The 115,343-nt window shown below is 52.9% G+C and carries 100 protein-coding genes and 1 riboswitch (2 of these 101 cut by a window edge); of the genes, 91 read left to right on the top strand and 9 right to left on the bottom strand.

Annotated features, from left to right (window positions below):
* Together abc-f and V4U88_RS05485 are read right to left on the bottom strand one after the other, a co-directional pair.
* Positions 1-921, bottom strand: the 5' portion of a protein-coding gene (gene abc-f, locus V4U88_RS05490) for a ribosomal protection-like ABC-F family protein (protein ID WP_334072259.1). It extends 1,062 nt beyond the left edge of the window; 921 of the gene's 1,983 nt are visible here — the first part of the coding sequence; its start codon is at positions 919-921; the stop codon falls past the left edge of the window.
* Positions 922-1,027: 106 nt separating this feature from the next.
* Positions 1,028-1,129: an RAxF-45 family protein gene (locus V4U88_RS05485; protein WP_334072725.1), complete on the bottom strand. Its 102-nt coding sequence runs from the start codon at positions 1,127-1,129 to the stop codon at positions 1,028-1,030.
* Between the two features lie 297 nt (positions 1,130-1,426).
* Between V4U88_RS05485 and V4U88_RS05480 the strand changes: the two genes are divergently transcribed.
* A complete protein-coding gene (locus V4U88_RS05480; RefSeq protein WP_334072258.1) occupies positions 1,427-1,891 on the top strand; it encodes a hypothetical protein in 465 nt (154 codons plus the stop codon).
* Between the two features lie 116 nt (positions 1,892-2,007).
* Positions 2,008-2,214 carry a hypothetical protein gene (locus V4U88_RS05475; protein ID WP_334072257.1) on the top strand — a complete coding sequence of 69 codons (207 nt, stop codon included), beginning with the start codon at positions 2,008-2,010 and terminating at the stop codon, positions 2,212-2,214.
* A gap of 460 nt (positions 2,215-2,674) precedes the next feature.
* On the opposite strand, the gene V4U88_RS05470 is transcribed toward V4U88_RS05475, so the two are convergent.
* From V4U88_RS05470 to V4U88_RS05455, 4 genes are all read right to left on the bottom strand, one after another.
* Positions 2,675-3,625 (bottom strand): DUF4097 family beta strand repeat-containing protein, encoded by a 951-nt coding sequence (locus tag V4U88_RS05470; protein ID WP_334072256.1) that lies wholly within the window; start codon positions 3,623-3,625, stop codon positions 2,675-2,677.
* Complete coding sequence (locus tag V4U88_RS05465; protein ID WP_334072255.1) at positions 3,622-4,230, bottom strand: DUF1700 domain-containing protein; 609 nt, start codon at positions 4,228-4,230, stop codon at positions 3,622-3,624. Before V4U88_RS05465 ends, V4U88_RS05470 begins: the two co-directional genes overlap by 4 nt.
* Positions 4,227-4,559 carry a PadR family transcriptional regulator gene (locus tag V4U88_RS05460; RefSeq protein WP_442951870.1) on the bottom strand — a complete coding sequence of 111 codons (333 nt, stop codon included), beginning with the start codon at positions 4,557-4,559 and terminating at the stop codon, positions 4,227-4,229. Before V4U88_RS05460 ends, V4U88_RS05465 begins: the two co-directional genes overlap by 4 nt.
* Positions 4,560-4,760: 201 nt before the next feature.
* A complete protein-coding gene (locus V4U88_RS05455) occupies positions 4,761-6,302 on the bottom strand; it encodes an FAD-dependent oxidoreductase (RefSeq protein ID WP_334072254.1) in 1,542 nt (513 codons plus the stop codon).
* Positions 6,303-6,574: 272 nt separating this feature from the next.
* On the opposite strand from V4U88_RS05455, the gene V4U88_RS05450 reads away from it, so the two are divergent.
* Positions 6,575-6,916, top strand: a complete 342-nt coding sequence (locus tag V4U88_RS05450; protein WP_334072723.1) for a GerAB/ArcD/ProY family transporter — start codon at positions 6,575-6,577, stop codon at positions 6,914-6,916.
* Here the strand turns inward: V4U88_RS05450 and V4U88_RS05445 are convergent.
* Positions 6,905-7,150 carry a hypothetical protein gene (locus V4U88_RS05445; RefSeq protein WP_334072253.1) on the bottom strand — a complete coding sequence of 82 codons (246 nt, stop codon included), beginning with the start codon at positions 7,148-7,150 and terminating at the stop codon, positions 6,905-6,907. The genes V4U88_RS05450 and V4U88_RS05445 overlap by 12 nt on opposite strands.
* Positions 7,151-7,292: 142 nt before the next feature.
* Here V4U88_RS05445 and V4U88_RS05440 point away from each other — a divergent pair, with 142 nt between their 5' ends.
* The 19 genes from V4U88_RS05440 (at position 7,293) to V4U88_RS05350 (ending at position 30,795) form a co-directional block, all read left to right on the top strand.
* The gene (locus tag V4U88_RS05440; protein ID WP_334072722.1) at positions 7,293-7,682 is read left to right on the top strand and encodes a Fur family transcriptional regulator; all 390 of its coding nucleotides are present in this window, start codon (positions 7,293-7,295) and stop codon (positions 7,680-7,682) included.
* Positions 7,664-8,482: a winged helix-turn-helix transcriptional regulator gene (locus V4U88_RS05435; protein WP_334072252.1), complete on the top strand. Its 819-nt coding sequence runs from the start codon at positions 7,664-7,666 to the stop codon at positions 8,480-8,482. Before V4U88_RS05440 ends, V4U88_RS05435 begins: the two co-directional genes overlap by 19 nt.
* Positions 8,483-9,289: 807 nt before the next feature.
* The gene (locus V4U88_RS05430) at positions 9,290-10,129 is read left to right on the top strand and encodes a uroporphyrinogen-III synthase (protein ID WP_334072251.1); all 840 of its coding nucleotides are present in this window, start codon (positions 9,290-9,292) and stop codon (positions 10,127-10,129) included.
* Between the two features lie 112 nt (positions 10,130-10,241).
* Positions 10,242-10,550 (top strand): phasin family protein, encoded by a 309-nt coding sequence (locus V4U88_RS05425; protein ID WP_334072250.1) that lies wholly within the window; start codon positions 10,242-10,244, stop codon positions 10,548-10,550.
* A 2-nt stretch (positions 10,551-10,552) separates the two neighbouring features.
* Positions 10,553-12,223, top strand: coding sequence for an ABC1 kinase family protein (locus V4U88_RS05420; protein WP_334072249.1), 1,671 nt, complete (start codon positions 10,553-10,555; stop codon positions 12,221-12,223).
* Positions 12,224-12,402: 179 nt separating this feature from the next.
* A complete protein-coding gene (locus V4U88_RS05415; RefSeq protein ID WP_334072248.1) occupies positions 12,403-13,779 on the top strand; it encodes a DEAD/DEAH box helicase in 1,377 nt (458 codons plus the stop codon).
* A 107-nt stretch (positions 13,780-13,886) separates the two neighbouring features.
* Positions 13,887-14,789: a M15 family metallopeptidase gene (locus V4U88_RS05410; RefSeq protein ID WP_334072247.1), complete on the top strand. Its 903-nt coding sequence runs from the start codon at positions 13,887-13,889 to the stop codon at positions 14,787-14,789.
* Between the two features lie 100 nt (positions 14,790-14,889).
* Positions 14,890-15,234: a DUF3243 domain-containing protein gene (locus V4U88_RS05405; protein ID WP_334072246.1), complete on the top strand. Its 345-nt coding sequence runs from the start codon at positions 14,890-14,892 to the stop codon at positions 15,232-15,234.
* A 250-nt stretch (positions 15,235-15,484) separates the two neighbouring features.
* The gene (locus V4U88_RS05400; RefSeq protein WP_334072721.1) at positions 15,485-16,339 is read left to right on the top strand and encodes an ABC transporter ATP-binding protein; all 855 of its coding nucleotides are present in this window, start codon (positions 15,485-15,487) and stop codon (positions 16,337-16,339) included.
* A gap of 34 nt (positions 16,340-16,373) precedes the next feature.
* Positions 16,374-17,174 (top strand): (2Fe-2S)-binding protein, encoded by an 801-nt coding sequence (locus tag V4U88_RS05395; protein ID WP_334072245.1) that lies wholly within the window; start codon positions 16,374-16,376, stop codon positions 17,172-17,174.
* A 44-nt stretch (positions 17,175-17,218) separates the two neighbouring features.
* Positions 17,219-18,289 (top strand): ABC transporter substrate-binding protein, encoded by a 1,071-nt coding sequence (locus V4U88_RS05390; protein WP_334072244.1) that lies wholly within the window; start codon positions 17,219-17,221, stop codon positions 18,287-18,289.
* Positions 18,286-20,373, top strand: a complete 2,088-nt coding sequence (locus V4U88_RS05385) for an iron ABC transporter permease (RefSeq protein ID WP_334072243.1) — start codon at positions 18,286-18,288, stop codon at positions 20,371-20,373. Before V4U88_RS05390 ends, V4U88_RS05385 begins: the two co-directional genes overlap by 4 nt.
* A 362-nt stretch (positions 20,374-20,735) precedes the next feature.
* A complete protein-coding gene (locus V4U88_RS05380; protein ID WP_334072242.1) occupies positions 20,736-22,097 on the top strand; it encodes an FAD-dependent oxidoreductase in 1,362 nt (453 codons plus the stop codon).
* A gap of 276 nt (positions 22,098-22,373) precedes the next feature.
* Complete coding sequence (locus tag V4U88_RS05375) at positions 22,374-23,201, top strand: formate/nitrite transporter family protein (RefSeq protein WP_334072241.1); 828 nt, start codon at positions 22,374-22,376, stop codon at positions 23,199-23,201.
* Between the two features lie 558 nt (positions 23,202-23,759).
* Positions 23,760-25,826, top strand: a complete 2,067-nt coding sequence (locus tag V4U88_RS05370) for a molybdopterin-containing oxidoreductase family protein (RefSeq protein ID WP_334072240.1) — start codon at positions 23,760-23,762, stop codon at positions 25,824-25,826.
* A 173-nt stretch (positions 25,827-25,999) separates the two neighbouring features.
* A complete protein-coding gene (locus tag V4U88_RS05365) occupies positions 26,000-27,220 on the top strand; it encodes an MFS transporter (protein ID WP_334072239.1) in 1,221 nt (406 codons plus the stop codon).
* Between the two features lie 40 nt (positions 27,221-27,260).
* The gene (locus V4U88_RS05360; protein ID WP_334072238.1) at positions 27,261-27,755 is read left to right on the top strand and encodes a GNAT family N-acetyltransferase; all 495 of its coding nucleotides are present in this window, start codon (positions 27,261-27,263) and stop codon (positions 27,753-27,755) included.
* 69 nt (positions 27,756-27,824) lie between these two features.
* Entirely contained in the window at positions 27,825-29,516 is a 1,692-nt protein-coding gene (locus tag V4U88_RS05355) for a glutamine--tRNA ligase/YqeY domain fusion protein (protein ID WP_334072237.1), read from the top strand.
* Between the two features lie 130 nt (positions 29,517-29,646).
* A complete protein-coding gene (locus tag V4U88_RS05350) occupies positions 29,647-30,795 on the top strand; it encodes a cation:proton antiporter (protein ID WP_334072236.1) in 1,149 nt (382 codons plus the stop codon).
* Positions 30,796-30,832: 37 nt separating this feature from the next.
* On the opposite strand, the gene V4U88_RS05345 is transcribed toward V4U88_RS05350, so the two are convergent.
* Together V4U88_RS05345 and V4U88_RS05340 are read right to left on the bottom strand one after the other, a co-directional pair.
* The gene (locus V4U88_RS05345; RefSeq protein ID WP_334072235.1) at positions 30,833-31,810 is read right to left on the bottom strand and encodes a LacI family DNA-binding transcriptional regulator; all 978 of its coding nucleotides are present in this window, start codon (positions 31,808-31,810) and stop codon (positions 30,833-30,835) included.
* 170 nt (positions 31,811-31,980) lie between these two features.
* A complete protein-coding gene (locus V4U88_RS05340) occupies positions 31,981-33,204 on the bottom strand; it encodes an MFS transporter (RefSeq protein WP_334072234.1) in 1,224 nt (407 codons plus the stop codon).
* Positions 33,205-33,334: 130 nt separating this feature from the next.
* On the opposite strand from V4U88_RS05340, the gene mobA reads away from it, so the two are divergent.
* From mobA to V4U88_RS04995, 69 genes are all read left to right on the top strand, one after another.
* A complete protein-coding gene (gene mobA / locus V4U88_RS05335) occupies positions 33,335-33,961 on the top strand; it encodes a molybdenum cofactor guanylyltransferase (protein ID WP_334072233.1) in 627 nt (208 codons plus the stop codon).
* Positions 33,962-34,160: 199 nt separating this feature from the next.
* Positions 34,161-34,850, top strand: a complete 690-nt coding sequence (locus V4U88_RS05330) for a TorD/DmsD family molecular chaperone (protein ID WP_334072232.1) — start codon at positions 34,161-34,163, stop codon at positions 34,848-34,850.
* A 130-nt stretch (positions 34,851-34,980) separates the two neighbouring features.
* A complete protein-coding gene (gene cls / locus V4U88_RS05325; RefSeq protein WP_334072231.1) occupies positions 34,981-36,489 on the top strand; it encodes a cardiolipin synthase in 1,509 nt (502 codons plus the stop codon).
* A 64-nt stretch (positions 36,490-36,553) separates the two neighbouring features.
* Positions 36,554-37,582, top strand: coding sequence for a type 2 isopentenyl-diphosphate Delta-isomerase (gene fni, locus V4U88_RS05320; RefSeq protein ID WP_334072230.1), 1,029 nt, complete (start codon positions 36,554-36,556; stop codon positions 37,580-37,582).
* 12 nt (positions 37,583-37,594) lie between these two features.
* Positions 37,595-38,140, top strand: coding sequence for an ECF-type riboflavin transporter substrate-binding protein (locus V4U88_RS05315; protein ID WP_334072229.1), 546 nt, complete (start codon positions 37,595-37,597; stop codon positions 38,138-38,140).
* Positions 38,141-38,886: 746 nt separating this feature from the next.
* A complete protein-coding gene (ychF, locus tag V4U88_RS05310) occupies positions 38,887-39,987 on the top strand; it encodes a redox-regulated ATPase YchF (RefSeq protein WP_334072228.1) in 1,101 nt (366 codons plus the stop codon).
* Positions 39,988-40,199: 212 nt separating this feature from the next.
* Positions 40,200-41,267, top strand: a complete 1,068-nt coding sequence (prfA, locus tag V4U88_RS05305) for a peptide chain release factor 1 (protein ID WP_334072227.1) — start codon at positions 40,200-40,202, stop codon at positions 41,265-41,267.
* Between the two features lie 2 nt (positions 41,268-41,269).
* The gene (gene prmC / locus V4U88_RS05300; protein WP_334072226.1) at positions 41,270-42,151 is read left to right on the top strand and encodes a peptide chain release factor N(5)-glutamine methyltransferase; all 882 of its coding nucleotides are present in this window, start codon (positions 41,270-41,272) and stop codon (positions 42,149-42,151) included.
* A gap of 163 nt (positions 42,152-42,314) precedes the next feature.
* Entirely contained in the window at positions 42,315-43,505 is a 1,191-nt protein-coding gene (locus tag V4U88_RS05295) for an FtsW/RodA/SpoVE family cell cycle protein (protein WP_334072225.1), read from the top strand.
* Positions 43,506-43,651: 146 nt separating this feature from the next.
* On the top strand, positions 43,652-44,308 hold the full coding sequence (gene spoIIR, locus V4U88_RS05290; protein WP_334072224.1) for a stage II sporulation protein R: 657 nt from the start codon (positions 43,652-43,654) through the stop codon (positions 44,306-44,308).
* Between the two features lie 122 nt (positions 44,309-44,430).
* Positions 44,431-45,570, top strand: a complete 1,140-nt coding sequence (locus V4U88_RS05285) for an L-threonylcarbamoyladenylate synthase (RefSeq protein ID WP_416367212.1) — start codon at positions 44,431-44,433, stop codon at positions 45,568-45,570.
* 34 nt (positions 45,571-45,604) lie between these two features.
* Complete coding sequence (locus V4U88_RS05280; protein WP_334072222.1) at positions 45,605-46,465, top strand: DUF72 domain-containing protein; 861 nt, start codon at positions 45,605-45,607, stop codon at positions 46,463-46,465.
* A 70-nt stretch (positions 46,466-46,535) separates the two neighbouring features.
* Positions 46,536-47,096 (top strand): manganese efflux pump MntP, encoded by a 561-nt coding sequence (locus tag V4U88_RS05275; protein WP_334072221.1) that lies wholly within the window; start codon positions 46,536-46,538, stop codon positions 47,094-47,096.
* Positions 47,097-47,156: 60 nt separating this feature from the next.
* Positions 47,157-47,762: a low molecular weight protein arginine phosphatase gene (locus tag V4U88_RS05270; RefSeq protein WP_334072220.1), complete on the top strand. Its 606-nt coding sequence runs from the start codon at positions 47,157-47,159 to the stop codon at positions 47,760-47,762.
* Between the two features lie 50 nt (positions 47,763-47,812).
* A riboswitch (ZMP/ZTP riboswitch) is annotated at positions 47,813-47,895 on the top strand.
* A gap of 131 nt (positions 47,896-48,026) precedes the next feature.
* Complete coding sequence (locus V4U88_RS05265) at positions 48,027-48,611, top strand: TIGR01440 family protein (protein WP_334072219.1); 585 nt, start codon at positions 48,027-48,029, stop codon at positions 48,609-48,611.
* Positions 48,612-48,647: 36 nt separating this feature from the next.
* Entirely contained in the window at positions 48,648-49,898 is a 1,251-nt protein-coding gene (gene glyA / locus V4U88_RS05260) for a serine hydroxymethyltransferase (protein ID WP_334072218.1), read from the top strand.
* 163 nt (positions 49,899-50,061) lie between these two features.
* Positions 50,062-52,146, top strand: a complete 2,085-nt coding sequence (locus tag V4U88_RS05255; RefSeq protein ID WP_334072217.1) for a BglG family transcription antiterminator — start codon at positions 50,062-50,064, stop codon at positions 52,144-52,146.
* Positions 52,143-52,433, top strand: coding sequence for a PTS sugar transporter subunit IIB (locus V4U88_RS05250; RefSeq protein WP_334072216.1), 291 nt, complete (start codon positions 52,143-52,145; stop codon positions 52,431-52,433). Before V4U88_RS05255 ends, V4U88_RS05250 begins: the two co-directional genes overlap by 4 nt.
* A 44-nt stretch (positions 52,434-52,477) precedes the next feature.
* The gene (locus tag V4U88_RS05245) at positions 52,478-53,746 is read left to right on the top strand and encodes a PTS ascorbate transporter subunit IIC (RefSeq protein ID WP_334072215.1); all 1,269 of its coding nucleotides are present in this window, start codon (positions 52,478-52,480) and stop codon (positions 53,744-53,746) included.
* Between the two features lie 789 nt (positions 53,747-54,535).
* On the top strand, positions 54,536-55,612 hold the full coding sequence (locus V4U88_RS05240; protein WP_334072214.1) for an ABC transporter substrate-binding protein: 1,077 nt from the start codon (positions 54,536-54,538) through the stop codon (positions 55,610-55,612).
* A gap of 50 nt (positions 55,613-55,662) precedes the next feature.
* Positions 55,663-57,318 (top strand): ABC transporter permease, encoded by a 1,656-nt coding sequence (locus tag V4U88_RS05235; protein WP_334072213.1) that lies wholly within the window; start codon positions 55,663-55,665, stop codon positions 57,316-57,318.
* 31 nt (positions 57,319-57,349) lie between these two features.
* Positions 57,350-58,411, top strand: coding sequence for an ABC transporter ATP-binding protein (locus tag V4U88_RS05230; protein ID WP_334072212.1), 1,062 nt, complete (start codon positions 57,350-57,352; stop codon positions 58,409-58,411).
* Positions 58,412-58,460: 49 nt separating this feature from the next.
* Positions 58,461-59,480: an ABC transporter substrate-binding protein gene (locus V4U88_RS05225; protein WP_334072211.1), complete on the top strand. Its 1,020-nt coding sequence runs from the start codon at positions 58,461-58,463 to the stop codon at positions 59,478-59,480.
* Between the two features lie 172 nt (positions 59,481-59,652).
* The gene (locus tag V4U88_RS05220) at positions 59,653-60,288 is read left to right on the top strand and encodes an SGNH/GDSL hydrolase family protein (RefSeq protein WP_334072210.1); all 636 of its coding nucleotides are present in this window, start codon (positions 59,653-59,655) and stop codon (positions 60,286-60,288) included.
* 381 nt (positions 60,289-60,669) lie between these two features.
* Positions 60,670-61,182, top strand: coding sequence for a MauE/DoxX family redox-associated membrane protein (locus V4U88_RS05215; RefSeq protein WP_334072209.1), 513 nt, complete (start codon positions 60,670-60,672; stop codon positions 61,180-61,182).
* A 30-nt stretch (positions 61,183-61,212) separates the two neighbouring features.
* Positions 61,213-61,752 (top strand): hypothetical protein, encoded by a 540-nt coding sequence (locus V4U88_RS05210; RefSeq protein WP_334072208.1) that lies wholly within the window; start codon positions 61,213-61,215, stop codon positions 61,750-61,752.
* 332 nt (positions 61,753-62,084) lie between these two features.
* Complete coding sequence (locus tag V4U88_RS05205; protein ID WP_334072207.1) at positions 62,085-63,368, top strand: ABC transporter substrate-binding protein; 1,284 nt, start codon at positions 62,085-62,087, stop codon at positions 63,366-63,368.
* A 90-nt stretch (positions 63,369-63,458) separates the two neighbouring features.
* On the top strand, positions 63,459-65,252 hold the full coding sequence (locus tag V4U88_RS05200; protein WP_334072206.1) for an ABC transporter ATP-binding protein: 1,794 nt from the start codon (positions 63,459-63,461) through the stop codon (positions 65,250-65,252).
* Positions 65,249-66,172, top strand: coding sequence for a TlpA family protein disulfide reductase (locus tag V4U88_RS05195; protein WP_334072205.1), 924 nt, complete (start codon positions 65,249-65,251; stop codon positions 66,170-66,172). Before V4U88_RS05200 ends, V4U88_RS05195 begins: the two co-directional genes overlap by 4 nt.
* Positions 66,165-66,620 (top strand): peroxiredoxin family protein, encoded by a 456-nt coding sequence (locus V4U88_RS05190; RefSeq protein WP_334072204.1) that lies wholly within the window; start codon positions 66,165-66,167, stop codon positions 66,618-66,620. The genes V4U88_RS05195 and V4U88_RS05190 overlap by 8 nt, the downstream gene beginning before the upstream one ends.
* A 4-nt stretch (positions 66,621-66,624) precedes the next feature.
* Positions 66,625-67,818, top strand: coding sequence for a cysteine desulfurase family protein (locus V4U88_RS05185; protein ID WP_334072203.1), 1,194 nt, complete (start codon positions 66,625-66,627; stop codon positions 67,816-67,818).
* Between the two features lie 137 nt (positions 67,819-67,955).
* Positions 67,956-68,837 (top strand): ROK family protein, encoded by an 882-nt coding sequence (locus V4U88_RS05180; protein WP_334072202.1) that lies wholly within the window; start codon positions 67,956-67,958, stop codon positions 68,835-68,837.
* A 281-nt stretch (positions 68,838-69,118) separates the two neighbouring features.
* The gene (gene upp, locus V4U88_RS05175) at positions 69,119-69,748 is read left to right on the top strand and encodes a uracil phosphoribosyltransferase (protein ID WP_334072201.1); all 630 of its coding nucleotides are present in this window, start codon (positions 69,119-69,121) and stop codon (positions 69,746-69,748) included.
* Positions 69,749-69,775: 27 nt separating this feature from the next.
* Positions 69,776-70,930 carry a non-hydrolyzing UDP-N-acetylglucosamine 2-epimerase gene (gene wecB / locus V4U88_RS05170; protein WP_334072200.1) on the top strand — a complete coding sequence of 385 codons (1,155 nt, stop codon included), beginning with the start codon at positions 69,776-69,778 and terminating at the stop codon, positions 70,928-70,930.
* A 180-nt stretch (positions 70,931-71,110) separates the two neighbouring features.
* Complete coding sequence (locus tag V4U88_RS05165; RefSeq protein WP_334072199.1) at positions 71,111-71,353, top strand: AtpZ/AtpI family protein; 243 nt, start codon at positions 71,111-71,113, stop codon at positions 71,351-71,353.
* A complete protein-coding gene (locus V4U88_RS05160; protein ID WP_334072198.1) occupies positions 71,346-71,723 on the top strand; it encodes an ATP synthase subunit I in 378 nt (125 codons plus the stop codon). Before V4U88_RS05165 ends, V4U88_RS05160 begins: the two co-directional genes overlap by 8 nt.
* Before the next feature lie 32 nt (positions 71,724-71,755).
* Positions 71,756-72,574, top strand: coding sequence for a F0F1 ATP synthase subunit A (gene atpB, locus V4U88_RS05155; RefSeq protein WP_334072197.1), 819 nt, complete (start codon positions 71,756-71,758; stop codon positions 72,572-72,574).
* A 78-nt stretch (positions 72,575-72,652) separates the two neighbouring features.
* Positions 72,653-72,877, top strand: a complete 225-nt coding sequence (gene atpE, locus V4U88_RS05150) for a F0F1 ATP synthase subunit C (protein WP_148452992.1) — start codon at positions 72,653-72,655, stop codon at positions 72,875-72,877.
* Between the two features lie 109 nt (positions 72,878-72,986).
* On the top strand, positions 72,987-73,475 hold the full coding sequence (gene atpF, locus V4U88_RS05145; RefSeq protein WP_334072196.1) for a F0F1 ATP synthase subunit B: 489 nt from the start codon (positions 72,987-72,989) through the stop codon (positions 73,473-73,475).
* Positions 73,472-74,020 (top strand): F0F1 ATP synthase subunit delta, encoded by a 549-nt coding sequence (locus V4U88_RS05140; RefSeq protein ID WP_334072195.1) that lies wholly within the window; start codon positions 73,472-73,474, stop codon positions 74,018-74,020. Before atpF ends, V4U88_RS05140 begins: the two co-directional genes overlap by 4 nt.
* A 15-nt stretch (positions 74,021-74,035) precedes the next feature.
* Complete coding sequence (gene atpA, locus V4U88_RS05135) at positions 74,036-75,550, top strand: F0F1 ATP synthase subunit alpha (RefSeq protein WP_334072194.1); 1,515 nt, start codon at positions 74,036-74,038, stop codon at positions 75,548-75,550.
* A 172-nt stretch (positions 75,551-75,722) separates the two neighbouring features.
* Positions 75,723-76,586: an ATP synthase F1 subunit gamma gene (gene atpG, locus V4U88_RS05130; RefSeq protein ID WP_334072193.1), complete on the top strand. Its 864-nt coding sequence runs from the start codon at positions 75,723-75,725 to the stop codon at positions 76,584-76,586.
* A gap of 210 nt (positions 76,587-76,796) precedes the next feature.
* Entirely contained in the window at positions 76,797-78,197 is a 1,401-nt protein-coding gene (gene atpD / locus V4U88_RS05125; RefSeq protein ID WP_334072192.1) for a F0F1 ATP synthase subunit beta, read from the top strand.
* 60 nt (positions 78,198-78,257) lie between these two features.
* Complete coding sequence (locus V4U88_RS05120) at positions 78,258-78,668, top strand: F0F1 ATP synthase subunit epsilon (protein ID WP_334072191.1); 411 nt, start codon at positions 78,258-78,260, stop codon at positions 78,666-78,668.
* A gap of 423 nt (positions 78,669-79,091) precedes the next feature.
* Complete coding sequence (locus tag V4U88_RS05115) at positions 79,092-79,343, top strand: DUF1146 family protein (protein WP_334072190.1); 252 nt, start codon at positions 79,092-79,094, stop codon at positions 79,341-79,343.
* 252 nt (positions 79,344-79,595) lie between these two features.
* Entirely contained in the window at positions 79,596-80,936 is a 1,341-nt protein-coding gene (gene murA, locus V4U88_RS05110) for a UDP-N-acetylglucosamine 1-carboxyvinyltransferase (RefSeq protein ID WP_334072189.1), read from the top strand.
* Positions 80,937-81,453: 517 nt separating this feature from the next.
* The gene (gene spoIID, locus V4U88_RS05105; RefSeq protein WP_334072188.1) at positions 81,454-82,869 is read left to right on the top strand and encodes a stage II sporulation protein D; all 1,416 of its coding nucleotides are present in this window, start codon (positions 81,454-81,456) and stop codon (positions 82,867-82,869) included.
* 98 nt (positions 82,870-82,967) lie between these two features.
* Complete coding sequence (locus tag V4U88_RS05100; RefSeq protein ID WP_334072187.1) at positions 82,968-83,738, top strand: M23 family metallopeptidase; 771 nt, start codon at positions 82,968-82,970, stop codon at positions 83,736-83,738.
* Positions 83,739-83,947: 209 nt separating this feature from the next.
* Positions 83,948-84,232 carry a sporulation transcriptional regulator SpoIIID gene (spoIIID, locus tag V4U88_RS05095; protein WP_114497259.1) on the top strand — a complete coding sequence of 95 codons (285 nt, stop codon included), beginning with the start codon at positions 83,948-83,950 and terminating at the stop codon, positions 84,230-84,232.
* 219 nt (positions 84,233-84,451) lie between these two features.
* Positions 84,452-85,450: a rod shape-determining protein gene (locus V4U88_RS05090; RefSeq protein WP_334072720.1), complete on the top strand. Its 999-nt coding sequence runs from the start codon at positions 84,452-84,454 to the stop codon at positions 85,448-85,450.
* 111 nt (positions 85,451-85,561) lie between these two features.
* Entirely contained in the window at positions 85,562-86,464 is a 903-nt protein-coding gene (locus V4U88_RS05085) for a flagellar hook-basal body protein (protein ID WP_334072186.1), read from the top strand.
* Positions 86,465-86,491: 27 nt separating this feature from the next.
* Positions 86,492-87,310: a flagellar hook-basal body protein gene (locus tag V4U88_RS05080; RefSeq protein ID WP_334072185.1), complete on the top strand. Its 819-nt coding sequence runs from the start codon at positions 86,492-86,494 to the stop codon at positions 87,308-87,310.
* A 10-nt stretch (positions 87,311-87,320) separates the two neighbouring features.
* A complete protein-coding gene (locus V4U88_RS05075) occupies positions 87,321-87,524 on the top strand; it encodes a DNA-directed RNA polymerase subunit beta (protein ID WP_334072184.1) in 204 nt (67 codons plus the stop codon).
* 357 nt (positions 87,525-87,881) lie between these two features.
* Positions 87,882-88,304 carry a 3-hydroxyacyl-ACP dehydratase FabZ gene (fabZ, locus tag V4U88_RS05070; RefSeq protein WP_334072183.1) on the top strand — a complete coding sequence of 141 codons (423 nt, stop codon included), beginning with the start codon at positions 87,882-87,884 and terminating at the stop codon, positions 88,302-88,304.
* A gap of 52 nt (positions 88,305-88,356) precedes the next feature.
* Positions 88,357-90,075 carry a phospho-sugar mutase gene (locus V4U88_RS05065; RefSeq protein WP_334072182.1) on the top strand — a complete coding sequence of 573 codons (1,719 nt, stop codon included), beginning with the start codon at positions 88,357-88,359 and terminating at the stop codon, positions 90,073-90,075.
* A 197-nt stretch (positions 90,076-90,272) separates the two neighbouring features.
* Positions 90,273-92,198 carry a DUF5693 family protein gene (locus V4U88_RS05060; RefSeq protein ID WP_416367211.1) on the top strand — a complete coding sequence of 642 codons (1,926 nt, stop codon included), beginning with the start codon at positions 90,273-90,275 and terminating at the stop codon, positions 92,196-92,198.
* Positions 92,171-93,301 (top strand): polysaccharide pyruvyl transferase CsaB, encoded by a 1,131-nt coding sequence (csaB, locus tag V4U88_RS05055; protein ID WP_334072180.1) that lies wholly within the window; start codon positions 92,171-92,173, stop codon positions 93,299-93,301. The genes V4U88_RS05060 and csaB overlap by 28 nt, the downstream gene beginning before the upstream one ends.
* 6 nt (positions 93,302-93,307) lie before the next feature.
* Positions 93,308-94,078: a WecB/TagA/CpsF family glycosyltransferase gene (locus V4U88_RS05050; protein WP_334072179.1), complete on the top strand. Its 771-nt coding sequence runs from the start codon at positions 93,308-93,310 to the stop codon at positions 94,076-94,078.
* A 112-nt stretch (positions 94,079-94,190) separates the two neighbouring features.
* Entirely contained in the window at positions 94,191-95,312 is a 1,122-nt protein-coding gene (locus V4U88_RS05045; RefSeq protein ID WP_334072178.1) for a glycosyltransferase family 4 protein, read from the top strand.
* Between the two features lie 199 nt (positions 95,313-95,511).
* Complete coding sequence (locus tag V4U88_RS05040; protein WP_334072177.1) at positions 95,512-95,889, top strand: hypothetical protein; 378 nt, start codon at positions 95,512-95,514, stop codon at positions 95,887-95,889.
* 203 nt (positions 95,890-96,092) lie between these two features.
* On the top strand, positions 96,093-100,040 hold the full coding sequence (locus V4U88_RS05035) for an S-layer homology domain-containing protein (RefSeq protein ID WP_334072176.1): 3,948 nt from the start codon (positions 96,093-96,095) through the stop codon (positions 100,038-100,040).
* Positions 100,041-100,182: 142 nt separating this feature from the next.
* Entirely contained in the window at positions 100,183-100,524 is a 342-nt protein-coding gene (locus V4U88_RS05030) for a hypothetical protein (RefSeq protein ID WP_334072175.1), read from the top strand.
* 510 nt (positions 100,525-101,034) lie between these two features.
* Complete coding sequence (locus tag V4U88_RS05025) at positions 101,035-104,019, top strand: S-layer homology domain-containing protein (RefSeq protein ID WP_334072174.1); 2,985 nt, start codon at positions 101,035-101,037, stop codon at positions 104,017-104,019.
* Positions 104,020-104,546: 527 nt separating this feature from the next.
* Positions 104,547-107,075 carry a hypothetical protein gene (locus V4U88_RS05020; protein WP_334072173.1) on the top strand — a complete coding sequence of 843 codons (2,529 nt, stop codon included), beginning with the start codon at positions 104,547-104,549 and terminating at the stop codon, positions 107,073-107,075.
* Positions 107,076-107,189: 114 nt separating this feature from the next.
* Complete coding sequence (locus tag V4U88_RS05015) at positions 107,190-107,729, top strand: hypothetical protein (protein ID WP_334072172.1); 540 nt, start codon at positions 107,190-107,192, stop codon at positions 107,727-107,729.
* A gap of 118 nt (positions 107,730-107,847) precedes the next feature.
* Entirely contained in the window at positions 107,848-108,120 is a 273-nt protein-coding gene (locus tag V4U88_RS05010; protein ID WP_334072171.1) for an alpha/beta-type small acid-soluble spore protein, read from the top strand.
* A gap of 221 nt (positions 108,121-108,341) precedes the next feature.
* Positions 108,342-109,544 carry a methionine adenosyltransferase gene (gene metK / locus V4U88_RS05005; RefSeq protein WP_334072170.1) on the top strand — a complete coding sequence of 401 codons (1,203 nt, stop codon included), beginning with the start codon at positions 108,342-108,344 and terminating at the stop codon, positions 109,542-109,544.
* A gap of 191 nt (positions 109,545-109,735) precedes the next feature.
* Positions 109,736-113,047, top strand: a complete 3,312-nt coding sequence (locus tag V4U88_RS05000) for a SwmB domain-containing protein (RefSeq protein WP_334072169.1) — start codon at positions 109,736-109,738, stop codon at positions 113,045-113,047.
* A 253-nt stretch (positions 113,048-113,300) separates the two neighbouring features.
* Positions 113,301-115,343: the 5' portion of a stalk domain-containing protein gene (locus tag V4U88_RS04995; RefSeq protein WP_334072168.1), read on the top strand. Its footprint extends 648 nt past the window's final position; the window shows 2,043 of its 2,691 coding nt (coding positions 1-2,043); it begins with the start codon at positions 113,301-113,303; the stop codon falls past the right edge of the window.

The raw sequence follows: 115,343 nt of genomic DNA, 5'->3' as shown, positions 1-115,343 counted from the left end.
CAGCGCTTTTTGCATGGAAGCGGCGCGCCGATGAAATCCCGGATTCGGCGGATTCGAGCGATTTCCCCACTCGATCAGCTGTTTTATGGTTTCCTGCATCTTTTTAATTTTCTTCTGCTGTTCCTGGAAATCCGCAAACTGCTGAAGCAGCCGTGCTTCCTTTTCTTCTTTGTACTTGCTGTAATTGCAGTGGTAGGTGAAAGCTTCGCCATCTTCGATCTCAATGATTTTCTCCGCCACGGCGTCCAGAAAATAACGGTCATGGGAGATCACCACGACGGTTCCGCTAAAGGAGCGGATGAAACCTTCCAGCCATTCGATGGCGGCCATATCGAGATGGTTGGTTGGCTCGTCGAGCAGCAGGAGGTCCGGGTTTTGCAGCAGAATGACGGCCAGGCCGACCTTGGTCTTCTCTCCGCCCGATAGGGACGCGAACGGCCGCGCGTACTGCTGCTTCGGAATGCCGATGCCCGCCGCGATGCGCTCGATGTTCGCCTGCATCTCGTATCCGCCGCCGCGCTCGAAACTTTCCTGTAGGCGGCCGTACTGCTTCAGCAGCGCCTCCATATCGGATTCCCGCCCGTTGGTGGCCGCGGCGGACATTTCCTCTTCGAGCCTGGTCATTTCGGCTTGGGCTGCCAGCAGAGGCTGGAAGGCCGACCGCAACACGTCGTAGACGGTTTCCTCGTTGCCGTAGTCGGGGATCTGGGCGAGAGAGGCAATCACCGCCCCCCTGCGGATGCTCAGTTGGCCTTGATCGGGGGCCTCGCTGCCCGTGAGGAGCCGCATGAGCGTAGTCTTGCCCGTTCCGTTTCTGCCGATCAGGCCAACGGTTTCGCCTTCTTTGATCTCGAACGATACATCGCTGAGTACCAGCTCGGCGCCGTAATATTTCTGGATATGGTTGCATTGAATCATCATTATTATTTTTCTCTCCTTCGGATATCGCCGCCCCGAAGAATAACAAAAAAGGCTGCAGGAAATCCTGCAGCCTTCCGGACACACGCATTTTTCTTAATCCGTGAGGTCAGGGTAGGAGCGGCATTTCGCAATCGTTTTTGGATATCGAGTTCTTAAAAATGGACAGACCTATCCCGTTGATAGATACAGCATAGATAATGCCAAACATTGCCAATGGCAGTTGGCCCACTCGACTCCACGCAAACTTGCGATCCACTCTACCCACCTCCATTTCTGAAACAAGATGTAAAAAATTATATGGGATTATGTTGGAAAAATCAAGCACAATAGTGAGCCATTTAGCTTCACAGAATTTTAATGTTTCAGGGAGCTTTTTATCGGGTAATAGTTGGTTTGTTGTTTATTTCCTCCTTTTTTTCCTTTATAATCTTCGTTAGACAAAAAAGCGGCCCTTTGTTTTGCGGCCGCCATTACGTCAATTTAGAAGAGAATAAGGGGAGCCTAATTGGAAAGAACAACAGCGAAGCAAATTTTTGATGAATTGCTGGAAGTGTCAGGCAGCAGGGTCTCCGTTTTGATAAAATCCAGATTCCCTGGCGGGCGCAACGTCGGCGGGAAATACAGCATCGGGGATCATTCGGTGACGATGTACCTCGGCGAGATCAAGAAGCAGTGCATGACGCTGTTCGGCTCGCTTGACGGGTACGAGGCGATGCTGCGCATCGTATTCGCCCACGAACTCGGGCATGCCGAAGATCCCTTGCTTAGCGATTTAAGCGAAGAAATGGATACGTGCGAAACCATGCTGGAACGGAAGCGGATCGCCCTGCGGATTGAGGAGAACGCTTGGGATTACGCGCGCAATCTGGTGCCTGTCCAAGACCGGCAGATGATGGAGACGGTGATATTCTACTCCTTGGAGGCTTACCGCGAAGCGATTGTGCTGGAAACGGCCCAGGAAATTGCCTAAGTCGGATAAAATTGCAGGTAATATGATCGGAGAAATTTATAGGCCGGCTTCCCTTGGAAAGCCGGGCAGGTGAATAAGGGCATTTTGCGGCGCTAGCATTGCATTAACCCTGACAGATGATTACAACGGAGCTTGATGCCTTAATCGCTTTTAAAGAACTTCGCAAAAAAGTACAGGCCTCTAAACAAGGTTCTGCAGTTAGGAAGTCTAACGGCCGTGAGAGCCGTTATGTTGCGATTGAATCACGTATTGGGATTTTAACGGTCGTGTGGACCGTTATTTACCTTCATTTCGACCAAAACAGCCATACTTATATGAAATAGGGGCCGTGGCGGCCGTTAGAATTTGGAGTCAGCGCAAACAGGGCAAATAGCGGCTGTGGCGACCGTTAGCATGGTTTAGAGGGGGAGACGACGATCTAAGTTCGACATGCTGCTTGCCAAAGCGGCGGATTGACCCCAAATGGGCAGCATCAAGGAAGGTTTGATGCAACGTCATTGCATTTTGCGGCGCTATTTTGTCGGATTCGGCTGGGCGGTGCGGAATAGCAGCTTTATAGGGCTTTATTTTGGGGAAAAGCGGAACAAGGAACCGCCTATTGTGAACACATCGGAATTACTTAATAATCCACATGGAAAATAATTACACAACATCTCCGTAAGCCATCATGTAAGCTTTGGTGCAATGCCAGTGCCCAAAAGGCCGCTATCAATCCAATATGGGACATTGCTCCAAAAAACAAGGGTTAAACCCCCGGAAGGCCGGCGGTTCAACCCTTGTTTTTTATTTAATCGAGATATCTCCCGAAGTAGTTCTTACCTTGATGACATCTTTCGTGACCATAGGGGAGTCGGGGGCTTTTACGTCCCCGGAGGTCGCTTTTAAATCGTATATGCCCTGGAAGCCGGGGTCATTGGATAATTTGACATCGCCCGAAGTGACGGAAATGTCCAGGGAGTCGGAGCGTTGGCCGGTCAGCGTGATGCTGCCGGATTGATTCTTGATGGTCCCGTCTCCGGTAAAATCCTTAATATCGATATCGCCGGAGGTCAAGTCGGCTTCAAGCGATCCGTTCACGCCATTGAACGAAAGATTACCTGAGGTGCCGTGGGCCTTCAGGGTACCTTCCAAATTCTCGACCTCCATATTGCCGGATCCGTTTTTGAGTTCGGCTTCTCCCTGTACATCGGCGGCTTCGAGATTTCCTGACGTGGCCTTAAGCAGCAAATGCTCGGTCATTACGTCGGAGGCGGTCAGATTCCCCGAAGTGGTCGTCAGTTGAATGTCTTTGGCGCGAAGCCCTGTAAACCGGCCGCTGTTGGACTGCAGGTCGAACTTGATCTGATCCAGCATGCCGGGGTCGGCCAGGGCGACGGTCATATGCTGCCTCAAACTTTGAAAGTTAATGGTCAGGAAGGTCAGTTTGAAATCTTCCTTTAAGCTCATCGTTACGTCGGGTCCTGTGAAGGAAGTGTTCTTTAATTTGTCGATCAACTCCTGCTCCATGTTGCCGCTGAGTTCGATATAGTTGGTTCCGTCCGGGCTTTCGATAAACTCAACGTCCATATCGTAGCTACTTTCCACTTTCAAGGATTGGAGATCGGAAACAACCCATTTTTGTTCATAATGGGGCTTTTCATTCCCAAATTTGAAGCCTTGGTAAGCCATGCCGGCAAAACCGGCAATGATCAAAGCGACGGCCACGATAGACCATTTTTTCGTATTCCTTTTCATGCTTTTTCCCCTCCATTGGCTGTCCGGACATTCCAGGCCCAATAAGTTTTACTGATATGGATCAACCATTTATAAAAAGGCTTCGAAGCGAGCGCCAGAAGGATGCCTAATCCCATAAAAACGAGAACGGCATAGTTCTTGGCCGGTAAAACGCTGTTACCGACGAGATAATCGAGGCCGAGCAACACCGGACTGAGCAGCATGCCCGCCACGGCCATAGCCAGGCTGACTCCGAGCATCCATAGCGAGATCAGCAGCGGCACGGTAACCATATTCAAAAAGAACAGCCCGGTATATACCATCGCCGTGGCGAATCCGCCGCGGCCCGGTTTGGCTGCGTGAGCGATCGGGGGACCCGCCGGTTCGGGTACGGCGTTCGGATTGAACCAGTATACGGGTTCTTTGGCGGAAAAGCGCCCGTCGATGGCTTCTTTGGCCAGCTCGGCCGGATTGCCGAGTTCCATGGCGATTTCTTCTTCCGTCTTGCCGTTTTGCAGGGCAAAGGTGAAGTGAGCTTCGTAGTCTTCCATCAGTTCATTGCGTTCTTCCGGCGGCAAAACCGACAAATGATCATGAAGTTGGGCTAAAAATTCGCTCTTATTCATAAGCGGCTTCCTCTCTCGATTAGATTTGATACACTTTTGACGAATTGCTTCCACTCCACGACGAGCTTCCGCATATAATGTTCACCTTCGGGCGTCAGCTTGTAATATTTGCGCGGCGGTCCTTCCGAAGATTCCTGCAGATAGGTCGTGCAATACCCTTCACCCACCAGCCTGCGGAGCAGGGGATACAGGGCGCCTTCCGCGACCTCGATATGCCGGGAGACGGATTGGGCCAGTTCATAACCGTACCGGTCATGTTCGTGGATCAGCACCAGAACGCATAATTCCAAGGCGCCTTTCTTGAATTGGACGCTTATATCCAACGACATCGCCTCATTTTCGCTGTTTATTGTATACCAGTACTGAATATTGATTAGTATCACTGGGAACATACTATCATACAGTACTGAATAATGCAACATAGTGAACACAGATTAGGCCGAAAGGTTAAAAAAGAGGCGACCCGGATGAATCGAGTTCTCCGGTCGCCTCGTTCTGCTGAAGATGATCTTGCGCGTGATTATTGGGGACTAAAGCGGCTTAAGGTTTTCCGTTGCCGGACCCTCGATGACGGCTCCGGTGTGATCGAACCGGGAGCCGTGGCACGGGCAATCCCAGGTGCGTTCGGCTTGATTCCAATTACATTCGCACCCCATATGCGTGCAGGTTGTATCGACAAGGTGAAGCTGGCCGTCGGGGTCTCTATATGCGCCCGCTCTTTTGCCAAGATGCCGGACGGTACCCCCCTCGTCAAGTCCGAGTTCCTCCGGCTTGCGGTGGATAATCTCTACCTTACCGGCAATCAATTGTTTGGCGACGTCGGCGTTTTGAACCGTGATGTTCTTGATGCCCGGGTTGGCTTTGAATCGGGAAGGGGTGAACAAATCCGCATAGCGGTTCTCTTTCCCTTGAATCAAGTCGGACAGAAGCAGGGCGGACAAGGTGCTGCTGGTCATGCCCCATTTGGCGAAACCGGTGGCCACATAAATATGGGGATGGCCCGAAGTAACCGGCCCGATATACGGGACTTGGTCAATGGTGACTAGATCCTGCGCGGACCAACGGTAAGGGATCGACTTGATGCCGAAGGTCAAACCGCCGAACTTTTCCAGTTCCTCATAATGCTTGATCGTGCAGTCGCTTTGTCCGGTTTTATGCGATTCGCCGCCGACCAGAATCAGTTGCTTGCCATCGAACTCGGCGGCGCGAAGCGAACGTTTCGGATTTCCGCAGTTGATGTACATGCCGCCTTCAAACGGCGTTTCCGGTTCGATGGCCACCGCGTAGGAACGGTCGGCATGCAGCCGGGTAAAGTAAAGGCCGCCGCCGTCGAAGAAAGGATAATGCGAGGCGGAAATCGCGTGGCGGCAGGTAATGACGACGCCGGACTCCGTCTTGAGCAGCAGTTTTCCGTCCCCCATTTCTTCCGCGGAATCGGCCATGGTCGTGTTCTCGTAAAATTTCCCGCCGTGTTGGGTCACGAAATCCACTAATGTACGCAAATATTGAAGCGGGTGAAACCGGGCCTGGTCCGGCATCCGGATCGCTCCGAGGGCCTCTACCGGCAAAGGGAGAGAGTCCTCCCACTTGCCCGGAAGATTCAGCTTTTCGTAAGCCGCCCATTCATTTTTGAGCTGCCTTAACTGATCTTCGGAGTCGGCGTACAAGTAGGCGTCCTCCCGCTTGAATTGACAATCGATCCGGTGCTCGCGGACAGTTTCATCCACGAAGCGCAGCGCTTCCTCATTGGCCTCAAAATACAATCTGGCCGCCTCTTCGCCAAAATGGGAGATCAGGCTGTCGTAAATCATGCCGTGCTGGGAGGTGATTTTTGCGGTGGTGTAACCCGTGGTTCCGTCCAGAATGTTCCCCGCGTCGATCACGGCAACGCTCAGACCGGCTTTGACAAGAAGGTAGGCCGCCGTGATTCCGGTAATTCCCGCCCCGGCGATCAAAACATCGGTTTGGATATCTTCCCGGAGAGCGGGGAAGGAAGGAAACGAGGTCGTGTCCTTCCATAGCGATTTCGGGTATTGAGGCAGCCCCGTTGCATCTTGCGGCGTGCTGTTCATTAAGTTGCTCCTCCTTACGGTTTTTTCTCATTATTACCACCTTGAGACCTTTAGAAACGAGCGAGGAAGGAGGCTGGGAATTTCGCATGAAAACGGAATGAAAAGCAGATACTGGACAAAGGAAAGCGATACTGGGGGAATTTCTTTCAACCGGGAAATCGTCGATCCAAACAGACTGGAAAGAGATGATTCTATCGCTGCTGTCGGGGGATACGGTTCTGCTGCTGGACGGGTGTATGGACCGCACTTGTCGTTAACGGTCCGTTTTTCCGCTGCTCAGCATGGTCGGCAAAGCTTCGGTCGCGGATTTTATTCAACGGACCGATATTCTCGTGGTTATGGTGTTGGTGATCGGCGTATTTTTCAAAATCAGCATTTTCTATTACGCCTCGGCGGTGAGCATTTCCGAGATGTTTCGGCTTCCTTACCGCCAGGCGGTTTACCCGGTCGCGATCATCATCCTGCTGCAGTCCGCGATGCTGGCTCGCTCGTTCAGCGAGCACCTGAGCAAAGGAGGGCAGGTGCTTTATCTGATCGATCCGGTATTTTTCGTCATCCTGCCCGTCATTCTCATGGTGGCCGGATCCATATACAAACGCAGATCAAGAGCCTGAATCGGCCTTGGCGTTCGGCTTTTTATTGGGGCGCTTCAGCAGGCGGACGAGATCCGGGACCACCAGCGTTATAAACAAGGCGGCAATCGTTATTTTTTGCGTGGGGCTGATCATGGCATAGTTCAGATTTTGCCCAAAATTGCTCCAGGGCTGTCCGACCAAAACGTCAATGAACACGATATAGGCGATACTCAACGTCAGAAAGAGCAGGAACATCAAGTATTTTTTCAGCAAACTCGGTTCAACTCCTTTTAGGCTAATATGAAGAGATCCGACCGAGGTCATGCGCGGGTCACAGGGAGCCGAAATTGACGAATGATGAAATAAGACTTATACTAATTCTAAAATAATGATATTCAAAGGAATGATCATAGATATGAAATCCCTAAATCTGACGACCCAGCGCCAGGCCGTATACGATGTCGTTCGGAATGCGCACGATCATCCCACCGCGGCTGAAGTCATGAACCGCCTTGTTGAGCAGGGCTATAACTTTGCGTACGGGACTGTATATAATTCCCTTCGGTATTTGACGGAAAAGGAATTGATCCGCGAATTGAAGCTTGGGGAAGCCGCGAGCCGCTATGATGCGAAAATGGACGATCACCAGCACATTTTATGCGAAGTATGCGGGCGCGTCGACGAAGTGATGACCCAAGTGCCGGAGGATTGGAGCGAAGCCGTCGCCAAGGAAACCGGGTATGATGTTCATCATGCCCATGTCGTATTCGGAGGAGTGTGCCCGTCATGCCGGCAGAAGAAGTGAAGGAGCGTGATCGTATGACCGCAGGAAATAAGGCGCCGTTCAGGCGGCCGGAGGAATTCGGAATGACGTTGACCGACGAGAGCTATGAAGGTCCCCAAATGTGCCCGGTCACGCAGCGAGTTATTCTGGTCAGCCCTTTTCCCGGCGGCATTCACGAGCTTGTCCGCGATTTGTCGGAGGGCTGCTTCGATGTACTGGTGTTCCACCACTGGGAGCAGGGGATCCGCAATGCGCAGGCTGCGGACCTGCTGATTTTCGATCTAACGCCGTACCGCGATGCCGAGGAGATTCTGCCCATCAAATCGATCGCTCAGGAAGCCGGAAACGTGCCGTCCTTGCTGCTGGTGAATGATCGGCTTCTCCCTGGACTGGATCAGACGCTCATGAACCAGGAGCTGTTGGTTTGGCCGGCTCGCCCCGGCGAAATCGTCTACCATGCCCAGCGGATCATCCGCAACGGCGGCAAGCGCGCACAGGCCTCCCGGCTGCTGACGGGAACCTCTCCGGCTATCTTCAAGGACCTGTGGATCGATCGCAAGAAGATGGCGGTTTACCGCAACGGTTCCAAAATCGCCCTGACCAAAACGGAATACGAGCTGCTGGTTAAGCTGCTCGAACAGGAGGGGCGCGTCCTCTCGCGGGAGGAGCTGTTAGCCGAGGTCTGGGGTACTTCCTTCCTGGGCGGGAGCAACATCGTGGATGTGCACATCAAGAGTCTCCGCAAGAAACTCGGCGATCGCGCCGTGAACTCCACTTACATCTCCACGGTAAGAGGCGTGGGCTATCGGTTGGCGGATTAAAGGCATAGCGTATGGGGGAGACCCCTCCGCAAGAGGCTTGGCACTAGTGCGGGCTCAAAAATCAGGGATTGGCCCGCTTTTCCCAACAATAGCACCCGAAAAAGCCGTTATTCCACATCGCCCAGCTGAATTCAACAAAATAGCGCTGCATCAGGCCCTTATTATTTCTTAACGAAAGAAAATCCCGTTAATTTCGGAGACGTCCGATTTACGCAACAAGGAAGTGAAAAGGGTGGACCTAGTGGGTATAGGGAAGTTGATGAAGGGTTCGTGGTTATGAGGTACTCGGGAGCAGGGTTAGTTAGTTGAGTAAATAAGGTTCGTATGTGTTGTTCAGGTACAGTGGAGGGGAGAGGGAGTTGCGAGTTGACCAGGATTGAAGGGGTGTCCGGTCCGGCTCCCTGGACCGTTGCGCTTTACTGTATTGGTGATGGATTAACGGGAAAACCTCCCGTTAAAATACCGCTCTTGGCCCTTGGATCCGATTTAGCTGGAAAAGCTCTAGCTATTTCGCGATCCAATTGCCGATATACACAATTTCAGGAAAATTAGCAGGAGGTTTTCCAGTTAATTCCCCTCAACAGCCGTATAGGCACCAAATTAACGGGAGGAATTCCCGTTAATTTGAATTAAATAATTCAACCTATTAGCCTATTATAGTTAATGTTTGGACTATGCTAGATGGAAGCTACCGCTCCCAGGAGCGATTGGCCTTGAAATTGAAATAAACATGACTTCTTTCAAAATGTCGTTTAATCTGGAATAAATGATATGGCTGCCGGTCGGCCGAGACTTAGGGGGAGATTTATGGCACGCAGGTTAGAGGGCAAAAGGGTGGCAATCACCGGTCCGCGAAGAGCCGAGGAATTGGGGAAGCTCGTGGAGAACATGGGGGGAGTTCCCCTCTTTAGGCCGGCGCAAGGAACGGTGCTGCTGGATGACCTGGATTTGCGGAACGGTCTTGTATCCTGGGTGAACCAGCCGCCGGACTGGTCGATTTTCACCACGGGAGCAGGCATCGACGCGCTGTTCGATATGGCCGACGACATGGGGATCGCCGCGGCCTACTGGGACATTCTCCGCCGCGGGCATATCGCCGCCAGGGGTTACAAAACAGCGAACGTTTTGAAAAAACGGGAGCTTACCCCGCTTGTACGGGATGACGATGGCAGTACCGAGGGGTTAATCCGCGGGCTGTCGCAGCATTCTTTTGCGGGAAAAGAAGTGGTTCTGCAGTTGTACGGTGATCCCGCGCCACGTCTGACAAGCTGGCTTGAGCAGCAAGGGGCCGCATGCCGGCAACTCTTGCCCTACCGTCATATCGCTCCGCCCGCCGAGGATTTGGAACGGCTGTTATCCGATATCACCGGCGGCCAGGTGGACGCCGTGACCTTTACAAGCGGCCCGCAGGTCAGGTTTCTGATGGAACACGCCTCCAGGCAAGGGAAGCTTGCGGCGCTTATGGAAGCGCTGGAAGGGCCGGTAATCGCGGTGGCGGTCGGCAAGGTTACGGCCCAGGGGCTGTTTGAAGCAGGTGTTCCGCGCGTCGTGGCCCCCCGCGAGGAGCGGATGGGCAGCATGATGGTGGAACTGGCCCGTTATTATGCCGGAGAATCGGAAGCCCGGAGCAACCCGGATCGCTGGTAAAACAAAAATTTTAAACCGCAACGAGTACATCCAGGCGAGCCATAGGGTATTACTAAGTATGGGGGCTATTTCTTTCATGCAATTCAATTCCATGACGGAAAGGATGTTGTACATGAGCGATCTGTTAAAGAAGGCCATCTCGCTCGGATGGGGACTTACGATTGTCAGCAAGGAGAAGGTCGAGAGCCTTGTCGACGATTTGGTCAAGCGCGGCGAAATTGCCCCTTCGGAATCCAAGCAGCTTGTGGAACGTCTGATCGATAGGGGAGCGGAGGAGCAAAGCCGCTTAAAGGAATTGGTGAATGAGCAAGTAAAGTCTGCGCTTCAAACGATGGGGCTCGCTTCGGCGAAAGAAGTGGAGGAACTGACGCGGCGGGTGGCCGAGCTGGAAATTAAACTGGCCGAGCTGCAGCAGCCGTAACGATGGGGATCCGTGTCCGTCATTCCGGCCGGTACCGGGAGATTGCCATGGCGCTGGGGCGCCATGGCTTTGGCTATATGGCCGAAGAAATCGGGCTCACCCGCCTGTTTGCCGCTCCGCATCGTTGGATCTTTAAAACGGAGCCGGAGAGTTTGACATTGGCGGAACGCATCCGCCTGGTGCTGGAGGAACTCGGTCCAACGTTTATTAAGCTGGGCCAATTGGCCAGTACCCGGTCCGACCTGCTTCCGGAACCGGTGATCGCCGAACTAGTTAAATTGCAGGATCAGGTCCCGCCTTTTTCGGCGGAGGAATCCTTGAGCATTATAGAGCAGGAGTTTGGCATGCCCGCCTCCGAACTGCTGGACCATTTTGAGGAAACCCCCATCGCCGCCGCGTCCATCGGACAGGTCCATAAAGGACGGCTGGTTACGGGAGAAGAAGTCGCCATCAAAATCCAGCGGCCCGGCGTCGTCCCGCAGGTAGAGCGGGACTTGGATATTTTGAAGAATTTCACCTCCATGGCGCAAAAAAGATGGCCCTGGGTAGAACATTATCAAATCCCTCAGATGGTTGAAGAATTTGCCCGTTCCATTTCGGCGGAGTTGGACTACAGCATCGAGGGCCGCAATATGGAGAAAATCCGCCGGCAGTTTACGGACAGCGAGAAGATCAGCATTCCCCGCGTACATTGGCACTGCTCGACGTCCAAAGTATTGACGATGGATTTCGTTGAGGGGATTCATCTAAATCGGCCGGCCGAACTGAAGCGAAGCGGCTTCGATACCCGACAAATCGCCGAGACGCTGGTGAACGCGATGCTGCATCAGATATTTACGGGAGGATTCTTCCACGCCGATCCCCACCCGGGCAACCTCCTGATTACGCCGGACGGGAAGTTGGCCTTCATCGATTTCGGGATGATCGGGCGGCTCAGTCCGGAGATGCGCGATCATTTATCCTCGCTGGTCATCGCTTTGATGCGGCGGAGCAACGAGGGTATGCTCCGGGCCATCCTGCGGATGGGGCTGTTGGAAGAATCCGCCGACCTGAACGGCCTGCGGAATGATCTGAACCGCTTGCATGACCGCTACTATGATATTCCGTTTGCGGAAATCAGCATCGGGGAGGCACTGAACGATTTGTTTGCGACCGCCCAGCGGCACCGCATCGTGCTTCCCCCGGATTTCCTCCTCCTGGGCAAGGCGCTGCTCACCCTGGAGGGGGTGGCCATCAGCCTGGATCCGCACCTGAGCATTCTTGATTTGGCCGAGCCGTTCGGCAAAAAACTGCTGCGCGAGAAGTTCGACACCCGCCGCCTCGGCAAACGTTTCGTCGGCGGAGCGATCGATCTGGCGGACGCGCTGACGGCTTTGCCCCAGCAGGTCGACCGCCTGTTCACCTTGATCGGCAAAGGAAAAGTAAAGATGGAGGTAAGCGTTACCGACACGGAGCAATTTCTGAAAAAGCTGGACCAAATCTCGAATAGGCTCTCCTTCAGTATCGTACTGCTGGCATTCAGTATCATTATGGTCGGGCTCATTGTCGGTTCCTCCTTGACGCGCAGACCGACCGTGCTGTGGAATATTCCCGCGATCGAGATCGGTTTTATCGTCGCTGCCCTGATGGTCATCTGGCTGCTTTACTCGATATTCAAGTCCGGCAGGTTTTAGCCGAAAAAAATCCCGCCATTATGCGCAAAAGGCCCTTATTTACCGGGTGAACTCCGTGAGCGGTCCTTGGGGCCGAAGCGCGGAGTTCTTTTCATACCGGGGGAAGTGATGAAAACTTGCATGCCGGACGGAATTTTGGGGCAATCTCTGGTACAATAGGAGGGCCCGCAGAATATCAGATGAAGCGGCGACTAATTAATGAGGTGAATTTTTTGGCGAATTTTCAAAGTATGGGCCTCTCCAAGGCCATTTTGCAAATATTGCGGGGACAAGGGATCTTGAATCCAACCCCGGTGCAGGAGAAGGCTATCCCCGAACTGCTCGCGGGAGAAGACGTGATCGTTCAGGCCCAAACGGGGACGGGGAAAACGCTGGCGTTCCTGCTCCCGATTATGGAAAAAATTCGGGCGGATCGCCCCGAAGCGCAGGCGCTGATCATTACCCCGACGCGCGAGCTTGCGCTGCAAATCACCGCGGAAGCGCGTAAGCTGGCGGAGGCCCGCGAGGGGATGTCCGTGCTCGCCGCTTACGGCGGCCAGGACGTGGAACGGCAGCTGCGCAAGCTCCAGAACGGAACGCAGCTCGTCATCGGTACGCCGGGGCGGCTGCTCGACCACTTGCGCCGCGGCTCGCTGACGTTGGGCGCCGTGCGCATGCTGGTGCTGGACGAAGCGGATCAGATGCTGCACATGGGCTTCTTGGCGGAGGTGGAGGAGATTATCCGCCTTGTGCCGCGCAGCCGCCAGACCATGCTGTTCTCGGCGACGATGCCCGATAACGTGAGGCATCTGGCCAGAACGTATATGCAGCAGCCCCGGGATATCCGGATCGCGGAGACGTCGCGGGTGACGCTGGACAGCATCAAGCAGATCGTCGTGGAGTGCACCGACCGCACCAAGCAGGAGGCGCTCATCACGATGATCCGCCAGCACCGGCCGTATCTGGCGGTGATCTTTTGCCGGACGAAGCGGCGGGCAAGCACGCTGAACGAGGCGCTGCAGGGAGCCGGCTTCGCCTCGGACGAGTTGCACGGCGACCTGTCGCAATCCAAGCGCGAGCAGGTGATGCGCGCCTTCCGCGAGGCCAAGCTCGAGCTGCTGGTGGCGACCGATGTCGCCGCCCGGGGCATCGATGTCGAGGGCGTGACGCATGTGTTCAACTACGACATTCCGCAGGATGTCGACAGTTACATTCACCGGATCGGCCGGACGGGCCGGGCCGGGGAGAAGGGGATCGCGGTGACCTTCGCGGCCCCGAAGGATGTGGAAGCGCTCCGTAACATCGAGCGCGGCATTTCCCGCCGCCTGGAGCGGCGGCGGTATGAGAAGGGCGGCGTGGAAGCCGTAGGCAACGCCGCCCAGAGCCGCCGCGGCGCAGGCGAAGCGGCGGAGCGCGGCCGCGCGCAAGGCGAGCGCCGCGGGGAAGGCTCGGCCGCCGGCCGGCGGAAGCCGGGCACGGCGCCCGGCAAGGGCGGCAGCGGGCGCGGCCAAGGCGGCGGCCGGGAGCAGCAGGGCGGACGGCGCGGCCGGAATGATGGCGGCCGCCGGGGACGCTAGGCTTTTCGCCGATTTGCCCCGCCAGGAAAAAAATGTACCGCGGGAACTTAATCGCAAATCTACACGTTATATAGAGAAGCGGCGAACTTATGGTGGGAGGAATCAAGATGAGAAACCGGACGGGCAAGAGAGTAGGATATGCTCTTGTCTTTGTACTAATGACGATGATGCTCAGCGCTTGTTCCAGCGACATCCCGGAGGCCGCAAAGACGGTGAACTCGGGAGTCTCGGAGAATACCGGAAACGCCGGCAACGAGGAGTCCGTGGGGGATTTAACTGTCGTGGATACCGTAAAAGCGGGGAGTAAGGCGAGCGACGAAAAGTCCGTGAAGTCCGATACAACGGGAACGAAAAATCAAAGCAAACCGAACCCGCAAGGCTCGAAAGACGGGGCAAAGGGCGGGAGCAAAGCCGCAGCGGCGGATCCGGACAGTGTGGCCGTGCTGGTCAACAAGGAATACGCGCTTCCGGAGGATCACAAGCCGGATGATCTGGTCTATCCGGATGTCCGTTTTACGTTCAAAGAAAAGATCGAAAAACGCAAATTGCGCAAGGAAGCGGCCTCCGCGCTGGAGGAGCTGTTTGCGGGAGCCGAGAAAGACAGTATTTACCTGGCCGGCGTTTCGGCCTATCGGTCGCATAGCACGCAGACATCGCTTTTTAACCGATATGTCAAAAGAGACGGGCTGGAGAAAGCCAAAACCTACAGCGCCGTTCCCGGGCACAGCGAACATGAGACCGGATTGGCGATCGACGTGAGCGGGAGCGACGGTAAATGTGCGGCCGAAGATTGTTTCGGCGGTACCAAGGAAGCCGATTGGCTGGCAAAGTACGCGCATGAATACGGGTTTATCATTCGCTATCCGAAAGGAAAAGAAAATATCACCGGATATAAATACGAACCATGGCATCTGCGTTATGTAGGCAAGGAGATCGCCGCGGATATCGTTGAGCGCGAGATCACGCTGGAGGAGTATTACGACGCCGTACCGGTTTCCGCGAACCCTTAACCTGACGGGCGGCAAATTCCAACGCGCCAATCTGGTTCACCGCCCTTCGAACGGGTTATGTACTAACAAACCGCATAACTCATTCAAGGAGGCAATCAGCATGTCCGAACACAACCATGTAGTGAACAAGGATGGCGAAATGGCGCTGGGAAAAGTGGATGATGCCCTGAACCGGATTGATGATGAGCGGAAGGAAGAAATTTTGCAGAGCTTCGAAACGTTTAAAAAATACCTGGGGGAGCGGGTCAAACTCGCCCAATCCATAGGGATGAGCGAAGAGACGATGGCGCAGGCCGCCGAGAAAGTCGGCAATTACCTCGCCGCGAGGGAAGAGCCGCGCAACCGTGAGGAGAAGCTGCTGCAGGAGTTATGGAATGCCGGCGGGCAGGAGCACCGTCATGCGCTGGCGCATATGCTGGTCAGACTGGCACAAAAAGCGCATTAAGCGTGGAAATGCAGAGAAGTAGTTTCAGGGCGCCTTTTGGGCGTCCTTTTTTACGTTACAGGGAGAAGTTCCTGTTGACAAATGATAATGATTATCAGTATCTTTAAAAAGTAAGATATGAAGATCCGATGAAGATGAAAAGGCAAACGAAATTGAAGATTCATACTTCGCACCGGATATGGAGCAAAGTTGCCGGGTTGCGGCACGTGGACCCGTTTTTCAGGTCATATACATGAAAGGAAGATGAATGATGGCAACATTGAATACCTCGCATCTGGATATCGCCTATGAGGACCGGTTGATCGTTCAGGACCTGAATATATCCATCCCGCAAGGGAAAATAACGGCATTGGTCGGAGCCAACGGCTCGGGGAAATCGACGATTTTGAAGACGATGGCCCGCATCCTGCACCCTAAGGGAGGCAGTGTGCTGCTGGACGGCAAGTCCATCCACAAGCAGTCTACCCGGGAAGTTGCCAAACAGTTGGCGATTTTGCCGCAAAACCCTACCGCGCCCGAGGGGCTGACGGTTTATGAACTGGTGTCCTATGGCCGGTTCCCGCACCAAAAAGGGTTCGGGGGTCTGAAGGCGGAGGATCGGGAAGTCATCAACTGGGCTATCGAGGCGACCGGCATGAATGAGTTCAGCGACCGGGCCCTGGAGCAACTGTCCGGCGGGCAGCGTCAACGGGCCTGGATTGCCATGGCTCTGGCTCAAGAGACGGATATCTTGTTCCTTGATGAACCGACCACGTTCCTCGATATGGCGCATCAACTCGAAGTGCTGCAACTTCTGGAGGAACTGAATGCGGAATCGGGGCGGACCATCGTGATGGTGGTCCACGATTTAAACCATGCCGCGAGATATGCCCATCATATGATTGCCATTAAGAAGGGGCAGGCGATCGCCGTGGGAGCACCCGAAGAAGTGGTGACTTCCGAGGTGCTTCGCGAAGTATTCGGCATTGAAGCGGACATCGTGACCGACCCCCGCAGCGGGGTACCGCTCTGTCTGCCGTATGAGCTCTATCGGGCTGCGACGGAAGGCCGGGTTCGGACCGGGAAAAAAGGGATCCTGGACGGCAAAGTAGCCTCCATTCTTTAAAGATGACGGTTTATAGATCGGGAGGGTGCTGGAGATGACGATCAATTTTGAGCTGCTGGACCGTGCGCTCTCCATCGTAACGAAAGAAAGGGAGAACGCGCTTGTCACGGTTTCGGCGGAACGGCTGACCGAGCCGGAGCAAGCTCGGCAACTGCTCACCCTTTACCGGGAACAGATTAAAGGACGGGACATCCAGGTCGCTTCGACTTATTACGCCGCGTGCTGGCGCGTGATCCCCGCTGCTCTGCTGTACATGCTGACCGCACGCGACGGCAGGGTAGATTTCTCGCTGCAAAATCTCACTATTCAAATTGATATAGTAAATAATTATCCGCGGGTCTTTTTTGTGCTGAAACGAACCGACGTGCTTCCCTGGCCGACCGGTGCGGCGGAGTCATGGCGCGAGCGTGAGTTGGGCGGTTTTGTGCAGGAAACGCTCCGTCCGGTTCTGGAAACGGCCTCATCGATATCAGGATTGCCGCTGGGGCAAATCTGGGGACAGATACCGCTGGGGGTTGAGTTTTACTTGAATTACATGGCGGACCAACTGGGCGATCTGCCGCTGAAGGAACGGCTTGGCGAGCAGTACGTTTTTTTTAGCAAGCAACTGGGGCCGGAATGGTTCGGTTTGAAACGGAATCCGTTTGATGTCAAGGCGATCTGGCTGGATGATCCTTATCGGCCCGGGGAGCGGACGAGAATGAAGCCGACCTGCTGCCTGGCTTACCGGACGGATACCGGGCATGGTTACTGCTACGGTTGTCCCAAACTCTCGAAGGAAGAGCGGGAAAGAAAGCGTCGGGAGATTTTGGCGGCTGCGGCCTCGAACGGGTAGCGTCTGTCTTTTTACATCATAGAAACGAAAGGGATGTCATGAATATGTCGTTACAATTGAGGAAACGAAACGGAATTATAGGGTTGATAGCCGTGTTTGCGCTAGTTTTGGTTATGGCGGGTTGCGGTAACGCGAAACAGAACACGGGGGCTGCGAATTCGGCCGGGAATGGGGCGTCCGCAGGGATTGCCGCGGGGAATTCCGCCGAGCAAAAAGGCGCAAATGCCAAGACGGATATCGGAATAGGCCGCGAGATCAAGCACGCCTTGGGAACGGCCAAGATCGAAGGGACTCCGAAGCGGATTGTTGCTCTGGAATATACTTATGCCGAGGATTTGCTGGCCTTGGGCATTCAGCCTGTTGGGGTGGCGGACGTCAAAGGCTATCAAACTTGGGTCAATACGACCCCCGGGCTGGATGACAGCGTTCAGGATGTGGGAACCCGTCAGGAGCCAAACCTGGAAGCGATTATGGCCCTGGAGCCGGATTTGATTCTCACCACGGATTTCCGGTCGAAGGACATTTACGACAAGTTGGAGGGAATTGCGCCAACGTTGGCTTTCAGCCCTTATCAAGACGAGAACGGCGTGGATCAGTATCAGGAAATGATCGATACGTTCAATACGATCGCCGAGGTGGTCGGCAAGCAGGAGGAAGCCAAGCAGGTGTTGGCGGATTTGGACAAGACGTATCAAGAGGCCGCGGAGAAAATCAAGGCGGCGGGCAAGGAGAATGCCGCGGTTACCTTGGTTCAGGCCTTCAGTAATCAGAATTCGCCGGTTTTCCGGATTTTTACGGATAACTCGATGGCGATCAAAATCCTGAATAAAATCGGTCTTCAAAACGCGTTTAAGGACCCGGCGTTTGAAGTTTACGGTTATGCCGAGAAATCGGTCGAAGCCTTTCCGGCGGTGCAGGACTCGGAGTTTCTGTATATCGTGCAGCAGGATGACAACGTGTTCGAAACGCATTTGAAAGGGAACTCGGTCTGGAAGAATCTGAATTTTGTCAAAGAGAACCGTACCTATGCGCTGGGGGGAGACTCATGGGTGTTCGGCGGTCCGCTGTCCGCGAAGACGCTTGTTGATAAAGCCGTCTCCGTGATCGCGCCATGAGTACGGTGACCGGGCTAACCTCGAAAAAAGCGGCAGCCCCTCAGAAGCGGACCTCCCGGGGTTCGCTTTTTCTTGTGTTTGCGGCGGGTCCGCTGATCCTGGCGCTGCTGCTGTGCCTACAAATTACGCAGGGCACCGCGGGCATCTCCCTGGCCCTGATCCGGGATGCGCTGTTTCATCCGGCACCGGAGGATCCGCTTCATCAAATCGTCCGGGGGGTCCGCCTTCCCCGGGCTGTGATAGGGGCACTGGCGGGAGCCGCGCTCTCCGTGGCGGGCGTCCTGCTGCAGACGCTGACCCGCAATCCGCTTGCTTCCGCCGGGACGCTGGGGATCAACGCCGGAGCTTACCTGGCGGTCGTGGTGGCGACGATCTTTTTCCCTTCGGTGATGGGCGGGTTCCCGCTGCTGACCGCGATGGCCGGCGGGCTGCTTGCCGGGGGGATCGTGTTTCTGCTGGCCGGGCAGCGGCGAAGCGGGCCGGTACGGTTGGCCCTGGGCGGCATGTCCCTGACGCTCGTGCTTTCATCGTTGACGGGAACGCTGCAACTGCTGTTTGAAAATGAGACGGCAGGCTTGTTCCTGTGGGGCTCCGGCTCATTGATTCAGAACGACTGGCAGAACGTGACGGCGATCTGGCCGTGGATTGTGGGCGGACTGCTGCTCGCCGCACTGTTCAGCCGCAACCTCGACGTCCTCCTGATGGACGAGGAGGTCGGCAAATCGCTGGGGCAGCGCATCGGTCTGACCCGAACCGCCAGCGTGCTGACGGCCGTCCTGCTGGCCGCAGTCACCGTCAGCACGGTGGGGCCGATCGGCTTCGTCGGCCTGATTGCGCCGCATTTGCTGCGGCTGATGGGGCTGCATCGCCACCGGCTGCTGATTCCCGGCGCCGCGATCTGGGGCGCGATCGTGCTGGTGGCGGCCGACCTGGCCGTGCTGCTGTTGGAGCCGGCCTTCGGCCTGCTGCCGGCCGGCTCGGCCACGGCGGCGCTCGGCGCGCCGTGGCTGGTTTGGCTCGTGTACCGCATGAAGCCGACGCGCGGCGACGTGCAGGGCGCGTCCTCCGGCATGGGAGCGGGCTTCCGCCGCTCCCTGCCGTATCCCGCCCTGCTGGCGGGGGCGGGGCTGCTGCTGTTGCTCGCGCTGGGCGCCGGCCTCGTCTTCGGCGGCAAGACCGTGCCGCTGCCGGAGCTGTGGGCCGCGTTTACGGGCGAGGCCAGCAAGATCACCCGTTACATGGTGATCGAAACGCGGCTGCCCCGCCTGCTGATCGCGGCCCTCGCCGGGGCCTCGCTGGCCGCGAGCGGGACGCTGCTGCAGGGCGTCGTGCGCAATCCGCTCGCCGATCCTTCGGTGATCGGCGTGACGTCCGGCGCCGGCCTGGGCGCGCTCGTCTTCCTGATTCTGCTGCCCCAGCTGCCGGGCTCGCTGGTGCCGGCGGCCGCCTTCACCGGCGCGGTGGGCGCGGCGCTGGTGATCTTCGCGATCAGCCGCAAGGGCGGCCTGCAGCCGGCCAAAGTCGCGCTGATCGGCATGGCCGTCTCCGCTTTCGCCTCGGCCGGCATTCAAGCGCTGGTGGTCAAGGCGCAGCTGCGGGTGGCCTCGGCGCTCACCTGGCTCTCGGGCAGCACCTATGCCCGAGGCTGGGAGGAGCTCGCCTGGCTGTTCGCCTGGCCGCTGGTGCTGCTGCCGCTCGCGTGGGCGCTCGCCCGCCGGCTGGACCTGCTCGCGCTCGGGGACGCCTCCGCGATCAACCTCGGCGTCTCCGCCGGACGGACGCGCCTGCTCGGCGGCCTGCTGGGCGCGGCGCTGGCGGCCTCGGCCGTCGCGACGGTCGGCACCGTCGGCTTCGTCGGCCTGCTTGCGCCGCATGCGGCCCGCTTGCTAGTGCCGAACGCGAACCGCAAGCTAGTCTTGCTTTCGGCCCTGCTGGGGGCCGTGTTCCTGGTGCTTGCGGATCTCGTGGGGCGGGTGCTGCTCGCCCCCAAGGAAATTCCATCCGGCCTAGTCGTGGCTCTGCTGGGCGCGCCGTACTTCCTCTGGTTGATGCGGACGGCCGGGGCCCCCTCCGGCAGCAAATAAAACCGTGCACTCATAAAAAAGATGGAAAACCGACCGGAAAACACCGGCCGGTTTTTTCGCGTTCGGCGGGTAATTTTGCGTGGGGGCAGGAACAATAGGGACAGCGGTAATTATTTTGGACTAGTAGGGACATAGTGTGGACCGACAGCGATCGGATTGAGCCGCGGTTGAAATTATTTAAAATTGTGAATATTTTAAGAACGCGCACTTTTCTGCTTGCAATGTGAAAAATGTCACACTATAATAGAATCATGAGGTGAACAAATTCACAAAGTCTTTATTTTATAAGTGACATATTTCACATGAGATAATCCTGGACGTTACGATTTATCGAACGTTAGGAAATTGAGGAGGAAGAAACCATGAAAGTCGCCGTTATCGGATGTACCCACGCAGGAACCGCAGCCATTGTAAATACCGCGAAGCTTTACCCGGAAGCCGAGATTACCGTTTATGAACGCAATGATAATATTTCGTTCCTTTCGTGCGGGATTGCCCTTTATGTAGGGGGGATGGTTAAGGATCCCCAGGGCCTTTTCTACTCGTCGCCGGCCCAGCTCGCTGAGCTTGGCGTCAAAACAAACATGCGGCATGAAGTCATCGCGGTCGATACGGAGACCAAAACGCTTCGGGCCCGCAACCTGGAGAATGGAACCGAATTTGACGATACGTTCGACAAGCTGATTGTGACGACGGGATCGTGGCCGGTCGTTCCGAAATTCGAAGGCATTGAGCTCGAAAATATCCTGCTCTCGAAGAACTTCAATCACTCGAACACCATCATAGAAAAGTCGGAACAAGCCAATCATATCGTTGTGGTGGGTGCCGGTTACATCGGTGTTGAACTGGTCGAAGCCTTCCAATTGAACGGGAAAAAGGTAACGTTGATCGATGCGGAAGAGCGCATCCTCAGCAAGTACCTCGACGCCGAGTATACGGACAAAATCGAAGGATCGCTCAGTGAGCATGGAATCACTCTGGCTTTGAACCAAAAAGTGACCAAGTTTGTCGGCGAGGAAGGAAAAGTAACCAAAGTGGTCACGGACCGCGGCGAATATACCGCCGATCTTGTGATTCTGTGCATCGGCTTCCGCCCGAACACCGAATTGTTGAAAGGTCAAGTCGACATGCTGGGCAACGGAGCAATCATCGTGGACGAGTACATGCGGACGAGCAAGCCTGACGTTTACGCAGCGGGCGACAGCTGTGCGGTCTTTTACAACCCGACCCGGGAGCATGCTTACATTCCGCTGGCCACTAACGCCGTTCGGATGGGTACCCTGGTTGCCCGCAACCTGGTTACGCCGACCGTTAAATATATGGGAACGCAAGGCACATCGGGGATTAAAATCTATGAGGACAATATCGCGGGTACCGGGATGACGGAAGCCTCGGCCAAAGAGGCGGGCATCGACGCGGAAGCGGTCATGATTACCGATAACTACCGTCCGGAATTTATGCCGACCCATGAACCGGTTATGCTGAAGGTCGTTTACGAAAAAGGAACGCGCCGGATTCTCGGAGCTCAAATCATGTCGAAGGTGGATCTGACCCAGTCGATCAACACGATTTCGGTTTGTATCCAAAACGGCATGAAAATGGAGGAACTGGCGTTCGTCGACTTCTTCTTCCAGCCGCACTACAACAAACCGTGGAATTTCCTCAACAGTGCCGGACTGGGTGCGCTGCCGGAAGTGCCGGCCCGCAAGGCCGTTACCGTTTAAAATTTAGCCGATTTGTATATCACAGCCGCCTCGGTTTCAACCCCGGGTGGCTGTTTTTCATTTTCGGCATAAGCTCGCCCAATACCCATTTGGGTAGCCGATTGAGGGATAAGGGGGCGTGTAGCAGCTCCAAGCATTTTTTGTGGTTAAAATTGTGAAATGTTTCACTTTTGAAAACGGTAACGTGACTTATGTTACTTATCCGCACCAGGGGCCAAGATACAATGGACGTAAAGACCGCAGTTTATGAACTGCTTCTAAAGGAGAATGGAGAGAATGGCTTACAACAAACCGGATCAAATTGCGAAAGTGACGGTGGAAATGGGCGTAAAGAAAGCCCACAATCCGCTGTTGACGGTGCTGATTCTGGGCTTTTTGGGCGGGGCCTTTATCGCGCTTGGATTTTTGCTGGATATCCGCGTGATCGCCAGCGCGCCGAAGGAGTGGGGCAGTTTCGCCACCTTTATCGGCGCGGCGGTGTTCCCGATCGGCCTGATCCTCGTGCTGCTTGCCGGAGGCGAACTGTTGACCGGAAATATGATGGCTGTGCCGCTGTCGCGGATGGCGCGCAAGATCACAGCCGGGGAGATGTGCAAAAACCTGGTGCTCATTACGTTGAGCAACTTTGTCGGCGCTCTGTTTGTCGCCTATTTCTTCGGTCATATCGTCGGATTGACCGCGGAAGGCGCGTACCTCGAGAAGCTTGTGGATATGGCCGGACATAAGCTGGATGCCGGATTCGTGCAGGCCTTTGTGTCCGGGATCGGCTGCAACTGGCTGGTGGCGCTGGCCGTTTGGCTTTCTTACGGGGCTGACAATATGAGCGGTAAAATCCTCGGCATCTGGTTCCCGACGATGGCCTTTGTCGCTATCGGATTTCAGCACGTTGTGGCAAATATGTTTCTGATTCCGGCGGCGATATTTGAGGGATATTTCTCCTGGGGGGAGTACCTCAAAAACTTTGTGCCGGTTTGGCTCGGCAACCTGACGGGAGGCGCCCTGTTCGTCGCCGGCGCGTATTGGGCGGCATACCTGAAAGATGGAGGAAAGAAAGAGCAGGCCTCCGGCGATGCCGTGGCCGCGCCGCTAAGCAAGCACGCGTAAGAAGCCGGTTGCCGCTGTGGCTCGATTGAGAGACGGTCTCCTGCGGAGGCCGTCTTTTTGATTTAGTCTTTAGATTAGCGGCTTTTAGAGGCGCTATTTCGGGCTGATTCGGCTCCGCAGTAAGATTAGCGGTCCAAAAGGGTCTTATTTCCCGGCACCGGACTCCAAAATCGTTTTTTGCCCGCTTTTTCCTAAAATAAGACCCTGAAAGACCGCTATTTCACCTTTATGAAGCGAATTCGACAAATTAGCGGCGCAAAAGGCCTTTATTGACCCGTACCGGCTTACTCCTCCTGTCTCTGTTCGAGATGTGCATGGGAGGGACTAGGTGCCGAAATCCCTCCTGTTACCAGTGCCCTCTGTCAGGCAACCTTGATTACATAAAATCCCTGCAAATTTGCATCTTTTTCCACATCCCCTCGTGAATCTGCCTAAAATACCTGCAGATTTGCATCCTTTTGGAGTTGAAGGAGTATGTCTTATGGGGAACCTGTAGACATCGTTCCGTCTTTTTTCTAAGATTATAGAATCTGCAAGTTTGAGATAGGGGATGAAGCCATGATTCGCGAGGAGAACGGAATTTTTCCCGCGGTGTGTCCATTGGATTGCCCGGATACCTGCGGTTTGTTACTGCATAAAGAGAACGGAAAAATCGTCAAGGTGACGGGGAATCCCGCTCACCCGATTACCCAGGGAGCCATCTGCAACAAGGTACGGAACATGGCTGAGCGGGTGTATCATCCGGAGCGGGTGCTTTACCCGCTCAAGCGGGTCGGGGCCAAAGGCGAAGGGAAATTCGAGCGGATTTCCTGGGACGAGGCGATTGCCGAAATCGCCGGACGGTACAAGGAGCTTATCCGCGAGCATGGACCCGAGTCGATTATGCCGTACAGCTTCTACGGCAACATGGGGATCCTCAGCGTTGACGGCATGGATCGGCGCTTTTTCAACCGGCTGGGGGCTTCCCAGCTGCAGCAGGGGATTTGCAATTCCGCCGGAAGTGCCGGCTGGAAGTATACGATGGGCTTCGCTGGGGGCACCAGTCCGGAGGATACGGTAAAGGCGAAGCTTATTATCATTTGGGGCGGCAATCTGGTCAGCACAAACATGCACCAGATCGCCTTGATCGAAAAAGCCCGCAAGCAGGGGGCGAAGCTCGTTGTGATCGACGTCCATCGCAACCGCACAGGGCAGCGGGCGGATTGGTTTATCCCGCTGTATCCGGGGACGGACAGCGCGCTCGCGCTCGGCATGATGCATGTCCTGTTCGAACGCGGCCTCGTCAACGAATCGTTCATGGAGCGCTATACAACCGGGCACGCCGAACTGCGTGAGCATGTGAAAGCCTACACGCCGGAGTGCGTCTCGGCGATTACCGGCATCCCGGCGGATGACATCGTCAAGCTGGCCGTGCTGTACGGCGAAACCTCTCCGGCCTACATCCATATCGGCAACGGGCTGCAGCACCATGACAACGGCGGAATGACGGTGCGGACCATCAGCTGTTTGCCGGCGCTGACCGGGCAGTGGCTCGTTCCCGGCGGAGGGGCTTACAAGTCTAACGGAGCTTATAACAAAATGAACGCGGAGGCGTTGGAACGCCCGGATTTGCGGAAGAATCCGGAGGCCCGGACGATAAACATGAACCGCATCGGCGAGGCGCTGCTGACGCTGGACCCGCCGCTTTATGCGCTGTTCGTATACTGCGCGAACCCGGCGGTCGTTGCCCCGGATACCGGCAAGGTGGAGCGCGGCTTAAGCCGTGAGGACTTGTTTACCGTCGTGCATGATCTGTTCCTGACGGATACGGCCAAGTATGCGGATATTGTTTTGCCGGCGACGTCCACCTTTGAAAATACGGACCTCTACGCTTCCTATTGGCATCATTACGTACAGATCCAGGAGCCGGTCATTCCCGCTCAGGGCGAGAGCAAGAGCAATGTCGAGGTGTTTCGGCTTCTGGCGGCCGCATTGGGATTTGAGGAGGAGGCGTTCCGCGATACGGAGGAGGACATGATCCGCCTGGCGCTGGATTATCCGGCCAACCCTTACTTGCGGACCATTACGCTGGAAGGATTGAAGGAGCAGCGGATAGTCAAGCTGGACATGGCGCACAAGGAGCGGTATTTGGACAGCTTGCCGACACCTTCGGGCAAGATTGAACTATACTCGGCCCAAATGGCCAAGGAGGGCCTCCCTCCGCTGCCGACTTACACTCCGCTGCACGAAGGGTACGACGGGGAGAACCGGCCGGGAGAGCGGGAAGCGTATCCGCTGATGTTCATCTCGCCGCCGAATCACAGCTTCCTGAATTCCACGTTTGGCAATGTGGAGAAGCTTACGGCGCTGGAAAAGCAGCCTACCCTGCAAATCCATCCGGAGGATGCGGCGGCTCGGAGCATTGAGGACGGGGACCGGGTCCTCGTGTGGAATGATCGGGGAAGTTATGAAGTCGTGGCGGCCGTGACCGATAAAATGCTGCCGGGTGTCGTCATCAGCCAGGGGCTTTGGTGGAAGCAGGACGGCAAACGGAGCCGGGCAAACGCGTTAACTGCGGATCGGCTCGCCGATATGGGCGGGGGAGCCGTCTTCTTTTCGACTGTTGTTGATGTAAAGCGGCAATAGATGTACTTGCCGACTTTCCTCTTTTCGGCGATACTATGATAATCTGGGCGTAATAATAGTTGCATTCACGGTGATAGCTATACGGTACGGAGGAGCCCGCAAGGGCTCCTTTTGTATTTTTAAGGATAAAAGTCTTGGTTGAGCGTGGAGCGGGTGAAGGAGGAGAAATGCCTATGAAATGGTTGCAATCGTATCCGCGGGAGGTCAAAATTTTTCTGGTGGCGAGTCTGATCAGCTCGGCCGGGGGATCTTTAATGTGGCCGCTGATCACGATGTTCGTATTCAAGGTGCTGGGGCGAACCGTAACGGACGCCGGTCTGGTCATCCTGGTGATGTCTCTGGGAGGGATTGTCGGGCAAGTCCTCGGCGGCTCCCTGTATCATAAACTGGGCGTAAAAAAGCTGATTGTCGGCGGGATAGGCCTGTACGCGCTGTTTCTGCTGCTGCTGCCGTACGGGAGCGGCAATTGGTCTCTATTCATCGTACTGATGGGACTCGTCGGATTCTTCAACGCGATGTCCATGCCTGCGATTCAGGCTTTTATCGGCTTCAGGTTTGCGGAGCGGCGGGGGGAATTGTTCAATGTCATCTATGTGGCGAACAATATCGGCGTTGCGCTGGGTACCGCGCTAAGCGGATTTTTGGCGCAGATTTCTTATAATATGAGCTTTACTTTGAACGGGTTGATTTCGGCCGGGTTTGCGCTGTTTTTCTGGTTTTATTTGAACAAAGTTCAAAAAAACGAGGGAGAGGTTCAACTCCAGAAGCGTAAAATCGCCCCGGAAGGGCAGGATACCTGGAAGCTGCTTGGCCGATACAATGTTTATCTGTTTATGGGGATCGGCTCCTTCTTTCTGTGGCTGGGCAATTGCATCTGGAATAACGGGGTTTCGCCCTTTACGCTGTCACAGGGCATGCCGGAATGGAATTACAGTATCCTGTGGACGCTGAACGGGATCTTGATCTTTGTCGGCCAACCGTTTATTTTATGGATAAAACGGACGCTCGCAGGCTCGGCGGAAGCGCAGCTTACGGCCAGCGCCATCTTTTATTTTCTCGGATATGTCACGATGCTGTGCTTCCCCACGTACCCAAGCATGGTCGCGGCGATGATTCTGACCACCTTTGGCGAGATGCTGATCTCTCCGGCCATTCCGTCGTTCATTTCCGACCGGACGGGCAAGGCCGCGCCTTTTTATCTGGGCGTCGTCGGCGGGATGGGAGCTGCCGGAAAAGTGGTCGGTCCTTACGCTATGGGCGTGCTGTTCGACTGGAACGGTTTTGTGCCGGTGGCCTGGTTGGCCGTCATGATCTCCGTTTTGTCCGTTGGCGCGTTCTTGATCCACTCCTCGTTGAACCGAAGCGCCCGGGGGGAAATAGCGGACAGCATTTAAATAAAATGTGTATAAAAAGCTAAGTAAGGAGCATATTTGTATGTCAGATCTAATATGGACCCGCTTCTCGCAAATGCGGGATGCCGAAGCTTTGATGGAGCTGGACAGGCTTGTGTGGGTGGAAAACACAACCCCCTCGCCGATCGTCTGGAACTCCAGGGAACACTATTTGCAGAAATGCCCGCCGGGAACTCAACTGGTTGCCGGAATTGGGGAACAGCTATGCGGGTATGTGGGTTTCGATTATCCGACACCGTTGGAGAGCAACCGGCATGTCTATGAGCTGAACATTGCGGTTCACCCTGATTATCAGGGGCGTGGGGTTGGGCGCAAGTTGATGGAGGATATTAAGGAAATAGCCGCAGAGCGGGGTGTCCGGAAGCTGTGCCTGCGGGTACTGGCATCCAATCCCGGGGGAATGGCTTTTTACAAGAAGTGCGGATTTATGGAACAGGGGCGGCTGGTTGATGAGTTTTTTATCGGCGGCCAATACGTCGATGATATCCTGATGTGGTGTCCCGTCGGCAGCCATTGAACATTTGGCGAGATATCGGTATATTTAGAAGAAGAAAAATCGGAGAAACGTAAGGCAGAGATTCCATGAATGGAAAGGTTGATCACCATGGAGAACAATAACTTGACTCCTCCCAATTTTATTAAAAATATTATTACGGAAGATTTAAAAACCGGAAAAGTGGACAAGGTCGTAACCCGGTTCCCGCCGGAGCCGAATGGCTATCTACATATCGGACATGCCAAAGCGATCTGGATCAATTTCACGCTGGCCGACGAATTCGGAGGCCGTACCCATCTGCGGTTTGACGATACGAACCCGGTTAAGGAAGATATCGAATACGTCAACTCCATCAAAGAGGATGTGAAGTGGCTCGGCTTCGAGTGGGAAGAGCTTCACTATGCTTCGAATTATTTTGAGGAGATGTATAACCGGGCCGTCCTGCTGATCAAAAAAGGCAAGGCCTATGTGGACGACCTCAGCGCCGACCAAATCCGCGAAACCCGCGGGACCTTGACGGAGCCGGGGCAAAACAGCCCCTACCGGGATCGGTCGGTCGAGGAAAACCTGGACCTGTTCGCCCGGATGCGCGCTGGGGAATTCAAGGACGGAGAGAAAGTGCTGCGGGCCAAAATCGATATGGCGTCGCCGAACATCAACCTCCGGGATCCGGTCATTTACCGGATTGTGCATGCGACCCATCACAATACAGGGGATCAATGGTGCATTTACCCGATGTATTCCTACGCCCATCCGCTGGAGGATGCGGTCGAAGGCGTGACCCATTCCCTGTGCACCACGGAGTTCGAGGATCAACGCCCGTTCTATGACTGGGTTATCGCCGAAACGGAGATGCCGAATGTACCGCATCAATATGAGTTCGGCCGGTTGAACCTGGAGCAAACCGTCACGAGCAAACGGAAGCTCAAGATGCTGGTCGACGAGGGGGTCGTCGACGGCTGGGACGATCCGCGCATGCCGACGATCTCGGGGCTTCGCCGCCGGGGCTATACGCCGGAGGCCATCAAGGCGTTCGTCTACGAAGCGGGCATTTCCAAGGCTTACGGTGCGATCGATGTCAAAATGCTGGAGCATTTTGTCCGTGAGGACCTCAAGCTGAAGGCGCCGCGGACGATGGCGGTTGTCGATCCGCTGAAGGTGGTCATTACAAACTATCCCGAAGGGCAAACGGAGCTGCTGGACGCGGAAAACAACAGCGAAAATGAAGAGATGGGGCATCGGCAAATTCCGTTTTCCCGCGAAATTTATATTGAACGCGACGATTTCATGGAGGATCCGCCGAGTAAATACTTCCGGTTGTTCCCCGGAAATGAAGTGCGTTTGAAGCACGCCTACTTTATCAAGTGCCACGACGTGATCAAGGATGAGAACGGCGAGATTAAGGAGATCCACTGCACTTATGATCCGGAGACGAAAAGCGGAAGCGGGTTTACCGGTCGTAAAGTGAAGGGGACGATCCACTGGGTGGACGCCGGCGCCGCCGTACCTGCGGAATTCCGCTTGTATGAGCCGTTGATTCTGGATGAGGAACCCGAGGAAGAGGGGGCGGAGGAGAAGCCGTTCCTGGAGCGGATCAACCCGAATTCCCTGACGATCAAGCAAGGCTTCGTGGAACCGGGAATGAAGGATGCGGAGCCGCATGACAAGTTCCAATTTTTCCGTCACGGCTATTTCAACGTCGATCCGAAGTATTCCAAACAGGGACATCCGGTGTTTAATTTGATCGTTTCGCTGAAAAGTTCGTTTCAACTGCCAAAGTAAGATGGTATAATGTAGGTGGATTGAATTTAAATAATTAAATATTTTGGTTTTATGGAGGAGCCTGGTCAAACCGGGCTCCTTTTTGTCTTTTTTAGGCATGATAACTAAAAAAAATACTGGAGGAGTGCGAATGTTCTTTTTTACGATTCTTATTATTTTATTGGCGACGAAACTGGCGGGGGACCTGAGCGCGCGCTTGGGCCAGCCCGCGGTCGTGGGGAAGCTGCTGGTCGGAATTGTGATTGGCCCGGCTTTGCTCGGATGGGTGGAGAATTCGCATATCATTGAGGAATTGAGCGAAATCGGTGTGCTTTTGCTAATGTTTATGGCCGGTTTGGAGACCGATCTGGGTGATTTAAAACGCGCCTATAAGTCGGCGACGGCGGTGGCTGTTGGCGGAATCATCGTACCTTTTGTCGGCGGTTATATTACGGGGGCTGTAATTGGGCTGACGGTTTCTCAGGCGATATTTATGGGGCTGTTGCTCTCGGCCACATCAGTCAGTATCTCCGTCCAGTCGTTGAAAGATTTGAATTTGTTGAACAGCAGGGAAAGTACAACGCTTCTCGGGGCGGCCATCATCGACGATATTCTGGTAGTGGTTCTGCTGGCATTCGTGATGAGCCTGTTCGGGGGAGAGGAAGTCAACTTGACGCTCGTCATCGGCAAGAAATTGATCTTCTTCCTCATTGCCGGATTGTTCATCTGGAAGGGGGCAAAATGGGTCATGAAGTGGCTGGCTCCGCTGCGGGTTTCCGAGTCGATTATCAGCGGCGGGCTAATCCTTTGCTTTTTTCTGGCTTTTGTGGCCGAAGAGCTTGGCGTGGCGGGCATTATCGGGGCGTTTGCGGCGGGTTTGGCCATCTCGCAAACCGACTATAAAAAAGAAGTGGAGCATAAACTCGAGCCGATCGCTTATACGATATTCGTGCCGATTTTCTTCGTAAGCGTGGGCTTTTCCGTTTCGTTCGAAGGATTGGGATCGCAATGGGGCTTGCTGATTGTTCTTTTCATGGTGGCCCTGCTGACCAAGCTGGTCGGCTCCGGGCTCGGGGCCAAGTTGACCGGGTTTTCGTGGTCATCTTCGGCCGGGATCGGCTCGGGGATGGTATCGCGCGGGGAGGTGGCGCTGATTATTGCTACCATCGGGCTGGAGAGCGGACTATTGCAGCAAAAGTATTTTACGGTCCTCGTCATCGTGGTCATTTTGACCACATTAGTCACGCCGTTTCTGCTAAAACAAACCCTGGGACGGCACGCCGCCCAACAAGGCCGCTGACCCGCCGATCCTCGCCCGGAAATCGGGACAGCCTCGGTCAGACGCTGCCGCGCTCGATAAGACGGAACTGAAGTTCCTCGGTTACCGGAGGCAGGGCCGGATTTTGGATCCGGCTATACACGATGTTAAAAGCCTGTGTGCCGATATCCCGGAGGCGGTTGTCGATCGTGGTGATGCCGAATACTTCGGAGATCGGCTGGTTATCGAACCCGACGATGGCGAGGTCCTCCGGTATGCGGAAGCCGTGCTCCCTGATCGCGACGAGGAATCCGGCGGCAATCTCATCCCCGTTGAGCAGCAGGGCGGTAGGCCGCTCCTTCATGCCCAGCAGCCAATCGGCCACCAGGCGGCCGTCGCGGATCTCGCTGCAGCCGTCCAGCATCCACTCGTCGCGCGCCTCGCCGCCGAGTTCCTTCAGAATATCGGCGTAAGCTTTGCGGCGCCGCAGGCTGTTTTGACTATTCCGGCGGTTCAGGGTAAAACCGATCCGGCGGTGGCCGCGCTCCCAAAGATAGCGGATGGCATTCCGGAAGCTGGCGTAGTGGTCATAGTAGACCGAAGAAAGTTTGGGCAGAGGAACGTCTTCACAGAGGACGATCGGACCGTATTCGGCATAACCTTCCACCTGATCGAGGGACAGGGAGCGCGAGCAGATAATGACGCCGTCGATCCGCTTATTCCGCAGCAGATCGAGCACTTTGATCTCCTCCTCCGGGCGATAGCCGGTCTGGCAGAGGATCAACTGATAGTTATGTTGAAGCGCTTCGGCGGCGATGCCGTCCACGAGCCTGGAGAAGTAGGAGGTCTGGATTTGGGGAAGGATGATGCCGATCGTCTGCGTCGTGCCTTTGACGAGATGGACGGCATTCATGTTACGGGCATATTGAAGCCGTTCGATGGCCTCTTCGACCGCTTTCCGCTTGCTCTCGCTGACATAGGGATGCGCGTTCAGCACCCGGGAGACCGTGGTGACGGAAACACCGGCGGCTTTGGCGATTTGTTTGATATTGGCCAAACGCGGGACGCCCCCTTCCTGGAAACATGACAAAATTTAAGAAACGCTTGATCTGAAAAGCATTTCATAATATAGACTTAGCTTAAAGGCTCGGAAACAGCGGCGTAACCGCCTTTGCATGGCGGGCGTAACGCTGCCGGGCCCATTTTTGGCCGTATATCCCAAGCGAGTTAGTCTTCTTCTTCGCTTCGCGCCATCGCCGGGGAGTATCCGTTTTTGCGGAGCCGGTTCCACATCAGGCCAAAGCCGATGGCCCCGATGACCGTGAGAATGACCCCCATTTTATACATCACCACAGGCCCGAAGTTCTGAAAAATCCAACCGCCGAGCAGACCGGCCATGACTCCGGTTATGCCGCTGAGAGCAACCGTATAGACCGCCTGTCCGGCGGAACGAAGCGGCCTGGGGAGCAGCAGCGCGGTCAGCCGGGTCCCTACGTGAAAAAAACCGCCGAAAGTAACGGCGTGCAGCACCTGAATCAGGATGACCTGCAACGGGCTGGTCGCTCCGGACATCAAACTCCAGCGCAGCGCAAACAGCAGACTTACCGCGGTAAGGCAGCCCATGAGGTAAGTCAGCTTTTTCTTCAAAAAGAGGTTCAGAAGGACGAAAGCGCCCACTTCAAAAAAGGTGGAGAGAAAAAACGCAACGCCGATTTGAAACCGGGTTCCTCCGAGATCGCTCATAAACAGCGGCAAAAAAATACTGTTGATGGCATTCGGCAACGAGACAAGCACACCAAACAGAACGAACGCGACAAAATACTTATTCTGCAGCGTTCGGCGAATTTCGACGGGCGAAATGATCGGCGTGTTCGTCGTTTTGCGGATCGTCGGCAACAGCAACGCGGACCCGATCGCCAGCATCAAGGTTACGCTGAACAGCAGAGAGATTCCGTTTTGTCCGACGCTGTCGATGATCGGTCCGGCCGTCAGGGCGACGAAGGTCCATCCCAGCGAGCCCCATAACCGGTAGGCTCCGAATTTCTGTCCCACCTCTTCGATATATCCCAAGGTCAGACTGTTCGTATGGGCCAGCAGAGGGGTCTGGAAAAAGAAAAGCAGAATCATCGATAAATACAGCATCGGGTACGTGTTCACTTTGAAAACGAGGTGGCCGACGATCAGCAAGCCGACCATCATCATTAAGAGCATCACGCGAATGTTCCGTCCGCGATCGCTTAAATATCTCCAAAAGGGATGTGCCAGCAGGGACACAAGCGGACCGGCGGCCATCAGACTGCCGATTTCGAGCTTGTCCATGCCGATATCCAGCAAATATAATTGAAAGAACGCGGCAAAGATGACCATGGTGCCGTAAGTGAAAAAGTTAAGCAGCCCCAAGGGCAGTTTTATTGTGGAAAAGGGTTGGGTTTTGTCCCGCAAGCGTGCCATTCCTTTCTGTCCGACTCCATTTTTGGTGTGCAGCGAAAAATGACTATGTCCTCAATGTAACATACACCTGAAAGGGGATACAAACCAACTTCTCTTTGTTTTGCCAGTTTTTAGATGGGTGGGGTTTAAAATGACGATTACAGCGGTTATTCTTGCCGGAGGGCAATCCAGGCGGATGGGCCGAAACAAGGCGTTGCTGTCGGTGGGGGGAGTCCCCGTCATCGAGAAGCTCGTCAAGGAACTGAGTTATGTAACGGATACGGTTTTGATCGCGGGCGGACCCAGAGAAACGTATTCTTATTTGGAAGCGGAGATCGTCTCCGATACGTTCCCGGGGGCGGGGCCATTGGCCGGCTTGCATGCCGGATTGAAGGCGGCCGGGACGACCTGGACCGTTTTTGTGGCATGCGATATGCCGTTTGCCTCCCGGGAAGCAGTCCGGTGGCTGGCGGACCGGACCCTGCTGGCGGAGAAGGAAGGCAAGGAAGCCGTGATTCCGGTCATTGAAGGAAGGGAGCAGCCGCTGCTCGCGGCCTATCGGCGAAGCGTGCTTCCGGGATTGGAAGAAACGCTGAGGGAGGGGCGTCTGAAGCTGACCCGCTGGACGGAAGGGCTGAAGGCCGACTATACGGACGGGGCGGCTATGGCCAGCGCGGCGGGCATTCCCGCTGAGCGGATTCCTTTCAACATGAACCGGCCCGAAGACTATCGGCAAGCTTTGACATGGACGGATGTTCCTCCCCGCGGAGAAGTTTAGGAGATGTTGCGAGATTGTCAAAAAGATCACATAAAGCGCTTACATTTTGCGGTATAATAATGATGTAAGATACATGATCCCCCTTAATCATGTGTCGGTATAATTGATGAGAGATGATTTCCGTCATGCAGGAAGTCATCTTTTTTTAACCGGTGAATACATTTGTTGTGTCAAGCTATATAAGCAGGGAGATGACAATATGACCACACTGTACAAGAGACCGATGGAAATCCCGGAAGATCAGATCCGCTGGATGGAGCTCCGGGGTTGGGTGTACCCGTTGCTGACGGATTTTTTGAGCCGTCCCCCCCGCATGTCCTTGATTGTCCAATGGCGGAACCGGATGGAGCGGAAGAGCCCGGTTATTCCCATGAGCCGGGGCGGCAGAAGGCTGAAGGAGTATCTGGAGCGAATCCGCGAAGAGGACTTGCGTTTGGCGTGCGCCGATGAAGCGGAGGAATACAAGCGGTTGTTTATGGGGCATCAGGCGGTGTTGACTGCCCGCGAGAGCCTGTTTCGCGCCAAGGAGGAGGGCGTCGTCGCCTTTTCCTGTCTCGCCGGGATCCGGGATTTCTATTTGGAGAACAGTGTGGTATTTAACAAGATTTCGGGAGAGAGCGACGACCATATCGCCCTGGAGCTGGAGTTTATGGCCGTGCTGAGCGAGGAAATGTTGGGAAGAAGGAACCTTCCCGGACCCTGCCGGGACTTGATCCGGGTGCAGATCGCCTTTTTGGAATCGCACCTCATGCCATGGGCTCCGCGCTTTGCGGCCGACTTGGCCGCGGCGACCACGAGTCCGCTCTATACGGGACTGGCTGAATTGCTTGCGGAATTTCTCGAAATGGACTTGGAGCAGCTGTATTTGTGGCATAGCAGATTGGAATAGGGCAACGGGGAAGAGTAAGGCAGGGCGGGACTGACTCCGCCCGGCCTTTTTTTGTCTTTCAGTAGGAAGAAACTCAAGCTTCATGTAAAATGGAAGGGAGAAACGTGCAGAATAGAAAAGGAGTACAAACATGAGGCGTGGACTACAAATTATTTTGATCGCAGCAATCCTCTTTGCCTTCTATTTTTTCGGCTTCGGGATTTTCGGGAAGTTCGGGGGGATGCTCGTCAGTATATTTCAAACTTTGACCGTGATCACGATCGGTCTTGCCATATTCATGGAGAACCGTAACCCTTCCAGTACGATGGCCTGGATTTTGGTGCTGGCTTTGCTGCCGGTTGTCGGTTTAATCCTTTATTTTTTACTGGGCCAGAACTATTTCAAACGGCGGAAGTTCGATAAAAAAGCGGAAGAGGACCGCAAAAGCTACGAGCGCATCGATCATAACGGCAGTATGCTGCCGCGTGACTTGTCACAGTTTACGCCGGGACAGCAGCGGCTGCTGCAAATGTCGCAGCGGATCGCCAAGACCCCTTTTTCCATGGCCACCCGCACACAGGTACTGACTAATGGGGAAGAGACGTTCTCGATGCTTCTGAAGGAATTGAAAAAAGCGCAGCATCACATTCATATGGAATACTACATATACCGAGCGGACGACATCGGCCGGGAAATCCAAAAGACGCTGATCGAAAAGGCCAGAGCCGGGGTAGAGGTCCGCTTTATGTTCGACGCGGTGGGGAGCTTGGGACTGCCGAAATCGTTTGTGAACGAACTGCGGGATGCCGGGGTCAAGGTGGGCATCTTCGGTGAAGTGCGTTTTCTCGCATTATCCAGCCGGGTGAACTATCGGAATCACCGGAAGATTGTCGTGATCGACGGCAATACGGGCTTTATCGGCGGGCTTAATGTGGGGGACGAATATTTGAGCCGCAGCAAAACCTACGGTTTTTGGCGCGACACCCACATGCTTGTCAAAGGGGAGGCCGTGCGGTCGATGCAGGTCATTTTTCTGCAGGACTGGCAGTATGTGACCGACGAAAGGATCATGGACCTCGAATATTTGTCGCCGGAATTGGAAATGGGCTGCAGCGGCGCGGTTCAGGTCATTCCGAGCGGGCCGGACAACGAGAGCAAGACGCTGAAAAATATTTTCTTCGCCATGATTACTTCGGCCAAAAAGTCGGTCTGGCTGGCGACACCGTATTTTATCCCGGATGAGGATATTCTGACGGCTTTGCGGGTAGCCGCGCTATCCGGCATCGACGTGCGGATCTTGTTTCCGGCCAAGCCGGACAAGTGGCTGCCGTTCCTGGCTTCCCACTCCTATTTCCCGTCGCTTTTGGAGGCCGGGGTGAAGATTTTCGAGTATGAGAAAGGTTTCCTGCACTCCAAATTGCTGATCGTGGACGGCGAGGTGGCGACGGTGGGGACGGCCAATATGGACATGCGCAGCTTCCATCTGAATTTTGAGGTCAATGTCCTGCTCGTCCAGACCGACAGTATTTCCAAGATCGTTCAGGATTTCGAACGCGATTTGCTGTCGACGACGCGGATCAAGCGGAAGGCTTTTATGAAGAAAAAGATTGTCATCCGGTTTATGGAATCGGCGGCAAGGCTGATGTCCCCTTTGTTGTAGGCGGGGGCAAGAGCGTCCAATTCCGGCGGAAGCGAGTGATCGCGTAATTTAAGGAGGAACGAAGATGGCAGACACATCCGGGCGCAAGTCCGAACATATCCGAATTTGCCTGGAGGAGCGGGTAGAGGGCGAAGGGATCCGGACCGGTTTCGAAAAATACAGGTTTCGACATAATGCGCTGCCTGAGCTGAATTTTGAAGAGGTTAGCCTGAAAACGACGTTTCTCGGCGCCCCGGTACGGACGCCGCTGCTCATCAGTTCGATGACAGGCGGGAGCGAGCTCGCCGGGCGAATCAACGACCGCCTGGCGGAAGCGGCGGAGCGGCGGGGCTGGGCGATGGGCGTCGGCTCGGTGCGCGCGGCGGTGGAACGGGGGGAGCTGGCTCCCACGTTCGCGGTCCGGCGCAAGGCGCCGAGCATCCCGATCATCGCCAATTTGGGCGCGGTCCAGCTTGCCTACGGCTTCGGCGCGGAGGAATGCAGGCGCGCCGTGGAGATCGCCGAAGCGGACATGCTGGTGCTTCACTTGAACAGCTTGCAGGAAGTGTTCCAGCCGGAGGGGAACACTGCTTTTGCCGGGCTGCTCGCCCGGATGGAGGCGGTCTGCCGGGCGCTGCCGGTTCCCGTCGGCGTCAAGGAGGTCGGCTGGGGCATTGACGGGGCCACGGCCAAACGGCTTCGGGAAGCCGGCGTGGCCTTCATCGATGTGGCCGGCGCCGGAGGCACCTCCTGGAGCCAGGTCGAGAAATTCCGCGGCGCCGATCCGGTGCGCCGCGCGGCCGCGGAAGCGTTCGCGGATTGGGGCATCCCCACCGCCGAATGCATCCGCGAGGTCCGGGCGGCGCTGCCGGACGCCGCCCTGATCGGCAGCGGCGGCCTGAACACCGGCGTGGACGCCGCCAAAGCGCTGGCGCTTGGCGCGGACCTGGCCGGGTTCGGCCGGGCGCTGCTGGAACCGGCGGTGCATTCGGAGGAGCGGCTCGATGCGCTCCTGGAGCGCGTCGAGCTGGAGCTTCGCACCGCCATGTTCGGGATCGGCGCCGGGACGGTGGCGGCGCTGCGCAATACGCCGCGCCTGGTCCGGCGCGAGTAGGGGGACAAGCCAATGAAAGCGTCCATCTGGAAATGGAACCGGCGTATGGCTGCAGGCACGGCGATCGGGGCCGTGATGTACGGATTAACGAGTTGGATCGGCATCCCGATCGTGCCGGATACCGATCTCCGGCCGGCCATCGCGCTCTTGGCGATATTCGGCGCGATTTTCGGGCCGATTTCCGGCCTGATTGCCGGATTCACCGGACACGTCATCAACGATTTGCTCTTCGCCAGCGAGGTTTCCTGGGGCTGGGCCCTGGCCTCAGGCATCACGGGCGCCTGTATGGGGCTGGTTTGCTTCGTGAGGGACTTCGATCCGGAAGCCGGGAAAATCCGCGGGGGCCATCTGCTGCTATTGCTCATTTTCGGGGTGATCGGCATTTTCGGGTCGCTCGCGTTCACGGGGTGGTTCGATATTTACGTGATGAGATTTCCCGATGAAATCGCCATAACCCAGGTAATATCGGCCGGGATCGCCAATATGTTCGTCTTCATCGTCCTGGGCCTCCCGGCGGTCTGGGCGTACGGCAACCGGCACAAGTCCGTTGCCGTTTAACCGGCAGGGCCTTTCAAGACATGCTGGCAGGGATCTTTGCCGGTAGCCGGGGGAACGGACAGGGAGGATACGGGGGACACTTGAGAATTAACGGGAAAACCTCCTGTTAATCTGATTCAAGAAGTCCCTGCAAGGAAATTTACCTGGAAAACCTCCCTTTAATTTGCGGCATAGCGACTCATTTGCCGGTTCCGAGCAAAATTAGCTGGAGAAAATCCCGTTAAATCAGTATCCGAGGGGAAAAAAGTAAAATTAGCGGGAGGAATTCCCGTTAATTCTGTTTAAGATCTGGAGAACGGGCACTAACGTTGCATTAAACCTGACATGATGCTGATCATGTGGAGCTTATTCGCCGACTTAACTGCCTTTTGGGACGTTATTACGGTCCGATTCGGTTCCAGGGGAGTCATAACGGTCAAAAAAGACCTTATTGCCCTGCCCTGGGCCCCGAAATCACGGTTTGGCCTGTTTTTTCCTGAAATAAGGCTCTAAATGAACGTTATTCCATACCGATGAGCCGATTTCGCCAAAATAGCGCCACAAAAGGCACTTAGGCACCTGCCCCACTTCAAAGGGAGGAACTAACCGCTGCCAAATTTCTTCCCAGTATTAGGCGCAGCCGATTCAAAGAGCCGCCGAATGCGGGATTTGCCGGATTTTGCAGGCTGTTCTTGAAATCTGCCCGGGGGATAGGTACTATGGTTGAAGAAGATGAGCAATTACAAGAATGAGGAGTTGTCATAGATATGGCTTTAAAGGCTGGAATCGTGGGCCTTCCGAACGTCGGAAAATCCACGCTGTTTAACGCAATTACGCAGGCGGGGGCGGAATCCGCGAACTATCCCTTCTGTACGATCGATCCGAACGTTGGGGTCGTGGAAGTGCCGGACCCGCGTCTGGACAAGTTGACGGAGTTGGTCGTGCCCAACCGGACGGTGCCGACGGCGTTCGAATTCGTGGATATCGCGGGGCTGGTGCGCGGAGCGAGCAAGGGCGAAGGCTTAGGCAATAAGTTTTTGGCCCACATCCGCGAGGTCGATGCCATCGTTCACGTGGTTCGCTGCTTTGAGGACGAGAACATCACGCATGTGGACGGCAAGATCAACCCGATCAGCGATATTCAGACGATCAATCTGGAGCTGATCCTGGCGGACCTCGACAGCGTAGAGAAGCGGATTGAACGTTCCCGCAAAAATATGAAGGGCGGCAACAAGCAGTATGCGCAGGAAGTGGAGCTGCTGGAGCGGATCAAAGAAGCGCTCTACAACGACCAGCCGGCGCGCAGCGTGGAGCTGACCGACGATGAGAAGCTGATCATCCGCGATCTGCACCTGCTGACGCTGAAGCCGGTGCTTTACGCGGCCAACGTCAGCGAGGACGGCGTGGCCGATGCGGAGGACAATCCGTACGTGCAGCAGGTTCGTGAATTCGCGGCGGCGGAGAATGCCGAGGTCGTTCCGATCAGCGCCAAGGTGGAGGCGGAAATCGCCGAGCTGGAGGGCGAGGACAAGGCGATGTTCCTGGAGGAGCTCGGCCTGCAAGCGTCCGGTCTGGACCGCTTGATTCAAGCGGCATACCGTTTATTAGGGCTTTATACGTATTTTACCGCCGGGGTTCAGGAGGTTCGCGCCTGGACGATCCGCAAAGGGACGAAAGCGCCGGCCGCGGCGGGCGTGATTCACTCCGACTTTGAGCGCGGCTTTATCCGCGCGGAGGTCGTGTCCTATGACGATCTCGTAGCTGCCGGTTCGATGAATGCGGCCAAGGAACGCGGGCAACTCCGCCTGGAAGGCAAGGAGTATGTTGTTCAGGACGGCGACGTCATGCATTTCCGGTTTAACGTGTAAGGGGCTTTCATTAGAGGCCATCTAGCGCCGATAAAAACGGGTCTGCCGCTGTTGCGGCAGGCTTTTTTTATAAAAAGGGTGGGCGCACGATTCCCCACTATTCAAGCGACGATCCCTATGGTATAATATAAAGTCGTTTACCTAATAATTTTTGTAAAAAATGATCGATTTATTTTCTTCGAGAAAATTGTCATAGAGAGAGGTGACTTCCCTTGTTGGACCGACTACAATCCCTGGCTGACCGGTACGAGAAGCTGAGCGAGCTGCTCTGCGATCCGGACGTGGCCAATGATACCAAGAAGCTTCGGGATTACTCCAAAGAACAATCCGATTTACAGCCGGCTTATGAGGCGTACACCGAATACAAGCAGGTCATTGAAGAGCTGGAAGCCGCCAAAGCAATGCAGGCGGAGAAGCTGGATGATGAGATGCGCGAAATGGTCAAAATGGAAATAGAAGACCTTACGGCCCGACAGCAGGAGCTGGAGGAAAAAATCCGCGTCCTGCTGCTGCCGAAGGACCCGAACGACGACAAGAACGTGATCGTCGAAATCCGCGGGGCGGCCGGAGGCGACGAAGCGGCGCTGTTCGCGGCCGATCTGTACCGTATGTACACCCGTTATGCGGATACGCAAGGCTGGAAAGTGGACGTTATGGACGTCAACGAAAGCGACCTCGGCGGTTTTAAAGAGGTTATTTTCATGATCAACGGACGCGGCGCCTACAGCAAGATGAAGTATGAGAGCGGCGCCCACCGCGTGCAGCGGATTCCGTCGACGGAGTCCGGCGGGCGGATTCATACCTCGACTTCGACGGTAGCGGTGATGCCGGAGGCCGAGGAAGTCGATGTCGAAATCCTCGACAAAGATATTCGCGTCGATACGTTCTGTTCCAGCGGCGCGGGCGGCCAGTCCGTCAACACGACGAAATCGGCGGTCCGGGTTACGCACATCCCTACCGGTATCGTGGCGACGTGCCAGGACGGCAAATCGCAGAACTCCAATAAGGAAAAGGCGCTGCAGGTGCTGCGGGCGCGGATTTCGGATATGAAACGGCAGGAAGAGGAAGCGAAATATGCCGGCGAACGCAAGAGCAAAGTGGGAACCGGGGACCGCAGCGAGCGGATTCGGACGTACAATTTCCCGCAAAGCCGGGTGACGGATCACCGGATCGGGCTGACCCTGCATAAGCTGGATCAGGTCATGAACGGAGAGATCGAGGAAATCGTGTCGGCGCTGACAATTGCGGAACAGGCCGAACTGATGGATAAAGGAGAATAAACTTGAACGGTAACGGATATGTGTTATCTGGAGACCTGAATATTTCGGAAGCCCGCAGAGAGGCTTCTTCTTTTTTGGCGGCGCACGGCGTGGCCGAGCCGGAGTCGAATGCCGAGCTGCTGCTGCGGCATGTGCTCGGTTTGGAGGGCGCGGCGTATCTGGCCGCGCTGCGCGATCCGTTCCCGGACGGGCGCAAAGCCGCGTGGGAAGAGGCCATCCGCCGCAAAGCGGCGGGCGAGCCGGCGCAGTATATCATCGGGGAACAGGATTTCTACGGCCTGACCTTCAAGGTCACGCCGGCCGTCCTGATTCCCCGACCGGAAACGGAGCTGCTCGTGGAAGCGATCGTCCAGGCGGCCGATCGCCTGTGGCCCGGTGGCGCTCCGCAGGCCGCCGACATCGGCACCGGCAGCGGCGCGATCGCTGCCGCCCTGGCCCACCTGCGCCCGTCCTGGAGTATTTCGGCGAGCGATATCTCGCCGGAAGCGCTCGCGGTGGCGCGGGAAAATGTCCGGCGGCTCGGCCTGGCCGTCGCTTTCAAGCAGGGCAACCTGCTTGAACCGTTCGCGGGCGAGCCGCTGGACATCGTGGTCAGCAATCCGCCGTATATCCCGGCGGTTACGATCGCGCACCTGCAACCCGAGGTGCGCGACCACGAGCCGCGCGGCGCGCTCGACGGCGGTCCGGACGGGCTGGCGCCCTACCGGACCATGATGGCGCAACTGCCGCTGCTGCCCCGGCCGCCCCGGCTGATCGGCTTCGAGCTCGGTATGGGGCAGGCCGGGGAGGTCGCCGAGCTACTGCGCCGTACCGGCTGCTGGAGCGAGATCGTTACGATCCCGGATCTGGCCGGCATCGACCGGCACGTATTGGGCATCGCCTGAGGGGCGGTGCTTTTTTCGTTCGCTTGATCGGAATGCGGCTTCATCTTATTCCCATATCCAAATTTTTTGCGGAAGGATTGGGCAGAACGCCCAATAGACTTTAACTGGAGAATTCCTATACAATGGGAAGAGGATAAAATCAGGATGGGCGGAGGACAGAGGAATGCTGACCAAGTTAAAAAAAATTGACTATACAATCGTGTTCATCCTGCTGCTTCTGATGGGGATCAGTATTGCGGTGCTTTATAGCGCCACATCGGGTACGAAATACGACGGGTACCATCTTCGGATGTTCGTCTATTATTTGCTGGGGTTTGCGGTTTTCTTTTCCGTATCCCTGATAGATTTCAGGCTGTTTATCAAATATGCGTTTTACATCTACCTGTCCGGGATCGGCCTGCTCATCATCGTTATGTTTGCCGGTAATACGTACCATAATGCCACCGGCTGGCTTACGCTTCCCGGGGGTCTCAGCTTCCAGCCGGCGGAGTTTTTCAAACTGCTGCTCGTTCTGTTTTTGGGCTTCATGCTGCTGCGGAAACGAAAACCGAAGCTGATGTTTTGGCGCGATGTCGTGCCGATTCTGCTGGTGACCTTTATTCCGTTTCTGCTGGTCATGGCTCAAAACGACCTGGGCAACGCGCTTAGCTATCTCGTCATTTTGGCCGGGATGCTGTGGATCGGCAACATTAAGTATATCCATGCTTTGATCGCCCTGGTGCTTTTTGCCGGCTCCGTATATGGAGGAATTACGGCTTACAAGGCGTATCACGAACAGGTTTACAAATTTTTCGAAGAAATCGGGCGGGCCCACTGGATGGCGCGAATCGACCCCTGGCTGATGCCGGAAAAAGCCTCAAAGGACGCGATCTACCATACGCAAAACGCCAAGCTGGCGATCGCTTCCGGAGGGATGACCGGCGAAGGATACCTGCAGGGGGAAACCGTCCAGTCGGAACGCGTTCCGCTCACATATTCCGACTCCATTTTCGTGGTCATTGCCGAAGAGTTTGGATTTATCGGGAGTTCGTTGCTCCTGCTGCTTTATTTTGTGCTGATTCATCGGCTGATTTTAATCTCCCTGGATTGCCGGGACCGAAGCGGACCTTATATCATCGTAGGGATCGTCGCGATGTTTCTGTACCAGGTTTTTGAAAATATCGGCATGTTTATCGGCCTGATGCCTCTGACCGGGATTACACTCCCGTTCGTCAGCTACGGAGGAACCTCACTTTTGATCAACATGGCCTGTATCGGCGTCGCAATGAGCATCCGGATTCACGGGCAAGAAGTGGAGGATGAGCAGCGGTTTCCGACCACGCGTTACACAAGGGTTAAACCGCAAAATCAGTAAAGTTAGCACAGGCAGTCCCTTGGGGATTGCCTTTTTTGTGGGGCATGTACTCCCGCCTATCTTTCGATTTCATAGATTCATAGGTTTACTTCTCTCCTAAACGGACATACTGATAGACATCATAGAACGTAGGGAGAGGAAGCGTCATGCGGCGGGGGAAAAAATATGGACTTATTACTTTCGGTTTAATGATTCTGCTGATGTCCTGGGAGGGGCAGAAAATAGATTCGGCCGCGGCCGAAGGGGCAATTCCCCGGCAATCGATCCGGCTGCGGATATTGGCCAATTCGGATGGAGTTGGCGATCAAATCGTGAAACGTCAGGTTCGCGATGCGGTGGTCGAACAGATGAACGCATGGGTGGGCGAGCTTGAGGACCCGCAAAGCCTGGATGCCGCACGCGGCGTGATCCGGGAGCATTTGGACGATATCGAAGAGCGGGTCGGTGAAACCTTGGCGGACAGCGGAAAAAAGTACGGTTATAAGGTGGAGCTCGGCGTGGTTCCTTTTCCGACGAAAATGTACGGTGGGGCGGTTTATCCCGCGGGCGATTACGAGGCGCTTCGCGTTACGCTGGGGGAAGGGAACGGCAAGAATTGGTGGTGCGTGTTGTTTCCGCCCCTGTGCTTTGTCGATGCGGGCAGCGGCGACGCCCTGCAAAATAGCAAGGGCAGCGTAAGCGCCGCAGCTGACGGAGGAGCGGCGCAGCCGGTTCAGGCCGAGCCGGAGGAGACGAAGGTGCGCTTCTTTTTGTGGGATATGCTGGTTCGCTTGTGGGACTGGATTGCCGGACTTTTTCGATAAAAAATATTAGGCTTCCTTTGAAACCGTGCAGATGAAGGCTCTGCACGGTTTTGTTTCGGTTATAATAGAAGGGTTCATATTATAAAGAGTTGGGAAGGATTGCCATGGAACATCATAACTTGATGACGAACAGTGAAGCGGGACAACCCCGGCCGACGCGCTTGTGGGATGTGTCCGTTCTAATAGAAGGAACAACACCGGAGGTTCAGGCTCGCCGGGAAGCTGAGCGGGGCTTGGCCGAAGCGGGCGAGGTGCTTGCGGCGGGCGGAACGGTAGCCTTTCCGACCGAGACGGTCTACGGTCTCGGAGCGGATGCGCGGAACACGGCGGCGGTGGAGGCGGTCTTTGCCGCCAAAGGGCGGCCGTCCGACAATCCGCTGATCGTGCATATTGCGGACTTCAGCCAGCTGGAGGGCCTCGTCACCGAAGTGAACGAGACGGCGCGGCGGCTGATGGATGCTTTTTGGCCGGGGCCGCTTACGCTGGTGCTGCCCGCGGCCCCCGGCGCCGTCTCGCCCCGCGTGACAGCGGGGCTGGACACCGTGGCCGTGCGGATGCCGGCCCACGACATCGCGCTGCGGCTGATCGCCGCAGCGGGGTGCCCGGTGGCGGCGCCCAGCGCCAACCGGTCGGGGCGCCCGAGCCCGACGCTGGCGAGCCACGTCGGGGATGACCTGGCCGGCCGCATTGACGGCATCGTCGACGGCGGGCCCACGGGGGTGGGCCTGGAGTCGACGGTGGTGGTGGCCGGCGGCGACGGGGTGGTCACCGTGCTCCGCCCCGGCGGGATCACGGCCGAGCAGCTCGCCCGCCATGCGGCGGACGTGCGGCTGGACGCCGCCCTGCAAAGCGCCGCCGAGGCGGGCGGCCGCGAGAATGACATGCCGGCGCCGCGCTCGCCGGGCATGAAGTACACGCACTACGCCCCCCGCGGGGCGCTGCGTGTGGTGGCCGGCGCCGCCCCGGACCGGGTGGCGGCCGCCATCCAGGCCGAGCTCGATGCGGCCAAGGCGCGCGGGGAGGTCACGGGCGTGCTCGCCTTTGACGAGCACCTTCCGCTCTACCGCGCCGACTGCTTGCTTTCGCTCGGCAGCCTGACGGCGCTGGAGACGGCGGCGCATCGTCTTTACGCGGCGCTCCGCCGCTTCGACGACGGCGGCGTCACCTACATTCTGGCCGAGTCCTGCCCGCAGGAGGGACTCGGCTCCGCCGTGATGAACCGCCTGCTTAAAGCGGCGGGCGGAAAGGTAATAAAGGCATAGGAAGACATCCATAAATAGGGGAGGCGGAAGCGAAATGATATCGATCGGGTTGACCGGCTGGGGAGATCATGAAGCGCTGTATCCGCAGGGGACCCCGGCCAGAATGAAATTGGCGCTGTATGCGAGGCATTTCCCGGTCGTGGAGGTGGACAGCTCGTTCTATGCCGTTTTGGGCGAGCACACTTACAGAAGATGGTTAGACGAAACGCCGGCCGGTTTTACGTTTATCCTGAAGGCTTACCGGGGGATGACGGGGCATAACCGCGGCAAAAGCCCCTACGGCGGGCCGGGCGAAATGTTTCAGGCTTACCTCGATTCGATTCGCCCGGTGGCGGAATCGGGCAGGCTGAAAGCCGTTATGTTTCAATTTCCGCCCTGGTTCGATTGTACGGCCGACAACATCCGGCGCCTGCGCGCGGTGAGAAAATGGATGGGAGACCTGCCGCTGGCCCTGGAATTCCGCCACCAGAGCTGGTATGGGCCAGAGGTACGCGACAGTACGATATCCTTCATGCGCGAGGAGGGCTGGGTTCATATAATTTGCGATGAACCGCAGGCGGGACCGGGCTCGGTTCCCGCCGTGCTGGAACCGACCGATCCGAATCTGACGATCGTCCGACTTCACGGACGGAATGAGGGCGGCTGGCTGCAGGGCGGAGCGCCGAACTGGCGGGAGATTCGCAATCTGTACCGTTACAACCGCGATGAACTGCTGGATTGGCGTGATAAGCTGGCGGTGTTGGAGGAGAAAGGCACGCGGGAAATCTGCATGATTTTTAACAATAATTCCGGCGGGGACGCCGCTCCGAACGCGCTGGAAATGATGGAGCTTTTAGGGATGGAAACGGCGGGCCTGCCGCCTCAGCAGCTTGATTTGTTTGGCGAAACCGAATAACGATCATGACTTTCCCTTTGTCCGCATATGGTGGTACAAGTAGTTTTTTAGACATGGGAGAGTGGCTGGGATGACAGAGGCTTTTGCGCGGTTAGGGGAATTGGCGACCGTTCTGCTGATGGCCGTGGCCTTGGGAATGGATGCTTTTTCGCTCGGCGTCGGCATCGGTATGAAAGGGGTGGGGAGAACGGATGCGGTCCGCATCGGTGTGACCGTAGCCCTTTTTCATATTCTCATGCCCTTGATCGGCATTTCCGCCGGTCAGTATGTCGGCGAGTTGCTCGGCCATCTGGCGCGGTATGCTTCGGGAGGGCTGCTGCTGCTTTTGGGCGCCCACATGATTTTCAGTTCCGTGAAGGGCAGCGGGTTTCAATCGATCAATCACCGTACTTTGTGGGGAGTCGTTCTTTTTTCGCTGAGCGTAAGCATCGATTCCTTTTCTGTCGGGGTATCCCTGGGGATGTTTCGTTCCGACTTGCTGTTGACGGTGCTGGCTTTTGGCATTTGCGGCGGATTGATGTCCCTGATGGGTCTGGCTCTCGGGCGAAGCGTCGGCCGGAATCTCGGGGAATACGGCGAGGCGGCCGGCGGAGCGATCTTGTTCACGTTTGGACTCCTGTTTATCTTTTGATACAATAACACTGATCCGAACCGAAGAAATATTCGGCGATTTGACGGAGGTGACTAGCGAATGCGGATTTTATTTGTTTGTACGGGAAATACATGCCGGAGCCCGATGGCTGAAGGAATGATGCGCCAAATCGCCAAAGAGCGGGGGCTTGATGTGGAGGTGCGCTCCGCAGGAGTGGCCGCAAGCGATGGATCATCGATGTCTCGTCATGCGGAATCGGTTCTGAAAGAGCAGGGAATTATGGACCGGATCGTATCGACCTCGCTGCATGGGGAGTTGATCGAGTGGGCCGATTTGATTCTGGCGTTGACGGAAGGGCACAAACGGCAGATCGTGTATACATTTCCGGCCGCGGTGGATAAAACATATACTTTAAAAGAATATGTCGAGGACGATCTTGATGTATTGGCCGAAAAGGAAGAGTTGCAGCGTCTGGTTGCCGAGCTGGAACTGGACCGGGCGCTTGGCAAGCAGGCGGATGAAGCGAACCGGCGCAGATTGACCGAGCTGCTTCAGCGCTTGCCGGTCTATGATATTTCCGATCCTTTCGGCGGTTCGCGGGAGGAATACCATCGGACCGCGACGGAAATCCGAGCGGCTTTGGAAAAATTGGCCGACAAGCTGAAGCCGGATCGGAATCATCCCGGAAATACCGCCTGGGGATGAAAAGCCGGTTGCATTTGTGAGGCGTATGCTTTATTCTTAAGCTAGAAATGAAGATCCGATGTGACTGGCGACGAAAGTGGATGAAACCACGGTGGAGCATCGGAATATACGGCCGGTCGCCTGGGCAAAGAGCACGACGCGTTGGTAGCGTCATGCTCTTTTTTCGTAAGCGGACTTCTTTATCGTCAATATTCTTGCCGTTTTAGGTATAATAAGGTTAGGTGTTTGACGAGAACCGACATTTTCGGAAAGAAGGGGTAAGCCATGGAAACGCCAAATGCTGGGGAAATCCGGGCGCAAGTTGCTGGAATCCTGGAGGAGCTGGCGCAGGCTGCCGGGCTCCGGCAGGGGCATGTCGCCGTATTCGGAGTAAGCACGAGCGAGGTGGCGGGAGCGAGGATCGGTACAGGCGGCGCGGAGCATATTGCGGCCGAGCTGTTCGCCGGGATTGACGAGGTTCGCCGAAAGTACGGGTTCGATGTCGCTTTTCAATGCTGCGAGCACCTGAACCGCTCGCTTGTGGTGGAACGGGCTGTATTGGAGCGTCTCGGGCTTACGGAGGTAGCTGCGGTTCCCGTACCGAAGGCCGGCGGCTCGATGGCGGCGGTCGCCTACCGCAGCTTGTCCGAACCCTGTCTTGCCGAGAGCATTGAAGCCCACGCCGGTCTGGATATCGGAGAGACCTTGATCGGCATGCATCTGCGCCGCGTCGCGGTCCCCTTCCGGCCCGGCTTGCGGTATGTCGGCAAGGCCCGGGTCAACGCGGCTTGGACGCGTCCAAAGTTGATCGGAGGAGAGCGTGCGGTATATGCGCTGCCTCAAACCGAGGACTCGCGTTTGTGTGACTGAAGTTATTCATTATTTTAGCATAGGAGGACTATGGATATGGATCAATTGAGAAAGCAAGACCCGGCGGTATTGGAAGCGATGAATCTGGAGCTGAAGCGTCAGCGGAACAACATTGAACTGATCGCCTCGGAGAACATTGTCAGTGAAGCGGTTATGGAAGCGATGGGCTCCGTGCTGACCAACAAATATGCGGAAGGCTATCCGGGGAAACGCTACTACGGCGGTTGCGAACGCGTCGATATCGTGGAAAATATCGCCCGCGACCGGGCGAAGGAGCTATTCGGCGCCGAGCATGCCAATGTGCAGCCGCACTCCGGCGCGCAGGCTAATATGGCTGTCTATCTCGCCGCGCTGAAACCGGGGGATACCGTGCTCGGCATGAACCTGGCGCACGGCGGACACTTGACGCACGGCAGTCCGGTAAACGCCTCCGGCCTTCTGTACAATTTCGTGGCGTACGGCGTACAGGAAGACTCCTTCCTGATCGATTACGACGAAGTGCGCAAAGCCGCGTTTAAGCATCGTCCCCGTATGATCGTTGCGGGAGCGAGCGCTTACCCGCGCATCATCGACTTTGAAAAGCTCGCTTCCATCGCCAATGATGTCGGCGCTTTGTTCATGGTCGATATGGCGCATATCGCGGGCCTCGTCGCTGCCGGGCTGCATCCGAATCCGGTGCCGCATGCCCATTTTGTGACGACAACGACGCATAAAACGCTGCGCGGACCGCGCGGCGGCCTGATTTTGTGCCGCCAGCCATGGGCGACGGCGATCGACAAGGCGGTGTTCCCGGGTACGCAGGGCGGACCGCTGATGCATGTGATCGCCTCCAAAGCGGTGGCGCTCGGCGAGGCGCTTCAGCCTTCCTTTAAGACGTATGCGGAGAACGTGGTCAAAAATGCCAAAGTCCTCGCGGAGACTATGATAGCGGAAGGTTTGAACATCGTTTCCGGCGGCACGGACAACCACTTGATGCTGGTGGATACGCGCAACCTGAACATCACGGGCAAAGACGCCGAGCACGTGCTTGATTCGATCGGCATTACGGTCAACAAAAACGCGATTCCGTTCGATCCGACCAGCCCGTTCGTGACCAGCGGCATCCGTATCGGTACGCCGGCCGTAACCTCCCGTGGAATGGACGAGGAAGCGATGAAAGTCATCGGTCGGACGATCGCGCTGGTTCTGAAGAATCCTAAAGACGAGGCGTCTTTGGAGAAAGCCCGTCAGCAAGTTGTCGAATTAACCGATAAATTCCCGATTTATCCGGAACTTAGCTACGAATAAGCGCCTGATTTAGCGGAAGGTTGACCCGTTGGTACGGGTCGGCCTTTTTTTTTCGGAGAAATCCCTATATCTTGCTAGCTAAATATGCAATAATTAACCCATGATAGCGCATACAAAACAATGACCTCCGGGTGAGAACATGATATCAAGCAGACAACAGCGAATGCTCAAACAATTGATGGAGAACGACGGGACCACTTATATATCTTTGCAAAATTTGGCGGATGAGTATGGGATCTCTTTGCGTACGGTGCGAAATGACTTGCTGGGGCTGGAGGATTGGCTCATGGAACGGGGGGTGCGCCTGGAGCGCGATCGTACCGCCGGTGTCCGGCTTCGGCTCGGCGGCGACCAGTCCAAGCGGCTTGCCGCGCAGACGCAGCAGCGTCCCGATTACATGGATGCGAAGCATCGGATCGGCTTGCTGCTCAAGCAGCTTCTGCAAGAGGCGAAGCTGCCCGTCAAAGAGGTAATGAAGGAGTTCGGGATCAGCAAAAATACGCTGTTGCAAGATTTAGGCGAAATTAAGCGGCGGTTGGAGCTCTGGGAGTTAACCCTGGTCCGGGACCGGGGAGTGCTTTACGTCACGGGTGCGGAGAAACTCAAACGAAGCGCTTATTTAAGTTTGCTGCGTGCTGAGATGACCGACGACCGATTGTTCCGATATATTCTGGATCAACGGGAATATGGGGAACCGCGGTTACCGGTCACCCCCTGGAAGGATTGGTTCAACACCGAGGATACGGCTATGCTGTTCGATACGATGCAACGCCTGGAGGAGAAGATGGGCGTTCAATTTACGGATGCCGGGTACTCCACCCTAATTCTTCACATCCTCATGGCGATGGAACGATTGCGGGGGACGCATTCGATCGAGATGGATCCCGAATCCCTGTCCGAGCTAAAAGGCCATGATGCGTATGAATTGGTGAGGACAGAGGCGGGCCCGCGGATTGAGGAGCATTTTAGGGTGAAGCTTCCCGCGGCGGAAATCGGTTATATCACTCAGCATATTCTCGGCGCTCAAAAACAAAGTCTGCCGGCCGAGGAGCAAATGATTGTCGAACTGGCCGAGCAAATGGTGGTTCGCATCGAGCGGGATTTGGGGCGAAAGCTGCAGTTATCCGACCAAATTGTCCAGGGATTGGCCATTCATTTGAAACCGGCCATTTACCGGGCCAAGTTCGGGCTGCAATCGAAAAATCCGTTGATGCGGCAATTGGAAGCCCAGTACGGATCATTGCTCGATTTGGTGGAGCGGGTTGTAAATGACGTGATGGAACCCTGGTCCGTTCTTTTTGATCGGGACGAGGTCGGTTATATCATGCTTCATATCGGAAGCGGGCTGATCCCTCCGCAGGCTCCTCTGCGCAAGCGCGTGGCGATCGTATGCGGTTCGGGTCTCGGCACTTCGGCCATGTTGAAGCGGCGGATGGCCGTGGTTTTTCCCCAGGTTGATGTTGCCGGAACATACTCGTATAAAGAGTCGGCAAGCATCAAGATCGGCGAAGTGGATGCCATCGTCAGCACGATGGAAATCAGCCAAGCTTTGCAGGTGCCCTGGGTGAAAGTGTCCCCGCTTCTCGACGAATCGGACCAGAAGCGAATCGCAAGCTTCTTGGGTGTCGCGCCTTCGGGCGAATCCGCTGCGGCTGCTGCCTCCGTTCAAGCGGTTAATGACATCCTCGAGGCGGTTGAGCGAAATGCCCATATCCATAACCGCAACGGCTTGCTGGAGGAACTGCTGTACTTGTTCCAGGGCGGAGGCGGTCGGGATCAGCGGCCGGCCGGGGAGTATACTCTTACTTCGTTATTACCGCCGGATTCCATCCGCCTTGGATTAGCCTCCGTTCCGTGGGAGGAAGCCGTTCGGGAGGGAAACCGGATTCTGATGGCAAAAGGGGTTTCGGACGCAAAATACGGAGATGCCCTGGTCGAAATCATCCACTCCAATAAGCATTCTTTTATCATCCGATCCGGGGTGGCCTTTCCCCACGTATATATGCCGGAGTGTGTGGCGAAAACGGGGTTCAGCTTAATGACCTTTCGCGAGGCGCTGGCGTTCGGGCCCTCCGCTCAGCCGGTTTGGCTCGTTATTACGCTGGCGGCCATCGATAAGGAGCGGCATGTGACCGCGCTCGGGACATTGCTGGAGGTGATGAACGACGAATCGTTCATGGCCGATTTGAGGCAAACCGCAGATGCGGATAGCCTGTGGCGAAGGCTGCGGGAGAAGGAGGGCAAATGAAAAAGATCGTCATTGCTTGCAACAGCGGTCTGGGGACCAGCCTGATGATCCGGTTAAATGTGGAGGCCCTTATGAAGGAGTTGAGCGTACAGGCTCAAATCGAGCATACGGATATCACCTCGTTGGATGCTTATGATGCGGATCTGATTATAGGTTCCAGCTATGTTATAGAATCACTGCACCTGGCCGGGACGGCTGAACTGATCGGACTGGAGGACATTACCGACCGGCAGCATCTGAAAGCACGGCTCATGGAGTGCAACACGCTCCGGGACTGGTTCGCCTAACAAACGAAATGAAATTGATGAATATCTAGACGGGAGGTTACCCCATGAATGCGACGCAAGTCATCAGCAAGGGACTACTCGGGGAACCTGCCCTGCTGCTCGGATTAATCGCGTTTATCGGACTGCTGCTGCAGAAGCAGTCGTTTCAACGGCTTATTCACGGCACGATCAAGACCATGCTCGGGTACACTTTGCTGCAAATCGGCGCCAACGCCGCCGGCTCATCCTTATCCAATTTATCGGCGGTCATTCAGAAAGGATTTCAAATTATCGGGATCATCCCGCATAACGAGACGATAACCGCGTTGGCCCAGATTAATTACGGGGAAGAGATTGCGCTTATTATGCTGGCCGGGATGATCGTCCACCTCTTGATCGCCCGTCTGACTCCGGTCAAATACATCTTTCTGACGGGGCATCATATGCTGTTCATGGCCTCGCTGCTGGCGGGTGTACTGGTTTCGATGTCCATGCCGCTATGGCAGGTGATGGCGGGCGGCGGTTTGGTATTGGCTTTGTGCATGTCGTTTGCTCCGCTGATCGCCCAGCCTTATGTTCGACGGGTGACGGGAAACGATGACTTTGCACTGGGACACTTCAATAGCGTCGGATATGTTCTAAGCGGATTTATCGCCTCGTGGTTCAAGAAGGGGCCGGAGCCGCCGGAGTCGCCTGGACTGCAAAAGCTCCGGTCTTTTTTTCAGGATCATATGGTCGTGATTACAGGGTTTACGTTTGTCCTCTTCCTCTTTTCGGGACTGTTCGCCTCTTCCGGAGGGATTGCCGAGATGTTCTCCGGCCGCCATCTTCTGGTCGTTTCCCTGATCCAGGCAACCTGGTTCGCGGGAGGGTGCTACGTCATCCTGGCGGGCGTACGCATGCTCCTGTCCGAAATCGTCCCCGCTTTCAAAGGGATTGCCGACCGAGTTGTTCCGGGGGCTATCCCCGCTCTGGATTGCCCGGTGCTGTTCAAGTTTTCGCCTTTTTCGGCCATGGTCGGTTTTCTTCTGAGTTTCGCTGGGGGGCTTGTGGCGATGGCCGTGCTCTTCCAGGTTCAGTACACGGTGATCATCCCCGGGGTAATCCCGCACTTTTTCTCGGGGGGAACGGCCGGCGTTATCGCGTATAAGATGGGAGGCCGCAAAGGCTTGGTCGTCGCTTCGCTATGCCACGGATTTGCGATTACCATGCTTCCGACATTACTGATTCCCCTGCTAACCAATCTCGGTTATTTGCGGGCGACCTTCGCCGATAGCGATTTTTCGGTCATCGGTGTGATGGTCCATAAGTTATTCGGTTGGTTGTTGGGATAGCGGTTGTCTTAAATCCAGAGGCTGTCCCAAAAGTAGACTTTTTTCAGACTTAAAGAGGCAATCCTTCAAAAGTAAAGCGGCCGTTCAAGGAAGTTATCCTTGGACGGCCGCTTTGCTGTTTTGGTCCGCTGTGTGCTTTTTCAGCAGGTTGTGGGCAAGAGAAAGCCATCCATCCGAGCTCCAGGCTTGTTTTCTCAAGCCTTCGAAGCAGGAACCGCCGGATGACTTTTGGGACTGCCGCGCTGTTATGTATCTTGCATCTATATAGGTTGAACTATTGATTTGCATATTAGACAGCGGTGTAAAGGGGGCTTATCACACTCTTGACCTGCAACTAAGGGCTTGGTGGCTCGAATTAAAGGGAATTGTTCCCGTTAATTTGGTGCGTAAGCGGCTGCAGAGGCGAATTAGCTGGAAAACCTCCCGCTAATTCGCCTGAAATAGCGTATATCAGCAATAGGGCCGCAAAATAGATGGAGCTTTTCCAGCTAAATCCGATCAAAGAACAAATAGTCGTACATTAACAGGACTTTTTCCCGTTAATGGTGTGGACTCCGACGGTGGGATCAGCCCGTTCTTTCTTTTCGGAAGAAAAAACATCTTAAAGTTTGTCTATCGAGTCCAGAATCCGTTGACCGGGGATTCATACTTCTCCCGCAATGCGATGACAACAGCCCCTTTTCGGGTCCGCCCGTTTTTTTGCCGCAAGAAGTGGCAAAGACTTGGACTCACAGTATTGTAAGCGCAACCAATATAATTGAATCATAAATGATAAAGGGGGATTTCAAGATGAGTAAAAAGAGATGGATGAGTTCAGTAGCCGTATTGGCGGTGGCAGCGCTGCTCTTTACAGGTTGCGGGTCAACCGGAGGAAACTCCGGCGCAGCGGGGGATAAGGCGGGGCAGAATGCCGGGGCTGCGGACAAGCCGCAAGGCAAATTGACGGTTTATGTCGGCTTTCAGGAAGACCACGCGGTAGCCGCCATCAAAAAATTTACGGAAGACACCGGAATCGAGGCGAGTATGATTCGGATGTCGGCGGGGGAAATTCTCGCTAAGATCCGGGCCGAGAAAGACAACCCGCAGGCGGATGTCTGGTATGGGGGACCGGCCGATACGTTCGTCCAAGCGGCAAACGAGGGATTGCTGCAGCCTTACCAGTCGCCTGTGGCCGAAAAGATAGATGCCAAGTACAAGGACCCGGACGGCTATTGGACGGGCGTATATGTCGGAGCGGTCGGCTTTGCGTCCAATAAGGATTTTCTGGCGAAGAAAGGCGTGGAGGCTCCGCGGCGATGGGAGGACCTTCTGAATCCGGCCTTTAAAGGCGAAATCGTCATGGCGGACCCGGCGTCTTCCGGTACGGCTTATACGGCGATGTATTCCGTCTTGAAGGTGATGGGGAGCGAGGAGAGCGGCTTCGATTACCTAAAAAAACTGCACCCCCAAGTACAGCAGTATACGACAAGCGGCTCCGCTCCAGGCCGGATGGTCGGCATGGGAGAAGCCGGCGTAGGCATTTTGTTCGCGCACGACATTATTAAATACCAGGAAGAAGGCTTCGACAGCCTTGTGATGACGGTTCCTGAGGACGGTACGGGATACGAGACGGGATCGATCGGCATCATCAAAAACACCAAAAACGAAGAGCTCGCCCAGAAATTTGTCGATTGGGCCTTGTCACCGGCCGCTCAGGAACTTGGCAAGACGGTGGGAAGCTTCCAAAACTTGACGAATCCGGATGCCGTAGGACCGGAACAGGCTTTGAATTTGTCCGATATTCGTATGGTTGATTACGACGTAGTTGAAGCCGGTAAAGAACGTCAACGCCTGATCGACAAATGGAGCGCCGAGGTCAAAAAATAAATAACTGGGGACTACCTCCAAAGTTGTTATCTAGAGAGGAGAGAGCTTGAATGAGCGCCATGTTCAAGAGATTCAAGCGCGAGCCGCTCCTGCCGATTCTTATCGTGTTGGTCATGCTCTGCTTACTCGTTTTTATCGTATATCCATTATTCCAAATCTTTAAATCCAGCTTCGTCGGTTCGTCCGGCGAGGTTGGTCTGGAGGGTTACCTGCGTGTCCTCTCCGGAGGAGGATTGTTCCAGGCCCTGGTTAATTCGCTGGTGCTGGCCGTCCTAACGGCCACGCTGTCCACGGCCATCGCCTATGTTTTCGCCTATACGTTTGCCTATGTAAAGGTACCCTTTAAAAAGTTGTTTAACGGAATCGCTATCTTGCCGGTGATTTCACCGCCGTTTGTCATCGCGTTGTCCGCGATGCTGTTGTTCGGAAAACAAGGATTGGTGACCAAAAATTTGCTTGGCCTCGAGAACGCCAACATTTACGGGCTGCATGGGTTGGTCCTCGTGCAGACGCTATCGTTTTTTCCCATCGCGTTTCTGACGCTGTCGGGCTTGCTTCGCTCGATTAGTCCTTCCCTGGAAGAGGCGAGTCAAAATATGGGGGCCAGCCGCTTAAAAACGTTTCTCAGCGTGACGTTGCCGCTATCCGTTCCGGGGATCGCCAATGCATTCTTGCTTGTATTTGTTCAGTCTCTTGCGGATTTCGGCAACCCCATGACGATCGGAGGAAATTACTCTACGGTGGCCAGAGAAATCTATTTGCAGGCGGTAGGGAGCTATAATTTGCAGGCGGGCGCGGCGCTGGCCATGATTTTGCTGACCGTGACGATTATCGTGTATATCCTGCAAAACTTCTGGGTCGGCAAGAAAAGCTATGTCACGGTAACGGGCAAGCCGACCGGACAGCGCAGAATGATCGAGTCCGGGGCTGTCAAACACGGGTTATTCATTTTTTGTATGATAATGTCACTCGTCGTTATCGCCTTTTACACACTTGTCCCCGTCGGTTCGTTTATCAAGCTGTGGGGGATCAATAACAGCCTTACCCTGGATCATTACAAATACGTTTTCTCCATAGGGCAGAAGGCGGTAAAAGATACGCTGACGCTGGCCATCGTCGCCACGCCGATCGCGGGGCTTTTGGGAATGATTATTGCGTTCCTGATCGTCCGTAAAAGATTCATAGGCAAAAGAGCGCTCGAAGTCATCAGCATGCTGTCGATTGCCGTACCGGGAACGGTGATCGGGATCGGCTACATTCTGGCCTTCAATAAGGCACCGCTCGCCTTAACCGGAACGGGACTGATTATCGTGGCCGCGTTTGTCGTACGCTCTATGCCGGTCGGCATTCGCTCGGGTGTCGCCGCCTTGCAGCAGATCGACCCGAGCATCGAAGAGGCCGCGACCAACCTGGGGGCCGGGGGGAGCAAAGTGTTCACCAGCGTAGTGCTCCCGTTGATCAAGTCCGCCTTTTTCAGCGGTCTCGTCAACAGCTTTGTTAAAAGCATGACCGCGATGAGCGCCGTCATTTTCCTCATTTCGGCCAAATATAACCTGATAACCGCATCGATTCTGGCGCAGGTCGAGGCGGGACGGATCGGTGTGGCCAGCGCTTACTGTACCATCCTGATTCTCATCATGATTGTGGCGTTGGCGTTAATCAACTTGCTGGTGAAATGGATGGGCGGTAAAGAACGCTCCGTTTAAAGGGCGTCCATTCTTGAAGGAGGTATTGTTCATGGCTAAATCTGTAACGCTCCAAAATATATCGAAGGCTTTCTTGAATGATAGAGGGGAACGATCGTACGCGGTCAAAGGGGTGGACCTCAACATCGGGGAGGGGGAGTTCGTTACCCTTCTCGGCCCGTCGGGCTGCGGAAAAACGACGACACTTCGCATGATCGCCGGATTTGAAGACATCACCGAGGGGCACATTTATTTCGGTAATGAAGCGGTGGACCAGATTCCCCCGAACCGAAGAGACTGTACGATGGTGTTTCAATCCTATGCCTTGTTTCCTCATTTGAACGTCTTCGACAACATCTCGTACGGGCTTAAGATTAAAAAGATGTCCAAACCCGATATCATCTCGAAAGTTGAATCCGTATTGGATATAATGAATCTGCGGGATTATCGGGATCGGATGCCCAATCAATTGTCGGGCGGGCAGCAGCAGCGGGTGGCCTTGGCCCGGGCGCTCGTAATGGAGCCCGGCGTACTGCTGTTCGACGAACCGCTGTCTAACCTGGATGCCAAGCTGCGTCTGGTCATGCGGGATGAAATTCGGCGGATTCAACAGCAGATCGGCATTACGGCGGTTTATGTCACACATGATCAAAGCGAAGCGATGAGCATGAGCGATAAGGTTATCGTTATGAATAAAGGGAAAATCGAGCAAATGGGTACGCCGATGGAGATTTATCAGCGCCCCAAAACGCAGTTCGTGGCGGATTTTATCGGAACCGCCAATTTTATGGAGGGTACGGTCAAAGGGACGGAGGAAGGCAGGCTGCTGGTGGATACGGCCGCTGGATTATTGCGAGTTCACCGGGACGGTTTTAAGACGGGGGACCGCGTGACCGTCGTTATCCGACCGGAAGCCGTATCCTTGGGAAACGGGCCGGAGCGTAAGGGAATCGTACAAAAAAGCGTGTTTATGGGACAAACGCAAGAATACGAAGTACAGTTTGGAGGCCAGCTGTTCCAAATAACCGAGCACAATCCGATTCAGGAGAAGGTCCACACGGTCGGAGCCTCCGTTTCCGTGGAATTTGCCGAAGATGCGCTGCATGTGATTTAACCCCAAGCATAGGACTCGGGACGACATCAAGAAAAGGGGGACGGGCGGCATGAAACGAATAATGTTAGGCATACTTCTGCTGTCCCTTCTGTTCACCTTATTGTCGGCCTGCGGCAAGGAAAGACAAGGAACGTTAACGGTATACGCCGGTTTGTACGAGGATCATGCTATAAAGGCGATCGAAACCTTCCAAAAACAGACCGGCATCAAAGTGAATTATGTGCGTATGTCGAGCGGGGAAATTCTGGCGCGAATCCGCGCGGAGCGGAATGCGCCGAAAGCCAGTATATGGTATGGCGGCCCGGCGGATACCTTTATTCAGGCGAAGACAGAGGGTTTGCTGGAGCCATACAATTCCAAACAGGCCGAGTCGATCCCTCCGGAGTATCGGGACCCTGACGGATATTGGACAGGCATTTATATTGGTTCCATCGCCTTTGTGTCCAACAAAACCTGGCTGCAGGAGGTGGGGCTGCAAGCTCCTCACTCGTGGAGCGACTTGCTGAAGCCGGAGTACCGGGGGATGATTTCGATGGCGGATCCCCGCTCATCGGGAACGGCCTACACGACGATGGCTACGTTGGTGCAGTTGTTTGGCGAGGATGAGGCGTTTGATTACTTGCGGCGGCTTCATCGGCAAAGCATCGTTTACACCACATCCGGCAGCGTTCCCGGACGAACGGTGGGCATGGGGGATTCGGGAACGGCTGTCATGTTCGCCCATGATGCACTCAAATATTACAAAGAGGGGTTCCAGGATCTCATCATTAGCTTTCCTAATGAAGGAACCGGCTATGAAATCGGGGCGGTCGGCGTAATCAAAGGTGGGCCGAACCAGAAAGAGGCCCGGGAGTTCGTCGATTGGGCATTGACCAAACAGGCTCAGGATCTGGGTAAGCAGGTCGGGAATTATCAGCAGTTGACCAATCCGGATGCTGTTCCTCCCGAAGAAGCTATCCCTTTGGAGAAGCTAAATGCCATTTCATACGACCTTGAATGGGCCGGGAGGAACCGTGAACGCCTGATCCAAAAGTGGACCACCCGGGTGCTGGGTCTGGGAGATGAATAGTAAGCGCTGAACAGCAGGCTTTACCGTTTTTTTTGGTATGGAATATGCGAATCCCCCTGTCCTGTCCCTCCCTTACTGCATAAGATATCATGCGGCGGGAACCGGAATCGTCCTCCGTGGATGGTTCGGTTAACCCGAATTCGGGAGAGGCAGGACGGAGGAGGTTTTGCAGGTGGGCTACCATTATACGGCGATCGGGGATTCATTGACGACGGGGGCGGGAGCTTGGCTTAGCGGCGGATTTGCCCCCGTCTATCGGCGCATGGCCGAAAGACGTCTCCGTACCTCGATAAACTATGAGAATTTAGGGATTAACGGGTTGACCTCGCAGAGGCTGCTTGCAAAGATTCAGGGGGACCCGCGATTCCGGGCGGCGCTTCGGCGGGCCGATATCATCACCGTATCGATCGGCGCGAACGATCTACGGCCTTATGCCGGAGCCGTCCGCGGCGGATCCCGGCTAGACGCTTCCCGCATCCCGCAAGCGCTGGGCCGGACGAAGGAGAATGTAAGGCAAATTGTCCATGACGTGTACCGGATAAAATCCGGGCAGCCTAGGCCGTTCATCATTCGGATGGTGGGCGTGTACAATCCCTTTCCGAACAGGGAAGCGGGAAGGTTTGCGCGTCAGTACAATTCGTTTCTCTATTCCCTGGGAGGGCCAAATTACCGCGTGGCCGACATTTATTCGGCGTTCGAAGGCAACGAACGGAATTTGCTCTTTTTGGATGGGGTTCACCCGAACGCGAGGGGCTACCGTGTCATTGCCCAGGAACTGGACCGGCTTGGCTACCTGCCTTTGCGGTAAGCATGAGGAAATGTGTCGAATAAAAGGGAAGGAAGGCCGACCAGTTTTACTGGTTGGTTTTTTTTGCGGATAAGTAGTTGACAGCGAGAGAGAGGAGGATATAATTAAGTCAAATGGTAACAAATAACATTCGAGAAACGCTCCACCTTAATGTTTTTCTTCAAAGGGTATACTTCGGCCAATTGGGCAAACGCTTGCATTATTGCTTTTATTCAGCAGCTATGCTTCCTCCTACTTTTCTGCACCTCACCGTTAGATGGCAAACTCAGGATTTTCATGATGACACGTTTTTTTATTCTCAAAAATGCAAACGGTTGCACGAAACATCTCGTTTTGTTTGGATGTATGGGTCAATACGAAGACAGGAGATGAGAGTTAAAGATGGAGTTGATTGCCTTGATTCAGGTATTTGTAAGCGTTTTATTCGGGGTGTCTTCTGCAGCCAAACTGAGCAAATTGTCATCCTTCAGAGACACGCTAAGGCAGCTTAGAATCGCTCCTTTATGGACGAAAAGGGCTGGAGCCGCCATTCCTTTGGCCGAGTTGGCCGTTTGTGTGCTATTGTGGTTCCCTATTACTTTGCGAATTGGTGCGGTGCTTGCTCTGCTTCTGCTCTGTGCCTTTGCGTGGGGGGCCTGGAGAGCCAAAGGCAGAATGGTGATCTACCAGTGGTTTGGGGGGCTTATTTCGGAAAAGTTTGGCATGGCGCTGCATATCAGACATTTTGTCCTCTTCCTCTTGAGCGTTTATCTTCTTGTTGCGCCGGTCCCGTCCGCACGGGCCTCGGCTTCTTTTGGGGAAATAGGGCTGGCGGTACTCTCTTCCTTAGGGATCTTGGTAATTTATGCATTGGGTTTAACGCTGCGACAGTACCATCAGCTCTACCAGGAATAGAACAACAACCGACTAAAGGAGTGACATGTTATGCCGGACATGTATGAAATCTCGTATTTGCTCTTATGGGTCATCGTGATTCTGATTTCTTACGTCGTGATTGTCATTTTAAAGAGCGCCATCACAGCCAGAAGTATGCTCTATGAACAACAAGAGGGCTTGCCTGAAGGGGCGGAGTTTCCGCTTGGCGGCCGTCTCCCCATGGATGGAAAAGCCGTTCTCCTCAAGGACCATGGCAAGCTCGGTACACTTATATTTTTGACTTCTTCCCAATGCTTGGCTTGCAAAAAGCTGTACTCGGTCATTAACGATGTACAGAAGAAAATGCCGGTGTATCAGTACCTGTTTATGATGTCCGGTCCGGAGGACGAGGTAAACGCAGCGATCAAGGAGTATGAACTCCAGGTTCCGATTATTCATGTGGAAAATTTCAAGGACCTGCAAACGCCCTTCGTTCCGTTTGGATACTATGTCTCCCCGGATGGCTTGATCCGAGCGAAGGGAATTATAAACAACGAAGGCCATCTGCAGGCACTGGTCTCGCATGGGGAAGAGCGAGTTTCGGCGTAAGGGGAAGGATCGGTGGAACGATAAAATGTGCACTTCCTTGAACTAAGTTAGCTAAGGCGGTTTCAGCCTTAACTATAAAAAAATCTATTGAAAGGAGGTGAAAAAAATATGTGTTCTGGAGCTTATTTGTATCAATATTGTCAGTCGTCCAGTATGTGTTCTTCTACTTCAGGTAAGCAATTGTGTTTCTACTATTCGAGTGGTTGCTCTACGTGCAGATGCTCTGATTGCTAAGTTAACAAGTTTAAGTCTGCCGTTAAAACATAACGGCAGACTCCCGGCTTATTCTAAGTACCCGTACTTTTCAAGTATTGGATACAGGGGGGGCTATTTTGAAAAACAAATTTCTGATGATACTTGGTGTTATGTTCATTTTTCTGAGCGCATGTTCGCCTAACCGAGAAATCCTCCAATACGAAGGCGATCCAAAGATGAAAGCTACGTTAAAGATCATGACGATTAATAGTGAAGCGAACGTGATGAAGGATTTCGGAGATATGTTTAACGCGAAATATCCCAATATAGAATTAAAGGTTATTAACTATAACTCTAACAATTATAAAAAAATCATTGAAGATGAAAAGCCGGATGTTTTCAGCCTTTCTCCCCAGGAATTTGAACAATATCTTGCGGATGACAGGTTGTACGATCTCGATGCCTTGCTTAATCAGGATGCTTTTGATCTTAAAGGGTTTCATCCGGAAGTTATTAATTACTTAAGGCATTTGGGAAATGGGAAACTGTATGGACTTTCTCCCCATTTTCAGAGTAAGGCCCTTTATTATAATAAGGATTTATTTGATAAATACGGCATTCCCTATCCGCAAGATCAGATGACTTGGAAGGATGTTTTTCAGTTAGCTGAACGTTTTCCTGAAGAGGATGGCATAAGTGGGCTATATATAAGAAATTTTTACACATTATCAGAAGAAATTGCACGAAGCGAACATGTAACCAAGGTCAATGACAAGGATATGAAGGTAACGCTTAACACTGAGTCATACAGGAAAATTTTTGAAATGATTCTGAAAGCTTATGAATCTCGGGCAATTTCTTTGCCGGACATCGACTTGTTTGAAGTATACGATCCCTTTATCAAAGGATCGAGTGCGATGACCTTCGATTACTATTACTACATAAATAATAATATTAATTGGGCGAAAACGGAAAAAGGAGCTGATTTTCATTTGAATTGGGATTTGGCTTCCGCCCCGGTGAATGAGGTAAGTCGTGATACATCTCCGTACTTCAATTTATTCGGTATTTTCTCAGTGAGTGCCGAGTCCGAGCAAAAACAGGCTGCTTGGGAATTGGTTAAATTTGTCAATAGTAGAGAAGTAGCTAAGGCAAAATCAAGAACAACAGGAATTGTTCCATCTTCGCGAACCGACTACATTTATAATCCGGAAGGCAAACGGATGGATGCTTTCTATAATTTGAAACCTGTGATGAACTCTCAAAATATCAATTCCGATTTGTTCCCGAAAGGTTTTTTTGGAGGATTGGAAGGGATCATTAATTCTGAAGGTAAAGCGGCAATGGTCGGTGCTAAAACTTTAGACGAAGCGATGGCTTCCATGCAGGAGCGGGGACAGCGATTATTGGACCGGAAGTAGCTTACCTTAGAATGATTCGGGCTAACGCCTAGATGCAAACTAAGAAGAAAGAGTGTAGCCGAAGTGAACCATAAAGGAGTCCTTCGAGGATTGTTATTCGAGATCGTTCCGTTTATATGGAAGTCGGCTCCTGTCCGATTGGCCGTGATGATGGTCACTCGTATTGTGGAGGCTTTGCAGCCGGCCGTTCAAATTTATCTGACCCAACGGCTGGTGGAGCAAGCTGCCTTATTGTTTCAAGGGAATAAGGAAATGCTGCTGCCCGCGCTGACGACGATAGGTTGGCAGGCCTTGTTTTTTCTGACTGCTCTGGGCTTAAGGTCGCTTGCTCATATGCTTCTTCTGGTAATTAAACAAAAAGCGCAGTTTCGATTGGACCGGGAGATCGCCGAAAAATGCTCGAGGTTGGACTATATTTACTTCGAGCAGTCCGAATACTACGACCGCCTGCAGAGAGTCACTCAAGGACTTGCTTATCGCGGGCTATCTGTGTTGGATCATTTTTTTCTGGTGTTGCAAAGCCTCATTACGTTAACTTCACTGCTTGCGGTTCTGGCCGGGTTTCATGGACTGCTGTCCGCAGGCGTACTGTGTTTGATTATCCCTTCCTTCCTGATCAATATGAAGCTGGGCCAAAAAAGATACAAGCAGATGATCGCTCAGACGCCTTCAAGCCGTAAAGTCCATTATTTCATGGGTTTAATGACCGGCAGGGAGTCCGCCAAAGAAATGAAGCTGTTCAGATTGTATCCTTACATCATCGACCAATGGGGAAAGTTGTATTGGAGAAATGCGAAAGAAAAGGCTGCGTTAGAGAAGTCGGGCCAATGGCTCGGCGGTTTCTCCGAGTTTTTCTCTTATGCGTTTACGGCGCTTTCTACCGTGATTGTCCTTTTAATGAGTTATACGGGCGGCCTTACGATCGGTTTTTTTGTGGCAATGATCCAGACCGTGACGACAGCGAAGGACAGCGTGATGCTGATCGCCGCCAATTTGTCGGGCATTTACGAAAACGCTCTGTTTACCAGCGAACTGATCCAATTTCTGCACCTTCCGGATAAAAAGCCGGATGCGTGCACGGGGTTGCCGGAGTTATCGTCAGAACCCCATGAAGCGGTAAAAGAGGGTCTTGTGGTAGCGGGGCTAAGCTTCGCCTATCCCAATCAGCGGATGCCGGCTTTGACGGATGTCGGGTTTCACATCAAGCCCGGACAGCGGGTGGCTATTGTCGGACATAACGGGGCGGGAAAGAGTACTTTAGCCAAATGCCTGCTTGGCCTATACAAGCCTCAATACGGAAGGGTCCTCTGGAACGGCAAGGAGATTTCCGCGGATGACGAATGCAAGCCGATCAGTGCCGTTTTCCAAGACTTTATGCAATATCAATTAACATTGAAAGAAAATATCGGATTCGGACAGATTACAGCGCTGGAGGATCAAGAACGGTTGGAGATTGCGGCAGTCAAGACTGGAGTGGATTCGATCTCCCGCTCGCTTCCGCATGGATATGAAACGCTCCTTGGCTACGAATATGAAGGGGGCAAAGAATTGTCCCAAGGGCAATGGCAAAGGGTGGCGTTAAGCCGCTCCTTCTTTAACACGGATGCCGAGCTTGTTATATATGACGAGCCCACTTCCGCATTAGACCCGATTGCCGAGGCCGCCTTGTTTGAACGATTTTCCGAATTGGTCGAAGGGAAAACGAGTATTATGATCTCCCATCGGCTGGGAAGTTGCCGCCATGCGGATCTGATTCTGGTGCTGAAAGACGGACGTCTGGTCGAACAGGGGACACATTTGCAACTGCTTCAGCGCCAAGGGGAGTATGCGCGCATGTACAAGGCCCAGTCCCAATGGTATGACATGAAGGGAGTGATCGCGTGAAAAAAACACTGGATTCATTAAAAACGCTGTTTGTTTCCTCAAGAGCCAAGGGGTCCTCCAATACGGCCCTCACGGAAGGGAAGCTCCCCCGGGGCGGAAATGACGGCGATTTTCTTCCTTTATTTAAGGGGAGAGACCAGATGGGAAGGAAGGTGAGGTCAGAGACGTTTCCCGGCCGGATCACGAAATTGATTTTTTTAAGCGATAGCTGCGCCTCGTGTATTGAAGTGCTAAAACGTCTTGATCACTCCCCCCGAAATAAGCATTGTCTGGTTATAAAAGGGGATCCCGAGCCTTACTCAAACGCCGATTTGGAGGATATATCGTACGACTTCCCTATTTTCAGGTCAACCAAGGTCGTAGCGATGTTTGGAATTCAACGTGTCCCCACCATCGTAACAGTAAGTGCAGAGGGAAGAATTGAACGAGTCGACGAGTTGACCGATCCCGGGCAGTTGGAGGATTGCTTGGAGCCGTCCTCTCCGGTTTGGCCGAGACGCAATCAGGGACTGCCTGTAGGCAGTATGTTCCCGGATGCTCTATCGCGTGCGGGTCATGCTCAAGAGGGAGCGGGGGAGGGGGCCGTCGTTCTTTTTTTATCTGTCGACTGCTTGTCGTGCCTGGACATTTTCTCCAAAATCCATTTGCTTGTTGAAAAATGGACCGATATGCGGATAGTCCTCTACATACAGGGCGAGGAGGTTAAGGTGAAAATGCTTATGGAAGAAAATCGCATATCGCTCCCGTTTTTTCTATATGATCCGGGCCTAAGAGGAACATTCAGAACGTTGGTTTTTCCGTATCTGTACGTTCTCTCCGCTGAAGGCCGTATCTTATCAAGGGGATCCCTAAAGGATGCGGAGGAGCTTGATATATGGTTGGCCATGGCTGTTGAGCAAGGAGGGCGGGAGCATGATTAGTGACCACGGTCTGGCAATCGGCAGTTTCATCCCCAATTTAGAGTACGTGGATCAGAGCGGCAAAACTTTGAGTATGCACTCCATCCCGGGCAGAAAGGTGCTGCTGTTTATTTCCATGCACTGCATCCGATGCCTGGAGCTGGTGCCCGAACTTCAGCAAATACACCGGCCTTCTGTCCGCTTTATTCTTTTTTCTACGGGGAGCGATGAAGATCATAAGGAGTTGGCCGAATTTCTTCAGTGGAAGTGGCCGATCTTATCCCTCTCTCCGGAGCAAATGGAAAAGGACTTTCTCATCCGCACCTTTCCTTTTGGTCTCGTTGTCGATGAGCATCAGCGGGTTTGCAGTAAAGGAACGGTCTATACTTCGCGTGAATTGCTTGAGCTGGCTGGAACACGTGGAGGGGGCAGCCTCATAAGTACCTTAATAAAGGATGGGATGAGATGATGACATGATGAACCCTTTATATTTTGACTACTGCGCTTCCACGCCTCTGCATCCTCGGGTGATTCAGACCATGCTGGATTCCGCCCAACATTGTTATGCCAATCCGTCATCCGTGCATGAAATGGGGTTTAAGGCCAGTCTTCGGGTGGAAGAGTCCAGGGAGCAGATAGCGCGGCTGCTTCAAGTCCAACCTCAGGAAATTATATTTACATCCGGGGCCACGGAGAGCAATAACCTTGCGATTTTGGGCGTGATTCGTGCCTGGATGAAGAAGACGGGGCGAACTCCCCATCTTATGATCTCCGAAATTGAACATTCATCCGTATACCAATGCGGTAAGCAACTGGCAGAGCAAGGGGTTGAGGTGTCGTTTCTTCCCGTCAACCGCAAAGGGATCGTTGATCCCGCTTCCGTGAAGGAGTCACTGCAAGCCAACACCATCCTTGTGAGCGTGATGCATGTGAACAATGAAACAGGGACCGTACAGCCCGTTGCCGAAATCGCGGGGTTACTCCGATCAATGCCTCATGTTCTGTTTCACGTAGATGGCGTACAGGGGTTTGGCAAAACGCCGGTGGAACTTGAACATATCGACCTCTATACCTTGTCGGGCCATAAAATCGGGGGACCCAAAGGCATCGGGCTGCTTATGGCCAAAGAACATATCGAACTTGAGCCGCTCATGTACGGCGGGGGGCAGGAACAGGGCGTGAGACCGGGAACGACCAATGTTCCCGCGGTGTTGGGGCTCGCCGAAGCCATCGCGGCGGCATTGGAGGAACGGGAGAAAAAGGCCGAGTATCTGGCTTTGCTGCATGATCTGGTATATGCCGGACTGTCGGCAATTCCTGAGCTGATCATAAATAGCCCGGAGCCTCCCTTTTCTTCCCCGCATATCATCAATTTCTCGTATGCGAGAAAAGGCGTGACTTCAGCGATGATGATTAGTATGCTGGGCAAACGGGGAATCATAGTCTCCTCACAATCCGCCTGCTCGTCAAAAGCCAAACAAAGTCGGGTGCTGATGGCCATGACGCAGGATGAAACGATTTCTTCCAGCGGCATCAGACTCAGTTTGCATGAGGACGTCAAGCTCGCGGATGTCAAATATTTGGTTGCTTCCATTGAACAAACCGTTCGTCAGTTGAAATTGACAAATAAATTCGATCTGCTGAAGGAGCAACAGGCAAACCGCTGAATTATCTCCTAGTTGCTGCATGAATCAAGATGCTGCCAATCCCTTCGATAACATGGTATAATCTCAAGCAAATACTGATGTGTTAAACGTTAGTCATATCTGACTTTCGGGTAAAATTACGGGAGGTTGGCATAACATTGAAACTACTTGGGGCTATTGAAGCCGGCGGGACCAAATTCGTATGCGGGATCGGTCATGAGGACGGTACCATTCTGGAACGCGTCAGTTTTCCGACCACGACACCGGAAGAGACGATGGGGCGGGTACTCGATTATTTTCGGGACAAGCAGGTAGAGGCGATCGGCATTGGCTCGTTCGGCCCGATCGATCCTATTCAGGGAAGTCCGACCTATGGTCATATTACGACCACTCCGAAGCCGCACTGGAGCCACTATAGTATCGTGGGGACCATGCAAGCAGCCAAAGGCTGCAAGATCGGTTTCGACACGGACGTCAACGGGGCGGCGCTCGGGGAATTGCGTTGGGGAGCGGCCCGGGGCCTGGACAACTGTTTGTACATCACGGTCGGGACCGGCATCGGGGCGGGAGCCGCGCTGGACGGCGGATTGATTCACGGGCTGTCTCACCCGGAGATGGGGCATATTCTTCTGCGACGCCATCCGGAGGACACCTACCAAGGCACCTGTCCCTACCACGGGGACTGCCTGGAAGGCTTGGCTTCCGGACCGGCGGTTGTGAAGCGCTGGGGCGTAAATAACGGGGCCGAACTGCCGCCGGAACATCCGGCATGGGATATGGAGGCCTATTACCTGGCACAAGCCTTGATGAACTATATTCTGATCCTTTCCCCGCAAAAGATTATCATGGGCGGCGGAGTGATGAAGCAGAGCCAGCTCTTCCCGCTGATTGCCGGCAAGCTTCAAACCCTGCTGAATGGGTACATCCAGCACGCGAGCTTGCGGGAGAACATCGGCGAATATATCGTCCCACCGGGACTAGGCGATAACGCCGGGCTTGCAGGCGCCTTGGCTTTGGCGGAGGCGGCTTTGCGGAGCTGACTTCCGGCGCCGAAGGCTGGAGGGTAAGGCAAACGCATCTATAGGAAGGCTTCGTTAGACGGAATACGACTAGCGGGGCCTTTTTTGTTGCTCTTTAATTTGCATCATACAGTATAGTAGCGTTGTTATGTAACCAGCATGAAGAAGCTTGTACGACAGGTTCATCCGGTTCATGGCATTCGCAAAAAGACAGTGATATAATAAACGAGATTTGTGGAGCATTCGAGAATGAGAACGTGGCCGCAAGTGAAGACTTAGCAATAAAACCGGAGGGACAAACCATGGGAAAACTGGTGATATGCGATCACCCCTTGATTCAACACAAACTGACATTTATCCGCGATATGCGCACGAACACGAAGGATTTTCGCGAATTGGTGGATGAGGTGGCCACGCTGATGGCCTATGAAATTACGAGAGAAATCCCGCTCGAATCGATTAAAGTACAGACGCCGGTGGCTGAAGCCGAATCGCGTGTCATTTCGGGCCGCATGCTGGGACTCATTCCTATTTTACGCGCGGGGCTGGGGATGCTTGACGGCGTTTTGAAGCTACTTCCTGCAGCTAAGGTGGGCCATGTCGGCCTGTTCCGCGATCCGCAGACGCTGCAGCCGGTCGAATATTACGTGAAGCTGCCGACCGACGTGCAGGAACGCGAACTGATTGTCATCGACCCTATGTTGGCTACGGGGGGCTCGGCGATTGCGGCGATCGAGGCGTTGAAGAAGCGCGGTTGTACGCAGATTAAAATGATGAATCTGATCGCGGCCCCGGAAGGCGTAAAAGCGGTACAGGACGCTCACCCGGACGTGGACATTTATGTGGCCGCGCTGGACGAGCGGTTGGATGAACACGGGTACATCATTCCAGGGCTGGGGGATGCCGGCGACCGGTTGTACGGAACGAAATAAGAGTCGTAGCTAAGGAAGGGGACCGCCATGTCTAAAATCAAAGTGATGACGATTTTCGGCGTAAGGCCGGAAGCGATAAAAATGGCTCCGCTGATTCTGGAGCTGCAAAAACACCCCGAGGATATCGAATCGGTGGTCTGCGTAACGGCGCAGCATCGGGAAATGCTCGATCAGGTGCTGGACGTGTTCCGCATCGTTCCGGACTATGATCTTGACGTGATGAAGCCGAACCAAAGTCTGAACGAGATTACGCTTCGCGTCCTGGAGGGGCTCGAAAAGGTTCTCCGCGAGGCAAAACCGGATATCGTGCTTGTGCACGGCGACACATTGACGACATTTTTGGCCAGCTATGCGGCGTTCCTCCAGCAGATCAAAATCGGGCATGTGGAGGCCGGGCTGCGTACCTGGAACAAACTTTCTCCGTATCCGGAGGAGATGAACCGGCAATTGACCGGGGTTCTGGCGGATTTGCATTTTGCGCCGACGGATTGGTCCGCCGGGAATTTAAGGAAGGAAAATAAACCGGAGTCAAGCATATATATCACAGGCAATACAGTTACGGATGTGTTTCAATATACTGTACAGCCAAGCTATAACAATTCCGTGCTGGAATGGGCCGCGGGGAAGCGGCTTATTCTTATGACCGCACATCGGCGGGAGTCGCAGGGCGAGCCGCATAGAAACATTTTCCGGGCCGTGAAACGAATCGCGGACGAATTTGAGGATATCGCTATCGTTTACCCTGTGCATCCCAGCCCTGCGGTGAAAGAGCCGGCATTTGAAACTTTGGGCAATCATCCTCGTATTAAACTCATTGAGCCCTTGGATGTGGTGGACTTGCATAACTTCTATCCGAAAACCCACCTCATTTTGACGGACTCCGGCGGTTTGCAGGAAGAAGCGCCGTCTTTTGGCGTTCCTGTCCTTGTGCTCCGCGATACGACGGAACGTCCCGAAGGGATCGAAGCGGGTACGTTGGAACTGGTCGGCACGGATGAGGAGATGGTATATGAGCGGACAAAGGCGTTGCTCACCGATCGTGAGCTGTATGAATCCATGAGTCGGGCCGCGAACCCGTACGGCGATGGCAAGGCATCGGAACGAATTGTCAATGCGATTCGTCACCATTTTGGGGTTTTAAGCGATCGTCCAGAGCAATTTCACAGAAAATTCACAAAGTAAGCAAAATAGGTTTTGCTCCCAGGCGCGAAAAAGTATACAGTATTACTGTACGGTGTGTGCTGCTACATCAGGAAGACAAGGTCGAATTTAACATTTCGCAACTTTAAATCACTAAAAAACCTCAATTGACAAAAACTCTTCACAATTAGTAAAATAAATTGGGATTATTAGGGTGATGGAATGGGTGATCCGACAAAACCTGACAGTAAAGGCGGCCCCTGGAAGGCTGTCGCCTTGGTGACGGCGCTGGGAGCAAACCTTGCAGTATGCGCTGTTGGAGGATACTACTTGGGATCCTGGATGGATCGGCAATGGTTTGGAAATGGTCTGGGTATCGGCCTGGGCGTCCTTGTCGGTCTGGCCGTGGGAATCTTGGGCATTATCTCTCTGATCAAGTCGGTCATGGGGGGAAAAGATGGATGAACTGTCGAAATACCAGCGTGCTTTGACAGTCGGAACCCTGGTCTTCCTGATGCTCTGTTTTCTCGGAGGCGCTTTGCTGCCGAAATATCAAAGCATTTTTCTCGGAGTCGCGCTTGGCTCGGCCGTGAGCTCGATCAACGCGGTTTACCTGGGCCGAAAGGTACGGCAGGTGTCGGAGGCGGCGTTGAACGGCGGCTCCAAACGACTGAACTTAGGTTTTCTGACTCGGGCGGCTCTGGCGATTCTTGCGGTTTTTGCCGCGATAAAAAACCCTCAAATTTTAAATATGTATGCGGTTGCCGGAGGCCTGGTCTTTGCACAATTCTATTTGTTGTTTATAGGTATCCGATTTTCTCGTAAGCCAGAGTAGGGCATTCAACTTGAGAATGGGGGTGAGAGAATATGCATGAAGCTCCGATTATTGATCTGGGCGGCTTTCGTCTGGATCTGTCCATCGTCATTATGTTGGTGGTCACCTGCGCGATCGTCTTTATCGTCGCCAAGCTGGCTACCCGGAATCTGTCGGTGGAGAATCCAGGCAAACTCCAGAATTTCCTGGAGTGGGCGGCGGAATTTGTCCGGAACATGATCTCAAGCACCATGGACTGGAAGAAAGGCAAGCCGTTTCTTTCCCTCGCCATGACGATGATAATGTTCATCTTCGTCGCGAACATGCTCGGCCTTGTGTTCGGGTTTGTCACCGAGTATCATGACGCCGATAAAGCCAAAATTTTCGGAAAGGAGATTATCTCCGTCACGGAAGTTTTGCATGAGCAGCATGAGCAGCATCCGGGCGAGGAAGCTCACGCCGAGGTGGCCTGGTGGAAATCACCGACTGCCGACGTTAGCGTGACGATGGGATTGGCGTTGCTCGTGTTTTTGCTTTCCCACGGGTTGGGTCTGTTTAAGAACACGAAGAATTACTTGAAACACTACGTCCAGCCTTACCCGTTATTTTTACCGATAAACCTGATTGAACAGCTCTCCAAGCTGGTCACGCACGGTGTCCGTCTCTTTGCGAATATTTTCGCGGGCGAGGTGTTGATTTCCACCATTATGACCCTTGCGAAAGCGAGCGCTGTGGGGGCGATTTTCTCGGTGCCGCTGCTGATGGTTTGGGATGGTTTCAGTATTTTCGTCGGCGCGATTCAGGCTTTCGTCTTTGTCATCTTGATGATGGTATACATCTCGCAAAATCTTGAAACTCACGACGAGCATTAGCTTCAACTTAAGGCGTGAAGCAATTTTCACCCTGATTGAACATAAAATTTGATTTTAAATTTTAAGGAGGATATACAAATGGGAGCAATGGCATTATTGGCAGCAGCTATCGTAGCAGGATTGGGCGCATTCGGCGCAGCGCTGGGTAACGGTATGGTTATCAGCAAAACGGTGGAAGGCATGGCTCGTCAGCCAGAAGCTAAATCCACTCTGCAAACTACAATGTTTATCGGCGTAGGTCTGATCGAAGTACTTCCGATCATCGGCGTGGTCTTGGCATTCATGTTCTTTGGTAAGGCTTAATTGAATTTGAAAAAGAACTGGCGGGGAAGGCCACAGCCGTCCGCGCCTTCTTTTTAGCCCCATGGGCGGAAAGACATAACGGATGGGCTTCGGAAAGGAGTGACTTTGATTGAATTTCGTATGGGAAAACACCGTCATCGCGCTGATCGCGATCGGGATTTTATACTTTTTGCTGAATAAATACGCTTTCGGTCCGCTCTTCTCCGTGATGGAGAAACGCCGGGAATTGGTGCAGCAGCAGCTTAACGAAGCTGCACAGACCCGCGAACAGGCTGCTACTTACGTGGAAGAACAGAAATCGGCTCTTCAGGAAGCGCGCAAGGAAGCCTATGAGATTATCGAGCAATCGAAGCAAACGAGCAGCAAGCAAGCCGCACAGTTGTTGCAGCAGGCCAAGGAAGAAGCGGAGCGTTTGAAAGACGAAGCGGTTCGCGATATCCAAAGCGAGAAGAACAGAGCGGTCGAGCAGCTCCGCAGCGAAGTGGGCGCCGTGTCCGTCAAGATCGCTTCCAAGCTGATCGAGAAAGAAGTCAGCGAGGAAAAGGTGCAGGGCGAACTGGTTGACCAGTATCTTAAAGAGGTCGGTGGCCGCTCATGAGCCGCGAGATCGTAGCCGCCAAACGTTACGCCAAGGCGCTGTATGAGATCGCCGCGCAGGAAGGCCGCACGCTGGAAGTGGAGAATGAGCTTAAGGCGCTGACGTCTTCTTTTAAATCCGGTGACGAGATTGAGAGATTTATCGCTTCTCCCAATATTTCGTCGGAGACCAAGTGGGAATTGATTTCCCGGGCGATTGAAGACAAATTGTCCAAACCGGTGGTATCTTTAATGAAGCTTTTGGTGGAGCGCGGAAGAACCGAACTGCTTCCCGAGCTGCTGGAAGGGTACATTCAAATTTCCGGCGAGGCTTTGGGTATGGCTAACGCTACGGTTTATACCACGTATCCGTTAAACGAAGAAGAGAAGCAGCAAGTGGAAGCCGAATTCGGCCAGCTCGTCAAGAAGAAGATCCGGATTGAAAACGTGATCGATAAAGACTTGCTCGGTGGCATGAAAGTCAGAATCGGCGACACGCTGTACGATGGAAGTTTGGCCGGCAAGCTGGAACGGCTTGAGAAGTCTTTTCGAAGACAAGCACTGTAGATAGGGGTGAAACACTTGAGTATCAGACCTGAAGAGATCAGTTCACTGATTAAGAGTCAGATTGAACAATATAAATCGGAAATTGAAGTGGCCGAGGTTGGCACCGTTATTCAAGTAGGCGACGGTATCGCCCGTGTCCACGGACTTGAGAACGCCATGGCTAACGAACTGCTTGAGTTTGAGAATGGCGTGTTTGGTCTTGCTTTGAACCTGGAAGAAAGCAATGTCGGTGTCGTTATTCTGGGGCCATACAGCGAAATTCGCGAAGGCGATCAAGTGAAACGTACGGGGCAAATTATGCAGGTTCCGGTAGGCGAGGCTCTGCTGGGCCGCGTTGTCAACCCGCTCGGTCAACCGGTTGACGGTAAAGGTCCGATTGAGACCACGGAATTCCGTCCCGTTGAAAATAATGCCCCAGGCGTTATTGAGCGGAAATCGGTACATGAGCCGATGCAAACCGGGATCAAGGCGATCGACTCGATGGTTCCGATTGGCCGCGGCCAACGTGAGCTTATCATCGGTGACCGTCAAACCGGTAAAACGGCGATTGCCCTCGATACGATCATCAACCAAAAGGGCAACGGCGTAAAATGTATTTATGTCGCTATCGGGCAAAAGCAATCCACGGTTGTCAACGTGGTGGAAACGCTCCGTCGTCACGGTGCGCTCGACTACACGATTGTGGTTACGGCTTCCGCTTCGGAACCGTCTCCGCTCCTGTACATCGCGCCTTATGCCGGGGTAGCTATGGCCGAGTACTTCATGTACAAAGGCGAGCACGTTCTGATTATTTATGATGACTTGTCCAAGCAAGCGGCAGCTTACCGCGAATTGTCCTTGCTGCTCCGTCGTCCTCCGGGCCGCGAAGCTTATCCGGGTGACGTCTTCTATCTGCACTCCCGTCTCTTGGAACGTGCAGCGAAGCTGAGCGATGAACTCGGCGGCGGGTCGATTACCGCGCTTCCGTTTATCGAAACGCAAGCGTCCGACGTATCCGCATATATTCCGACCAATGTAATTTCCATTACGGACGGTCAAATCTTCCTGGAGTCCGACCTGTTCTATTCCGGTCAGCGTCCGGCGGTCAACGTCGGTATTTCCGTATCCCGGGTAGGGGGCTCCGCCCAAATCAAGGCGATGAAGAAGGTAGCCGGTACGCTCCGTCTCGACCTTGCCCAATACCGTGAGCTTCAAGCGTTCTCCCAATTCGGCTCCGACCTCGATAAATCGACGCAAGCGCGTCTGACCCGCGGTTCCCGGATGATGGAAATTCTGAAGCAAGGCGTTAACCAACCGCTTCCGGTAGAGGAGCAAGTCATCAGCCTATACACGGCAGTCAAAGGTTATCTGGATGACATCGCGCTTGGCGATGTGCGCCGCTTTGAAGCGGAGTTCCTGTCGTTCGCGAAGAATCAGCATGGCGAGGTGCTGCAATCGATCCGCGATACGAAAGACCTGACGGCCGATAATGAAGCGAAATTGAAGGAAGTTATCGAGAAGTTCAAGAAGGGCTTTGCGGCTTCCGTATAATAAATAACGCATAAACCGGCCCTGGCGATTTGCCGGAACGCCGGTTTGTGATTATGTTTTGGCTTCGCCAAAACTTAAGTTAATGCTTACGAAGTAACTTTGGCTTCGCCAAAGTTAAGCTTATGCTTACGAAGTAGTTTTGGCTTCGCCAAAACTTGAAGGTGGTGAAATCATGGCAAAAGGGATTCGCGAAATAAAACGCCAGATCAAGAGCATTCAGAATACCCGTCAAATCACGAAAGCGATGGAAATGGTGGCTTCGGCCAAACTGAGAAAAGCTCAGGAAAAAGCGCAGGCATCACGCCCGTATGTTGAGAAGTTGAAAGAAGTCGTGACCAGCATTGCGTCCGGCTCGGACGGCGTCTCTCACCCGATGCTTGTTTCGCGGGAGATTAAGCGTACGGCCTACATCGTGATCACATCCGACGGCGGACTGGTTGGGGGTTACAATGCGAACTTGCTTCGTACCGTCATGGATGAGATCAAGAGCAAACATGCTTCCAAGGAGGAGTACGGTTTGTTTGTGATCGGGCGGAAAGGCCGCGATTATTTGAACCGCCGGGAACTTCCGGTGGTCGAATCGGTCACCGATTTGTCTGATACGCCTAAATTCGCCGACATTAAAGCGTTGGCTTATGCGGCGGTTCAGGGCTTTGAGCTTGAACAGTATGATGAGGTCTATCTCTGCTACAGCCGGTTTATCAATGCGATCACCCAAAGGCCGACCGTGGACCGACTGCTTCCATTCGACAAAGTGGAACAAAACCATGAAGTCAAGGCTGAGGTGGAATACGAGCCATCGCCGGAAGCCGTTCTGGAAGTGCTGCTGCCGAAATATGCGGAAACACTGATTTTCAGCGCTCTTCTGGAAGGCAAAGCGAGTGAGCTTGCTGCGAAAATGACGGCGATGGGCAGTGCGACGAAAAATGCCACGAAGATTATCAACGAGCTTACCCTGACGTACAACCGCGCGCGTCAAGCGGCAATTACCCAGGAGATCACGGAAATTGTGGCAGGCGCGAACGCGCAAGGCTAATTACGCTCGGTTCTGGTAGCAACAAGCCGCGAGATTCCTTGAAGCAGAACTTCTTCCCTTATTGGATAGGCAGGCTTCAAGGATCTTTCACGGCCTTATACGGTTTGAATACAGTTTGCGGATGGGCAAAGCTCAGGGATGAACTTCCGAGTAGTTTTGTTGTGAACTTTTTCATGTGCCCCGCAAAACTTTTAGGAGGGAACGAAAAAAATGAACAAAGGACGCGTTGTTAGCGTAATGGGTCCGGTTGTTGATATCGAGTTTGACCGCGGTCAACTGCCGGAAATCTTTAACGCCATCAGAATTATGAATCAAAACGCGGAGGATGGGAAAGGCGATCTGATTCTGGAAGCGTCCAACCATCTGGGCGACAACCTGGTCCGTTGTATCGCGATGTCGTCGACGGACGGTTTGGTGCGCGGTACGGAAGCCGAGGACTTGGGTGCTCCGATCTCCGTTCCTGTAGGTGAGGTCACGCTTAGCCGGGTTTTCAACGTGCTTGGGGACACCATTGACAACAAAGGTCAAATTGACGGGGTTCTGCGTAATCCGATCCACCGCGAGCCGCCGAAATTCGAGGATTTGTCGACACAAGCCGAAATCCTGGAAACCGGGATTAAGGTTATCGACCTGCTGGCTCCCTATGCCAAGGGCGGTAAAATCGGTTTGTTCGGCGGTGCGGGCGTAGGTAAAACCGTAACGATTCAGGAATTGATCCGTAACATCGCCCATGAACATGGCGGTATTTCGGTATTTGCCGGCGTAGGGGAACGTACCCGCGAAGGTAATGACCTTTATATGGAAATGACGGAATCCGGCGTTATTGAAAAAACGGCGATGGTGTTCGGACAAATGAACGAACCTCCAGGCGCGCGTTTGCGTGTCGCATTGACCGGTTTGACGATGGCTGAGTACTTCCGCGATCAGGAAGGCCGCGACGTGCTGCTCTTTATCGATAACATTTTCCGTTTCACGCAAGCGGGTTCCGAAGTTTCGGCCTTGCTCGGCCGGATGCCTTCTGCGGTAGGTTATCAGCCTACGCTTGCGACCGAAATGGGCCAGCTTCAGGAACGGATTACGTCGACCAAAAAAGGTTCGGTTACATCGATCCAGGCGATTTACGTGCCTGCGGATGACTATACGGACCCGGCTCCTGCAACGACGTTTGCCCACTTGGACGCAACGACGAACCTGGAGCGTAAAATTTCCGAGAAAGGGATCTTCCCTGCCGTGGATCCGCTGGCTTCCAGCTCCCGGATTCTGACTCCGGAAATCGTCGGCGAAGAACATTACAATGTAGCGCAAGGCGTTAAGCAACTTTTGGCTCGTTACAAAGAGCTGCAGGATATTATCGCCATCCTGGGCATGGACGAATTGTCCGAGGATGACAAGCTGCTTGTAGCCCGTGCCCGGAAGGTCGAACGCTTCCTTTCGCAGCCATTTAACGTTGCTGAACAGTTCACCGGCCTTAAAGGGAAGTATGTGCCGATCGCTGAAACCGTACGTAGCTTTAAGGAAATTTTGGACGGCAAGCACGACAATCTTCCTGAAGCAGCCTTCCTCTTCGTCGGTCCGATTGAAGAAGCTGTGGAAAAAGCGAAAAATCTCTAATACGCACCGTTAACGCGGATGCTTCAGAAATGAACGTCCCACGAAACAGGAGGGATGAAAGTGAGTACCTTTTTATTGGAAATCGTCACACCGGAGCATGTCGTATTCTCCGAACAGGTCGAGAGCCTGACGGTCCGCGGATTGGAAGGGGAATTGGGGATTTTGCCGGGGCATATCCCCTTTGTTACCCCTTTGCAGGTAGCCACGATTGTCGTGAAAGCCGCAGGAAAAACGAAGAACATTGCGGTGCATGGAGGCTTTGTTGAGGTCCAGAGCGACAAAACGATTGTTTTGGCGGAGAGCGCGGAGCTGCCGGAAGAGATCGACGTGGAACGCGCCATTGCGGCGAGAGAACGTGCGGAACGCCGGTTGTCCGCCAGCACGCAGGATGCCATCGACCGCCGCCGGGCGGAGTTGGCGCTGCAGCGCGCGGTAACGCGGATCAATGTTTCGAGCCGTTCGAAAGAGTAGCGAGTTGGAGTCGGGCACCGGAGGGTGCCCGGCTTTTTTTTATGAGGGATTTCCGATGAAACCGGACGGATGGAGCTAGGGCATAAATTCGCGGGTTCAGGAATTGCCCTCCCCTGGATTGACCATATTATCATTAAGACGTCTCAAAGCTGTACGGTTTAGCAGCAAATCCCAATTGAAAGCGTGTCTTTCCTCTAAAATATAAGCCGCTATCTTCCGGAGGCTTCCAAAAATTCAATTTTCAGAAGAATAGATGAATTTGGAAACCTTTGCAAGCAAAAGAAATACTGGATTATTATCACGTGGCCAAGTATGATATATAGGTCTATAAATTTATTAGGCGTTATCCGATATATTAGGGGAGTTATATTAACCGATCAGGTCACTGCGGCATAAATATAACGTGACAGGAGGGAGTTCTTTATGAATCCGGTCGAGTCCGTCCCCGTATCGGTCGGGGTGAATGGCTTGACGGCCATACTCGTATCGCTGGCATGTGTGGCCCTGTCTTGGTGGGCGCTGCAAAACCTCAAGCTCGATTTATTCATCCGGCAACCGAAGGGGCCGCAAGGCAAACTGCTTCAACTGCTGCTTGCCGTTGTATTAGGAAGGTTCGTCGCTTCTTTCGTGCTGGAGTACTGGGGCTACACGCAAATGCTGCGCTATATGTTTTGATTCCTAAGTCATTGGTTATATGTGTGTTAGACTGTAGGGACGAGGGAGATTGTCGAATAACATCAAAACATTGTGTCAACAATGGTGAATAAGGACTACAGTTCGTTTAGACGTTCCTGGCTAGAAGACAGTGCCGTTTTCTCGGAAAAACTCGTCTTTTCGACAGGTTTAGAGCCTTGTGCGCCTCAAATGACCGATGATATGATGAAATTTAGGGAAAATGGTGAAAATGAACGCGCGGAGGGAACCAAGATGAGCAAATTTATCGTCCGCGGTGGCAATGTTTTGGCCGGGAACGTTAAAGTTAGCGGAGCTAAAAATTCAGTGCTGCCAATCATTGCAGCATCCTTGCTGGGCGAGGAAGGCGTAAGTATTATACGCGATGCCCCTCCTTTGGATGATGTGATGACTATAAATAAAGTATTGGAATCGCTAGGAGCGACCGTTACATATGACCGTGAAGTGATTACGGTCGATGCGCAAACTATCGCTTCCTGTGAAGCGCCGTACGAATGGGTACGGAAAATGCGGGCGTCTTTTCTCGTCATGGGCCCTTTGCTGACCAGAACGGGATACACCAGAATTTCATTGCCGGGAGGCTGCGCCATTGGTACAAGGCCGATCGACCAGCATCTCAAAGGATTTGAGGCCATGGGCGCGGAAATTAACCTGGGGCAGGGTTTTATTGAAGCCAGATCTCAAGGCAGACTCCGTGGGGCTAAAATTTATTTGGACGTAGCCAGTGTCGGCGCAACGGAGAATATTATGATGGCCGCAACATTGGCCGAAGGCACTACAGTGATTGAAAATGCCGCCAAGGAACCGGAAATTGTGGACCTGGCCAATTATTTGAACGGCATGGGCGCCGTCGTACGGGGAGCCGGTACCGGCGTGATTCGGATCGAAGGCGTCGAGAAGCTTCATGGTGTGGAGCACACTGTGATTCCGGATCGTGTTGAAGCGGGAACTTTCATGATCGCGGCCGCGGCAACCGGCGGCAACGTGTTCGTGGAGGGAGCGATCGCCGATCACTTGGGACCCATCATCTCGAAGCTCGAAGAAATGGGTGTGAGCGTGGAGATCCAGGAAAATGGCGTACGTGTTATGGCGGATAAGCCTTTGAAGGCGGTAGATGTCAAAACTTTGCCGTATCCGGGATTTCCGACGGATATGCAATCGCAGATGATGGCGCTGCTGCTGGTTTCTGAAGGAACCAGCGTAGTGACCGAAACGGTTTTTGAGAACCGCTTTATGCATGTGGATCAGTTCCGCCTCATGAACGCGGAGATTAAGGTAGAAGGACGCAGCGCGATCGTCACTGGCGGAGCCAAGCTTAGCGGAGCCAAGGTGTGCGCAACCGATCTGCGGGCCGGAGCCGCTTTGATTATCGCGGGTCTGGTGGCCGACGGGACAACGGAAGTAAGCGGAACGCATCATATCGACCGTGGTTATGTTCACTTGGCCGAGAAATTGTCCGGGCTGGGCGCCGATATTTGGCGGATCACGGAAAGCAAGGATGCCGCAGTCGAGAAAACAACAGTCCCCGTACAAGAGGAGCTGCCGCTTTTCAAAGTCCAGCCAACCTGGGCTTGATCTCGCGAAACGTATGATTTTATAAGTTTAGAAAACCCGACCACGCTTCTTGCGTGGTCTTTTTTGCTGTGTGGCAAAGCCACGGAAGCGAGGGGAAGTACCTAGCCGCACGCTGGCCTTGGCAGTAACGGACGCCATAGCAGTTATTTCGGCAAAAAGGATCGGTTACTGTGTCCTAACGGACCTAGTAGCGGCTATTGCTGTAATCCGGGCAAGGAACCCGCGAATTTGCAGGAATAGCCGCTATTCTGTCCATTAGAAATGGAAGGTCGCCTATTAGAGAGAAATAGCGGCTATTTTTCGCCGACGGTGCGGTTTGCACATCGATTCAACAAGCCCTACATTACAGGGGGCGCTCATCTTCTGCGGAAAGCTATCAGTTTCCCTGGTGGCATATCGCACTCCTGCTTATTGGTCGGGAAAAGTTCTAGCAATCCGATAAAACTCATATCTATAAGTATATCGGGGATTCAATAGTACCGGCAAAAAAGCTAGGTTGCCGCAAATGTACGCAGCAATGGAAGTAGCAGAGCCTACAGAACGCTGCAGCGAGAATCCGGAGGAGATGAGGTGCGAGATGAAGGAGCAAGGAAATCCGGTCCAACCGCGAGAAAAACTGATCTATGAAAAAAATAGAATTAAGGTAAAGCTGGACGAACCTGCTGTCCCCAAAGAGGAGGCGAAACCGGCACGGGTGGAGCCCCGTCCCGGGGAGGAGGCCCGCGGGGGAACGCACGGGCCGCCAAGCGCGGGCCCCGCAGCAGGGGAGACTCCGCTGCGGATGCGCCTTGCGCCCGGCGCGCCGCTGCGCCCTTCCTTCCGCAGGCGCGGAAGGAAGGGCGGGGCGCTAGCCGCCGGGCTGGCGGCGCTGGTGGCGCTGGCCGCGCTCGCGGTGCTGCTGCCGGCGCTGCTGGCCGGCCGCACCGGCGCGCCGCCGGCGCCGCACCTGCCTGCGGCCGCGCAGCCGCCGCAGGCCCGGACGCCCGCGGCCGCAGGCGGCGCGGGCGCGGAGCGGCTCGCCCCGGCGGAGGGCTCGCCCGCCGAGGGCCGGACCCTGGTGCGCGTCTATCTATCGCGCACCGGGTCCGTCGAAAGCCTGCCGCTCGAACAGTACGTGACCGGCGTACTGGCGGCCGAGATGCCGGCGGACTTTGAGCTGGAGGCGCTCAAAGCACAGGCGGTCGCGGCCCGCACCTTTATCGTCCGCCGGCTGGCAGCCCGGGATACGAGCGGCATCCCCGGCGGCAAGGCGGACGTCAAGGACACGGTAGACCATCAGGCATACCTGTCCCGGAAAACCCTGGAGAAGTGGAAGCGGGACGGGAAGACGGAACAACTGGCCAGGCTGGAACGGGCGGTTCAAGAAACACAGGGAATCGTGATGACCTACCAGGGACAACCGATTACGGCCTCCTTTTTTTCGGCGAGCGGGGGCTATACGGAGAATTCTGAGGAGTACTGGTCGCTGCGGGTGCCTTATCTTCGCAGTGTGGCCAGCCCTTGGGACGCCGGGGTGAATCCGAGAAACGAAGTAACGGTCACGCTTCCCGTCAGCGAGGTACTGGGCAAGTTGGGCCAATCCGTCCCCGTTATCCCCGTCTCCGGGGGCGGAACGGAAAAAACGGAATACTCGGATCGTCTTTTTCGCATTCTCTCCTATACTTCGGGAAGGCGTGTTAAACAAATTCTGGTAGGGGGCAAAACTTATACCGGGCGGGAGGTCCGGGAGAAGCTGGGGCTGCGCTCCAGCCAATTCAGGCTGGACGTGGACGGCAGGAACGTGAAGATTACGACCTACGGGTACGGACACGGCGTCGGCATGAGCCAATGGGGGGCGAACGGGATGGCCAAGAACGGGCATACCGCAGCCCAGATTCTCAAACACTACTATACCGGGATTTCTTTCGAAGGGGCTGCCGATCTGCTGAAATAGTTTAGATTCCCTTACTCTAAGAAATTTTTCAAAATTGATATAAAGCGAAGTATAAAAGCTCGGGCCGCGGTAACACTGGTTATTGAGGTGATGAGCAAATGAATGAACAGAACAACAAAAACAAACCCCATGAGGAATCTCCTAAAATTGCAATGGGAGAACCGGTCGTACCGGCGTCCGCATGGAAGAAACTATTGTCCAAGAGATGGGTTTACCCGGCGGTGTACATGGCAGCAGCGGCAATTATACTAACCTTAGTGTGGGTCTACCAGGATGCCAGCCAGAAGCCGATGGATTCCACACCTGCCAGCGTGACGGATTCCATGGAGTCGCCGGGCAGTCAGGACCTGCCGAACGGGGATAAAACCGCGCAAGGGACGAAGGACGGAAACGGAAAAGCGGTCGAAACGACCGCGGTCGCCGAGGATTTGGCTTGGCCGGTAGCGAAAGCGGCGGAAGTGGCGATCGTTAAACCGTTTTACGACAATGAAGCGAGCGCCGAAGACCACGAAGCTGCGCTCGTCCAGTACAATGATACGTTTATCGCCAATACCGGGATCGATTTGGCCCGTGAGGACAACCAGTCGTTTGATGTCACCGCCGCGATGAGCGGAAAAGTGACCCGGGTGGAAGAGGTTCCACTGCTCGGCTTCGTTGTAGAAATCACGCATGCCAACAATTTGAAGACCGTGTATGAAAGTTTGGCTGAGGTGAAAGCGAAGTTGAACGCCGAGGTAAAACAAGGCGACGTCATTGCAACCGCCGGCCGGAACGAGATGGAAAAAGACCTTGGCAACCACGTTCACTTTGCCGTTTATGAAAACGGGGAACTGGTTAACCCGGTCCATGTGCTTCCGAAAAATCAATAATACGGCCGATCAACCGCAAAGCGGGGAGCCTCCGAGCTCCCCGCTTTTGTCATGCGCTCGCTCCGTTTTCTCCGGGAATGCGGGCTTTCGGACAAACCCTCTGTCAAAATAATTGGCCGCGCCCGGGCTTGTCAGGCTTGGAAACAAAGAATATATAGGCACGCCCCTCATATAATGTACCAAACTATCTCGAGTAGGGAGGCGGGAGCGTGCACGATTACATCAAGGAACGGACGATAAAAATCGGTCGCTGCATTGTGGAAACTCGGCACACGGTTCGGACCATTGCCAAAGAATTCGGCGTATCGAAAAGTACGGTGCATAAAGACTTAACCGAGCGTTTGCCGGAGATCAATCCGGATTTGGCGGACCAGGTCAAGCACATTCTCGAATATCATAAGTCGATCAGGCATCTTCGGGGAGGCGAAGCGACGAAAATCAAGTACAAGAAGAAAGGACAATCGAAGCGGGAAGTGATTAGCTCGGCCCGTTAAAGAGAAATTGGATGATTTATCCTGCAAACCAAGGAATGTGATTGAACACCTCCCCCAAAGTATGGTATTTTTAAATATGGTATGAGAATGTGGATTTTTATCCAATGTTCCCGAGTTTTGCAGTTTTTTGCGACTTTTTTGTCGAATATCGGCTCCGTGATTCGGGGAAGCTTTTACCATATACTAAGCCATGAAAATACGTTTTGGGGGAGCATCGTGATGATGAGCAAGGATATTGGTATTGATTTGGGCACAGCCAATGTGCTGATTCATGTCAAGGGAAGGGGAGTCGTTCTTGACGAGCCGTCTGTGGTTGCGATCGATAGCGACGCGAAGCGCGTGCTGGCGGTCGGTGAGGAAGCCCGAAAGATGGTCGGCCGTACGCCGGGAAATATCATCGCGATCCGTCCTTTGCGGGACGGCGTAATTGCTGATTTTGAAGTTACGGAAACGATGCTCAAACATTTCATTGACCGCGTGGGGGGGCGAAGCTGGTACAGCCATCCGCGTATTTTGATTTGTGCGCCTACGAACATTACGTCCGTCGAGCAGAAATCGATTCGCGAAGCGGCGGAACACAGCGGCGCCAAAGAAGTTTTCATGGAGGAAGAGCCGAAAGCCGCCGCTATTGGCGCGGGAATGGACATATTCGAACCGAGCGGCAACATGGTTGTCGATATCGGCGGAGGGACGACGGATGTGGCGGTGCTCTCGATGGGAGACATCGTCACGGCTTCGTCCATTAAAATCGCCGGGGACAAGTTTGATGGCGCCATCATTAAATATATTAAAACGAAGTACAAGCTGTTGATCGGGGAGCGCACCGCGGAAGATATCAAAATCGCGATCGGAACCGTTCACCCGTCCGGACTCGTGGCGGAAATGGATATCCGCGGCAGGGACATGGTATCCGGGCTGCCGCTTACGATTACAGTGACGTCCGCCGAAATCCAGGAGGCCTTGGCCGATCCGGTTTCCTCGATTGTCACTGCGGCGAAATCGGTGCTGGAGCGCACTCCGCCGGAACTGTCCGCCGACATTATCGACCGCGGCGTGATTTTGACGGGCGGAGGCGCTCTGCTGAACGGATTGGACGAGCTGTTGGCCGAGGAACTTCACGTTCCGGTTTTGATCGCCGAAGATCCGATGCACTGCGTTGTCAAAGGGACAGGCATCATGCTGGACAATTTGGACCGGGTAGTTAAGAAAAAGTTCTAAACTGCCGATATAAAGGGTATACGAATGAAATCGCGAGTTGCGATTGACATAAATAGTATGAATCAATCCGGTCCGGAACATTCGCCGGCACCTTAGTTTGGAGGTTTGTCCATGTTAAGAGGGCTTTACACCGCGGCATCCGGGATGATCACGGAGCAGCGGCGGCATGACACGGTGACTCAGAATATCGCAAATATCAACACTCCGGGGTACAAGCAAGTGAATTCGGTAAACCGCTCTTTTCCGGATATGCTGGTTTCTTTGATGGGTGACAAGCAGTCCGGGTACGCCAAGCGTATCGGTAAATTGACAACGGGCGTTTTTGCGGAAGAAAGCATGTCTTCTTATGTACAGGGGGATTTGCGTGAAACGGGCAAGGCTTCGAATTTCGCGCTTATGTCCAGCCTCAGTTTAAACGACCCGACGACAGGGGAGCCGATCCCTTTCGACGCCTCGGGGAAATACGTGAATGAAGACGGCGAAGTCATCTATCGTCCGGAAGCTTTCTTTGCGGTCATGGACAATAATGATGAAGTACGTTACACTCGGGACGGCAACTTTACGGTGACCGCAACCGGTGAGTTGCTGACTTCGTCCGGGCAGCGCGTGCTCGACAGCCAAGGTAACCCTATCGTACTTGCGCAAGGACAGTCGCTGGAGCAGTTGCAATGCGATGCGCTGGGCAACTTGTTCACGTATGACGACACTGGGGCCAGAGTCGATGTCGCCACGCTTGGGGTTTCCATAGTCAACCGGCCGCAAGAATTGGTGCGGGACGGTAACGGTGTCTTCCGAGCTCAGGATCCGGAGGTTGCGGACATTCAGCCTCTTCCTCAGCAAGGGGTGGAAGGAGTGCAGGTACGTCAAGGTTATCTTGAAGTATCCAATGTCGACACGGCCCAGGCCATGGTGGACCTGCTGGCGGCACAGCGCGCATACGAATCGAATCAAAAGGTTATTCAATTTTACGATAAGAGCTTGGAGAAGGCCGTTAATGAAATCGGACGCGTATAAACCAGGCTTTAACCAAGGAGGTGCCTCATGAACAACTCCATGATCAGTGCGATGGTTTCGATGAACGGAATCCAGCAGCGCCTGGATGTGATTTCGAACAATATCGCGAACTTGGACAATACGGGCTACAAGCGACAGGAAGCTTCTTTTGAAGATACGCTGACCCGGGTGAAGCAACAGATTTCCAAAATGGATTTACCCGGGAGAGCCACTCCCCTCGGATTCGATATGGGCTTCGGATCGCGGGTAACTTCGATTACCAGCAACTTTGCCCAAGGGTCGATTAAAGAGACCGGCAATCCGACGGATTTCGCCATCGAGGGGGATGCTTTGTTTGCGGTACTGACACCGGAAGGAAAGGCCTATACGCGCGGAGGCGATTTCAACATCCAGCCGGATCCGAACGATCCGGAATCCAGCTACCTTGTTACCAAGCTGGGGCACTATGTATTGAATGCGAATGGGGATCGCATCGCGGTTCCGTCCGGCGCCAAACTGCAGGTGGATCCTCGGGGCAATATTAGCGCCGTGACTGAGGCGGGGGCAACCGCGCTCGGACGCTTTCAACTGATGACGCCGCTTCGTCCGGACGCCCTGAAATCTGTTGACGGAAATCTCTATGCTTTGGCTGCCGGGGCGGTTGAGGCGGATGTTCTGGCGGATACGACGACACTGCCGCAGGGACAGCAAGCCGCGCTTCGGCAAGGCGCGTTGGAAGGCTCCAACGTCAATCTGACTGATGAAATGGCTGAGATGATGCAAGTGCAGCGCGCTTATCAGCTTGCCGCCCGGGCATTGACCTCCAGCGAGACGATGATGGGCTTGGCGAATAACTTGCGCGGGTAGGTGGACCATCATGACCCAAGAGAATACCTCGTCTGCGGCGAAACGCAGCGGGTGGATCATCGTCCTCCGGATGCTTCTGATTCTGCTGTTTCTGGTCATCGCTCTGGTCGGGGGCGCCGCGATCGGTTATGTCGTACTGGGTAAGCAAGAGCTTTCCGGGATTTTGCAATGGAGCACATGGAAGCATGTTTTTGATCTGGTCTTTGCATCATGACCGGTTTTTCCAAGAACATTAATGCTGGATTTTTATCGCCTTATAAATAGAAGAAAACGAATGCATGGATTGGATGAAACTCCCGGGAACGGGAGTTTTCTTTTTCGGGTCATAAAATGTATAATGATGGAGGAATGTGCGCGCTGAACATCAAAAGGGCTTGATCCGCACGCGGGTAAACCGTCTGCGGATAAGCCCCTTATCTTAACCTCCGCTTCTGCAGATGCGGAGGATACTATCAGTGTAGCCGCACGCCGTATCTTTTATACGAAAAATGACCGAGGCCCAAACAGGCCAACAACCAAAATGAAATCAGCTTACAACAGCTTACAAATGGAAAGGGGTAGGTATTACATAATGCTCGATACGAAGCAAATTCAGGAGATCATTCCTCATCGGCCGCCATTTCTATTCGTGGACCGGATTATTGAGATGGAGGAAGGCAAAAGAGCGGTAGGGATCAAGAACGTGACAGTCAATGAACCGTTCTTTGCCGGGCATTTTCCCGGTTTTCCCGTGATGCCCGGCGTACTGATTACGGAGGCCCTGGCCCAGGTGGGCGCGGCGGCGATGTTGAGCGTGGAGAGCAATAAGGGGAAGATCGGCTTTTTGGCCGGTCTGGATGGCTTCCGCTTCCGCGGACAGGTTTTTCCGGGCGATACGCTCCGGCTCGAAGTGGAGATTACCCGAATGAAGGGATCGATTGGCAAGGGACACGCGGTCGCCAAAGTCGATGATAAAATTGTCGCAGAGGGTGAAATTATGTTTGCGTTATCCTAAATGGGATTTGAAATTCGTATCTAGATACCGGTAAGGAGGCTTTTTTGAAACCATGACTGAATTGAGTATAACGATTAAAGAGAAAGTGGATAGCTGGCTAAATGATCCATCCATTGATGAGGCAACCAAACAGGAGCTTCGTTCCTTGGACAACAATCCAGCGGAACTGGAAGATCGCTTCTATCGCGATCTGGAGTTCGGAACCGGCGGTTTGCGCGGTGTTATCGGAGCCGGAAGCAACCGGATAAACCGGTACACGGTGGCCCGGGCTACGCAAGGGTTTGCTCGATATATCCTGGAGGAGCATGCCGGAAAAGAGGGCCAGCCTTCTGTGGTGATTGCCCATGATTGCCGTCATTTCTCCCCGGAATTCGCCTTGGAGGCCGCGCTGGTTCTGGCCGGCAACGGAATTGTCGCCAAGCTGTTTCCGTCGCTTCGGCCAACGCCGCAGCTGTCTTTTTCCGTACGCAGCTTGAAAGCTACCGGAGGCATCGTGATTACGGCGAGCCATAACCCTCCGGAATACAACGGGTACAAGGTCTATAACGCTTCCGGGGGACAGCTGGTTCCCCACGAGGCCGAGCGGGTGATCGGAAACATTCAGGCGCTGACTTCGTTAAATGAAGTGAAGCGGTTGAGCCGGGAGGAGGCGGAAGCTAAAGGGCTTCTCGTCTGGCTGGGTGAAGCTGAAGATGAAGCTTTTGTGGAAACCGTGGCGAATACGAGCGTGAACCGGGAATTGATGGCGGCCGGCGCGGCCAAGGACATCGTCGTTGTATTCACTCCCCTGCATGGCACTGGGAATTTGCCGGTACGACGCGCGCTGGAGAAAATCGGTTTTACCCAAGTGCACATCGTTAAGGAACAAGAGCAGCCGGATGGAGATTTTTCGACCGTGAAGTCCCCGAATCCGGAGGAGCGCGAGGCGTTCACCATGGCGATCGAGCTGGGCAAAAAAATCGGCGCGGACATCCTGATCGGAACGGACCCGGATGCCGACCGGATGGGCTCGGTTGTACGTACGAAGGAAGGGGAATATGAAATTCTGACCGGTAACCAGTCAGGTTCGCTGCTCGTTCATTACGTGCTGAGCCAGATGATGGAGAGAGGGGCGTTGCCGGCGAACGGCGCGGTCGTCAAAACGATCGTGACCAGCGAATTTGGAGCGGAAATCGCCCGTCGCTATGGCGCTGCCGTCTTCAATACCCTGACCGGCTTCAAATACATCGGCGAAAAAATGAACGAATTCGAACAAACCGGTCAGCATACGTACTTGTTCGGCTATGAGGAAAGCTATGGCTATCTGGCCGGTAACTATGCCCGCGATAAGGACGCGATCGTCGCTTCAACCTTGATTTGCGAAGCTGCGGCCTATTACAAGCAGCAGGGCAAGACGCTGATCGACGTGCTGGAGGAACTGTACCAGCAATACGGCTACTACCGTGAATCGCTGGCTTCCCGCACGCTGAAAGGCAAAGACGGACTGGCGAAGATCACCGCATTGATGGAAGACTTCCGCGCCAACCCGCCGAAAGATGTGGCGGGAATCCGGGTTGCGGAAGTGCGGGATTACCTGAATGGAATCGAGGGACTGCCGAAGGAGAACGTCCTGAAGTTCCTGTTGGAGGACGGTTCCTGGTTCTGCCTCCGTCCGTCGGGAACGGAGCCGAAGATCAAATTTTATTTTGCCGTTCGCGGTACGTCGAATGAAGATGCCAAGGCACGTCTGTCCCAGTTGGAGGACGAAGTGCTCGCCCGCGTAGACGCGTAAGGCTGAATGGATTTGACGGAGAGTTCGGTGCCGCCCCGTGGAAATTTATTTATTAAGCGGGGCGGGCCATGCCGTGATTTTTTTACTTTTGAGGAGGTACCCTTGTGATTCGAAGTTGGCAGCGGTGGAATGACGCTTCCCGCAAATGGTTATGGATCTTGGTCATTGTTGGCATCGTGGCGTCTTTGCCCGTAATTATGCAGCGTGTGCAAACGGAGTCGTCGGCGAATAAAGTGGAAATCGTATTTAATTACAGAGGGCTGTTGGATATTGCCTCGTATCAGGCCAATCCGGCAGCTTACCTGGATGAACAGCTGGACAAGCTGAAAGAGGCCGGCGTCAATACGATGGCGATGTTCGAAAGCACGCTCGACGAATTGTCGAAGACGCGCCGGATCATGGTGTTTGGCGCGGCAGAGGCGGCAAAGATGACGCGGACGGTCGTTTCTCCGGACAGCAATTATACGTATATTGCTTTTACCAGCCCGGAGAATGAAGAAATCCTTGGGCCGATGATCCGAGAGGCCTTCGAGAAGCTGGATGTTTCCGTGGCTCCATGGAAATATGAGGATCACGGGGGGCTCGTAATTCAATTGGGCGCGGAGGAAGCGGCGTTGAAGCAGTTGCCGCTGGATCCCATCGCATTTGATATGCTGCGGGAGAAAGGATTCAATATTTTGCCGCGCCTGTCCGACAATGTTCCTTACGATCAAGAGTTGATGGATCAGCAGTTGGCGTTCTTCGCCGAGAACGGAGTCAAGCGGATTCTGTTTGACGGGGAAGCGGTTAAAGGGTTTCAGGATAATGAAGAGAAGAACAGCCTTCAATCCTTTGCGGACCTGCTCCGGAAACACGGGATTGGCCTTGCGGCTATCGAGAACTTGAAAGCACCGCAAAAAGGGTTAAACCAACTGGCTTATTTGTTGGATTATAACATTGTGCGCTTGCATTCCTTGGCGGATACGGAGGCTGGATCGGATAAAGCCGTATTGGCCGACCGTCTGGTTCTGGCTACCAAAGACCGGAATATTCGGATGATTTATTTGAACGCATCGCCGTCGAAGGATGCCACCAAAGCGGCTATTACAAATCCGATCAATAACCTGGTCGACGCGCTCAAAGGCCCGGAAGGGGCCATAGCGCGCATGCAGCATAACGGCTTCGAGACGGGGCAGGCGGAGGCGTTTCAAATTCATGATGCTTCCTGGCAAAAATATTTGAAAGCCATCGTCGTTTTGGGCGGAGTTGCCTTTATCGCTCTGCTGATCTCTTACTTTATCGCGCCGTTGACGCTGCTGGTGTTTTTGCTCGGGCTGATCGGTTCGGCGGGGCTTTACGTGCTGCAGCCTTCTATGCTGGAAAAGGCGCTCGCCTTGTTCGTGGCCATCAGCGGGCCGACGATCGCGACCATTCTCGCGATTCGCAAAGTGAAGGAAATCAGGGAGGCCCACCCGCGCCTGTCGGCCGGACGCCGGGCTACGCATGCGGTTGTTCTTTACGTAAAAACGGCGATTATCTCGCTGGCGGCGGTTCCGTTCGTGATCGCTTTGCTGAACAATATCACTTACAGTCTTGTGCTGGATCAATTCCGCGGCGTAGGTCTGTTGCATCTGGCTCCGATTTTGCTGGTGGCCATGTATGTTTTCCTGTATCAAGGAAGCTCGGTTTGGCAGGAACTTCGTAATTGGATGCGTATGCCGATTACGCTGATTTGGGTGGTTGCGGCTGGTGTGCTTGCCATCGTTGCGTATTATTATATGACGCGCACCGGGAATGCCGGTACGCTGCTGCCGGGAGAAGCGGCATTCCGCTCTTTCCTGGAAAACACATTCGGTGTTCGTCCGCGCAACAAGGAGTTCTTGCTGGCGCATCCGCTCTTCATCGCCGGCGTATTCGCCGCCTTCCGTTATCGTTGGGCGCTCTACGCCATGATCGTTGCGGTGATGGGGCAACTGTCCATGGTCGACACATTCGCGCATATTCATACTCCGGCGGTTCTCTCCTTGATCCGCGGGTTGCTCGGACTCGGCCTGGGACTTCTTGTTGGCCTGATCGCTATTCTGATCTGGCATATTATTGAAAGGTGCTGGGATAAATGGTCGCCGCGTCTTCTCAAACCTTAGTTCTTTCCGGTTATTACGGATACCGCAACAGCGGGGACGAAGCTGTGCTGCAGTCGATCCTGTCCGCGCTGGAGGAAGAAAGCCTGACCGCGGGAATATCCATCACACCGGTGGTATTGTCGATCGATCCCGAATGGACGTCTCGAACTTACGGCGTCCAGGCCGTCCACCGGATGAAACTGGCAGAGGTAAGGAACGCTATTAAGAACAGCGACGGTCTGATCAGCGGCGGGGGGAGCCTGCTGCAGGACGCGACCGGGCTCGGCTCGATCCCATATTATCTGGGAATTCTCAAGATCGCCCAGTGGCTGGGCAAGCCGACCTTTGTATACGCGCAGGGCATCGGGCCGGTTCGCCGCAAATTATTCCGGCCGGCGATCGCTTCGGTGTTCCGCCGCTGCGCATATGTATCGGTCCGGGATATCGAATCGGCCGAACTGCTCCGCAGCATGGGGATCCGGAAGGAGGCCGTCCAGGTCGTTCCGGACCCGGTCATGGGCTTGGCCCTGCCGGAGGCGGGGGCTGTGGGCGCTGCCACCGGCGGTGGCGAGCTGCCGGTGGTCGGGGTATCGGTCCGCTTCTGGAACACCGAGCGGACCGAACTTACGAAGCTGGCCGAAGGCCTCGCCTCGCTCTGCCGCCGCAAGCCGGTGCATATCCGGTTCCTGCCGTTTCATTTCCCCGGCGACGACGAAGCTTCGCGCTTCGTCATGGAGCGCTTGGGAAATGTGGCGGAACACGGAAGCACCGTGAGTATTGCGGCGGAGACGGAGCATCCGTACGAGATGCTTCGCGAGGTGAGCCGCTGCCGCCTGCTGATCGGAATGAGGCTGCACAGCCTCATTTACGCTGCTTCGCAGGAAGTGCCGCTGCTCGGCGTTTCGTACGATCCGAAGATCGACCATTTCCTGGGCCGCCTCGGCAGCGTGCCGGTCGGTACCACGGAGGAGCTCGATCCCCGGATCGTTGCCTCGCAAGCCGAGCGCCTGCTGCTGGAAGGCGATGTCTGGCGTACGGCGCACGCTCCGAAAATTTCGGAGCTGAAGCGCGAGGCCCGCACCCCAGCGCGGCGCATCGTAGAATTTTTAGGAAGCAAAGGGTGAGCTAGTGTGGAGACGCAACAAAAACAGGATCAGGCCATTCCCACGGTGTCCGTTTTCGGTGTATCCGTGTGCAAGTTGGGCATGGAGGACACGGTCCGGTATCTGATTGAGGCGGTCCGTTTGCGCAAGCCCCATCAGGTCATTACGGCCAATCCGATCATGCTGATGGCCGCAATGGAAGACCCCGCGTACAAGAAAATCATGCAGGAGGCCGAATTGGTTGTGCCGGACGGAACCGGGCTCGTTTGGGCCGCACAGAAGGGCGGCGATCCGGTGACGGAGCGGGTTGCGGGGTTTGACCTGCTGCATAGGCTTATGCGGGAGGGAGAGAGCCGCCGCTGGAAGGTTTACCTGCTGGGTTCAACCCCGGAAGTGATTCAGGAAGCGGCCCGGCGGTTAACATTGCAATATCCGGGGACGGAAATTGTCGGATATCGCGATGGCTACTTCAAACCGGATCAAGACCTTGAAGTGGTCGAAGCGATTAAGGCCGCTGCGCCGGATTTGCTATTTGTCGCCCGGGGCGCCGATACTCAGGAGCCGTGGATCGGAAAATACAAGCAAGCCCTGGGAGTTCCGGTGATGATGGGCGTCGGAGGAAGCCTGGATATTATTTCAGGCAAGACAAAACGGGCCCCGGTCACATTCCAGAAAATGCGGCTGGAATGGCTGTACCGCCTGCTCTCGGAGCCGACCCGCTTCCGGAGAATGCTTGCGCTGCCGAAATTCGTAGTCCGCGTACTGCGTGCGGGAGAAAACCTGACGAAAATGGGCTAAATAACCGGGTTTTTACGCAAAACAGCGTATAATTGCTCAAAAACGGGGTTTGTGTTTCTCCCGAAACGGAGTATAATTCATTCCGGCAGAACAAATGGGGGTTGAATTACACATGTGGATGATTTATACCATCGGGTTTATCGTCTCGCTGGTACTAGCATTGGGATTGACACCGCTTGTCAAGAAATTTGCGATTAAAGTAGGCGCTGTGGACGTGCCGAATGCCCGCAAGGTGCACACAACAATTATGCCGAGACTCGGTGGATTAGCGATTTTCTTGTCTTTTGTGCTTACGTTCTTCCTGGTTCTTCCGTTTCTTCCGGACAGTATTTCGGTACGCGAAGTGAATTTTATCAAAGCGTTTCTTGTGGGTGGAACGATGACGATTTTGCTTGGGGCGTTCGACGACCGGTTTGATCTGCCGGCCAAGCTGAAGTTCCTCGTTCAAATCGCCACGGCTTGCGTGGTTGTTTTCGGTTTTGACATTCGGATTGAATTTGCCAATATTCCTTTTCATACGTATGCTTCCGTGGAAGGTTGGATTGCGATCCCGTTCACGATCCTTTGGATTGTCGGCGTGACCAACGCGATCAATCTGATCGATGGTCTCGACGGGTTGGCCGCGGGGGTTTCAGCGATCGCTATCGGGACGATTACGGTGATGGCCTTTTTGATGGGCAACACCGTTGTGGCCCTGCTGTGTCTTTTGCTGCTGGGCGGCATTATCGGTTTTCTGTATTTCAACTTTCATCCGGCTAAAATATTTATGGGCGACTCCGGGGCGCTTTTCCTCGGCTTCAGCCTGGCGCTCTTGTCGCTGCTTGGCTTTAAGCAGATCGCCATCGTGTCCTTCCTGACACCGCTCATTCTCATCGGTGTTCCGCTTTCGGACACGTTGTTTGCCATCGTGCGCCGATGGATGCAGAGGAAGCCGATTTTTTCGCCGGACAAAGGACACCTGCATCACTGCTTGCGTGAAATCGGCTTCAGCCATCGTCAGACGGTGCTGATCATTTACGGGATCGCCGCATTTTTCGGCGTGCTGGCGGTTATCCAATCCTCGGCGGCGATGTATAATGCGAACTGGGTCACCTTCGTCGTCATTTGCGTGATGGTGTTCTTCCTGCAAATCGGCGCAGAGGTCATTGGCCTGATCGGCAAGACCAAACGCCCGCTGCTCAACTTTTTTGCGCGTCTGCGCATGAAGGCCGGCACTGAGCGTGGCTCGAAGTAGTTGCCGCTTTTAACGAATCGCTATAATTATGAATTATTATAGGCTTTAGGCGTATGGACTAGCCCTGTCAGCTCGATTGAGCGGCGGGGCTTTTAGCTATATATGGTGCCGGGGGAACCGGCAAATGGACTAGCCGCTATGCCCGTGAAAAGGGTATAATACATGGGACGAGTTTATTTTTTTGAAGGGAGTAATTCGGATGAGCGAGCAACTACTCCATCAGATTTTGCAGAAGTTGGATCACATTGAAACAGACGTGCAGACGATGAAGTCAGACATGCAGACGATGAAGTCAGACATGCAGACGATGAAGAAGGATGTCGTGTCATTAAAAGAGACTCAGGAGCTTATGCAGACGCAGCTTGGTGAAACCAACGCTATCGTCAGAGCGATTCGCGACAGACAGGATGAGACGGACGCGAAGCTAGATGCGCTCAGTATGGACGTTCACAAGCTCCATGGAGAGCTGTCCTCCCTAAAAGAGGGACAAGAGCGCCACGAGAAGATTTTGGAGAAGCTATCGATCCGCTCCCTTGAGCATGAGGCGGATATTCGCGAAATTAAACTGGCGAAATAGATCATTAGATATTCTTAAATAGGCCCTCCGGCTAACGTCGGATGGGTCTTTTTAAATTTTAACAATCAATTTAAGTATATTTTACCTATTTTCCTAAAATAATGGCTCCCGGCATCCGATAACAAACCTATACGACTTTTTGGACGGTTTCCGATAAACAACAAGCGGAAATCACGACATATTCACAAAGGAGAGATAAAATCATGCAACGCATCAAAAAGCCTTTCGTATGGTTCGTGCTGGCAGCCTTGATCGTCACCTTATTCCCGCCGGGAATAGTTCAAAAGGCGAGCGCGGCTACGGCTGCGAACTATTTTCTTCCGGACGATGTCACACTCAGAAACACATCTTTTCTGACTTTGGAAAATACGGCTGACCAGGTCGGAAAAGATCGCTCCAAGATGTATATTACTACAAGCCCTACGGTTAGCTTCACAGGGACATATTCCCATGTTACAGAGGAGTCTTTAAAGGTTAAAGTAGAACGCTTAACGATGAATTCGCAGAATAAAAACTGGGAGACTGACAGTTCCCAATTTAAAAACGGAAGTATTTCCAGGGATACAACTTCCACGGATTATTCGCAAAAGTTTAAGGTAACAAATCTTTCATTGTTCGCAGGTTACAACAAGATTACGCTGTCCGGTTCCCAAAATGGAATTACGCGTGAAGACACTTTTTATATTTTGTTTGATCAAGTGCCTTATGTCCAAGAATTGAAGCTGGTTGGATCCAGTTATGGCAATATTTATTTGAACGAAGGTGCAGAAGTAGTATCAGACAAAGATAATGTCTCAATTTCCGGGGAAGTGAAGAACGCTACAGAAGTAACGGTTAAGGTCAATGGCGGAACAGGCCTAGTAACGACATTAACCCAAACCGGCAAATTTTTCTCGCCTCCTCTGAACTTAAGCCCAGGCTCAAATAAAGTCGAAATTATGATTAAAAGCGGTGCGGATTCCGTTACCATCGAGCGGTCAATTTACTATTTTGATAAGAACAAACCGTTTGACAAAATCAATTTGGAGTACAACGGTAAAAGCTACGACGTAAATAATAAAGTAGCCGTGGTTACGGATAATAGTACGGCACCGACTACAGTGAACGGTACGATTGAGTTTTCCTTATTGCTGAACGATACAGGCAATACTTTTGCCAGTAAAGGTGCGTTAACACTAACGGATTTGAATAATAGTTCCGCGACTCCGGTGACTTCGTTTACCGTTACCAAAGAAACGGAAGTTCCGGCTCCAGATGGGACGACTAGAGCTTATAGAATAGTGGACGTTCGAGTGCCAATCACGTTCTCTAGCGGTGACCAAAGATTCAGCCTAAATCTGCAGTATGACAATGTATATACCACATTTGCAAATATTAACTTTAAGTATCTGCCCGGTGAGGCGGCAATAACCCATTTGAAGTATGTGAAAGATCCAGCGACTATACCGGCGGATATTAATACGCTGCCGGATTTGGACGGAGCCGAAGTGGATAAAGAAACTTTCTATATCCTCGTTGCGGCGGATCAGAATTTCGCTGCTAGCGACCTCAAGGCTGTATATATGCCAAAAGGCGATACGGGTCCTACATTGACCTCCCGCAGTGGTTCGGGTAATCAGTACGTATATGAGGTTAGCGGGTTTTCGAGCGGTAAACAGCAAGTGAAGTTTTCCATTGGTAATTCAAACGCTTCGAAAACAGCGACGATCTCCTACGCAACTAAAAACTATATCTATGTTGAAGGATTGTATGATGGTCAGGTGATTACGAAAGACTCGAGTAATTCGAATCTTTCATTGGAAATTTCGGGCGAATACCGCGATTTTGAAAATTTGTCCAATCCGCAGTTTTTTGTGAACGGGATATCTAATGACAAGTTGACATCACCAATCACTTTCAATCCGACGGTAAATGATTCTAAATTCTCTTTCTCGCTTCCAATCGATGTTAGTGGACCACTCTATTATGGCGAGAACCGGATCAAGTTCGTCGGCGTTTCGATGGATGGAAAAGGTAACTCAAGAACAGTTGTTAAAGAGTTAAGGATATATATTCAAGACACGAATGTATCAAATATTACGGTATTTCGCCCGAAAGTTTTTGATCCGTCCGTTAATTTCTCGGGTCTTAAATTGAATGATACCAGCGGAGCAAATACACAGCTTACGAATATCTTGGCGAACTCACCGGAGTTCAAATTGGTTGGTGAAAAATACGAAACAAGTGCCCAAAAATACGATCTGATTATTCAAGGATCTGGCGCTAAGATCATCAATTTGCTGCGCGGCACTGAAAATGTATTTTCTTCCCAAACGGATGGCGCCGGACTGGATGCAATATTGACTCAAACCACTATGACTGATACATCGCTCATTAGCGGTTCGATTGTCCGTAACGGACAACCGACCTTGCAATATGATATGGCCGTATTTAACGGTAAGTTCGTATTACGCATCAAAGATATTGCGCTGGACACCTTAGGAAGCCAAATTTACAACCTGGAGCTGATTAACACCACAGGGGCACGTACATCGCAAAGACTGGAAATTACTCGGGTGCTGGCTCCATATCGTATTTTGTCCCCTGTTCCTACTGTTGGGGAGCAAATTATCGTGAACAAAAACTTCGTACGCTTTGATATCGAAGCCGAAGGGGCAACTAAAGTTATTATCGATAAAGGCGAAGCGATCAAGCGGACGGATCTGCCGGATAACACACCGGCGCGCTTTATCTACGATTATGTTGGGTTGAAGCCGGACAAATCGACCAAGATCAAGATCCAAATCGTCCGTGGTGAAGAAACGCTCAATGAGACGATTGAGGTGTACTACACCAGCGCAATTGCCGTGGATTCCCAGTACATGACCGAGAAGCCGGGCACGAGTTATAGTGCGTTTAATAAAGCACTGACGTTGTCTTTCCCTAAAGGTACGGTTTTGAAAACCGCGAATGTTCCTGAGGGAGCTGTGACCAAGTTTTATCCCAACAATAAACTGCTGTTCGGGATTGCGGATCCTAAGACAGGCATCGTCGAACGCCGGAATGACTACGGAAATATTTTTAACATTGATAAAGATGAGAGAACGCCTAGTGGTCTTGCCACGCTTACCTTGCCGGAAGACTTAGTTGAATTCTTCAACTCCACGGCAAAAACAAGCAACTTTACTCGTGTCTCGAATGTATACTGGATTCATGGCGGTATCGGAGAAACCGGCAATGGAGATACGTATAAACCGGCAACCAACGGTTTGCCGCCGTATTCTATTTTGCCGCAATACTCGACTTCGCAAAACTTCCGGGATGTGATGATTCGCGAGCCGGAAAGAAAGCTTGTTCCGTCGCAACGGGGAACCTTGAAATTGCAGTATGACAAAAACGTAGTAGATGATGCAGGCACGACCGTAACGGTTTTCCGCTTTAATGAGAACTCGGAATGGGAAAACGTGGGCGGTACCGTAGATACCAAAAACAATACTATTACGGTTCCGTTCGACGATTTCGGTTACTACATGGTTATGAAACAAAGCCGCGGATATAGTGATATCACGAATCATCCATGGGGCCGCAACATTTTGAATGCCTTGTACTCCAAAGGCATCATGCAGAATGTGCAACCTAATGCTTTCGGTGCCGATGACTTGACTACCCGTGGGGAATTTGCGACATTATTGGTTAAAGGCTTAAATATTCCTTTGAACTATGACAATAAGGTACAAACTTATTTTGACGTTGTTCCTGGCGCTAAAACCGACACTTGGGAGTTCAAGTATATCGAAACAGCTTCCAGAGCGGGGATCATTACCGGGATCTCTGAAGGTTACTTCGGAGTGGAGGAGCCGGTTTCGAGAGAACAGGCTGCCATGATGGTCGCCCGGGCGCTTAAGCTGAAACTTCCGGCAAATGATGACAAGCTGAATGCAACTCTGACTAAACAATTTATGGATGCGGGCAAAATCGACCGTTACGCACGCCCGGCTGTTCAAGCCGTTTATAAGGCCAAATATATGGATGGACAAAGCGTAACAACAGCAGGCAGCAAGAAGGCTTCGATCAACTTTAATCCGAAGAACAGCATGACTCGGGCGGAAGCCGGTAAAATTGCGGTGGAACTGCTCAAGAAGAGCAAGATTTTCCCTAAAAACTTAAGCTAAACCATCAAGCTGAGAACCTGTCTATGGGAATATCGCATAGGCAGGTTTCTTTTTTCCAATTACATCATTTTGTAATTTGTTGGAGATTAAGATACAATAGTCAGAGTAATCGATATTTTTGCAAAAGGGTGAACTAATTCAGATGAAACCGATTTTATCGAAACCGCAGTTGGGCTACTCGAAAGCGAAGAGAAAGTTTGAGGATAAATCCAAAGTATTGGAGAAAAAAATTGAGGAGACAGCTAAGCTGCAGGAGGTAACCCAGGAGGTTATGGAACAGCTTGTGCTTGAGACCGGTTTCCATGATGCCTTTAACGAATTGCGGGCGGCGGAAGAAGAACTCATCGAATGGTCCCACATGACCATGAAGCATGAGAAGACGTATAAAGAAAACAGGCAGGCCATCGACGATATGTATACCAAACTGAATAGTGATCCGGCCATGCGAACGCGTATCATCCAATTGGCTATGCGTGTAAGATAATTTTATGGAAGGGATCACCTCTCTAAATTCGATAAGACGTCCATTTTGGACGTCTTATTTGCGTTTTAGTTTCATAAATTATGGGTATTGGTTATGGTAAATGTTGCTTGGTGACTGGGATATTCAAGGATGTTATACTAATTTCCGTAAGGCGGAAGGACAAGAAAAAAGATGAAGATGAGGGGAACAGTGGCAAAGGTAACAATCCTGCAATTTTTTTTCGAAACACCGCAACTTTTTGAAACCCCGTGCGTTTAACATGTAGAGCATTGACAATGATGACCTATTTAGACATTCCAAGCTGTTCCTTTTGGGGAAACTTGTCTATCTATTAGAAAATTTAGCTTTACGGCACTAGGGACTCATTGTATAATGTTTAGGTAGGATTAGGAAACTAGTCTATTTCTACATTCTATTTCCTGTGGCAATGTTTACAAGTTTCTGCGAGTTAATCGCAGACCTAATTTATAGGAAATCTGCTCAGGCTCTGGAAAGGGGGTGCAATGGCTAATGAGTAACACGAGCTATTCATTTAAAGAAAATTCTCATGCGATAGTTAATCAAGGAGGAGAAAAAAAGGTTATGAAGAAAATTTTATCCGTAGCTCTGTCTACAGCAATGGCATTCTCCATGTTTGCTTCCGTAGCATTCGGTGCAGATGCTAACTTGTCTGACGAGCAAAAGTTTAACGCTTTGAAAGAAGCCGGAATCGTGAATGGGATGCCGGACGGCGGTTCCCACTTGGAGAAGGCTTTGTCCAGAGCGGAATTGGCTAAAATCATCGTTAAGGCAACCGACTTGCCACCAGTAACTGGCGTTGCTTCTTACAAAGATAAAGGCTACACCGCTAAGCACTGGGCAGCTTCTTTCATTGAAGCCGCTACACAAGCCGGCATCATGAATGGTAAGGATGCTACTAAGAAATTGTTCGATCCTACTGGCAACGTTACTGTGCAAGAACTTGCAAAAGTTCTGACAATTGCTTTGAAACTGCCAGTTCCTGAGAAAGCTGACAACACTGCTAGTGGTTGGGCTAAAGGTTATGTAGCAGCAGCTGTCGAGAAAGGTTACATCCCTGCAGGCATCAACTACCAAGCTAATGCTACTCGCTCCCAAGCGATCGTTGCAGCTTATGCGATCTGGAATGCAAGTCAAAAACCAACAGTAAAATCTTACAAAGTAGTGGATCCAAAGAACGTTGAATTCACAATGTCCGATGGTGAAGTTGTGAAGGTTGCTTTGGAAAAAGCTCTCGAAGCTAACAAAGAAACCGAAGTGAAATTCACTTACAAGAATTTAGAATACACTGAGAAAGTTGTTTACAAAACAACCGTTGCTCAGAAGGTCGAAAGCGTTAAAGCTGACAACCTGAAACAAGTAGTTGTTAAATTTGACGGTACGGTTGACAAAGCAAGTGCCGAAGAAGAAAGCAACTATAAAATTGATGATGTTGAAATCAAAAAGGCTGAGTTGTCCGATGACAAAACAACAGTTACATTGCTGTTGACGAAGGAAGACGGCGCGCTTGATAACAAGGATGAAACTACACTGAAAATCAATAATGTGAAGAATGAAGACGGTACGGTAACATTTGCTACCGACATCAAATTCACACCAGCTGACGTGACGGCTCCTACTGTAAAAGAAGTAGTAGGTCTCGGAACTAAAGCTTTCAAAGTTAAATTCAGTGAGCCAATTACTGAAGAAGAAGGTTCGGTTTCCAGCAACTTTGAAATTGATGGCGGTGCTGTAGGCGGCTCTGTTACTTATGTTTATCCAGATACCGTAATCGTGAGTGCGAACCTGTCGGTTGGCAGCCATAAAGTATCGATCAGTGACGTAGAAGATTTCTCGGGCTTGAAAGTAGCTCCGGTTGATCACAGCTTCGAAGTTGTTGAAGATACAAAAGCTCCGGAAATCGTGTCTGTTGAAACTAACGATTTGACTGAACTTACAATTACCTTCAATGAAACGATTAAAGATATCGATGATGTTTATGTAAACACATCTTCTAACAATGCTGAATCCATCGATATCGATGATAACAAAGTCACAGTGAAACTTGATGACAAGAGCCCGATGAATTACAACAAGAACTCGGTTCATGTCAAAGGTGTAAGAGACTACAGTGATAACAAGGCGGATCGTGAATCGGAAGTGACGCCGACACTGGATACGATTCGTCCAATCATCACTAAATCCGAAGTTGATATGGATGGTAGTGACTATATCGTAACTCTGACCTTCAGTGAGAAGGTTCGTGAAGACGATGTGAAAGATCTGGATAACTATGTATTGAAAGATGAAGATGGCAAGATTGTCGATGAAGATTTCATTGATAAAGACGGCCATCCGACAAACGAAGTTGATTTGAAAGACATTGACGACAACAAAGTCATTGTAAATCTTGGCAGCGCTCTGGATAAGGATGAGGTTTACAAGCTGGAAGTTAGCGGTATTGGTGACAGAGCGTATGTAAGAAACGTCATGATGCCTCAAACGATTGAAGTCGATACTGGTAAAGCTGGTAACGATACGTTTGAAAGAGCATGGGTCGACAAAGACTATCTGTATCTCCAGTTCTCTACTGATCTTGCTACAGACGGTAACGGCAGTGCAAGAGACAAAGATAAATTTACTTTGGTAGATACTGATGGCAAACGTTATTCTTATGACGGTACGGTCAATATTTATAACGCTGACAGCATCCGTCTGGAGAAAGATGATTTCGATGGCAAAGAACCTGCAAAAGGTATGAAGATCGAAGTAGCTTACATTGCTAACAAAGACGGCGACTTGATTAAGGACAACGGTTCGTCTGTATTGGTACAAACAATTAGTGATAAGGCTACAGACAAATTGTTCGACATCGTTGTAAATGACTCTGAAGTAGTAGATGTTGATGAAGTGAAGATCAAATTCTCTGCTAAAGTCAATAGCTCCAGCGCTAAAGGCTTTGAAGTTGATGGCAAACAGCCAAATAGTTCTTCCCTTAGCAGCGATGGAAAAACTTTGACGCTTAAATTCAATAACAGCAATGAACTGAGCAAAGATGGCGCATACATTCTTAAAATTACAAGCACTAGTGCTGCTTCTGACGTATACGGTAACAAGCTGACGTCTGGCGATACTTATACTCTGCAAGATAAGATTAAACCGGAACCTAAGGGCAGTTATTTTAACGTTGAGAAGATCGAAGGAGTAACAGATGCTGTTTACTTTGACATCGCACTCACTGAAGGAATTACAATTAATAACTTTAACTCGGATTATGTGAATGGTCTGTTTAAAGTTAAGGTAGGTTCAGATACAGCAACAGTAACTGCCGTTACTTACGGTAAGAACAATGACAATACTGTATTGCGCTTGAGAGTAAATGCTTCGGAAGCATCTCTCAGCGGCAAGAAAGTTACTGTCGAATATGATACTACCAAAGGTGTAATTTACGACAGAAACAAAAATGATCTTGATGATTTCACAGCTTACAAACGCTAAGATTTCATCTAAAAAGGCAGACCTTAAGGGGTCTGCCTTTTTTACGTATACCCCCGCAGGGCGTAGCTCTAGGGCGGTCATTTCATAATTGCAGTCGCAAGAATACGGTGAAACCCGCAGGAGTTAACATAGGACATAAATCGAGAGTCACGAAATTCCGGAAAATCGGAGAGGCTAAGCTGCAAGGAGAAGGGGAAATGATGCATATGTTAATATGTGAGAGGGCGGAGTTAACCGCCCACCTCCTACTTTTTATGCCCATTATGGGCGTCAGCTTAAATGAGGGGTCGTCAAGTCAGGAATTAACGTAAGGGGCCAACTAAGGCAAAAACACTGTTTAAAAAGGTTAAGAAATCCAGTCAGGGATCACTTGTATTATGGACCTTAAATAAAGGGATACCCACAATTCATTAATTTGTGATATTAATTCATCTTGAGTTCATATTTATATATTTAACTAAGTTTAAACTTTTTTTAAGCTTTTACGTATATAATATATATACGACTTTTTATTAGGAGGTTTGGACTTGAACAAAGCAAAATCGTTAGTAGCATCAATAGCTGTAATGGCTTTATTAGCCCAAGGTACTACAGGGATTGTAGATGCTGCCTCAACAACACCGAAGAAGACGACCCAGACGAAGCAAAAATCATCGGTTAAAACACTTAACAATTTGAATGCGGTGAAGGTAACATCCAAAAGTACCGTGAGACTTAGTAATGTCAATATTTTATCCCAAGAAGAAGGCAGTGTGTTAACCTATACGTTAACCTATAATAATAATGACAGTAAGACTTTGTCTCTGGTGGATTATTGGACAAAAGTGAAGACGAATTCAGGGACGGTTTATTCCGTAACTGCAATAAGCGCTGATAAAGACAAGAAAAAGGTTGTCCCCGGTTCTTCTCTCAGCGTGACGTATACCGCCAAAATTGCCAAAGGGTTAAAGTATAGTGATTTGAACTTTCAAGTCATTAAATGGAATTTCAGTGTAGCAGGATATGAGCAATTACTGGGCAGCATAAAAATTCCTTCTACATACTCTGTTACTACTCCCGTAAAGAGTTCGGCAAAATTGAATTTGAATGGCTCCTCTGCGGCAGCTAAAGTTAATTCCGTTAATATTTTGGGGCTGAACGACAATAAATATGTATATGTGGAACTAAATCTTCAAAATACAAGCTCTAAAACTTTGGAAAATCCGAATCTTAAATTTGTTGTCCAAACCGCCGGCGGGACGCCTTTTGCCCTATCCGCGGATTCGACAAGCTCGAATTATCAAATTTTGCCGCAAGAAACGAAAACGCTGAATTTAATAGCTAAAGTTCCAAAATCGGTAAATCTAAAAAATCTACAGCTTTTGATGGCGCAAAACGATGAAACAACCAAAAACGATTTGCCGATCGCGTCGATGGACTTGGGAATTACGACAGGTCAATTTACCAAAACGGCCGTGAATAAAGAAAAGGCCTTAACTGTCGATAACAACAAAATTACGACCAAGATCAATAGCGTCTCCAGAAACCAAAGCTTTGGAGAAAGTACACTGTCTATCCAGTTTGAGTTGGCGAACAAAGGGCATAGCACGATTACGCTCCCCAACTATTCGTTTGAAGTGCAGGTTGGCTCGAAGACATATCCGCTTACGGCCAGCGGTTTAACAGGCACAGCGTTGGGGCCCGACGAATCGCAGATCATTTCTATTGATGGTATAATTCCTGTTATCGCTAATGAAGAGGAAATGGAGCTTATCCTGAAAACACCGACAGGGACTTCCACGGCAGAGGATCCGAGCGGAACAAAAGCCACGACGGGTAGCTATCCGATTGCTCTTTACAGTTTCCCTGAGTTTGAGGAAAGGCAGTCTACAGCGGGAGGACAGGAGCGTACCGTCAAAAACAACGATGGGGTCTATGGCGTAACCTTGGATAGTGTTCAAAAACTGCCGTGGGATACCGGAAATATTTTAACTTCCAAAATTACGATTACGAATAAGGGGAACAAGGCAGCCAAACTTCCGGAATTTGTTGGAGCTTATAAAATGGATGGGGCCAACATCAGCAGTACAGTGCAACTGATAAACAGCAATACCACCCGGATCTTGGGAGAGGGTGAGAAGGCGGATGTTTACGTCGTTGCCAACATCCCATCCGACTTGAATTTCTCGCAAATGCAGGTGCAATTGCAGCAGAAGACAGGAACCGATTCTACTAGCAATTGGGTGATGTTTACTAAATACGGCAAGACTAGCGACTTGAAACTGGTTGCCGACGGCGGTTTGTTTGATCTGAATACAGCTGGGAAAAAAGCGGACCTGCAAACACGGAAGACGTACTTGTACAAAGGAACGACTTACGACGTGTTATATACGGAGCTTGTTCTCCGCAACCAGGAAGATAAGCAAAGCAATCTTTCCCGCTTGACGGGGTACTACCGAACCAAGGATGGACAGTACTACAAGGCAACGGCAAATCAGGTTACGCGTACAGTCGGACCTAAAGCTGCCAGTATTGTAACTTTCTCTGCCCAAATCCCTAAAGCGGCGGATGTTGCCAACTGGGATCTGGTTATCGGAGAGAGTATTTCGGAAAACAAATTTACAAGTACGGCGGAAGAGGCGGTTACGGGTTACGTCAACGCTTCGGCGATGGAGTTAACTTTGGATAGCCGTGATTTGCAGAATTCTTTGAAAAATATCGAACTGTTCCCTTACACGCTAAACATCGCGAATATAGAAGGAAAAACGAGCGGTTCCGGATTGGAAGTAAGCTTCAAATATGAACTTAAACGCGATTTGAACTTTGAAATGGGCGAATTCCAGCATAAGTATCTATTGGAGGTTGTCGATTCCAGCGGAGCGAGATTTGAAAAGGAAATCGAGCTGGAAAAAGACTTTGAGCTTGTCACCAATAGAGATTACTCATATGTTATTAACGATCCGATTTTTACGGCCATTAGAACGGGTTCGTTCCAATTCTCAGTCTACGATCTCTACCAAGGTGTTAAAACAAAGCTTGCCACTCAAGCCGTCGGGTACGGTGAAACCGATCTGTAACTTGACTATTTTTATCAAAAACAAGGCCAAAGTCATAAACGACTTTGGCCTTGTTCCATTCTCGTGAAACGAATATGATAGAATCATCAAAGGAGAGATTAGAGGAGGAACAGCATGAAGACACCATGGAAAGTAGCTGCGGCCGCTGTTGTGGTTGGCGGAGGAATATGGGCAGGTTCTTTAATGAATTTGACGGCAGAAGGGGCGGGAGCCTCTACCCAGCCGGGAACCGCTGATGATCCGGTGGTTACGAAGAGCTATGTGGATCAAGCCATCCAACAGGCCCTAAAGGGCGGAGGGGCGACTACAACTCCGTCTACACCTTCTAAACCAACCGCACCTGCAAAAACCGACAATAACGAAAGCGGTAGCGCCAGTACAGAAGCCATCGAGATTGTTGATGTGAAGCCGGGGAAGATTCTCATCGCCTCGGCGGGCGCGGAATTTATCGTCCGATCCGGCAAAGCGGTGATCTACAGCGAAGATTCCAATGGTGTTGCGGATTTGACTGACGGGAAGGATGTCGGCAACGGGGGAACTGTAGCGAATAACCACTTGCTTTCGTTTCCGCGTGCAGGACGCGGGATTCAGGTTGCTGAGGGGAGCAAGTATAATCTAACCGTTATGGTTCGAGGCGGTTATTCGGTCAAGTAAGGAATTAACATACGACCGCATGTTTTTGCCAGATGTAACAAACATTAAAAGGGCTAGGTGAAGGGTCGGTGCACATACTACTCCTGAGATAAAAATTTTGCAGGAGGTGCATCCCTTTATGGCAAGAAGCAACCGTAAAATCGTACCGGAAAGCCGTCAGATGATCAATCAAATGAAGTATGAGATTGCTGCGGAATTCGGGCTTCCTGTTGCAAATACCATGGGTTTAGCGGGGTCCGCAGATGCCGAATTTGCCGGTGAACTCGGCGCTTATGGATCAGGTAACTCGGGAATGGAATGGAAATACATGACTTCCCGGGAGAATGGCTCGGTCGGAGGGGAAATTACGAAACGTCTTGTCGCTGAGGCGCAGAAACAGCTTCTTTTGTAAAAACTACGGACTTGTCCCTTATTTCTTTTGACATGACCTGGCAAATACGTTAATATGACTTTTGAGGATTGTCAATTCAACCTTTTCCGCTAAGGGAAAGGTTCATTTTTTGATTTGGGTAAAAATTCACCCGATCGCCGATCCTCGAGGATTCACGGTATCATATTTAGTATTGGATACTTGGGCTTTTGCCATACTATCCATAGGGGAGGTTGATTTTCATGTCCATCCAAGGGCGACACTTATTTACTTCCGAGTCCGTAACTGAAGGGCACCCGGATAAAATTTGCGACCAAATCTCCGATGCGGTTCTTGACGCATTCCTTGAGAACGATCCTTACGCTCGCGTGGCGTGCGAAGTTTCCGTAGCTACCGGGCTTGTACTCGTCATCGGCGAAATCAGCACCAAGTCGGAATATGTGGATATTCCGGCCATCGTGCGTAAAACGGTGAAGGAGATCGGATATACCCGGGCTAAGTACGGATTCGATTCCAATACTTGCGCCGTTTTGACATCGCTGAACGAGCAATCCGCGGATATTGCGCAAGGCGTTAATGCGGCGCTCGAAAACCGTGATCCGGCTCAAGTGGATAAAGAAACCGAAAATATCGGCGCAGGTGACCAAGGCTTGATGTTCGGTTTTGCAACAAATGAGACGCCGGAATTGATGCCGTTGCCGATCGCCTTGTCCCATCGTATTGCCCGCCGTCTTTCCGAGGTGCGCAAGGATGGTACGCTGGATTACCTCCGTCCGGACGGTAAAACCCAGGTGACCATCGAGTACATCGATGGCAGACCGAAGCGTGTGGACACCATCGTCGTATCCACGCAGCATGCCGAAGAAATTGCGCTGGAGCAAATCCAGAAAGATATTAAAGAAAAAGTCATTCTCCCTGTGGTTCCAGCCGAGCTGCTGGATGGAGAAACCAAATATTTCATTAACCCTACAGGCCGTTTTGTTATTGGCGGTCCTCAAGGCGACGCCGGTCTGACAGGCCGTAAGATTATTGTCGACACGTACGGCGGATATGCTCGCCATGGCGGCGGTGCCTTCTCCGGGAAGGACCCGACCAAGGTGGACCGTTCGGCAGCTTATGCAGCCCGGTACGTAGCGAAAAACCTCGTTGCCGCCGGCTTGGCCGACAAGGTGGAAATTCAACTCGCTTATGCCATCGGCGTAGCAAACCCGGTCTCCATTAACGTAGACACATATGGAACAGGGAAAATTGCAGAAGAGAAGCTGGTTGAACTGGTACGCGAAAACTTTGATCTTCGCCCGGCCGGCATTATCCGTATGCTGGATCTTCGCCGTCCGATCTACCGCCAAACCGCCGCTTACGGTCATTTCGGCCGCACGGATATCGACCTTCCTTGGGAGCGTGTCGATAAGGCGGAGGCTTTGAAGGCTCAAGCCGGGATCTAAAGGGTGAAAACACAAACAGGGTATCTTGCTCCATTTGGAGATAAGGTATCCTGTTTTTATTTTTTTGAAATATGTCTATCACAGAGTCCTAAACTTCACCCCCACATATGCCGTTAATAAATATAGGTGTGCGCTTTATGGCCTATGGCGTGAAATACATAAGCGATGCAGGTGAAAGGGGAACTTTACGAATGAAACGAAAAGTATCGGCATTGTTGGCCGTTTTTATGGTCATCAATCTATTAAGTGCTTGGGGGAGCTTGTCGGTTTCGGCTGCCGTCCCTCCAACGGATTTGGTTAGTTCAAGCCCGGTTAACGGGGAAAGTAACGTGCCTATCAATACCAAAATCAAGATGAGGTTTAATCAAAAGGTGACTTCGAAAGGATCGATTTGGCTAACCAAGAGCAATACGGGTAGCTCGCAAACCATTAACGCTACGGTTACCACGGCAACCTATGAAGTAGAGTTGTCTCCATTGGGACAGCTTGAGTACAATACCCTCTATACGGTACAAGTTCCTAAGGGGACCTTTACCGGAGAGGACGGTACGATAAATGACGCGGAGTACTGGTCTTTTCAAACTGTTGCCGGCAGCAGCACAGGTTCTATTACGGTGTCTTCCTTCAATCCGTCCGCCGGAAGCACGAATGTAAGCGTCAATGTGCAGCCCAGCTTACAGTTTAATAGAAATGTAAAGCTGAATACTTCGCAAGGGGGGCTTACGCTTCGTAGATCCAATAGCTCGGCTTCCATTCCGATTAGCGTAACGTCAAATGGGTATAGCACAGTCACGATTAATCCGAAGTCCAGCCTTGAGCCGGGAACAAGATATTATGTGGAAGCCGATCGTTACGGGATCGTGGATGCCAGCAATAGTTCCAATTATTTTGAGGGCTTTTCCGGAAGCAGCCGCTGGTACTTTACTACGGCCTCCGATAATGATAAAACGGCACCACTTCTCCAGAATGCCACCATGTACAACAATACGAGAATTCGTTTGCAGTATAATGAGCGACTCGATTCCTCCATCAATATTCCAGATTCGAGCTTTACGGTGACAGTAAACGGGGAGAATCGCCGGGTTGACGATGTCTCTGTTTCCGGAGACTATGTGTATGTCGAGTTGAGGACTGGAGTAGCCGTAGGGCAAGACGTTAAAATCAGCTATACAGGTCAAACGATTAGAGATCGGGCGGGAAATGCGGCGGCAACTTTTTCGAATAGAGCGGTAACCAACGGGATTGACTCGGTTAGTCCGAAACCAACTGACGGTAGAGTTAGCGGGAGTGAAATAACCTTGTATTTTACCGATTCGCTAAAGAGCCCATCAAGCAATGCCTATCAGCAGTTCACCGTCACGGCAGATGGCAAAACTAAAAGCGTCAACAGACTAACTCATAGTGGATCGACGATTACATTGTACCTATCCAGTTCCGTCTCCAACGGAGAAGTGGTAAAAGTCTCATATACACCTGGATCCTATCCGTTACAGGATTACAGAGGTATGGAGATTGCAGGATTTAACGATTATTTTGTCCGGAATTACTATGATTCTGTGGCGCCTGTATTTAAGAGTGCGCAAGGATCGGATAGAACCGTAATTCTGAACTACAATGAAGCCTTAAGAACGACCCGATTGCCTTTAAAAAGCCAATTTTCGGTGTTGGTAAATAATGCGCCCGTATATGTAAATGCTGTAGAGATTATAGATAACCAAGTAAAGCTAACGTTGGCCTCTTCTTTTACACAAAATCAAGCAGTAACGGTATCCTACGTGGCAGGCGGGAGCGATGGAATCGCTGACCTGAACGGAAACCTGGCGGGGTATATCAACCTGCAGCCGGTCACCTATGCAGCGGTAGCCGAGGGGGTGCGTTCCGCCACAGTTACGGGGGATACACTGACGATAACATACAACAACACGCTACGGGGGATGTCTTACCTTCCGGTGAACCAGTTTAATGTATTCGTAGATAAACTCAGCATTGGGATCACGTCCGCCACCATTAGCGGGAATACCGTAGTTCTGAAACTGGCGACTCCCGTAACGGCCGGGCAAGTAGTTACTCTGTCTTATCTGACGGGGGCATCTTCACTTTACGATACGCTTGGCAATCAGTTGAAAAGCTTTAACAACATGGCGGTACAAAATACGGCAGGGGGTCAAACGAATTCCAATCCAACCGGACAGACGTCAACGACACCAACCTCCCAACCGGATTATCTCACGAACATGTCGAATGTTGATTTTGGCGTAGGCGGTTTTCTGCTGAATCTCAATGCGGCCCAAGCGACGGACAGCCGCTCCAAATTCGGCCAGGGAATCAAAAAATATACGATCGATACGGTTAAGCTGCAGAATGCGTACAAATACTTGACCGCGAGCAATGCGCCGACAAAGCGGATCGTGTTCGAGGTTCCTTCTACGGAGAAGGCCGCTGAAGTAGTCATTCCTGTGACCGCTTTGATGGACATGTACAGCAGCGGAAAGACCGGTACTTTTGCGGTGAAATACAATTCGGTGATGTATGAACTGCCTATCGAGAAAATCCCTTATATGGAGATCTCGAGATCCTTGAATGTATCGGCACTTACCTCCGCATTTATTACAGTACAGTTAGAACCGGTAACTAAGGTTCAGATGCCGTCAGTAAATTATAATAATGGGGTTACGACAACGCCTTTGGGAGATCCCATTCAAGTCAGCGTGACTATATCTAATGGGACTGCGGCGCAAAGCGCCGTTGAGTTGAACACTACCGGAAACATTTACATGAAAGCTTCCGACACCACGGCAAACGGCCAAACCTTCTTGGCTCAATTCGAGTTGCTGACCAGAACGGCTTCTTTTGTGCCTTCAACGGTGAAGGGGAGCGGAAGCAGCTATGTGCTCAGCGGAAAGATCAGCGGGAACAAGGCGGTTGGACCTGCGGCGGGGTATAGTTACTTTTCGGATACACTGAAGCATTGGGCGAGTAAAGATATCACGGAGCTGGCGAGCAAGCTGATCATTGATACCCGCTCGGGCGCCAAATTTGAACCCGATAAAAACATCACCCGCGCCGAGTTCGCCGTATTTATCGCAAAAGGGCTCGGTTTGACCGCAGACGCATCCAATGCGCGCCGGTTCTCCGATGTCGCGTCCGGAAGCACTGTTGCCGGCTATATCGGTGCGGCGGCGAAAGCGGGGATTATCAACGGAACACCCGCCGGGACGTTTAAACCGGGAAGCTTCATCACCCGGGAACAGATGGCTTTGATGATGGTGCGGGCGATGGAATATGCCGGGCATGATACGAACCTGGGCACTTCTTCCGCACAGGTGCTCGGCCGCTTTAAAGACGGCTCGAAGATCCAGTCCAAGGAAACGGTGGCCAAAGCCGTCAAGGCGGGCATTATTCAGGGCGTTAATGCCTATACGTTCCGGCCTACGGGAAATGCTACCCGCGCCCAAGCCGCTGTGATGGTGAAACGGGTGTTAAACAATTTGAACTATCTGTAAAAAATTACTCTGGCTAGTTTACTCAGCCCGCTCTCTTATTCGGAGAGCGGGCTGTTTATGCTGGAATTCTTTCGATTTTGTAATTTCCACCAATTCTCATGAAATTTGCTTTTTTTCGTAACTTTTCCGCGGGATTGTAGTCTATTAAATAGGTGGAAGATTCCCGGAGTCGTCTCGGGATCATAGACAGCACACAAAGATGGGAGAGTAGCAAATTAAAATGGTAGTTCGTAGAGAAGAGACCGGAAATAGAATGAAATGGACGCAAATTGCTGCAAATAAAGGTAAAAAATGGATTATTGTATCGTTGGCGGGGTTGATCTGGATCCAGCCGGTGGTGTTACCCGAGTTGTTCGGAGGCTCGATATCGACGATTCATGCGGCGGCCAGTCAGGCCACCCGTTTAGGCGAGGAAATCGTTACGTCCGGAGCCAAGCTCGTAAAATATCGGTATACGACGACTCGCTCAGGGAAGCAAGTAAATGTGCTGGCTGACGTGATCGAGATAGATTTGAGTAACCCATACGTCCAATTGGATGTGATGACAGGCAAAGGCGGACAACTGACGACCCGGCAAACCGTTGAAGGCATGGCCAAGGAGACGGGCGCCGTGGCCGGAGTGAACGGAGATTTCTTTGCGACGGGGGGGCAAGGGGTACCGATGGGCGCCGCCGTTTCCAAAGGCACGTTGGTGACCAGTCCGGCGCAGCTTACGGGGATGTTTGCTTTTGGCGTAAATAACGGCAACACCCCGATCATCGATCGGTACGCGTTTAGCGGCACCGTACTGGCCGAAGACGGCTCGACCTTCCCGCTGGAGGGGATTAACCAGGAATCGTATACAACGGAGCCGGATAAGGCTCACAGCCATGTCAACAAAATGTTTATCTATACAAGCGCATGGAAATCCGAAGAGCGTCCGAAAGGGAGCGGGACGACGCCGACGGAGGTGTTGGTTCAGGGCGGAGTGATCCAGCAAATTTCTCCTCAGTCGGCGATTCCGGGGCCGGTTCCGGCGGACGGATATATTTTGCGGGCGCACGGTCAGGCGGCAGAATACATATCCGCTCACTTGGCGGTAGGACAACGGCTAGAGACAAGGTATTCGTTGGTTTCGCAAACGAGCGGCCAGGAGGTAAACCCGTCCGATTTCAAAATGCTGATCGGAGGTCATACGCTTCTGGTCGATCAGGGGAAAGCGTCCTCGTTCACCCGCTCGACCACCTCGATCAGTGGGAGCAGTTCCGTGGCCCGAACCGCGGTCGGCTACTCAAAAGACGAGAAGAAGGCATATATTATTACGGTCGAAAAGAACAGCGACAGTCCCGGGATGACCTTGAAGGAACTGCAAAGCTTTATGACGTCGATCGGGGTCTGGAAAGGGCTGAACCTGGACGGCGGCGGCTCGACGACGATGGTCACTCGTCCGCTCGCCGAGACGGAGGCGGAGCTGACGTTTACGACCTCCAACGGGTCCGCGGGTCAACGCTCTGTGGCCAATGGGCTCGGCGTGTTCACGACAGCTCCGCAGGGGACGCTCAAAGGGCTGCAGGTTAGCGGGGCTTCGACTTTGCTGATCGGGCAGACGGTGTCTTTTAGCTTGAAGGGCTATGACACCTATTACAACCCGATCGATACGGCGAGCGTTCAAGCCACCTGGAAGTCGAGCAATGGGAATGTAGCCTGGACCGGGTCGGGCTTTAAAGGCATTAAGGCAGGCGCCGCAAAAATAACGGCGGTAAGCGGAGAGGCAAAGAGCAGCATGGATGTGACCGTGCTCGGCGGCAGCGATCTGGCCGGCCTGACGCCGGTAACGACATTTGCGCCGCTGGAGGCCGGAGCGACCGTCTCGGTTCCAGTGACCGCCAAATTGAAAAACGGACGAACCGTGAACGTGCCGGATGAATCGGTCAAGTGGGTGTTCTCCGGCATGAAGGCAAGCGTGCAAAGTGGTGTCCTGACGGTGCAATCCATCAATAACGGGGCCAAGGTTGCTTATGCTACGCCAAAGTATGACGGATTCAGCGGGACGCCGATCGTGCTGTCCTCTTCCGAAGAGCAGGTTTGGGAAAGCTTCGAGAATGTGAGTTATCCGGTGTCCTTTACCGGCTTGCCGGCGGAGGCCAAAGGAACGGCGGCGATCGTCCAAGGAACCGGAGAGCGCGTCAAATCCAAAGTGCTTAAACTGGATTATGACCTGACCGGAGGCAGCGGCAATAAATTCGGCTATGCGCAAATCAATGGAACCGCAGGCAAGGCTATTCCGGAGGGAGCTACGTCGATGGCCATCGATGTG

The organism is Paenibacillus sp. A14, assembly GCF_036864815.1.
Taxonomy (GTDB): domain Bacteria; phylum Bacillota; class Bacilli; order Paenibacillales; family Paenibacillaceae; genus Fontibacillus; species Fontibacillus sanfengchensis.
The sequence above is the reverse complement of the archived record's forward strand: the minus strand, read 5'-3'. Positions and strand labels throughout refer to the sequence as shown.

Bases quoted from the DNA above. Each gene is read 5' to 3' on its own strand.
- V4U88_RS05485 (WP_334072725.1), bottom strand. From the start codon at position 1,129: ATGTTTGGCATTATCTATGCTGTATCTATCAACGGGATAGGTCTGTCC.
- V4U88_RS05475 (WP_334072257.1), top strand. From the start codon at position 2,008: ATGATTACAACGGAGCTTGATGCCTTAATCGCTTTTAAAGAACTTCGC.
- V4U88_RS05470 (WP_334072256.1), bottom strand. From the start codon at position 3,625: ATGAAAAGGAATACGAAAAAATGGTCTATCGTGGCCGTCGCTTTGATC.
- V4U88_RS05465 (WP_334072255.1), bottom strand. From the start codon at position 4,230: ATGAATAAGAGCGAATTTTTAGCCCAACTTCATGATCATTTGTCGGTT.
- V4U88_RS05460 (WP_442951870.1), bottom strand. From the start codon at position 4,559: ATGTCGTTGGATATAAGCGTCCAATTCAAGAAAGGCGCCTTGGAATTA.
- V4U88_RS05455 (WP_334072254.1), bottom strand. From the start codon at position 6,302: ATGAACAGCACGCCGCAAGATGCAACGGGGCTGCCTCAATACCCGAAA.
- V4U88_RS05440 (WP_334072722.1), top strand. From the start codon at position 7,293: ATGAAATCCCTAAATCTGACGACCCAGCGCCAGGCCGTATACGATGTC.
- V4U88_RS05435 (WP_334072252.1), top strand. From the start codon at position 7,664: ATGCCGGCAGAAGAAGTGAAGGAGCGTGATCGTATGACCGCAGGAAAT.
- V4U88_RS05430 (WP_334072251.1), top strand. From the start codon at position 9,290: ATGGCACGCAGGTTAGAGGGCAAAAGGGTGGCAATCACCGGTCCGCGA.
- V4U88_RS05425 (WP_334072250.1), top strand. From the start codon at position 10,242: ATGAGCGATCTGTTAAAGAAGGCCATCTCGCTCGGATGGGGACTTACG.
- V4U88_RS05420 (WP_334072249.1), top strand. From the start codon at position 10,553: ATGGGGATCCGTGTCCGTCATTCCGGCCGGTACCGGGAGATTGCCATG.
- V4U88_RS05415 (WP_334072248.1), top strand. From the start codon at position 12,403: ATGAAGCGGCGACTAATTAATGAGGTGAATTTTTTGGCGAATTTTCAA.
- V4U88_RS05410 (WP_334072247.1), top strand. From the start codon at position 13,887: ATGAGAAACCGGACGGGCAAGAGAGTAGGATATGCTCTTGTCTTTGTA.
- V4U88_RS05405 (WP_334072246.1), top strand. From the start codon at position 14,890: ATGTCCGAACACAACCATGTAGTGAACAAGGATGGCGAAATGGCGCTG.
- V4U88_RS05400 (WP_334072721.1), top strand. From the start codon at position 15,485: ATGGCAACATTGAATACCTCGCATCTGGATATCGCCTATGAGGACCGG.
- V4U88_RS05395 (WP_334072245.1), top strand. From the start codon at position 16,374: ATGACGATCAATTTTGAGCTGCTGGACCGTGCGCTCTCCATCGTAACG.
- V4U88_RS05390 (WP_334072244.1), top strand. From the start codon at position 17,219: ATGTCGTTACAATTGAGGAAACGAAACGGAATTATAGGGTTGATAGCC.
- V4U88_RS05385 (WP_334072243.1), top strand. From the start codon at position 18,286: ATGAGTACGGTGACCGGGCTAACCTCGAAAAAAGCGGCAGCCCCTCAG.
- V4U88_RS05380 (WP_334072242.1), top strand. From the start codon at position 20,736: ATGAAAGTCGCCGTTATCGGATGTACCCACGCAGGAACCGCAGCCATT.
- V4U88_RS05375 (WP_334072241.1), top strand. From the start codon at position 22,374: ATGGCTTACAACAAACCGGATCAAATTGCGAAAGTGACGGTGGAAATG.
- V4U88_RS05370 (WP_334072240.1), top strand. From the start codon at position 23,760: ATGATTCGCGAGGAGAACGGAATTTTTCCCGCGGTGTGTCCATTGGAT.
- V4U88_RS05365 (WP_334072239.1), top strand. From the start codon at position 26,000: ATGAAATGGTTGCAATCGTATCCGCGGGAGGTCAAAATTTTTCTGGTG.
- V4U88_RS05360 (WP_334072238.1), top strand. From the start codon at position 27,261: ATGTCAGATCTAATATGGACCCGCTTCTCGCAAATGCGGGATGCCGAA.
- V4U88_RS05355 (WP_334072237.1), top strand. From the start codon at position 27,825: ATGGAAAGGTTGATCACCATGGAGAACAATAACTTGACTCCTCCCAAT.
- V4U88_RS05350 (WP_334072236.1), top strand. From the start codon at position 29,647: ATGTTCTTTTTTACGATTCTTATTATTTTATTGGCGACGAAACTGGCG.
- V4U88_RS05340 (WP_334072234.1), bottom strand. From the start codon at position 33,204: ATGGCACGCTTGCGGGACAAAACCCAACCCTTTTCCACAATAAAACTG.
- mobA (WP_334072233.1), top strand. From the start codon at position 33,335: ATGACGATTACAGCGGTTATTCTTGCCGGAGGGCAATCCAGGCGGATG.
- V4U88_RS05330 (WP_334072232.1), top strand. From the start codon at position 34,161: ATGACCACACTGTACAAGAGACCGATGGAAATCCCGGAAGATCAGATC.
- cls (WP_334072231.1), top strand. From the start codon at position 34,981: ATGAGGCGTGGACTACAAATTATTTTGATCGCAGCAATCCTCTTTGCC.
- fni (WP_334072230.1), top strand. From the start codon at position 36,554: ATGGCAGACACATCCGGGCGCAAGTCCGAACATATCCGAATTTGCCTG.
- V4U88_RS05315 (WP_334072229.1), top strand. From the start codon at position 37,595: ATGAAAGCGTCCATCTGGAAATGGAACCGGCGTATGGCTGCAGGCACG.
- ychF (WP_334072228.1), top strand. From the start codon at position 38,887: ATGGCTTTAAAGGCTGGAATCGTGGGCCTTCCGAACGTCGGAAAATCC.
- V4U88_RS05295 (WP_334072225.1), top strand. From the start codon at position 42,315: ATGCTGACCAAGTTAAAAAAAATTGACTATACAATCGTGTTCATCCTG.
- spoIIR (WP_334072224.1), top strand. From the start codon at position 43,652: ATGCGGCGGGGGAAAAAATATGGACTTATTACTTTCGGTTTAATGATT.
- V4U88_RS05285 (WP_416367212.1), top strand. From the start codon at position 44,431: ATGACGAACAGTGAAGCGGGACAACCCCGGCCGACGCGCTTGTGGGAT.
- V4U88_RS05280 (WP_334072222.1), top strand. From the start codon at position 45,605: ATGATATCGATCGGGTTGACCGGCTGGGGAGATCATGAAGCGCTGTAT.
- V4U88_RS05275 (WP_334072221.1), top strand. From the start codon at position 46,536: ATGACAGAGGCTTTTGCGCGGTTAGGGGAATTGGCGACCGTTCTGCTG.
- V4U88_RS05270 (WP_334072220.1), top strand. From the start codon at position 47,157: ATGCGGATTTTATTTGTTTGTACGGGAAATACATGCCGGAGCCCGATG.
- V4U88_RS05265 (WP_334072219.1), top strand. From the start codon at position 48,027: ATGGAAACGCCAAATGCTGGGGAAATCCGGGCGCAAGTTGCTGGAATC.
- glyA (WP_334072218.1), top strand. From the start codon at position 48,648: ATGGATCAATTGAGAAAGCAAGACCCGGCGGTATTGGAAGCGATGAAT.
- V4U88_RS05255 (WP_334072217.1), top strand. From the start codon at position 50,062: ATGCTCAAACAATTGATGGAGAACGACGGGACCACTTATATATCTTTG.
- V4U88_RS05250 (WP_334072216.1), top strand. From the start codon at position 52,143: ATGAAAAAGATCGTCATTGCTTGCAACAGCGGTCTGGGGACCAGCCTG.
- V4U88_RS05245 (WP_334072215.1), top strand. From the start codon at position 52,478: ATGAATGCGACGCAAGTCATCAGCAAGGGACTACTCGGGGAACCTGCC.
- V4U88_RS05240 (WP_334072214.1), top strand. From the start codon at position 54,536: ATGAGTAAAAAGAGATGGATGAGTTCAGTAGCCGTATTGGCGGTGGCA.
- V4U88_RS05235 (WP_334072213.1), top strand. From the start codon at position 55,663: ATGAGCGCCATGTTCAAGAGATTCAAGCGCGAGCCGCTCCTGCCGATT.
- V4U88_RS05230 (WP_334072212.1), top strand. From the start codon at position 57,350: ATGGCTAAATCTGTAACGCTCCAAAATATATCGAAGGCTTTCTTGAAT.
- V4U88_RS05225 (WP_334072211.1), top strand. From the start codon at position 58,461: ATGAAACGAATAATGTTAGGCATACTTCTGCTGTCCCTTCTGTTCACC.
- V4U88_RS05215 (WP_334072209.1), top strand. From the start codon at position 60,670: ATGGAGTTGATTGCCTTGATTCAGGTATTTGTAAGCGTTTTATTCGGG.
- V4U88_RS05210 (WP_334072208.1), top strand. From the start codon at position 61,213: ATGCCGGACATGTATGAAATCTCGTATTTGCTCTTATGGGTCATCGTG.
- V4U88_RS05190 (WP_334072204.1), top strand. From the start codon at position 66,165: ATGATTAGTGACCACGGTCTGGCAATCGGCAGTTTCATCCCCAATTTA.
- V4U88_RS05185 (WP_334072203.1), top strand. From the start codon at position 66,625: ATGATGAACCCTTTATATTTTGACTACTGCGCTTCCACGCCTCTGCAT.
- upp (WP_334072201.1), top strand. From the start codon at position 69,119: ATGGGAAAACTGGTGATATGCGATCACCCCTTGATTCAACACAAACTG.
- wecB (WP_334072200.1), top strand. From the start codon at position 69,776: ATGTCTAAAATCAAAGTGATGACGATTTTCGGCGTAAGGCCGGAAGCG.
- V4U88_RS05165 (WP_334072199.1), top strand. From the start codon at position 71,111: ATGGGTGATCCGACAAAACCTGACAGTAAAGGCGGCCCCTGGAAGGCT.
- V4U88_RS05160 (WP_334072198.1), top strand. From the start codon at position 71,346: ATGGATGAACTGTCGAAATACCAGCGTGCTTTGACAGTCGGAACCCTG.
- atpB (WP_334072197.1), top strand. From the start codon at position 71,756: ATGCATGAAGCTCCGATTATTGATCTGGGCGGCTTTCGTCTGGATCTG.
- atpE (WP_148452992.1), top strand. From the start codon at position 72,653: ATGGGAGCAATGGCATTATTGGCAGCAGCTATCGTAGCAGGATTGGGC.
- V4U88_RS05140 (WP_334072195.1), top strand. From the start codon at position 73,472: ATGAGCCGCGAGATCGTAGCCGCCAAACGTTACGCCAAGGCGCTGTAT.
- atpG (WP_334072193.1), top strand. From the start codon at position 75,723: ATGGCAAAAGGGATTCGCGAAATAAAACGCCAGATCAAGAGCATTCAG.
- atpD (WP_334072192.1), top strand. From the start codon at position 76,797: ATGAACAAAGGACGCGTTGTTAGCGTAATGGGTCCGGTTGTTGATATC.
- V4U88_RS05115 (WP_334072190.1), top strand. From the start codon at position 79,092: ATGAATCCGGTCGAGTCCGTCCCCGTATCGGTCGGGGTGAATGGCTTG.
- murA (WP_334072189.1), top strand. From the start codon at position 79,596: ATGAGCAAATTTATCGTCCGCGGTGGCAATGTTTTGGCCGGGAACGTT.
- spoIID (WP_334072188.1), top strand. From the start codon at position 81,454: ATGGAAGTAGCAGAGCCTACAGAACGCTGCAGCGAGAATCCGGAGGAG.
- V4U88_RS05100 (WP_334072187.1), top strand. From the start codon at position 82,968: ATGAATGAACAGAACAACAAAAACAAACCCCATGAGGAATCTCCTAAA.
- V4U88_RS05090 (WP_334072720.1), top strand. From the start codon at position 84,452: ATGATGAGCAAGGATATTGGTATTGATTTGGGCACAGCCAATGTGCTG.
- V4U88_RS05085 (WP_334072186.1), top strand. From the start codon at position 85,562: ATGTTAAGAGGGCTTTACACCGCGGCATCCGGGATGATCACGGAGCAG.
- V4U88_RS05080 (WP_334072185.1), top strand. From the start codon at position 86,492: ATGAACAACTCCATGATCAGTGCGATGGTTTCGATGAACGGAATCCAG.
- V4U88_RS05075 (WP_334072184.1), top strand. From the start codon at position 87,321: ATGACCCAAGAGAATACCTCGTCTGCGGCGAAACGCAGCGGGTGGATC.
- fabZ (WP_334072183.1), top strand. From the start codon at position 87,882: ATGCTCGATACGAAGCAAATTCAGGAGATCATTCCTCATCGGCCGCCA.
- V4U88_RS05065 (WP_334072182.1), top strand. From the start codon at position 88,357: ATGACTGAATTGAGTATAACGATTAAAGAGAAAGTGGATAGCTGGCTA.
- V4U88_RS05060 (WP_416367211.1), top strand. From the start codon at position 90,273: ATGCAGCGTGTGCAAACGGAGTCGTCGGCGAATAAAGTGGAAATCGTA.
- csaB (WP_334072180.1), top strand. From the start codon at position 92,171: ATGGTCGCCGCGTCTTCTCAAACCTTAGTTCTTTCCGGTTATTACGGA.
- V4U88_RS05045 (WP_334072178.1), top strand. From the start codon at position 94,191: ATGTGGATGATTTATACCATCGGGTTTATCGTCTCGCTGGTACTAGCA.
- V4U88_RS05040 (WP_334072177.1), top strand. From the start codon at position 95,512: ATGAGCGAGCAACTACTCCATCAGATTTTGCAGAAGTTGGATCACATT.
- V4U88_RS05035 (WP_334072176.1), top strand. From the start codon at position 96,093: ATGCAACGCATCAAAAAGCCTTTCGTATGGTTCGTGCTGGCAGCCTTG.
- V4U88_RS05030 (WP_334072175.1), top strand. From the start codon at position 100,183: ATGAAACCGATTTTATCGAAACCGCAGTTGGGCTACTCGAAAGCGAAG.
- V4U88_RS05025 (WP_334072174.1), top strand. From the start codon at position 101,035: ATGAGTAACACGAGCTATTCATTTAAAGAAAATTCTCATGCGATAGTT.
- V4U88_RS05015 (WP_334072172.1), top strand. From the start codon at position 107,190: ATGAAGACACCATGGAAAGTAGCTGCGGCCGCTGTTGTGGTTGGCGGA.
- V4U88_RS05010 (WP_334072171.1), top strand. From the start codon at position 107,848: ATGGCAAGAAGCAACCGTAAAATCGTACCGGAAAGCCGTCAGATGATC.
- metK (WP_334072170.1), top strand. From the start codon at position 108,342: ATGTCCATCCAAGGGCGACACTTATTTACTTCCGAGTCCGTAACTGAA.
- V4U88_RS05000 (WP_334072169.1), top strand. From the start codon at position 109,736: ATGAAACGAAAAGTATCGGCATTGTTGGCCGTTTTTATGGTCATCAAT.